This window comes from Bacteroides sp. ET336 (assembly GCF_024733815.1).
Taxonomy (GTDB): Bacteria; Bacteroidota; Bacteroidia; order Bacteroidales; family Bacteroidaceae; genus Phocaeicola; species Phocaeicola cellulolyticus.
This window is the reverse complement of the sequence record NZ_JANRHK010000003.1, coordinates 230,685-328,829: the sequence shown is the minus strand read 5'-3', so window position 1 is coordinate 328,829 and position 98,145 is coordinate 230,685. Positions and strand designations below refer to the sequence as shown.

Sequence of the window (98,145 nt, the reverse complement as noted above, 5' to 3'; positions counted from 1 at the left end):
TGAAAGTTGGATTTTAAATCCAACTTTTTTATTTTGTACTACTCTGAAACACTATACGTACATACAAAATCCTGTGACACATAAAGCTCTATATTCATCTCTACATCATTTCCCGGATCTTTAAATGCAACTGTTTTCAATTCTCCATAAAAAACGCCTGCTTCAGGAAAACTAAAGCCATCCGATTTTGTATATAATTCCGGTATTATAATAGACCTCACCTGTAAGCGCTCCAGAAAGTCCACCCCACTTGAGTCTAACATTTTAAACATCGTTTCTTTAGCAGACCAGAATAAAAGATACATATTCACCATCGCACAGTCCTTTTCATCTTCATCTGTAATAAAAAACAGCCTATTGTCTATCAAAGACATTTCCTTATGGCTGATAAACCTTGTAACTACCTTCTTCACCCTGTCCGAACGATATTCTATATCTATGCCTGTCTCCTTTTCCGGATGCAAAGCTACAGCTACATACCCTTTGGTATGCGATATAGATATTTTGCTTTTACAACCATCAAGATACGGCTTACCCGATTCATAGTGCAACACACGCTGCTCAGCTCCGGTAAGTTCTCTAATAAGAACCCTTACAGCCAAGAATTCAAGCTGGCGGGAATATGATTTATAACTAAAGAATTCGGGTGTAAAAGATTTGTCTGTAAGCAAAGAACGGAGCTCATCCGTGGTTTCTGTAACTTTCCAGATTCCACAGATGGCTCCGTTGTATTCCCATTTCCTTAATATAGGCATATTATCAAATCAATATATCAATCGTTATTTTCTTCTTTTTCAGGTTCCGGATTGACTGTAACCTTGACTTTAAGGATTCTTCTGGCGTCCATTTCCAGAATTTTAAAAACATATCGCCCGAACACTATTTCCTCATTAAGCGAAGGGAACTCACCCTTAACTGCCAGGATAAAACCAGCCAAAGTCTCAGCATCATCAGAAACCTCTTCAAACTCTTCAGGATCTGTCTTCATTATCTTATAGAAATCAGACAGAAGAGTCTTAGCCTCGAAAATATAGACATTGTCCGAAACTTTCACATAAGTCCTTTCCTCATCATCATACTCATCATTGATTTCTCCAACGATTTCCTCTATAATATCTTCCATAGTCACAATGCCGGAAGTACCTCCAAATTCATCAACTACAATGGCCATATGAACCTTGTTTGACTGGAAATCACGAAGCAAATCATCAATCATTTTTGTCTCAGGAACAAAAAATGCCGGACGTATCAGTTTTCTCCAATTAAATTCATCACCTTTTTCCAGATAAGGCAAAAGATCCTTGATATAAAGAATACCCTTTACGTTATCTCTATTATCCTGATAAACAGGGATACGGGAATAACCGTTATCAACTACACATTTAAGAACCTCCGAGAAAGTGGAATCAATATCAAGATCCACCATATCGAGACGTGAAGTCATAACTTCTTTGGCCGTTTCCTCGCCAAAGCGTATAATACCTTCCAACATATTACTTTCTTCCGAGATTTCATCTTTATCGGTAAGTTCAAGAGCCTGAGAGAGTTCATCCACTGATAGTCCCTGAGGCTTCTTATATGCAATCTTATTTATAAAGACTGTTGAGCGAACCAACACAGAAGACAAAGGCTTGAACACATAGCTTAACACATTGAGCACAGGAGCCGCACGCCTACTGAAGGCCAGAGCATTTTGCGCTGAATATATTTTAGGCATTATTTCCCCAAAGAGAAGCAATAGAAATGTAAGTATTACCGTAATTACAAGAAATTCAAGTAACCTTGAATCACCAAAATCGATAACAGACGCAAAGAAAAAATTGCACAGCATAATAATCATCACATTGACGAAATTATTCGAAATAAGAATCGTCGCCAAAAGCCTTTCAGAATTGGCCAGTAATGATTTGATACGCGCATCTGAATTATGCTTCTCCTCATCTATCTCACTCAAATCCGAAGGTGTCAAAGAGAAAAAAGCTATCTCGGATGCTGAGACAAAACCTGAAACATATAATAACAAAATTGCTAAAATAAGAGCAACTATAGCCCCTGCATCAGGGGCAGTAACGGTCACACCGCTAAATAAATCCGCCAAGCGGCATAAATACGAATCCGGGTCCAAAGAATTTAATTTTAGTTAGACATAAGTTATTTAGAAAGGCAAATCATCAGATGCCTCATCCTGTATAGGCGATTGCTGAACAGGTTGTACAGGAGAAGATGCTGGTTGAGGTTGAGATACCGGCTGCTGAGCTCCCTGCTGAGTAGAACGAGGTGTAAGCATCTCCATATTATCACCGAAAATCTCAACTACGTATCTTTTTACTCCATTCTGATCGTCATATGAACGGGAACGGATTTTTCCCTCGATATATAGCTTATCACCTTTACGGACATATTTTTCAGCAGTTTCAGCCAATCCTCTCCACAAAACAATATTGTGCCATTCGGTACGTTCAGGTACCTGAGTACCATTTGCCAATGTATAGGCACGATCTGTAGTTGCCAACGGGAAAGTAGCTACTGCTACTCCACTGTCCAGATATCTCACTTCGGGATCTTTTCCCACATTACCTATTAATTGTACTTTATTTAAAGACATATTCGAAAAAAATTTTAATTCGCATCAAAAATATAGAAAAAAAACGAGAAACCAACTATTTTGTATGATTTAAATTAAAGATACTCTCATTATAACAAATTAATGCTATCTGATAACTATCATGAAATACCGGCAAAACAGTAATAACAAACATAGGAATGTTGAAACAGCACATCAATAGAACAGACATTATACTTATATATAAATATGTAAAGTGTAAGTCATAAAAATGACATCAGAACATATCCCAAGATGGAAAAATCACTGTTTTTCTCATTTTTTTTGTAAAAATGTCGCTAATAAATTTCTTAAAGAACGAGAAAAGCTATATATTTGCAGACCAAAAATTTAGATAAAGTATAACACAATAATTATTTATTAGCGAAATGACTAAAGCAGATATTGTAAACGAAATTGCAAAAAAGACAGGTATCGACAAAAACACTGTACTGGTTACTTTGGAAGCGTTCATGGGTTCAGTAAAAGAATCGTTATCTAACGAAGAAAATGTTTACCTAAGAGGTTTCGGCAGTTTCGTAGTTAAGAAGAGAGCACAAAAAACAGCTCGTAATATATCAAAGAACACTACAATAATCATCCCGGAACACAATATTCCGGTATTCAAACCAGCAAAGACTTTTACACTTTCAGTGAAGGAATAATTAATTTTTTAGTATTAACCCTATAAATTTTTACAGCTATGCCAAGCGGAAAGAAAAGAAAAAGACATAAAATGTCAACTCACAAACGTAAAAAAAGACTAAGAAAGAACAGACATAAAAGCAAAAAATAATTGTTAGTCTGTCCCGACTTCAATAAAGAACAAACTTGCAAAGAACTGTTTCAGTCTTTCGGGTTTGTTCTTTGTCTTAATTAAGAATTTAAACAATTTCCATTAAACCAAGAAAAAGTGACAAGCGAATTAGTTGTTGACGTACAGCCCAAAGAGATTTCTATAGCCCTGCTGGAAGACAAGAATCTGGTAGAGTTTCAGAAAGAAGAAAGAAACCTTTCTTTCTCTGTCGGGAATATGTATGTGGGCAAAGTAAAAAAACTTATGCCCGGACTTAATGCATGCTTCGTGGATGTAGGCTTCGAGAAAGACGCATTCCTTCACTATCTTGATTTGGGACCACAGTTTCATTCTTATCAAAAGTATCTAAAGCAAGTAATCAGTGACCGTAAGAAACTTTTTCCTATATCAAAGGCAAACTCTCTGCCGGATATTGACAAAGACGGTTCAATATCAAATGTCCTCCAGCAAGGTCAGGAAGTAATTGTTCAGATAGTAAAAGAACCTATCTCTACAAAAGGTCCCCGCCTTACATGCGAACTTTCATTTGCAGGAAGATATCTGGTACTCATTCCGTTCAACGACAAAGTTTCTGTTTCGCAGAAAATAAAATCGAGCGAAGAAAGGACACGATTGAAGCAACTCCTTCAGAGCATCAAGCCAAAAAACTTCGGTATTATAGTAAGAACAGTAGCCGAAGGAAAAAGAGTGGCAGAACTGGATGCAGAGCTGAAAGTGTTGCTCAAACATTGGGAAGAAACAATAACTAAGGTGCAGTCTGCTACAAAGCTGCCCACACTGGTATATGAGGAAACAAGCCGCACTGTCGCTATGCTGCGCGACCTGTTCAATCCGTCATACGAAAATATTTATGTAAACGATGAAACCGTTTACAACGAAGTAAAAGACTATGTAGCCCTGATAGCTCCCGAACGCGGGAACATTGTAAAGCGTTACACCGGTCAGCTTCCCATTTTCGACAACTTTGCCATCACAAAGCAAATAAAATCATCATTCGGTAAGACTGTTTCGTACAAAAGCGGAGCTTACCTCATTATTGAACATACCGAAGCACTTCACGTTGTAGATGTGAACAGCGGCAACCGCTCAAAATCTGCCAACGGACAGGAAGCCAATGCCTTAGATGTGAATCTTGGTGCTGCCGACGAACTGGCACGCCAGCTCAGACTGAGGGATATGGGTGGTATAATAGTTGTCGATTTCATTGATATGAACCTTGCCGAGAACCGTCAGAAACTATACGAACGCATGTGTCAGAACATGCAGAAGGACAGGGCAAAGCATAACATCCTGCCGTTAAGCAAATTCGGCCTTATGCAGATAACCCGACAAAGAGTTCGTCCTGCAATGGACGTGACTACCGACGAAGAATGTCCTGTATGTTTCGGTAAAGGTAAAATCAAACCTTCGATACTTTTCACAGATTCTCTGGAAAGCAAACTGGACTATTTGGTCAACAAATTAAAAGTGAAAAAATTCACGTTGCATATACATCCGTACGTTGCTGCTTACGTAAACCAAGGTATGGTTTCACTAAAGCGTAAATGGCAAATGAAATACGGATTTGGTATCAAAGTCATTCCTAATCAGAACCTTGCAATGCTGGAATATAAATTCTATGATTCAAAAGGTGAAGAAATAGACATGAAGGAAGAGTTTGAAATCAAATAAAAAAAGCAAAAAGAAAGAAATCAAGACTGCATGGCTGTCCATAAAACAAGTAAAGGACACCATGCAGTTTCTTTTTTATACAGCACTATGATAAAACTTGCATCATCCAACTAAAAATGCCATCTTTGCAACAGAAACAAAAACAAATAACCATAAACACATGAAAAAAACATTATTCACAGCAGCTCTAGGAGCTATTGCATTAAGTGCAGGGGCACAGCAAATCACTGAGTCAGATCTGAAGGATATACAGTCATCATTCGTGATGGATGCATCTACAAAAGCACTTCAGAACATAATCACAAATGATGCCAACCTGAGAAAACTGTCTCTGAACAGAGATATTCAAGGTGAAACAGACCATTACTTCAAATATAAAGTTGATGTGAAAGGTATAACAGACCAGCAGCAGTCTGGAAGATGCTGGATGTTTACTTCTATGAACGTACTCCGTCCGTCGGTAATGAAACAGTTCAACATCAAGGAATTCGACTTCTCACACAACTACAACTATTTCTGGGATATGTTCGAAAAGAGTAATCTTTTCCTTGAAAATGCCATTGCTACAGCTGATCATGACATGTTGGAACGTGACGTAGAGTTTTATTTCAGAACACCTGTAGGCGACGGTGGCGTTTGGAACCTGTTCTATAATATAGCTGAAAAATACGGTGTAGTTCCTCAGACTGTCATGCCGGAAACTGCACACTCAAACAACACAACACAGATGCGTTCCGTGCTCAACGAACGTCTGCGCACAGGAGGATACGAACTCCGTAATCTGGTAAACGGAAAGAAGGGTAAGAAAGAGATAGCAGAAGCCAAGAAGGCTATACTGAAAGATGTTTACAGAATCCTTTCACTCTGCCTCGGCAATCCTCCCAGCCAGTTCGAATGGAGATACGAAACCACAGCCGGTGAAATCAAGACACTGAAAACTACTCCTAAGGAATTCTATAACATGATCAAACCGGAAAACTACAATCCGGAATCATACGTCATGATAATGAACGACCCTACCCGCGAGTACTATAAGGTTTATGAGATAGCAAACTACCGCAATACATACGAAGGTGTGAACTGGATATATCTGAACCTGCCTAACGATGTCATCAAAAAAGCGGCTATATCTTCTATCAAGGGTAATGAAGCCATGTATGCATCAGTTGATGTAGCTATGTATAATTCTGCCGACGGAGTTTGTCATCCTGAAATGTTCGATTATTCCTCACTTTTCGGAATAAAGCTCGACATGGACAAGAAAGCAAGAATCCTTACAAGAGAAAGCGGTTCGGCTCATGCAATGACTCTGATGGCAGTTGATACAGATGAGAATGACCAGCCATTGAAATGGCAGTTTGAAAACAGCTGGGGCCCTACTGCTGGCCATAACGGATATATGACGTTCACCGACAAATGGTTCGATGAATATTTGTTCCGTATAGTAATAAACAAGAAATATCTTGACGAGAAATCTCTGAAGGCTGCAAAACAGAAACCGATAGCACTTCCTGCATGGGATTATATGTTCTAAAAAAACTAAGATTGTAATATAATTAGAGCCATATCATAACCTCTATAAATTGGAGGATCTGATATGGCTCTTTTATATTTCTATCAGGATGAATTTACATACCTTGCAGCCTGTTCATCAGCGAATCGCGAAGAACTGTATAAGCAGCCATATTCTGCTGACTTACAGGTTTCTTAGGTTGCGACTTGATTGTGAGCGGATTTATAGGCTTTCCGTTCTCGAATACACGGAAATCAAGATGCGGTCCGGTAGAAAGTCCGGTGGAACCTACATAGCCTATCACTTCTTTCTGCTTGACTGAAGAACCGACTTTCAAGCCTTTAGCAAAACGTGACAGATGCATATATGTAGTGACATAAACACTGTTATGCTTAATCTTGACGTAATTACCTCCTCCCCCGGTCTGATAACCTTTTGCTATAACCTTTCCGTTACCGATGGCATAGACCGGAGTTCCCGTAGGAGCCGCATAGTCCACACCATGATGCGCACGATAACGCTTCAGCACCGGATGATAACGGCTATTGGTAAAACGCGACGAAATACGGTAGAAATCAAGCGGAGCTTTCAGAAATGCTCCTTCAAGACTGTTTCCTTTCTCATTATAATACAGTTCCTCACCATCCTGAGTGAACGGAATAGCATAATATGTACTGTCCGAAGCACGGAAAGATGCCGCAAGCACATGAAAGTTCTGCAACGCATTTCCATCGACATATTCCTGTTCGTATATCACACGGAATTCATCTTCCTTCTGAAGTCCGAAGAAGTCGATAGTCCATCCGAATATATGCGAGAGAACTATAGCAAGCTGCGGCGAAGTATTACAATCCTGCATGGCTACCCACAATGAAGAATTGATTTTCCCCTTTGCCTCTTTAGTTCTCCACTCCACAGGGTTCTGACCGCGTGTAACCTTATATTCTCCCCTAAGGTCGAAAACTACATACGATTTCGGATCTTCCTCATAAACAAAAAACTTTGGAGTGGCAAGGCTGTCCTTCGAAGTAAACATTGCATAGGCCCTTCCGCTACGTATCTTCCTTACATCGAATACACCTTCCGTCTTAAGATTCAGATCATGAATATTCTGAGAACTCAATCCATGATCAGACAATATAAAAGACAAATTCTGGTTAGGCTTAACTATACCATACTTCACATTGTATTTATCAACCGGGATACCATATTTGTAAGTAATTTCTTCCACCTCGGCAGAGTCAGTCACCTCCACTTCATCAAGCGACTGCTCTTCGGTTTCTATAGAACGATAATTGTTTACTGTCAGTACAGCCACAAGTACCACGGCTACAGCTACCAGAGCCAATATTATTTTCTTCTGCTTATTCATACTTGTTCCAACTGCTCATAGTGTTAATGTCTTTTCTGATTTTATTTCTCGTCTCACCATCAGGATAACCCAATGTAATCAGAAGCGGAACTCTCTTGCTGCCTATACCTAGCAACTTCTTCACCTTCTTTTCATCGAACCATCCAAGGATACATGTTCCCAGACCAAGTTCTGCAGCCTGAAGACAGAAATTCTCTACCGCAATACCTACGTCAAGAAGAGAATACTCCTTATCCTTAATTACGCTACCTATACGTGCCGTAAAATTCATTTTCTCCAACACGACAGCCACAATTACCGGACTTTGCACTGCAAACTTGTTCATTCCCATACCTGCCGCAGCCGATGCCATCTCCGGAAGCAATCGCGGATCGTCCACCACAACAAACTTCCATGGCTGACTGTTGCATGCCGACGGAGCCAGTCTTGCAGCTTCAAGGCATTTGACAATCTTTTCTCTATCTACCGGAGTGTTCTTATACTTTCTGTCACTCTGACGTTTCTTTACTAAATCTAAAAAATCCATATATTATCATTTTTAATTATTACAACGTAAACGGACTTGGAGAAACTATCTCTATCTCCTTATCCGACACCGGATGTCTGAATACGAGTCTTGATGCATGAAGACACAAACGTGAAGCCGAATCGGGATTACCATAAAGTTCATCTCCCGATATATGACATCCGAGGCCTGAGACATGAGCCGAATGTACACGCAACTGATGAGTCCGACCGGTATGAGGCTTAAAGACGACTTTCGCCCGTCCATCCTTTATACATTCCACCTTATATTCAGTTATTGCCAGCTTGCCATTCTCAAAATCAACCATCTGTCGCGGTCTGTCAAGGGGATTCAGGCATATAGGCAAATCTATGATACCAAATTCCTGCGACGGAACGCCATCCAAAATGGCTACATATTCCTTTGAGATACTCCTTGTCTCAAACTGAGACTGCAACCGAGCATGGACTTCCTTGTCCTTGGCAGCGAGAAGTATCCCCGACGTAGCCATATCAAGACGATGAACCACCAAAGGACCGGTAGCGTCAGGATACATCAGTCTTAACCTCTGCTGTACAGAGTCCAAATCATTCTTTCCAGGCACCGAAAGCATACCCGACGGCTTCTCTACCGCCACTATCCATTCATCCTCATACAAAATCTTAAGCGGAGTATCCTTAAACAAATCCTCTGCCAATGGATTAGGCTCCACATCAAGCCCTACGAGCATATGTTTCAGTATAGGTTCGCATTTACCTTTGCATGAAGGATAAAAATAGCCGTCGTGACGAATCTCATCCTTGGGCGACATTCCGCACCAGAATTCACCCATAGCCAACGGCTGCAGGCCATACAGATAAGCATACTGCAAAAGTTTAGGCAAAGCGCACTCCCCTGCTCCTGCCGGCGGTAATCCTTGAGGAGTATCTTTGAATATCTCACACAGATCTTTGCGCTCACCCTTTGCGTTAAGCATATTAAATTGCCTGAACAGCCACAATTGCAATGCAGCCGAACGAGTCTTTCTCTCTTGCTTCAACAGCAATATCTCTGTTTCAAAACCTTTCACCCGCTGCCCTACTTCATTCAGTCTTTCCTTCCATGAGTTTTCCTGTCTCTTATATTCAGCCTTTTGGAACTGACTCTCACGAATCATGGCATCTAGTTCTTCAGGCGAAATATTACCATTAGCACGTTTTTCGTCTCTCTCCTTTTTGCTCCTCTTCAGTTCCTCTTTGGCAGATGCCAAGAAAGAAGATGACTGGAACTTTGTATCTTCCAGCTCTTTCTTTGCCAAAATATAAGAATCACTCTTCGATATATCGCTGATACGCCTGTTCAAGGCTGATATTTCCGCTTCCTCCTTCCTGAAATAGCCGTCAGGATTCAGCAGGTCATATACTGGTGGAACGAAGAAATCGTGCATATTGCTGCCGGCAAGATTTCCCGAAAAGGCAGCTAGATAACCGATACTGCCATCTGATGTCTTTACTATCAATACACCAAACATTTTGCCTTTGCCGATTTCATCCTGCCAGTCAAGTCGAGTGGATAAATAAGACCGAACCTCATCCGCTGCTATTCGTGTCAGCGGATGAGGTGTATAATGAAAAGGGAATGTAAATTTCTCTGGTAGAGAAATTCCCTCAATATTCTGTTTGAAAAAATGAATCACTTCTATCTATCCTCCAGATTCAAACAAATGGTGAATTATAAATTATTAATCCAATTGGCAATATCCTTCAAAACTTCTTCGGAGCAGGTTTCTTCTATATTATAGTAATCTACAGCAGTCTCAGGTTTACAATGTTGAAACAGGTGATTAAGTCCCGGATATTCCTTTATAAGGTTCTTTGGATTCTTATCATTCAAAAGCCGTCTGATATTACCCAAATTACTTTCCGAAATAACCTGTGCGTCATTGCTACCGTTTATTGCCATTACGGGTATTGTTATCTGCTTCAAATCACTTTCAGGATTATAATCCATAAAGAATTCAAGCCATGGCTTTTTGGGCTGCACAGACATTTCCTTTCTTATAGTATTTACACTGACATTAGCCGGTATTCCCTTCAACTTCAATAAAGCATTCTGCTGTTCGGCCAATAGTGTATCTCCCTTAATTCCCGGACCAGCCATACTTACAATGAAATCCGGTTTCTTATCTGCCGCAAGCATAAAAGCTATCATTCCGCCTTCACTATGACCAAGGACACCGATCTTTCCGAATTTTCCACTTTTCCTAAGCCATTGCAAACCGCAATCCGCATCCTCGGCGAAATCTTCGGAAGTAGCATTCGTGACATCGCCACCAACTGACTTTCCTGTTCCCCTGTCATCATATCGCAAAGACGCTATACCGCATTTGGCCAGATAATCAGCTATCACAAGAAACGGTTTATGTCCAAAGACCTCTTCATCGCGGTTCTGTGAGCCACTTCCGGTAACCATTATCACCACCGGCACTTTTTTATTCGGATTGTAGCCTACGGGATATGTCAGCGTTCCTGAAAGTTTTGTATTAGCGTTCACATTACTGAAAGTAACCTCCTCAGTACCATAGATATACGTCACTGTAGGTTCTTGAGGCCTGTTCGGTTTATTTACATCTCCATGTCTAAGTTCAAGCGGGAAAGACATACCGAACTGATTGAATTTTCCTTTAATCGCCCCATCGATAAGTTTTCCATTATAAGTCATGTTTATAGCAGCCACGCTCAACGAGACGGAATCTTCTGTCAAAATCTGAAGATTTACAGGAATACCGACAGCACTTTGCGCCGGAACATCCATCTTGCACGACTGCTTACCTCCCTCTTCATTATGAAAATGAAAAACGATTTCCAATTTCTGGTTTGCCGCAGTCAACAAACCTTTCCACGTACCGTTTATCACCTGTGAGTATGACACAGATGCAGCAGACATAAGCAACGCAAATAGAAGAGTTCTTTTCATTGTAGAATTTCAGTTTTACATATTAAAGTTTAGAACATTTCTCTCTGACGACAGAAACATCCGGCAAACTTCTCATCCACATTTTCTATAGGCTGACGGAAAAGTCCATAGACAGAGGAGCCTGATCCGGACATGGAAGCATATACTGCACCCAGATCGTACATCTTATCCTTAATGGCAGCAATCTCAGGATACAGTGCGAAAACACTGTCCTCAAAATCGTTTACCATCACGTCTTTCCACTTCTCCACAGGCATCTTTATTATCTCTTTAAGGGAAAGTTCCGGCCTGTGAGGCTTGATTTTCGAAAAAGCGTCACGTGTTGATACGAAAATATCAGGCTTTACCAATACTATATAATAATCTGCCAACGAAAGTTTGACAGGTTCAAAGATATTACCTATTCCGGTTGCAAATACAGGCTCATTGCGCACAAAGAAAGCACAGTCAGCCCCAAGCTTTGCCGCATATTCTTCCATCTTCTCCAGACTCAGCCCCAAAGCAAACTTCTGATTGAGCATCTTAATCATAAAGGCACAGTCAGAAGAACCGCCTCCAAGACCCGCCCCACTCGGTATATGCTTGAAAAGATGAATATCTACAGGAGCAAGATCGAAATCCTGTTTCAGGAGTTTATAGGCCTTGACCACAAGGTTATCATCCGGATTGCAGTCAAGAACATTACCCTTCATACTGATTTTATAGTCCTTACCCTCCTCTTCCAAAGGTTTCACTTCAAGGGCATCCTGAAGATTGATAGGGAAAAACACTGTCTCAAGATTATGATATCCGTCCGGACGTTTCTCGACGATATTCAAGCCCAGATTTATTTTGGCATTTGGAAATGTTATCATTGTCGTAGAATTTATAATTTCTTCAAATATAGCACTTATGTTTTAATTATTTGTTCCTGATAGCAAAAATATAATAGACCATTATTGAAAGCAACATTGCCGTTACAGATATTCCTATAGCAGGATTTGCCCAAGGATAATTGATGGACAATGCGTTGAAGACAAGCATCAGACAGATAAGAATATTTACAATTCTCATTAACCGAAGCGCCATAACATATTGCTTCACAATATTCTGTCGTGATATTCTCACCGAGAAACGTATATATTCCACCGGAGTGTAAGGACATGTAAATACCAGCAGACAAACAAGAAGATTTATCAGGAAACCTGCCAGCGTATCCTTATTTTCAAATCCACTATTCGCCACAAAATATATACATCCAGCTATTACCATCAGCGCTGAAACCGCCTCAAACACCCTGTCAATCAAAGAAGGATGATACTTGATATTTATATCCTGATCTTGAACCGAATATGGTCCTAGGTTTATATTAAAGAAACGTATCCTAATCTTTTTCATCGTCTGTCACCCTTTCTTTTCGTGTTTTCTTCAATCGGCCACTTTTTCGCAAAGCCTCGTTGATTATCCACTGAAGCTGACCGTTGGTACTGCGAAATTCATCCGCAGCCCATTGCTCAATGGCTTCCATAGTTTCCGAATCCACACGAAGCACAAAACTCTTTATCGAACTTTCTTTTTGGGCCATAATGTTTGTTTTTATCAATGATGCAATGTTCCCGTATTAACTACAGGCTGTGCAGCCTCATCAGCACAAAGGACAACCAGCAGATTGCTTACCATTGCAGCTTTACGTTCTTCGTCAAGTTCAACAATTTCTTCATCTGAAAGTTTGTCAAGAGCCATTTTAACCATCGAAACCGCACCTTCAACGATTTTTTCCCTCGCACTGATGATTGCAGAAGCCTGCTGGCGGCGCAACATAACAGCCGCGATTTCAGGAGCGTATGCCAGATAGTTTATCCTTGCCTCTAAAATTTCAATTCCCGCCATAGCCAGACGTTCATTCAGTTTCTGTTCCAACTGTTCATTTATTTCTTCACCACCGGAACGCAAAGTCAACTCATCAGCTTCCGACTCATTATTATCATATGCATACTGTCCTGCCACCTGACGCAAAGCAGCGTCACTCTGTATGCGAACAAAATTCTCGAAAGCATTCATGCGGCTGCCCACCGTACTTCCAACTGTGACCTCTTTACCATTAGCTGTTGAAGTATTAGCTATTGTCTGAGAATCAATTTCAAACATAGCCTTGTAAGTATCCTTCACCTTCCAAACAAGTACAAGACCTATCAGTACAGGATTACCAATTTTGTCGTTCACCTTTATAGGCTCAACATCCAGGTTTCTTGCACGCAAAGAAAGTTTCTTCTTATCCATAAAAGGGTTCACCCAAAAGAATCCAGTTTCCTTGAATGTTCCTTTATACTTTCCGAAGAAGACCATCACCCTGGCCTCATTAGGTTCCAACTGCATATATCCGCTCCAAAATATCAACCATACCAAAATACACAATGCACCTACTATATACAAAGCTATAAGCCCTGGAAGGAAGCAAGCAACTGCAGCTCCTGTAAGCACTACCAAATGTAAAAACAAGGCTAAAAAGCCATTCATTTTAAAACCTTTGTAAACTAATTCTTTCGTATCCATAATTATAAGATTAAATGATATTATTTTGATATCACAAATATATGGATTTAATTTTACTTTCAAAAGAAATTAGAGATTTTTTTCCGATAAAATCCCCATGTACAAACAATAAAAAAAGAGACATGACCTGCTAAGCCATATCTCTTCTTTACCTATAACTCTCCCCCTGAAATATCAAAGAAACGTTCAAAGAAAGCCTTCAGTTTTTCCAGTACAGTTTTCTTTTTCACCTCTCTTGTCTTATCAAAGATAGACATAGGAGGGAGTATTTTTGCTATACCCGTACCCGATTCCTGTATCCCCCCATCCTTGAAAGACTGGTTCACGAAATGATACGTTTCCTCCGGTTTCAGTTTCTCCTCCGAAATAATCTCATCCAGCTGTCTGCGTTGCTGTTCCTTCACATACTTCTGCCAGTCATCACTGACATTCTTGTCAGGCGTAAGCTGATCTATGAAGTTTTCAATAAGTTCTTTTTTGTTTCTCAGGTCAGGACTTGCCCCGATAGCTTTCCGTATGGTGATACGTATCTCCTTATCGCCCGTGTTGCCGTCATGCATCTGCTCTATCAGATACAGAATATAGTCGATGTTTATCTCCACTTGTTTGATAAGCTCCATCTCGAAGATAATATCATCATTCACATCCACCACATCACCCTGCCTGTTCCTCCTATACTTCTCATACAGGTCGATATAAAGACTGTGATAATCCTGCACATCCCTTTCGGAAAGGATTTCCATACCGGCAAACTGGTCAAACGTGGACAATATGTTTGTAGCCTTCAGTATAGCTCCATACAGACGGATGAATTTCTTTTCCGAGTCCTCACCCATAATGCGTTTTTCCAAAGGATAGTCTTCCAGCAGTGTATTCACCAGTTCCATGTACCCCGGCTGATGCTTGTCATTCTCATCCTCATAACCGTTGTAATACTCATCGAAAGTCTTCAGCAGTACCAATCCTCCAGCCTTCTTGTCACCAAACAGGGCGATACTCTCGTTTGTGGCATGTTCCAGATTCCGGAAACATACTATATTACCGAACGTCTTTACGGAATTAAGAATTCTGTTCGTTCTGGAATACGCCTGCAACAAACCGTGCATTCTCAGGTTCTTGTCCACCCAGAGAGTATTGAGCGTAGTAGCGTCAAATCCTGTCAGAAACATGTTCACCACTATTAGCAGGTCTATCTCCCTGTTCTTAATACGAAGCGACACATCCTTATAGTAGTTCTGAAATTTCTCGGAGCTTGTATCATAGTTGGTAGCAAACATTTTGTTATAGTCCACAATCGCACTTTCAAGAAAATCGCGCGAACTCTTATCCAGTCCGTCGGTATTTTCAGAGTTCTCATCATCAGGTATTCCGCTGAAATCCTCTTCAGCCTCATTTGCCCCATAGCTGTATATGATGGCAACATTCAGTTTCCTGTCAGGCGACAGTTCCTCCATCTGACGCTTGAACTCCAGATAATACAGTTTGGCAGCCTCGATGGACGAAACGGCAAATATAGAGTTGAAGCCCTGCATACGCACCTTCTGTTTCTGCTCCTTAACCTCATTATTGCCTTTCTTTCCTCCTTCAGCCACTTCCGATATATTGGTCAGCTTATTGAAAGTAAACGACTTTCCGTTTCTTTTGGTCTTCTGTGCGAAATGCTCCAATATATAAGCCACAATATGACTTATGCGTTCGGGAGCCATAAGTGCCTTCTCGCGGTCTATGTTCCTCACCTGCTCGTCGCGTATATCCTCCTGCTCACGCATCGTACTTATATAGTCCACACGGAAAGGCAGCACATTGCCGTCAGCTATGGCATCCACAATAGTATATATGTGTAGTCTTTTGCCGAAAGCCTGGTCGGTAGTTTTCAAGTCGAACTTACCTCCCGTAGATGAGTTGTTCGGGAATATCGGAGTACCTGTAAATCCGAACAGATGATACTTCTTGAACTTCTTCACTATGGCCGTATGCATCTCGCCGAACTGGCTGCGGTGACACTCATCGAATATCATCACTATATGCTTACCATAAACCTCGTGCGAACGGTTTTGGGATATGAATATTGACAACTTCTGTATCGTAGTGATTATGATATGCGCATCGTCATTCTCCAGCTGTTTTTTCAGTACAGCCGTATTCGTATTGCTGTTTGCCGCCCCTTTCTCAAAGCGGTCATACTCCTTCATAGTCTGGTAGTCCAGATCCTTTCGGTCCACCACAAACAGTACCTTATCGATACCTTCCATCTTGCTGGCGAGTCGTGCCGTCTTGAATGAAGTAAGCGTCTTGCCGCTTCCCGTGGTATGCCATACATAGCCACCGCCTTCCACCGTGCCATACTTCTTGTAGTTGGTCGATACCCGTATCTGTTGCAGAATACTTTCTGTAGCGGCAATCTGATAAGGCCTCATCACTAAGAGCAGTTTCTCGGAAGTAAACACACAATATTTGGTCAGGATATTCAGCAGTGTATGTTTGGCAAAGAAAGTAGCCGTGAAGTCCACCAAATCCGGAATAATCTGATTATCCCTTCTTGCCCAGTAGCTTGTAAACTCAAAACTGTTGCTGGTCTGGTTCTTGCTTTTCGACTGGTTTTTCTTCTGTTGTTCTGCAATGTGCGAAACACGGGTGGTATTGCTGTAATACTTGGTCTGCGTGCCGTTGCTGATGACAAATATCTGCACGTATTCAAACAACCCGCATCCGGCCCAAAAACTTTCCCTGTTGTAGCGCCGTATCTGATTAAAGGCCTCTTTTATGTCCACTCCTCTGCGTTTCAGCTCCACGTGTACCAGTGGCAATCCGTTCACTAAGATAGTCACGTCGTAACGGTTTTCGTGGCTGCCATCTTCGGGCACATACTGGTTGATAACCTGCAAGTAGTTATTGTGTATGTCCTTTTTGTCGAGCAGATAAATATTCTTGGTGGAACCGTCCTCACGGGTCAACAGCTGGATGTAATCATCCTGCACGATGGCTGTTTTCTCCACTATGCCGTTGTTCTGGTTTGCGATCTTCTCCTTGAAGAAAGCCGTCCACTCCCTGTCAGTAAAACGGTAGTCATTCAGTTTTTCCAGCTGCGCACGAAGATTCGCCACCAGTTCCATCTCGGAAGTGATTGGAAGATAATCATACGCCTGTGTCCGGAGCTGATCTATAAACTCCTTCTCCATTTCCGCCTCACTCTGATACTGCTTAGCCGAGCGATATCGCGGTTCATAATCAGCTACTACTGTGCTCAGCGGATTTTCCGCTACCATTTTATATTGGTCTGACATTTTATGTTATAGTTCCTGTTTTCGTTTCTGATTTATATAATCGTCCCAGATTTCTGTAGCAAGATATTTGTCACTTCTACAATGAAGGTCGGCAATACCTTCCTCTATCAAATCCGCGATACTTGAATTATAATATATATCTGTTGCTTCTTCAATTGTAATATTATACATTTGGCTCAAAGCAGCTATCACATTAGCACACTTTATACCTTTATATATCTGTTTTGAAACTTCAGTCATAATTTTACACTCTCTATATATTTCAAACATTCATCCAACATCTGTTGCGAACGAATACAAAACTGAATATTGGGCTTTTCGTACATCAACAAACCCAAAGCCTGTTCTTTAGACAATTCACCTTCAAAATATCTGTCTAAAGTCAAAATAACACGATCATTGGCAATACCTCCAATAATCATGTCATAGAACTCGACAGGCTCACCCGAACGGCATTTTGCGACATAATCCAACCATTCGTTATTATAAGAATCAAATCGGAGTAATTTCCATTTATTTAAGTCGTCACTAAGTTCATAAATATTGAGCACAGCCGATTCTCCTCGTCTTAAAAAGCGTAATGCATATTTCTCTGCCTGTTCACGCAATGTTGTGATATAGAAACCACGGCCGAAATCAAGATACTCTCTTGAATGTATAGTGTCTGGATTTTCCACCACAATACTTGAAGCATGATAAACTTTCATTACTACAATACTCCTTTCTTTTTCATATACTCTGTCAGGTCTTCTATCAGATAGCGTGAGCCGAAGGTATGCAACACATCGTATGAAGGAACTATGTATCCATATAAAATACCAGACTCTTTGAGTTTTCTGTAAATTTCTTTTTGCGTCAAATTAAGATGCAATGACAATGAACTAATACAGTATGTTACAAATTCCAGAACTTTTCTATCCATCATAAACAGTATTATTGTTGGTTTATCGTATCAAATATATAGATGTTTAATTCCATAAGTAGATGTTCATAATTAGTTTATATCATATAGATTTGCTACCTTTGCCTCATAATCCTCAAAGCTACCTCTATGGGCAAAGTCAAATCAATCAGATTAAAGGACTCCGAACGGTTGTCCTTGGAGGCAGGCTTCCGAAATGGTTCGAGCCATTGCTTCCGGATGCGCTGCCGTGCCGTACTGCTCAAATCAGCAGGTTTTTCAAGCAAGGCCATAGGTTTGCAGACAGAAATGTCGCATGTGTCCGTCAACTTTTGGGTAAAACGTTTTTTAACGGAAGGCATCAACGGCCTACAGACCCGCCCCGGCCGTGGCCGCAAACCTATCATGGACTGTACGGACGAGGAAGTTGTCCGCAAAGCCATCGAACAGGACAGACAGAGCGTGAGCAAAGCCAGGGAAGCCTGGCAGAAAGCCACGGGCAAGGAAGCGAGCGACCTGACGTTCAAGCGTTTTTTATCAGCATTGGCGCAAGATATAAGCGAATAAGGAAACGCCCAAGGGGAGTACCCTCGCCGCAACTCTATGCGTATAAGACCGAGAAGTTGCAAGAACTTGAACAGCTGAACAGAGACGGCAAAATAGACCTCTATTATGCCGATGAAAGTCATGTATGCACCGAAGGCTATGTGCCTTACGGCTGGCAATTCCGTGACGAAGATGTGTATATCCCTTCCCAAAAGGCACAAAGAGTCAACATCTTCGGCATGATAGACCGGAACAACCGCTATCATGGATTCACCACGACTGAAAGCATTGATGCGGACAAAATCGTTGAGTACCTCGATGGCTTTTCCTTGCGCATAAAAAGAGATACGTTCATCGTGCTTGACAATGCGAGCGTACATCGGAACAAGAAAGTACGGGAACTGAGAGTGCTGTGGGAGAAACGTGGGCTTTTCCTCTTTTACCTTCCGCCGTATTCCCCTCACCTGAACCTTGCGGAAACCTTGTGGAGGATAATGAAGACCAAATGGATCAGACCGCAGGACTATGCAAGTAGCGACAATCTCTTTTACACCGTCAATAGGGCATTGGCGGCTGTCGGGGATACCTTGGGAATTAAACTTAAACATAATGCTGCTTAATTTTGATTAGTTACTTATATGCAAATATAGCCTTTTTCCTTAAATCACAGAACATTACGCGGGATGATTTTTCGTATTGCCGCATCAGACCCAATACATCACATTTAACGAACGGCCAATGAACGCCCGATGAACATAATATGAAGGCTTTTCGAATGGGATTTAAATGCTATTTAAGCGGCGTTTAAACATCATTTAATCTGACTCGAAAAGCATTCATTAGCCATTCACTGACCGTTCAGTGAATAGCTAAAGGACAAATCAAGATATTCTTTTGAATGTCAACAGTTTATTGCGGTAATACTCGTATTGTTCCTGAACGGCGGCTATCTCAGCTGGAAGCCCTTGTGAAAGGTTATTCACTAATATCTCAAACTTGTCAAGAATGGTTGCTAAGCGCTTTTGCTCTTTATACGGTGGAATTGGGATTAAAATTTTTCCCATTAATTTTTTTGAAACGTTGAATCGAGTTACTCCATTAGCAGTCTTGGTTATTTCTGCCCGCATAGCCTTACAGCGTAAAAGATGTTTTAGAAAGTCGGGGAAAAACAGTGATTTATCATATGGACGGAAACCAAAACAAAAGCTGTTAAGGTAAATTGGCTCAGAAACATCTTCTGTAACAACCGATGACATGCCACACTCGTCTGGAGTTTCTGAAGAACCTGTAAACAGGACATCTCCATACTGAATAGTGTTTTGCTTTTCTCCCTTTGCGATTTTCACCATATCATTTGTATGAATGTTTAGTGACAAGTTCTTGTACACATTCATATATGTGGCATATTTTGAATTGCCATTTTCAAAATCAGATTTAGATTTTCCAGAAAGACCACCATAAAAATCACCTATCTCACTCATCTTCATCCACCTTACCTCTTGTTTACCCCCCCCTATTTTAGCAAACGTTAACAATTTATTCCGATAATACTCATATTGTTCTTTCCTCGCTTGCAATTCTGCTTGCAATTCTTCAACTTGTAACGTGAAAGTATCGAGAATACGGACTATTTCGTTTTGGACTTCAAGGGGAGGAATAGGGATTTCAAAATTATCTACAACTGTCCTCGACAGTCGAGGTACACTTGCGCGTCTAACTTTAGATACAAAAAATAGCTTATTAGAAATCAAGCAATAATAAATGAATTTATTAATAATATTATTTGGAGATATAATAGCAAGACAATCGTCTGCTGCCCAAATAGGCTCTTCTGTATAACCAATTTCACCTGCAGCACCGGCACTTATTACAAAAGTAATATTTGCCGGATAATTGTTTTTGTCATAATATCCAAGAGGTATAAGACTATTCTGAAATACAGGATATTTGCCATCATTAATCAAATCATTTTTAACAACTCTAACGCCTCTCTTTATCTCACACACCTCCCCCAACTTCCTAAACTCCACCCCATTAGGACAAAGTTCCTTTATCAATTCCTGCAACTTACTCATAGTCCGTCCTCCTCCAATTCTGCCACTATTCTGTCTATCTCCATTCGTAACTCATTCTCTCGAGCCACGATACGACGGATACGCTCGTTCAGTTCCTTGATATCCGTCTGCGGACGGGTATCTTCTGCCTCTATATAGCTGCTGACTGACAGATTATAGTCGTTTTCGGCTATGGCGGCATTGTCCACCAAGGCAGAGAAATGCTTCACCTCCTTGCGGTCGATATACTCATTGAGGATATTATTTATATTTTCAGGCGAGAGCTTGTTCTTGTTGCCCTCGTGGATAAACTCGGCACCGGCATCGATGAACAGAGTCTTGTTCTCCTTCTTGCTTTTCTTCAGTACTATGATACAGGTAGCGATACCAACTCCGAAGAAGAGATTGGAAGGCAGCTGGATGACAGTATCCACATAGTTGTTGTCTATCAGATATTTGCGAATCTTCTGCTCCGCTCCGCCACGATAGAGTACACCAGGGAACTCGACTATTGCCGCTGTTCCGTCGGTGGAAAGCCACGACAGCATGTGCATCGTAAAGGCAAGGTCAGCCTTGGTTTTCGGCGCCAATACTCCGGCAGGTGCGAAACGCGGGTCGTTGATAAGCACCGGATTGGAATCACCAGCCCACTTGGTGGAATAAGGCGGATTGGAAACTATGGCATCAAAAGGCTCGTCACCCCAGTGATACGGCTCGGTCAGCGTGTCGCCACAATGAATGTCGAACTTCTCATAATTGATGTCGTGAAGGAACATATTGATACGGCAGAGATTGTAGGTGGTGATATTGATTTCTTGTCCGAAGAAACCCGTGCGCACATTCTCCTTACCCAATACCTTGGCAAACTGCAACAGCAATGAGCCGGAACCGCAGGCAGGGTCATAGACCTTGTTCACCTCTTTTTTGCCAACCACAGTGATGCGTGCCAGCAGTTCACTCACCTCCTGTGGAGTGAAGAACTCGCCACCGGACTTTCCGGCATTTCTTGCATACATCGTCATAAGAAACTCGTACGCATCGCCGAACACGTCTATCTGATTGTCGGCATAATCGCCTTTCAAGTCAAGACTTCCTATTGTGTTCAGAATCTTGCATAGGGTTTCGTTGCGCTTGGTCACGGTATTGCCAAGCTTATTGCTGTTCACGTCTATATCGTCGAAAAGCCCCTTCAGGTCGTCCTCGCTGTCTGTTCCCTTGGCAGACGATTCTATATTGTCGAATACCGACTGTAGTGTTTCGTTCAGATTAGGGTCGTTCTTCGCCCTAGCGCGTACATTGCAGAACAGTTCGGAAGGAAGGATGAAGAAACCTTTTTCCTGCACTATCATCTCGCGTGCGCTTTCAGCCTCCTCGTCAGAGAAAGAAGTATAATCGAAGCCGTCCATCCCTGCTTCCTGCTGGAGCCTGTTGATATAGTTGGTGATATTCTCCGAGATGAAGCGGTAGAAAAGCATTCCGAGTACGTACTGCTTGAAGTCCCATCCATCGACACTATTTCTCAAATCTTCGGCCGTAGCCCATATAGTCTTGAACAATTCCTGTTTCTGCTGTATACTTGTTGCCATTATAGTTTTTACTTTTATATATAAATCCGTTATTCCCTGCCAGATGCCACCCCGGCAGCCTGTTACTACTGCAAAGATATATAAATACCGTTTAAAATTCACTAAACCGAGCTGACAAAAAACCTATTTTTCCACATCATTTTCTATAGATATAACTTGTATTTATAAAAACCACACTTGTATTTATATAAACCACAGTGTTGTTTTTATAAACCACAGTGTGGTTTATAAAAAATGACATGTTATTTTGATAAATATACAAGACTATTTTAAAAGATTCATTAGACAATAGACTAATTATAAGAGTTATTACCTTACTAAATAATGAGCAATCATTGAAATATAAAGTTTTTTTATTAAGTTTGTTCTCATTATGGGAAAACAACAGACAAACATAAAGGAAAAAGGACGTGTCAGCCTGAAAGAGCCGAGACGTTATAAAGTAGTTATCTATAACGATGACTTCACAACCATGGATTTCGTGGTAAAGATTCTGACTACAGTATTCTTCAAATCGGAAAATGAAGCTGAGGTACTGATGATGAGTGTTCACAAAAGCGGTTCTGCAGTTGTGGGCATTTACAGCTACGACATTGCGCTGTCTAAGGTGAGAAAAGCTACGGACATGGCACGTGAAGAAGGATTTCCACTAAAACTTACAGTACTGCCTGAGGACAAGCAGGCCTAACATTCACAACAGAAAATATGGACTTGAAATATACTAAACACGTAAATAAAGCATTGGAAGTTGCACATACGGAAGCCAAGTTCAGGAGACACGAATTTGTTACTCCCGAGCACCTGTTGTATGCCCTAATGCAACAGGATGAATTCGTATATGCACTTGAGGACATGGCTTGCAACATAAACAAGCTGGAGAAAAACGTAAAGGAAGTTCTGAACACAAAATTCGAGGTCTTGCCTGAAGGAACGCAATACGAGCCGGAAAACTCTACTCAAATGGCAGAGATTTTCATAAAGGCACACATGATTGTCACATTCTCAGGAGCCAACGAGATAGATGTTCCACACTTGGTACAGGGTATGCTTGAACTGACAGACTCCTGGGCAGCATACATCCTGAAAAATACCTTGAAAGATGATATTGCCGAGTTCACAAGCATGCTCATTGATGAATACAGCTATGATTACGATGACATTCTTGATCATGAACACGGCTATGAAAAAAACGAGACATGGAAGAACTTCGTAACCTGCATAAACGACAATTTAGAGAGCCATAATCCGCTTATCGGAAGAGAAGAAGAACTTGAAAAGACTATCAGGGTTCTGTGCCGCAAGGAAAAGAACAATCCTTTGCATATAGGAGAATCAGGTGTCGGAAAGACTTCTCTCATATATGGTCTTGCAGAAAGGATAGAGAAAGGCAATGTGCCGGAGAAACTGAAAGGTTACCGCATATATGAGCTCGACCTTGGCGGTATCATAGCCGGAACACAGTACCGTGGTGAGTTTGAGAAAAGACTGAAAGGTATTATGTTGGGAGCTGAGAAAGAGGGCAAAGCCATCATCTACATTGACGAAATCCACAATCTTATCGGTGCCGGAAGAACCAGTGACGGATCGTTGGACGCATCGAATATGCTTAAACCATACCTTGAAGGAGGAAATATAAAATTCGTTGGTTCAACCACTTACGAAGAGTACAACAAATACTTTGCAGGAAGCAAGGGAATGGTAAGACGTTTCCAACAGATAGATATTCTCGAACCAAGCATTGACGATACAGTCAAGATTATAAAAGGACTTATAAAGGGATACGAAACTTTCCACAACGTGAAGTATCGTAAGGGAGTGATTGAGTATGCCGTAAGCATGAGTGACAAATACATCAAAGATAAGTTCCTACCCGATAAAGCTATCGACCTGATAGACGAGGCTGGTGCATACAGGGAAATACACAACGACGGGAAAGATAAAAATATCGTTACAAAAGAACTTATTTCTGACATCCTTGCAAGAATGTGTAAGATAGAATCCATCACTGCCAAGGAAGATAATACAGAGCTTGAGCATCTGCCAGCCAAGATGAAAGCGCTTATCTACGGACAGGATCAGGCTATCACTCAGGTGACTGAAGCAGTTATGATGTCGAAGGCCGGACTGAACGATGACAACAAGCCTATAGCAAGTCTGCTGTTTGTAGGTCCTACAGGCGTTGGTAAGACAGAAATTGCAAAAGTCCTTGCTGCCGAACTTGGTATAGGTCTGGTACGTTTCGATATGAGTGAATATTCGGAGAAACATACTGTGGCGAAACTTATCGGCTCGCCTGCCGGATATGTGGGCTATGAAGAAGGCGGACTTCTGACAGATGCCATACGCAAGACTCCAAACTGTGTTCTGCTGCTTGACGAAATAGAAAAAGCTCATCCGGACATATTCAACATACTTTTACAGGTGATGGACTATGCCGTGCTTACCGACAACAAGGGACGCAAGTCGGACTGCCGACATCTGATTCTGATTATGACATCGAATGCAGGAGCACAGTATGCACATCAAGCTTCAATTGGGTTCAAGGGACAGGCCACTGCAGGAGATTCCATGCTGAAACAGGTTAAGAAGACATTCAAGCCTGAGTTCTTGAACAGACTCTCTGCCACTGTGGTGTTCAACGATATGGACAGTAACATGGCTCAACTTATCCTCGAAAAGAAACTGAGAGAATTCAGCGCGAAACTTGAAGCTAACAAGGTGACTATGGAAATAGGTACTGATGCCAAGGAATGGTTGCTGAAGAAGAGTATAACCAAGGAATACGGTGCACGCGAAATGGACAGAGTGATAGGTCATCACCTGAAACCGCTGTTCGTCAAGGAAATGCTTTTCGGCAAGCTGAAGAACGGTGGCCATGCTCTTGTCGGCATTGAGAATAATATTCCTGCCATAACCCTGAAAAAGTGATGAGGCATGGTATTCAAGTTGAGTAAAAGACTTGCCTTTCCGGATCCTCATTTGGGAGAGCCGGACGGGCTGCTTGCCATAGGCGGTGATTTGTCAATAGACAGACTGCTGCTGGCATACTCTTACGGTATATTCCCGTGGTATGCCTTCAAGAGACAGGTCATAGAATGGTGGTGTCCTATGCAGAGATTCGTAATCTTCCCTTCGGAGATACATGTATCGCACTCCATGCGTACACTGATAAACAAAGACAAGTACAGAATAAGCATTAACGAAGCTTTTGAGGATGTTATACGCAATTGCGGAAAGCTGCGCGAGGATGAAGAAGGCGCATGGCTAGGCCCGGAAATGACGGAAGCGTACATCAGACTGCATGAACAGCAGTTTGCAGCCAGTGTGGAGGTATGGGAGGATGACAAGCTCGTAGGCGGACTTTATGGTGTAGCATTGGGGAAATGCTTTTTCGGTGAGAGTATGTTCTCGCTTGTTCCAAGTGCTTCAAAACTTGCTCTTATACATCTGGCATGGTTCCTTGAAGAGAGAGGCGGACTGATGATAGACTGCCAGTTCGAGACTCCGCACCTGAAGTCAATGGGTGGAAGGTACATATCGTATGAGGAGTATATGAATATTATTTCGCAGGAATAGATCTAATTGCAAAAAGATACAAAAATCATGGAGTTTTAATAGCATTTAAACAGTATTTAAACACCGTTTAAATGCCATTTAAAAACCATTTAAGCTTAACGCAAAACCTAAAAAGAAAATCCGTCAGTATTTTCACAAACACTGACGGACTTTTAATTAATGAGGAATTAAAAACATAACTCCAACATAAAACCAAACAAGAATATTAAGCTTTTGTATAACTTTCAAAATATATAACAGAGGAACTATAGCTTTTGTTCGATCATAAACAAAAAAAATTATGAAAACAGGGAAAAAAATTCTCATAGCGATACCTATTGCCATAATTATAGCGTATCTGTGCCTGCCTTTCTATGCCAAAAAGGCACTGATCCACTGGTTTCCTACTATTGACGACCTAGGTATTTTCGAACATGCCACTGTTCATGCGCCCGATTCCTGCTGGGAATGGGCTGTCTCGGAGGATTACAATTCTTTTCATCTCTCAAAGGAGGATTCGGCGTACATAGACGATATGAAAACGGTGTCTTTCTTGGTAATAAAAAATGACAGTATTCTGTACGAGACTTATCGCGGAGGATGGAACGACACCCTGACTTCAAACCTGTTTTCTGCCACTAAAAGCATAGTGGGACTACTTGTGGGAATAGCCATAGACGAGGGTAAAATAGGCAGTGTGGACGATAAGGTAATGAAATATATCCCTGAATATAACCGTGGAAGGCAAAAGGGCATCACTATCAGAAACCTGCTTACAATGAGTGCCGGAATGGACTGGGACGAGGCTTACGCTTCTCTTTTCTCTGTAACCACGCACGGATATTACGGCAACGACCTCTACGAACTAATCATGGGCCTTGATATAGTAGATACTCCGGGAGTTCAGTATTCCTACAGAAGCGGTGAGACACAGCTGCTGTCATTTGTTCTTGAAGCGGCAACTGGCGAAACCATCAGCCAATATGCAGAGAAGAAGCTCTGGCAACCGATGATGGCGGGACAGGATGCTTTCTGGCTACTCGACAAGAAGAACGGTGATGAGAAATCATTCTGCTGCTTCCACACAACTGCAAGGGATGCCGCAAGATTCGGACGTCTGATGCTGAACAAAGGAAACTGGAACGGAAGGCAACTGGTCAGCAAGGAATATATAGAAGAGGCCATGACACCGGCATCATATCTGAAAGACCAGTGGGGCAAAGACCCACTTTCATATTATGGCTACCAGACATGGATTATGGACTACAAAGGAAAGAAATGTCCGTACTTCAGAGGTATGCTGGGACAATATATCATAGCCATACCTTCGAAGAATGCCATAGTGGTTCGCCTCGGACATAAACGTTCGAGAGAGTATGTCAAGGAACTCACTACGGACATAATAAGATATATGGAAATAGCTGAAAAAATTTTACAATAATAACCACTCTATATGGAACAGGACCCAAGATTATTAGTATATAAGGCTTCGGCAGGCTCGGGAAAGACTTTTACCCTGGCAGTGCAATATATCAGACAACTGATAGAAGACCCTTACTCGTACAGACGCATCTTAGCCGTTACCTTCACCAACAAGGCTACTACGGAAATGAAGGAAAGAATCCTCAGTCAGCTGTACGGTATCGCCACTTCGCTGAAATCGTCCGACGGATATCTGAAAGAGATAATAAAGACTTCCGATAAAAGTGTTGACGAAATAAGAAAAGCAGCTGACACTGCACTAAAGAATATAATCCACGACTACAGCCGTTTCAGAATAGAGACTATCGACTCGTTCTTCCAGTCGGTTATGAGAAATCTTGCCCGAGAGCTTGAACTTGGCGCAAATATGACAATCGAGCTGAACAATACCGATGTATTAAGTGATGCAGTGGACAGTATGATTGAGAAACTGGACCGCATGTCTCCCACACTCTACTGGCTGCTTGAATATATAGAAGAAAGAATAGCAGACGACAAAAGATGGAATGTATCTTCCGAAATTAAAGGTTTCGGTCGCAATATCTTTGACGAGGCATATATAGAAAAAGGCGTGGCATTACGTGAGAAGCTGAAGGACACTAAGTTTATTCCGCAATACAGGAAAAAACTCCAGGAAAAACGCGAATCCATACTTGACACAATGAAAGGATTCAACGAACACTTTCAGGAAATTCTGAAAGCAAACGGACTAAACCCTACTGATTTAAAGAACGGTGCCAGAGGCATAGCAAGCTATTTCAATAAAATTGCTTCGGGAAAACTGAGCGATGACGTAAGAAATACCACTGTTGAAAAATGCCTGGAAGGTGCGGAAAACTGGACAACAAAGACCTCTCCATATAAAAGTACTATTATATCACTTGCAGACCAGGTACTGATACAAGTGCTTAATGATACGGAGAGCACGAGAATGGCAAGCAACAAGGTTCTGAACTCGTGCGACATGTCACTCCGATATCTCAACAATCTGCAATTACTTATGCGCATAGACAGCGAGGTAAGGGAACAGAACCTTAATCATAACCGTTTCCTGCTTTCGGATACCAACGCTCTGTTGCACAGCATCATCAGGGAGGGCGACGCATCCTTCGTATATGAGAAAATAGGTACTACCATTGACACCGTGATGATAGACGAGTCTCAGGACACATCGCGTATGCAATGGGAAAACTTCCATCTTCTGCTTGAAGAAAGTCTCGCGCAGAAGGAAGGCAGTATGATAGTGGGCGACATAAAGCAAAGTATCTACCGCTGGAGAAACGGCGACTGGAAGATTCTTGCCGGACTGGACAAGGATAGAAGTTTCCGCCTGAACTCGAAAACGCTGGATACAAACTGGCGAAGTGAGGCTAACATCATAGCATTCAACAATGATATATTTACATCTGCCTGTAAGGTTCTGAACGAAAGATACAAGGTTGATGAGGGCGAAGACTGTACACAACTGCTTGACGCGTACAGTGATGTCCGCCAGAAAACATCAAAGGATACGAAGGAAGGATATATCAAGATATCTTTCCTGAAAAACAGCGAGAGACATCCATACACCGATACCACTATGGAACTGCTGGCAGAGGAGGTTGACTCTCTCGTAAAGAAAGGTGTCAGAGTGAACGACATTGCCATTCTGGTGAGAAAAAACAAAAGCATACCTGCCATAGCCGATTACTTCGACAAGAATACTCCATACCGCGTTGTTTCGGACGAAGCTTTCCGGCTTGACGCTTCGCTTGCGGTGTGTATGCTCATCGACGGACTAAGGTATATATCTGAGCCTACTGACAGAATAGCCTGTGCAAGACTGGCTGTGGCTTATCAGAAGGAAATCCTCAAAAAGGACGTGGATTACAACACTGTACTTCTGAATAGCGTTGAGGATTATCTACCTGCCGAGTTCCGTCTTATGCTGCCGGAGATGAGTCTTATGCCGTTGTATGAGCTTCTTGAGAAACTGTTCGTGATTTTCCGCATGGATATGATAGAAGAGCAGGATGCCTATCTCTGTGCCTTCTATGATGCGGTGACTGAATATATGCAGAACAATTCTTCGGAACTGACCTCATTCCTGACATACTGGAACGATACTCTTTATGCAAAGACTATCCCGTCGGGCGAAATATCAGGTATCAGAATCCTTTCAATCCACAAATCGAAAGGCCTGGAATATCACACCGTGTTACTACCGTTCTGTGACTGGAAGATGGAGAATGAAACTTTCAACCACATGTTGTGGTGCAGGATAAACGAAGCGGATGCCGACAAGGAACCGTTCTGTGAACTTGACCTTACTCCTGTGAATTATTCATCTGCCATGGCTGAATCATATTTCAGCGACAGTTATAGAGAAGAACGTCTGCAACTGTGGGTAGATAATCTGAACCTGCTGTATGTTGCATTCACACGTGCATGCAAGAACCTGATAGTGTGGTGCAAGGACGAGCAGAAAGATACCGTATCAAAATTGCTGAGAGAATCAATAGACTGCATGAAAGAAATAAAAATGACATACAACATGCCTGAACTTGATGAGGAAGACGAAGAGAATAAGGAAGAAAACGACGAACCTATCGTATATGAATACGGAGAAATCTGCATTAGCGGCGAAAAGAAAAAATCAGATTCCACAAACAGACTTGTAGCCATACCTGACGCTGTAAACGTAAAGATTGAATCACTTGAAACGGAGATTGACTTCAAGCAGTCCAACCGCTCGGCCGACTTCATCAGAGGCGATGAGGATGAGGAAGAAAATCTTCGTTCGCAATATATCAGACAGGGACAGCTGCTACATACTCTTTTTGCATCTATCGATACGAAGGAAGATTTGATTGCCGCCATAGAAAGACTTCTGTTTGAAGGTGTAATAGAATCGACAGAGAAAGCCCAAGAGATATATGAGATAGCAGAAAGAGCTTTGAACCTTGATGAAGTGAAGGACTGGTATAGTGGAGAATGGACATTGTATAACGAATGTTCCATAATCTATAATGATGAACAGGGAAAGATGCAGACCCGACGTCCGGACCGAGTTATGATGAAGGGAAACGAGGTAGTTGTGGTAGATTTCAAGTTCGGAAAGAAAAAGCCGGAATACTCCACACAAGTCAGAGAGTATATGTCCCTGCTATCGGAAATGGGATATACTGACATAAAAGGATATATATGGTATGTCTATTCCGGAGAACTTGAGAATGTGTAACGATTTATTTAAAAAGAAATGGAAACTTTTCTAAAGCTTGTAGCTCACGATTTATATACGAAGACAAACGGCGACTTTGCCCGTACAGCCATTGTCTTCCCGAACAAGAGAGCAGGACTGTTCTTCAATGAATATCTGGCATCGGAAACTGACAGACCTATATGGTCGCCCGCATATATAAGTATAGGCGAACTGTTCCGCAAGGTATCAGACCTACAGATTGGTGACCCCGTAAAACTTGTATGCGAACTCTATAAGGTGTTTGTAAACATAACCGGCAGCAAGGAATCGCTAGACGACTTCTACTTCTGGGGTGAACTTCTTATAAGCGACTTTGACGATGCGGACAAGAATATGGTGGACACTGAAGCCATGTTCCGTAACATCAAGGATCTGAACGAACTTAACGACAATGGATATGAGTTTCTGGAAGAAGGACAGAAGGAAGCATTGAGCCAGTTCTTCAAGAATTTCTCCATCGACAAGGTTACAGAATTGAAACAACGATTTATCAGCATCTGGGACGTACTAGGAGAAATATATACAGAATTCAAAGCCATACTTCGCGAACAGGGCATAGCTTACGAGGGTATGATGTACAGAGAAATAACAGAATCTATGGATATTGACAAACTCCCTTACGATAGATATGTCTTCGTGGGATTCAACGTGCTGAATAAGGTGGAACATACTCTGTTCAAGAAACTTGATAAGGCTGGAAAGGCTATGTTCTATTGGGATTACGACAATTTCTATCTCAACAAGCACCCTCACGAGGCAGGTGAATTCATAAAGCGCAACCTAAGGGATTTTCCATCGGAACTTCCACCATCTGTATTCAACAATCTGAACTCCCCGAAAGATATTACATATATTGAATCGCCTACCGAAAACGGACAGGCAAGGTATCTTCCGCAATGGATAAGAACAAACCTGACAGAGGAAGAAAAGGAAACAGCGGTAGTATTGTGTAACGAATCTTTACTACAGCCGGTGCTGCATTCTCTGCCAGAAAATATACGTCATATCAATATTACGATGGGATTTCCATTGTCGCAGACTCCTGCTTGCAGCTTTATCAACTCGCTTATTGAACTTCACACTTCAGGTTACAATCCGTCAAACGGCAGGTTCCTGTTTACCGAAGTTTTGAGTGTGCTTAAACATCCATACACACAACTCCTGAGCGAGGAAGCAGAGAAGCTGGAGAAATCTCTTATCCACGACAACCGCTTCTACCCTCTTCCTTCGGAACTGAAAAAGGACGAAACTACAGAAACCATATTCACGCCTTGCAACAGTAACCATGCTATCTGTCAGATGATTTCTACAGTACTGAAACAGGTAGCAGCCGTATATCAGAAGAAATCAGCTACTATGGATACAGCTCTTGACCAACTGTATCGCGAAGCGTTGTTCAAAGCATATACCATGGTAAACCGTTTTAACTCTCTTATAGAAGAAGGCGACCTTGATGTGAACCAAAGTACATTTAAGCGACTGCTCTCACGCGTCATACAGTCGGCCAACATTCCGTTCCACGGCGAGCCGGCAATCGGTATGCAGGTTATGGGAGTACTTGAAACACGAAATCTTGACTTCAGAAATGTAGTAATGCTTTCGGTGAACGAAGGACAACTGCCAAAAAGCGGAAGCGATGCCTCGTTCATACCTTACAATATCAGAAAGGCTTTCGGTATGACTACTATAGACCATAAGATAGCCGTTTTTGCATATTACTTCTACAGACTGTTGCAAAGAGCTGAAAAAGTGACTCTTCTTTTCAACACTTCAAGCGACGGAATAAACCGAGGAGAGATGTCACGCTTCATGCTTCAGTTGCTAATTGAATGGGGATTCGACATCAAACGTGAAAGACTGGAAGCCGCACAATCGCCACAGGGTACTGAGAAAATTGAGATAAAGAAGACTCCGGAAATAATGAAACGCATGCAGAGCAATTTTGATATCAGAGCAAATAAAAAGGCTCTTCTGTCACCTTCTGCACTCAACACATACATAGACTGTAACCTGAAATTTTATTACAAATATGTAGCTTTATTGACAGCGCCCGATGAAGTAAGTGCGGATATAGATTCTGCAAAATTCGGAAGCATATTCCACTATGCAGCCGAACATATCTACAAAGATCTCACAGCGCACGGAAAAGTGATAGATAGCAACTCTCTTGAAAAGCTTTTGCAAAACGATGTAAAACTCCAGGAATATGTTGACAATGGTTTCAAGGAACTGTTCTTCAATATACCTCTGACAGAATGTCCCGAGTACAACGGATTGCAACTCATAAACTCGGCAGTAATTCTGAGATACATAAAACAGCTGTTAAGAAATGACCTGAGATATGCTCCTTTCACATTTACTGCTTCAGAGAAATTCGTAGATGAAGAGATTGAAATTAAAACTCCGAAAGGCGTAATCAAATCCAGAATTGGTGGTATAATAGACCGTATGGATACTAAAGACAATACTTTGCGAATAGTGGACTACAAAACTGGTGGTGATGCACAGTGTCCACCTGACGTAAAGTCACTGTTCATCCAAGACAAGAAAAGATCTAACTACATATTCCAGACATTTATGTACGCATCAATTGTCTGCAAGAAACTGAGAGAGAAAAACAATCCGTTGAAGGTTGCCCCTTCCCTGCTCTATATACACAAGGCGGCATCGGAAAGCTACTCACCGGTAGTACAGATGGGAGAGGCCAGAAAAAGAGAAGACGTAGATGATTTCAGCATCCATGAAGATGAATTCCGTGAAGATCTTAACATTCTTTTAGAGGAAATTTTCAATCTTGAAACAAGTTTTTCTCAAACAGAAATTGAAGAAAAATGTCAGTACTGTGATTATAAAGATTTGTGTAAGAAATAACATTTTGATATAATTACTGTTAATTTAAGGCAGTTTTCCGAGCTTTTATAATGCATATATCACGGAATATGGTTATATTCGCATGTTTTTCATAGTAATAGATTTATATATCCTGACTTCAAGCTTGTGAAAGTGAGTAAGTCAGAGAGACAAAAGAGTTTGTCCCTAAAGAACAAGAGACTGCAATTTTCCCCGGCAGTCTCTTTTTTTGTTCATATATATTACTTAATTTTGTATCATGATAACAGTAAAATACCAATCTTATGAAAACAAATCCATTAATTGAATTAATCAGAAAAAAAGCTTATTTTTTAATCTTATGTGTGGCTATGATTTCAGGTTTTATAAGTTGTAGCACAGAAGAAGTTACTGAAAACAATGTCGTAGGAGTATATACAAATCTTACAGACAATTCAAATACGGAAATAACCATACAACAGGCATCCGACCATTTTAAATTTAAATGTATATTTGATGATAACAGAGAAGGAAACATCAAAAGTTACAGTTGGACAGGAACATTCAAAAATATACCGTCTGATGTGATAATGAACGGTAAAGAAGAAATAGGAACTGTAAAATTTAGTAGCGGAAGTGTAGAATTCAAGGCTTATACTCAAAGAGAAGGTACATACAAAGGATTCCGAGATGACCTGGCCGATTTAGGTTACTCAAGGAGTACTACTAATGACTCTGTATTTGTGACTACAGACTCTATAATGACAAAAAACATAGAATAAAGAAATAAAGCCATGGCTGATATCAATTACTGATTCTGCCATGGCTTTTTATTTTCCCTATAAGTTTATTTTTATCTATATTAATATCCGCATAATGTTGAAAAAGCCCTGATTATATTAAGGATTATTTACCTCATCTGTATTCAATCACATCGTGTAGATACAAACTTCAGGAACCTCGTCATGGCATCCTCCAATACAGCGCGCGGACATGCTATATTCCAGCGCATAAAACCTTCTCCTTCTTCTCCATACATTGTACCGCTGTTAAGCCACAATCCTGTCTCTTCCAGTAGTAATGCCTGAAGCTCGTCTGATGACATGTGTAATATACTGCAGTCTGTCCACACCAGATATGTTCCCTCTAATTCAGTTACCGTGAATTGAGACAAGTTTTTGGTAAAGAAATCGCACAAAAAATCGTAGTTTGTTTTAAGATAATCCAGAAGTTGAATCAGCCACTCCTCTCCTTGGTTATATGCTGCTATGGTAGCTTCAATTCCGAATGGATTGACATCACACACCTCATTTATGTTTATGGCCTTATCTATTTGCTGACGTACTCTATCATCGGCAGCGATAATATTGGCTATCTGCAATCCTGCCATATTGAATGATTTGCTAGGTGAAATACATGTTACCGAATTCTGTAAATGTTTTTCGCTGATTGACGCAAACGGAGTGTAAACGTGTCCCGGAAAAACCAGTTCACAATGGATTTCATCGGAAATGACTGTCACATGATTTTTTATACAAATCTCCCCTATCCGACACAATTCTTCGCGTGTCCAGACCCTACCGGCAGGGTTATGCGGATTGCAGAGCAACATGAGCTTAGTGTCTGGAGCTGCAGCCTTGCGTTCCAGATCCTCATAATCTATGCGATAAGTCCTGTTCTCATATTTAAGCGGATTTGTGATAATCCGGCATCCATTATTCCTTATAGATGAAAAGAAACAGTTATAGACAGGTGTTTGCACTATCACTCCATCTCCTGGTTCAGCCAGAGCCTTTATAACGGCAGATATAGCTGGAACCACTCCGGAAGTATAGATAAACCATTCTCTGTCAATCAGCCAATTATGTCTCCTGTCAAACCAATCTATTACGGACTTGTAATATTTAACAGGAACGTGTACATATCCATATATCCCATGTTCCACTCTTCTGGCGAGGGCATCAATTATCGCAGGTGCAGTACGGAAATCCATATCTGCCACCCAGAGTGGAAGCACATCCTTATCTTCAGGCATACTGTCCCATTTATAGGAATTTGTTCCCCTGCGAGGGATTATTTTATCAAAATCGTACATCATGTTCGTGTATTTAGTCTGTAAAGCAGGTACGTTCATCTCTAAGTCTGATTTCACAATCTGCCGGAGCCTTGATGTTCTCATCTATTGTGATGGAACCATATTCATCCGCAACAATACATCCCGACATCGGATTCTTGATATTGGTTATGGCACCACGGATATCGGCATGCAGCGTACTATACTCAAATGCACGGTCGCAGTCCGGTCCGAAAGTACAGTTCTCCAACACAAGGTCATGAGCGTAACAAAGAGGTTGCTCACCGGTAATATGACAGTTCACAAGACGTAGGTTTCTTGAATGCCATCCCAAATACTCACCATTAAGCTCCGAATCATAAATCGTTACGTTCTCTACCTCCCAGAAAGCATCCTTTGTAGTAATTTTGGCATTATGGATTTCTACATTCTTCACATACTGGAAAACATACTTGCTGTCGCTTTCCAATCCGTCCACATATATATTGTTGCTGAACATGAACGGATAAGTACCTCCATGTAGAACAAGATTTTTTACACGTATTCCGTTGCAGCGCCAGAACACTTCATCCGCGTCGTTCATCGTTACATTCTCAATGTCTATTTCGCTCATCTCGCGGAACATTTTAGGAGCGTCTATCACTGTGTCTGTCATCTTCAGGTGGTCTGAATACCATAGGGCAGAACGTCCACCCACATCAAAATAGCACTTGTCTATTTTGAAACCGTGTACATGCCAGAAAGGATAGTTTCCTTCGAAACGGCATTTGAAAGTCTCGATATTGCTACATTCTTTAATGGCAGATTCGCCAGCCCTGATAATTACATTTTCAAGACGGAGATCGTGAGATTCGAACAATGGTCGTTCTCCTCCAAATTCAGTATTCTTAATCAGTTCCATACTTGTAATATATTAGCGGTCATTTATTAATAATCACAAAATTCCTTTCTTCAGTTATCGCTTACCTTATTTCATACTGCAAAATTAAGCCTTCCGCTTTTGCTCTCATGTAGATGAATTACGGAGGAAATTACCAAAATTACTGACATCATTTCATACTGTTCATCCATCGCTCCCGTTTCAGACGAACGAGGAATATGAAACCACGAAAACAAAGTTCCACACACATGGCTATCCATACACCCTTCAATCCTAATGACGGAGCGAGTAAGGCAGCCAATGACAGACGAATAGCCCAGATACTGAAGAAATTCATCAGACAAGGGACAAGTGTATCAGCCGCACCCACAAAAACGCCGTAAGCAACTATCGAAGCCGCAAACATAGGCTCGGCAAATGCCTCAATACGTAGTGCCATCACACCAAGTTCTCTGATTTCATGAACCGGTGTCATCAAGCCTATAATTTGAGGCGCAAACAGATACATAAGTATCCCCATTAATCCCATGACAATCATTCCCATCAATACGGTGATACGCGCAAAGCTGCGAGTGAGTCTTTTGCGACCGGCACCGACACTCTGGCCTACCAGTGTGGTAGCAGCATCGGCAATTCCATAACCGGGCATATAACAAAGACTTTCCGCAGTAACAGCGAACGAATTTGCCGCAATAGCAAAAACACCAAGCGGGGCGACTATAACCGTTGTCATGATTTGAGCTCCGCAAATGACTATATGTTCCAACCCCATAGGACAACCTATACGAAGAGCTTTTCTTATAGTTGACGCACTGAGACGGAAATCATATCTTTCTCCGGTAAGTTTAAGTTCATTCGAACGAGTCCAAAGATACCACAGCAGAATGATAGCAATCACAGTCTCAGCGGCAGCAGTACCTAATGCAGCACCTTTCACACCCAGTCCAGCACCAGGCACGATGAAAGTCACATCAGCCAGTTCACATTGGCGTGAAGGAAATATCAGCAAGAAATTAAAGACCACATCCAGCACACACATGGCCACACCGGCAATGCTTGGCACTAACATATTACCGCTACACCGCAACATACCACCTGCAAGGAAATTCATCTGCAGGGCAGGCAAGAAAAGTGAGAATACAAAAAAATAAAGTGAAGCGTCATGACGTATAGAAATGTCCCCTCCTAACCAAGCGGGCAGAATACCGCTGACGGCAGAACCTATCAGAGCAAGAATCACACTGAACATTAATGTAGAGACCAATGACTGACGCAACACGGCACGCGCTCCTTGAATATCACCCGCACCTATCTTATGTGCCACCTGTACCGAAAATCCAGTAGCTGATGCAACACACAGTCCCCAGAATAGCCAAGTGGTAGTTGATACCAATCCGATTGAAGCAGAAGCCTCAGCTCCAAGATGTCCCACCATTGATGCATCGATATACTGCATGATTATGGAAGAGAGTTGTGCTATGACTGCCGGAATACTAAGCTGCACTGTCAGATATAATTGTTGCGACAGAGTCATAGGCCTCCCATCTCGTATCAGTGCAAGCATCTCACCTATTTTATTATTTCGAGCCTTCATGCATTTCTTTCTTTGAATTTCTTTATTGCAAAATTAGACTTATCGCCAATCACACCGTGTATATGAATTACTGATATTATTACCACTATTACATTATCTACTCGAGTGATATCTAAAAATGGGAAAAGCTTACGACATCAAGTATGGACAACAAAAATACGACAACGAAGAAAGAACAATAGTCTGTTTTTCGCCGAGACAAACTGTAGAGACAAGATCGACTACTAATCAGATTAAAACGACAAGATAATTCTTGAAGAATTGACCAGACTGATTGACGAATATATAGATTCAGGCATGCTATACAACTCCATATTACCAACATCAGAATACTGTGCCGCAAAACTTGGTCTATCAGAGTTTTATTTCAACCATCTTCTGAAATTTGAGACGGGCAAGACTCTATGTGAATATCTCGAATGTAAACGTCAGGAATCCGCAAGAAAGATGCTTGAGAAACCAATAAATACATCAGCTAACGTCGCCCGCCAGCTAGGTTACGTCGATATACAGTATTTCAGTCTGATATTTAAGAAGATAATTGGTGTTTCTCCAAACGAGTATAGATTTCTGAATAACTGAAATTCAGCTTTATTGGTTTTTCAACTAAAAAGTATAATATTACAATTATGAAAAAACCATGACAGCAAATCGATCAAAAGAACTGTCATGGTTTCTGTTTTTTATTTTCAAAATATCATTTTATCACCCTATAGTAATCCACCTTACGAGGTTTCGGGGCATCTGCCGCTTTTGCCGGGTAGCCTAAGGCAAGAGCGCCAATTCCGACAAGTCCTTCAGGCAATCCGAAACTTTCCATTAGTTTCTTTCCTTCATCGGTAGAAAACATTTCTCTTTCCCTATGTATCCAGCAGCTTGCAAGTCCTATAGCATGGGCAGCAAGCATCATATTTTCCAATACGCAACTTCCATCCTGTATAGGGTTATTTGCATCAGCAGGTGTAAACACAAGAACGTATGTAGGTGCATCATAATACGGATTTGATGTAACTCCCATCACATGGGCATTCATTTCTGCCAGCTTCTTACGTATCTCCTCATTCTGTACAGCAACAATGTATGGCGACTGCATTCCTCGTGATGTAGGCGCGTATGTACCGGCTTCCAATACAGCTTTCAATTCTTCGTCAGTAATCTGTTCTGCCTTATATTGACGGCAACTGCGACGAGTCTTTATAATCTCCAGAAATTCGTTATTCATATCTGTATATTTTTATGTTAATACTAAATTCAAATCACCACCAACAAAATTAATCAAAAGCCCGAAATGTTATACATACCTACTATGATAAAATCTATTTCTTACAAAAAAATCCTCTTCACGACAAGGGAAATGCCATGAAGAGGAAATAAAAATACTCTTATTATTTATTAGTTGTTTTCAGGACGAAGTTTACGTACTGTAACTGCTGTTTGCCACATTTCGCTTTCACGCAAAGCCTTCAATTCAGCTTCCAGTTTTTCGCGATAATCTGGCTTAGAGTTAGAGTCGATAGAAATCTGAGCTTCGTTACCGCTCTTAACGCTCTGATACAATTTCTGAACTACAGGTTTGATTGCATCGTGGAATGGGCCCATCCAGTCAAGAGCACCACGCTGTGCAGTTGTAGAACAGTTAGCGTACATCCAGTCCATACCGTTCTTAGCGAACAATGGCATCAATGACTGGGTAAGCTCTTCTACAGTTTCGTTGAATGCTTCAGAAGGAGTATGTCCGTTTTCACGCAATACTTCGTACTGTGCAAGAAGCAATCCCTGAATAGCACCCATCAATGAACCACGTTCACCTGTAAGGTCAGAAGTAGCTTCACGCTGGAATGTAGTTTCGAACAAATATCCTGAACCGATACCGATACCAAGAGCGATAGTTCTGTCGAATGCCTTACCTGTTACATCCTGATAAATAGCGTATGATGAGTTCAAGCCGCGGCCTTCGAGGAACATTGTACGCAATGAAGTACCTGATCCTTTAGGAGCAACCATGATAACATCGATGTCAGCAGGAGGAACCACACCTGTACGGTCGTTCCAAGTAATAGCGAAACCATGTGAGAAATACAAAGCCTTACCAGGAGTAAGATATTGTTTGATTTTAGGCCATACAGACATTACAGCAGCATCAGACAAAAGACACATTACGATAGTAGCTTTCTGACATGCCTCTTCGATACCGAACAATGTTTCTCCAGGTACCCATCCGTCAGCGATAGCTTTTTCGTATGTTTTGCCCGGACGCTGACCTACGATGACATTGAATCCGTTGTCGCGAAGGTTCAATGACTGACCTGGCCCCTGTACTCCATATCCTATAACTGCAATTGTTTCGTCTTTCAAGATTTCACGTGCTTTTTCCAATGGAAATTCATCGCGTGTGATTACATTTTCCATCACACCGCCAAAATTTAATTGTGCCATGTTTTTTATAAGTTTTTAAGTTTATAAGTTTATAAGTTCTTAAGTTTGTAAGTTTATAGGTTAGTTACGAGTTGACAAGTTAACCAGGTTTCCTTCCGGTCAGTTACCAATAACTAACAACCATCAACTCATTCTTAATTATTAATTTTTAATTCTTAAATATCACTTTGCTTCTTACTACCACCTCACTATCGTTCTTCTTCACTTCTATGTCGTACTCATTATCCGAAATCTGTTCACGATAGAAGGTCAGCTTATCGCCGAAATAACTTTCCGCAACATACGCCATCTCAAAACGATGTATCATTTTTTCGCGGAAGACATCCATATGAAACAAGTCAAGTATATGCTCTATGTATTTTATACTGTTCACATGTACGTTGCAGTCTATATCGCTATATTTTGCCACATATTCACCTACAGGCTCTACCGAAGCAACCTTTATTCTTCCTGGCTTCTCGATTGGACATTCCTTCTGGCATATATAGTCAACGATACTGCCACCGTGCAGTGTAAGCAAATCGGCCGGCTTACGTGTTTTAAGATCTATCATCGCCCATATTGAACGCGCATAACCGATAGGTTTTCCATCCTTGTCGAGAATAGAGAAGTTTCGGTCGGTAAACAGGCGGTAAACATTTTCCACCCAAGTCTGTACACTGAATTTCTCGTACTGCATAGGAAATTCTTCCATCTCTATAGCCAGACGGGATAGCACCCACGTAAAATGGCTTTCATTCAGTTCGGCAATGCCAAAGCCACGTTCTGTGGCATGAAAACCGGCACAGTTAAGCAGATGATTACCCAAAACTCCCATCGTCAACTTTCCTGTAAAGTCAACATGAAAAGGTTCTGCGACAAAGTTATATGTGCCAACTTTATTTTCTTCTCCCATAACAAGAAATGTTTTAAAGTCCTTTTTTATATCTTTCCTCACGGTGAGCAAGATACTCATTCACTCGTTCAAAACAACTGGTAGATACAGCAATTCTTCCAGAACGTACAAACTGAAGAACGCAATTAAGCCTTTTCAAATCCTCGTACAGGAATGTTATCTCATCGCTCATACCAACCATCTCTATTATAGAGAACACCGGATTTACTTCAACAATATGTGCATTAAATCTTCTGACTACCTTCGATGCCTCAGGATTGTTCTGAAACTCCGGTGTAGATACCTTATACATAGCCACCTCGCGCTGAAAGATTTCCTTATCTGTAAAATAGTGTGCCTGAATGACATCCATTTTCTTCTCTATCTGGCGTACAACCTTCTCCACAATATCTGCAGTTGTCCAGCAAGTGATTGTATATTTGTGTACTCCTGCAATAGAGGAAGCCGACACGTTAAGGCTTTCGATGTTAATCTGTCGGCGTGTAAAAACGGCAGTCACCTGATTAAGCAAACCGGCTATGTTTTCCGAATGAACTATGATAGTATATAATGTCTTATTTTCCATTTTTAATCCTCCTACTCGTTAGCAATCCAAATCCATCATCATATAGTTAACCGAGCTTCCCGGAGGAGTCATCGGCAATACATTACCTTCTTCCACTACACATACTTCAAGAAGGAACGGACCGTCTGTTGCAAGCATCTCCTCTATTCCGTCTTTAAGTTCTTCACGCTCAATGACTCTTCTTGAAGGAATACCATACGCCGATGCTATCTGCATATAGTCAGGATTCATCATCGGAGTGAACGAATATCTTCTGTTGAAGAACATTGCCTGCCACTGACGTACATTACCGAGGTAGTTGTTGTTCATCAGAATCATCTTGACCGGAGCCTTCTGTTCCATGATAGTACCGAGTTCCTGCATTGTCATCTGAAGACCACCGTCGCCCATTATCGCACAAACAGTACGGTCCGTACGACCGAATGTAGCTCCTATGGCTGCCGGGATACAGAATCCCATTGTTCCCATACCGCCTGAAGTAACCACGCTCCTACTCTTAGTAAACTTGAAGTATCGGCATGCCATCATCTGATTCTGACCAACGTCTGTCACCAATATCGCTTCATGGTTTGTAGCCTCACTGACAGCGTTTACTACCTCACCCATATTTATCGGACCATTTTCAGGATAAACCTCGCGTTTTATTACCTTGTCGAATTCCTGTTGCTCGTACTGGCTGAAACTCTCAATCCATGCAGTATGTTTATTAGGCTGGATAAGTTCTGTAAGCAGACCTAAAGTACGTTTGCAGTCACCAAGCACCGGAACATGTACAGGTACATTCTTGCCTATCTCCGAAGGATCAACATCAAGGTGTATCACCTTTGCCTGTTTGGCGTATGTTTCAAGTTTCCCTGTCACACGGTCGTCAAAACGCATACCGACTGCAATAAGCACATCACATTCGTTGGTCTTTACATTTGGACCGAGATTTCCGTGCATTCCCAGCATTCCCTTGTTCAGAGGATGTTCCGAAGGCATTGCCGAAAGTCCCAACAATGTGCATCCACAAGGAATATCAGCTTTTTCTACAAACTTAAGCAACTCTTCCTGAGCATTACCTAATTCAACGCCCTGCCCTACGAGAACCAAAGGTTTTTGAGACTCATTGATAAATCTGACAGCCTCTGCCAAAGCCTTAGGATCTGTTTCCGGATCAGGATCATAGCTGCGAATGAAATCAACATCTACCGGTTCGTAATCCGTCATTTCTATTTGGGCATTCTTCGCAAAGTCAAGTACCACAGGTCCCGGACGTCCTGAACGGGCAATATAGAAAGCTCTTGCCACAGCCCAAGCCACATCCTCTGCACGGCGTATCTGATAGCTCCATTTTGAAATAGGCTGTGTGATACCAACTAGGTCAACCTCCTGAAAGGCGTCAGTGCCGAGAAGACCTGCTCCGACCTGTCCTGCTATCACCACGATAGGTGTACTGTCTATCATTGCATCAGCTACACCTGTTATGGTATTTGTCGCTCCCGGGCCACTTGTCACCAGACATACCCCCACTTCACCGGAAACTCTGGCAAATCCCTGTGCGGCATGTGCAGCACCCTGTTCGTGACGTACCAATATATGGTTAAGTTTATCTCTATGATCATATAAAGCATCGAATACAGGCATTATCGCTCCTCCGGGATAACCGAAGATAGTCTTTACTCCCTGATGCTCCAGCGAGCGCATCAATGCTTCACCACCTGATATTTTCTCTTTCATATGTATATGCTTTTTAGTCAACAATTCTTACTCCACCTTTATCAGCCGAACTTACCATGCTTGCGTAAGCCTTGAGTGCCTTAGACACCTTGCGGTCGCGAGTGACAGGAGTCATCGGACGTGCGGCAAGTTCTTCATCCGAAAGTTTCACATTGATACTGCGGTTCGGTATATCTATTTCGATGATATCACCATCCACAATCTTACCGATGTTTCCTCCGGCAGCCGCTTCAGGAGATATATGTCCGATACTCAATCCCGATGTACCGCCACTGAAACGTCCGTCTGTAATCAGTGCACATTCCTTTCCGAGATGTTTTGATTTTATATACGATGTAGGATAAAGCATCTCCTGCATACCCGGACCACCCTTAGGGCCTTCGTGAGTGATGACCACCACATCGCCGCTTACAACCTTTCCGCCAAGGATACCTTCGCAAGCCGATTCCTGAGAATCGAACACCTTTGCAGGTCCCGAGAACTTCCAGATACTTTCGTCCACGCCGGCAGTCTTCACTACACAACCATCCTGTGCGATATTACCTTTCAGCACTGCCAGTCCGCCGTCCTTGCTATAGGCATGTTCCAAATCGCGGATACATCCTGTGGCACGGTCTGTATCGAGTTCCTTATAATAATTGCCCTGCGAGCCAAGTTTGATAGAAAACTTTCCACCCGGAGCGCTTGTATATATTCTTTTTGCTTCAGCATCAACACTTTCTACAGAGATATCATATTTTGCAATAGCCTCAGCCAGTGTCATACCATCTACACGTGAAACTGATGTATCGAGCAAACCGCCCTTGTTCAGCTGCGCCAGGATATTCATGATACCTCCAGCTCTGTTCACATCCTGAATGTGGTATTTCTGAGTGTTTGGAGCTACCTTGCAGAGACAAGGCACACGGCGTGACAACATGTCGATATCATCCATTGTGAAATCCACCTCTGCCTCATGAGCTATTGCCAGCAGGTGAAGCACTGTATTTGTAGAACCACCCATAGCAATATCAAGTGTCATCGCATTAAGGAAAGCCTGACGTGTAGCAATGCTTCTCGGCAATACGCTTTCGTCGCCGTCCTGATAATATTTATAAGCATTTTTTACGATGAGAGCCGCAGCATCCTTGAACAACTGCTTACGGTTTTCGTGAGTTGCGACTATAGTTCCGTTGCCCGGAAGAGCCAGACCGATAGCCTCGTTCAGACAGTTCATTGAGTTTGCAGTAAACATACCCGAGCAGCATCCGCATCCCGGACATGCATGTCTTTCTATCTGATCTACATCCTCGTCGCTCACTGTCGGGTCGGCCGACTTAATCATCGCATCTATCAAGTCAAGATGCTGACCGCCCCACTCTCCTGCTTCCATCGGACCGCCTGACACAAACACCGTAGGAATATTCAGTCGCATGGAAGCCATAAGCATACCCGGAGTGATCTTGTCGCAGTTTGAAATGCAGACCATAGCATCAGCCTTATGAGCGTTCACCATATATTCCACACTGTCGGCAATGATATCTCTTGATGGCAGCGAATAGAGCATTCCGTCATGTCCCATTGCTATACCGTCGTCTATCGCGATAGTGTTGAACTCAGCGGCAAAACATCCTAACTTCTCTATTTCCTCTTTCACCTGCTGACCTATCTCATGCAAATGTGTGTGTCCAGGAACGAACTGTGTAAATGAATTCACAATAGCAATGATAGGTTTGCCCATCATTTCCTTTTTCATTCCATTTGCCACCCATAATGCTCTTGCACCGGCCATACGTCGGCCTTGTGTACTCATCGAACTGCGTAACTCATTTTTCATTTTTATCTCTCCTTATTTAATCAAAAAGCCTTTCTCATACACATGTGAGAAAGGCTTTCATCAATATCATATATATGCAACTACATACATGAACCTTCCTCACCTCTTGGTTCCAGGACCACGACGCGAATAATATGCAGGACTGCCAGGTTAATGATAATATTAGTTGCTTTCATACTTTTTCTGTTATTTTTGTTATTACGATTGCAAAGGTAAAGGCTTTTTTGATATAAACAAATAAAATGATAGTTTTTTTTGAAGAAAAATATCATTTATTAGAGAAAAGGGCTTTTTTGCTACATATTATTACATAACATTTGACTTCGGGAAACATGACAAGCGCCTGAAAAAGGTAATAAAAGCATAATAATTTGTCAAAACAGGCTGTCTCAGAAAGCGTTGCACGTACGTGTAACGCGTGGAACACGAACGTGTAACAAGCGTAACACGAACGTGACGCGCGCGGAACACGAACGTGTTACGGTTTCTTTGATAAAGAAAATATAAAAAATCTTCTTTTTATTATTACACCAGCACATAAAAATGAAGTTTTTTATATACCTTTGTCACACTGATACTTAATTCTTAAATTATTATCTGGTACATTTTTGATTATTACTTACAACAGGCAAAGTAAATGTTAATATAGTAGAATTTCAATATGCGTAATTTCGTTGATAAAAAAGCTGGTGCAACCTTTTTGAAAGGGTATTCTTATACTTATGCAGTTCGTCAGAATCATATAGAATTGATTCTAAAGGTAAACAAGGGATTATATGGTGTTGTATGCCTGGTTCCAATCGGAATCAACCAACTTAGTCTTACATGTTGCTGGGGAACTTTCTTTAATCGTCTGAATAATCATGAAAATCCAGGACGCCTGCTTCAGATGTTAGAAAAACATTGCCCGACCGTATGTAATCTTTTTACCGGAGAAACTCCTTATACCTTTATTTCGTTCCCGGATGAAGACAATATTGGTGCTATATCATTCACGATAGATACAGAACCGGACTTTAATCTTTTAGATTTTATTGGTGATAAAAAAGTCTTGGATGAAGCTGATAAGTTATTCTCTTTTAATTGCAAGTTGTATAACGAAATAAAAGATAAGTGTCCTTTTGAGGGATGGAAGAAGGGACTTTATGATTTTAACGGTTAATTTAATATGTACATTTTTCAATGTATCCTTCCTGTTCATACACCCTACCATAATGATGAATCATTTCAACCAACCCGTTCAAACGTGAATCTATAATCTTCAGATTTTTATATCTAAGATATTGAGCGTCATACAGTCCCTTATTCCCGGATTTCAACCTTTCTTCTATATCTTCGGGAATAAGGAAACTCGCTCTGTCGCCCAAAAATTTATAAAACTCTGACTGATATATACATATACCTGCCAGATCAAAATCTCCAAAATGTATATATCTATTAGGAATTTTAATAAGCCATTCCCTTAAATCTGCCGACTGGGGGTATCTGGAAACAAACAAAATTTTATTATCTCCAAACAGATTTTTCTGACTCCGTATATGACGGAAGTTCTCACCATTTTCCATTCCAACCACTGTCACGTCTGACGGTATATAAAATTCATCCGGGTTTTGTATGAAAACAGCACTTCCTTCCGGAGGGGATATAACAAAATCACTATTCCCTATTCTTGCATGAACAGGTTCGTAACAGTTCACAAGAAAACCTCTGAAAGTTCGAAGCTTAAAAGTCTTGGAATCGCCTGTTTCCTGTACAAGCATACTGCGCTGCAAGTCTTTGTTCTCGCCGGAAAAGATTTCAATCCATCTTTCAAGAGAAGTGCCGGATGTATAATTATCTGAAACATATCTACCGAATGCCACAGTATCTGTAAGGCGATAGGAAACTCTGCTGCCATTAGTTATTCCGGTTATAAGGCCCTCTATCCTTAACTCATCAACTATCCATCGAGGAAGCGAGCTTGAAGGAAGAGTTTTTCCTTCAAGCATATAAAGCAATTTTCTCGCGACAGATATTGTAAATCGTTTTTTATTTATTTCCATATTATTACAAGGTATTCTTATTTTCGTGTAAGCAATGGCACTACCCTTGTATTGCTTTTCGCGTCTTTGCTTAACAGATAAGTATATTTATAATCCTCAACATTATAGGTGGTAGGCGAACTGTTGATAAGTAATATGTTGCGGCAATTTGCAAATTCAAGTATGCCTTTCACATTATTGGGATGCAGCTTACCTATTTCATCCATCATACAATGCACCTTGAAATCTCCGAATTTCCTTGAGACTTTTTCCTTGAAAACATTGATAAGCATGATGTTCACCATAGCTTTAACCAGTATGTCTGTGCCGTCGGAACCAACATTCGCTATTTTCTCAACCCAGCCTGTGTCATTATCATTTTCGATAATACGGAACTCCAGATTAAAGGTATCAGAAACGACAAGACTCTTCCTGGAAGGCTCATCCTTGAGCAGTTTACTGAATGAATTAAGATATTTTACAGCCTTGAGATTCACGTTCTCGCGCGAATCCTGTGAGAACAGGTCCATTTCACCCATGTTGAAGGTGTTCTCATCATTGAAATTCTTTATTTCTATAAGAAGCTGCATAAGTTTGTCGTTACTCTGCAATGGTCTGAGTTCGATACTGCGGATAACTCCAGCAAAATTACGCTTGATGAAATCGTCATTTATGTCTTTAATAGTCTTATTAATAAGACTTTCGCTTTGGGTAAGCTCTCCTGTTTCCTTTGATATGCGCCTTATTATGTTTACGTACCTTTCACTTATGCGGTTCTGATATTCTGTGATTTTATTGTTTTCCACAAACTCGCATAAATTGGATGCGAAATCCATGTAATCTGAATCACACGACAATGACTGAGGAAAACTGAAAGTATTTCTTGCAGTAAAATTACTGTTAAACAGATTTACTGATTTTTTGAAATTCTCAGTATCCTTGCCAAAAGAAACAATCTGACTTTTCAGCTCTTCCACTATCTTACCACAAGGTTTATTGGTAGGAAGTTCTTCGGGAGTGTACGACTCCGGAGGACAGAAACCTTCATCTTTGCGGAAATTCTCAAGAACGCAAAGATCGTTCTTAATGGCATCACGTTCGGCCGACTTTTCGTTTATACTGTTTTTTACAGTTTCGTACTGACCTGTAAGCTTGTTTTTCCGCAACGCGTATTTTTCTTCAAGCTCGTCCAGATGCATCTCATTGTTCTTCTTGGTGTCGCGCAATTCCGGCTCACGGTCAAACAGTTCTCTCTTGTCTTTCTCATAATTCCACACCAACGACTGTTTTTGCGATATATAATCCAACTCAGACTTTATAGCATCAATTTTTGCTTTGTAGGAATTTATAGCCGATGTATCAGCTCCCTTACCGTTCAACTCCTCGTTCTGCAACTTGTGAAGTTCTTTTTTTCTGTTATCCGCATCTGTACGCCGGTCGGACAGTTCATTTTGTACTGCCTGTATCTCAACTTCAACAGCACTGCGTTCTTTCTTTTCCGCCTTTCTCAGCTCTTCATTAATCTGAAGAATCCGCTTTTCTCTCTCCTGTTTCAAAAGATCTTCATTATTGCAACATTTTTGCCTTTCCTTCTCCTTGCCTCCAATAAGTGTTTCTATCTCATCCAGCCTGTTTCTTTTCCACTCCGATTCTTTGCGTTCCCACGAAGCCTGTTCCGCCTTAATATTCTTAATCTGAAGAGGATATTGCTGTAACAGAATTTCAAGAACCTGCCTTTCACCCGATATTGCTGAAATCTGCTTTCTGTACTTATTCTTTATCTCTTCAGTACGCTTCGTTTTTTCTTCATTCAGAAGGCTTATTTTTCTAGTATATTCATCCCTTTCGGAAGATTTGGCCTTAAACTCAGCTTTAAGCTGTTCCGGTGAACGTAATTCACGCTGCACTTCAGCCAAATTAATTTTTACACCATATAAAGAGCCTCCCTCATCGGTTGAGAGTTCAGGAGAAAGATTCTGATTGTAGAGTATAAGTTGTTCATCTGCAATCTTACCTATATTTTCCTGCCATCCTGACCTGTTCTTGTCGAGCCATTCGCAAAAAGAGCCTTTGCTGCTGTTTATCAGCACATTCAATGATTCCATTTCTGCGTCCAACTGTTTCCTGCAGCGTAGAGCCTCATCTATTTTCGTATCATACTCTTTTTCAACTATCATAGTTTCCGCTTCTGACTTCTGTCTTAGGCGGTCGCACTCCAGTTTCAGACGATCAGCTTTCACGGCGGTATCCTTTTCTTCGGAAGATATGTTTCTCAACCGTTCCTCACAGTCTCTTATCTCATCCTTGAAATGAACAGTACACTCAACCCTTGTTTTCTGTTGTTTCAGGTTGGATATTTCTTCCAGCAGCTGTTCCTTGCTGTCGGCAAGTGTTTTAAGTTTCTCTTCATAAACAGAGCGTATTTCTTCAGCCTGAGTATTGCTTTTCTTTGTCAATTCCGCAATCCTTTTACCAAGTTCGTTTTCAAGGCTTAATACCCTTTTGTTGATTTCATTCTCAAATCTTTCAAAATCGGCATCAATGCTCTTTTCCATCAAAGAGTATTTGCTTATTATATCCCGGTACGTACTCGTGAGTTCATTATACACCTTATTCAGAGACTCCAGTTCGTATTTAAGTGACGTTTCCCTATTTACTCTTGATATAACCTCGTCAATATGTTCCTGTTCATAATATTTTCGTTTTTCCCTTATCTTCTTAAGGTCAGACTCTATAATACCGCTTAACTTTACAAGCTTGTCGCGCTCTCTGTCAAACTTATCTTTTTCTTCTCCAAGCAAACGTGTAAACCGTTCGGCTTCCTCTTTAATTTGCAGAAGCTGTTCCTCCAGCTCAGGGAGCCTCAAGCGTGACACCCTTTCAGAATAATTGAGGTGCTGTCTATCGTCTTTAATCCGCTTTTCAGCATACAGAAGCATTCTGTAATTCTTTATTACTGTATCAGCCTGTTTCCTGACAGGTACCACTCCATTCCTATCCTGTTTTATCCACAGCATTACGTCGGAATATTCCTGCTCGAAAGTCTCTATCTGGTTCCGATAATAACTCAGGTCTACAACAAACTCATTATCATCCATTGACTGTATGATGGTATCCTTTATAAAATCGGCATCAAGCTTCGAGTTAAGGAATACATTCTGAATTGTACGCGGTATATTCTGGTATCGCGAGCTCTCTACAATGGCATACTTACGGAACTTAAGCAAATCCGGTTTTCTGTTGTTGCCGAATATTATATCACGAAACATATCATAGCCTGTAACCAGCGACGACACGCTTGCACCCGATTCCGACACTCTTGTACGAATCACACTCCAGTCGGCAGAAACCTCATTTTTGCCGTCAACAAACCACTCCTTACTGTATGGTGCATCAATAAAGCGGAAGGCAGCCCTACCCATCGACTTCGTTACAACTACGGTATAGGCACCGTTTTCGCGCATTACTTCATAAACTATATACGAGTTGGCAAAAGGGAGATAGAAAGAATCAAAATTCTTCTTTTCTTTCGGTATGCCCAATCTGAGTTTGTCTGCATTATAGAAAAACAGGACAGCACGCAAAAGAGTACTTTTACCTACTCCCTGGGTACCAATAAAATGCACATTGCCATCCAACTTTACTTCGGCATACGGTACATGTGCGCTGTTCAGAAATATTACCTTATTGAGATATCTCATCGTTCATTTCCTCCGATATTGTTATGCAGTCCACCAAATCCTCCATATAGTGAAATGCCGTTAATACTTTATAAGTACTATCATGTTCATTCTCAAGTTCTATCATTCCCGCCTTTTCAAGTTCAGAAACAAGTTTCTCCACAATCTCATTATATTTCTTCTTATCCTGAAACAGTTTGGAAGCCTTATCCTTCAGCTCAATCTGGCAACTTATCTGAACTTCTATGTCTGCCGGGCGGAACTTAAATCCGGGACCGAATGTAGCATCATACGTTTTAAGGAAACTTAGGTAGTCAATCCACTTCATAACTGCTTCAAGTTTTCGCTCAAGATCAACTTTCGCCTCCTGTCGGGTGAACATATAATATCCGTCACCACCTTCGAGATAAAAACCAATGCCTTTATAATATTCGTAATAATCGGTCAAATCCTCTTCTATGGCATCATAATACCGTTTTATTGCAGGAGAAACGCTGTTTGCAGAAATAAATCCGCCCTTACTCAATATATTGAATATTTCTTCTGTATATTTCATGCTTATTCTGATTATGATTATGTAATTATTGGGAGCAATCGGTAATTGTTTGGAGTCATTTGGAATATATCAAAGGATATTCCACGTCATGACTTGTTTCATACTTGTCGGTGAAATTCAGTCCATCGGCATACTGCGATGCTATCTGGCAGAAAAACAAGATTCTCTCGACAGTGCTAAGCTCTTTATGATAATTGTAATTCATTACAAACTTAAACAGATGACTGCTTGATGCCGAGAAAGCATTATAAATTTCCTGTAAGTTTATCTTGTCAAGAACTTCACCTTCTGTTTTCATATATTCCTGAGGTATAGCATCGGCTATATTCTTCGGACCTTTAGCCAGGTTCTTCCTTTTTGATATGATTTTTCTTATTATCTCCAACGCCACCGCAGAAGTACGCAGATTATCTACCGAAAGTTTTATCCTGTAATTGGTCTGAGGCTCAATCCATACAGGATTTCTCATACTGACGACCTGACGTATATCAGTTTTTTCGTCTAAAAGGAACTGGTCACGGAGGTATTTCAAACGTCGGACTTTCTCGAATATCCTGTTCTGATAAGCTATAAGATTCAGGTAATGAATAATCTGCTTCTCTATCTCAATGAGATTATGATAAGAATCATTAAGCTGAAGTTTCACGTCATTCACCACTATACGCATTTGAGTGTCCATGGCAACTCTGAAAAAAACAGGCTGAGCGTTGTCTATTATATCTTCACTCCTATTGATGAGGAGTTCTATGTTCTTACGTTTTTCATCAAGATTATTCAATTTTGAGAGCTTTACACGATAGTTTGGTTCATTCTTGTAAGTATTGTCAATGTTGCGTTTCAAGTCTATTACATTACGCACTGTTATCATTGCAATATTTTTCAGACACCGTCTTACCTCTTTGTGATAATTATATTTCCGCTGCTCATTATCTTCTTTAAGGTAATAATCGATATTTTCATTCAGACGTCCCAGATAATCATTTACAAACGAAACATTTATATTCTCATTGACCTGTAAAACATCCTCGAAGAATTTAAGATATACATCCTCCATTTCAAGGAAATTCCCGCTATCTCTTATTATTCCGTAGTCAATAAGATATTTAATTCTTTCTTCTTTATATTCAGTGAGTTCGAGTGCATAGTCATATTTCAAAGAAGTTGAAGCTCTTTTCTGAAACATCTGTTTCAGCAGAAGTTTCTCTCTTTCAAGTACACGCAAAAGCTCATCAATAGATTTAAAGGTATTCATAGTTCAAGTGTTATAAGAATTACTACTGAAATGATGGCTACGAATTTAAAGAATAAAATACTTTTCAACCATATCCTTGAGCTGATCTGATGACAGATTCCCACATACTGTAATCAATTGTTCATAACTGTACACATCGGGGCTATTTCCAGCCAAAGTTTTTGTATGAATCATTTTTCCATTATTACGGTCAAAGCGTTTTGTCATGAGATCCTGATTACTTTTAACGACAGTACATCTGCCATATAAACTGTATTTATATATCATTATAATGATAGCTATGTATATTTTCAAGTATTAATCATCACTATTATGAAGATTACAAATACAAAACTATGCAATTTATGAGAATAAAACTAATTTTTCTTAAAAAACTTCGGCTATCCCAGAAACACCGTAACAGTCAAACTTATTCAAAAAAAGTCTGCCTGTAACACTGCTCGTAACGATTCCCATAGCGTGCAAGCTGTGTGAAGTTTATTTTATTTTTCTTGGTATGACCACTACATATTTCGTACTTTTGTTTAATTTTGCGGTATATCCATTAAAGGCATCCCTGCAGATATTCATATATTGGTTGAGCGCTCCTGATATTTCCATGTTTAACTTATGTGTAGATAATATAAAGTTACTGAAAATCAGGAACTTGACCAATTCTTCATGCTAACTCTTATTGATTTAACTCGCTGATTTTTAAGTATTAAAGGATGAGATTGAAATATCGCCGTCCTGGCATAGATAGCGTAACACGTTCGTGCAACGCGTTATGGTAATAATATCAAAACATTATATTTCTGATATATTATCACAAAAACATTATGATTTATTATTAACTTTGTTCCTTACTAAAAATATAAACATAAGCATGAAATTCATTTCCAGAATACATCAGCGTTGGCAAAACTTCCTTCATAACGATGAACTGAAAGAAAAGATATATTCTATTGTGTTTGAATCGGACACAAAAAAAGGAAAGCTGTTCGACATAATCCTCAATAGCAGTGCCTACAGGTATAGTTTCAGCCACAATGGTGAGCGAGCATAAAAAACTGGAAAAGCGGAAATGCCCACGCTGCAACCGCGACGGGCACGATTTCGAGGCCTTATACTGCAAATACTGTGGCGCGAAACTGAAAATGGAGAAGCCCCGGGAGTTTGTGAATGAGAGGCCGAATGATGAGAGATTCTAAAAGACAACAATTCAAACATAATATAATAATGAAAGGAAAAACAATCTTAATCACCGGTGCCACAAGCGGCATAGGTGAAGGCAGCGCAAGAAAATTCGCGGCCATGGGAAGCAGACTTATACTGAACGGACGAAATACTGAAAAACTGGAAAGTCTGAAACAGGAACTTGAAAAGACAGGAACAGAAGTCGTAACTCTTCCATTCGATGTTAGAAACCGTGAAGAAATGCGTAATGCCATATACTCTCTGCAAGGAGAATGGAAGAATATAGATGTTCTGATAAACAATGCCGGTCTGGTTTTGGGCATTGATAAAGAACACGAAGGTTCATTGGACGAATGGGACGTAGTGATAGACACCAACATCAAAGGACTACTGGCAATGACACGCATGATTGTTCCGGGTATGGTGGAACGCGGATGCGGACACATTATTAATATAGGTTCCATTGCAGGCGATGCGGCATACGCAGGCGGCAGCGTTTACTGCGCAACCAAGGCTGCGGTAAAAGCACTGTCGGACGGACTACGTATAGACCTTGTTGACACTCCTCTGAGAGTAACCAACATCAAGCCGGGAATGGTTGAGACCAACTTCTCCGTTATCCGTTTCCGTGGAGACAAAAACAAGGCAGATGCCGTTTACGATGGGCTGAAACCACTTACAGGTGACGACATAGCCGATGTGGTTTATTACGCAGCATCAGCCCCTGCTCATGTACAGATAGCAGAAGTTCTGGTTATGCCTACTTATCAGGCTACAGGAACTGTATGCCACAGACAAAAATAAATTGCATACACTTACCATAAAAGCTAAGAAGTATAATCCAAACCAGCGTTTAAATACCATTTAAATACTATTTAAACAGTACTCAGATAAGATATAGTAACATGGCAGAACAATTCGGAAAAACATGGTGGGGCAGCGAATGGCTCCGCTCGCTTACTCATATAGACTATGACAACCGTATCCCTCGCGGAGCTACATACGCACGCAAAGGAAACGTTATAGACATAAAACTGAAAGAGAATATCATCACTGCAAAAGTCTCAGGAAGCAGGATAACACCATATAAGGTCAATATCATCATTCCTCCTTTCTTCCCGGAACAGATTGACGCACTTATGAATGAATTAATCAAGTATCCGGGCATTATATCACGGTTGATGAACAGGGAGATGGCCCCGGAAATCATGTCAATAGCCAGAAGCTGCGGACTCAAGATTTTCCCTGAAAAATGGACCGACCTGAAAATGCAATGCAACTGTCCGGACTGGGCCGTGCCATGCAAACACCTTGCTGCCGTAATCTACATGTTCAGCCGCGAGATTGACAATAATCCATTCATTGTGTTCAGTATGCACAATGTAGATATTATGGAAGAGCTTAAGAAACGCGGAATATTTATCGAAGAGACCAGCAATGATATATCAGTACAGAACATAAAGGAGGTGGTAAGAACAAAAGGCTCTAGGGAAGTGAGCCATGGAGAACCTGTGTTCAAAAGAATAGACTTCTCAAAACTGACCGACAAGTCGGAAGCCTTGCTCATGCTCCTGGCAGAAAACCCTCCTTTCTCCACTACAGGGGATTTCAAAGAAAAATACTCGACTGAAATAATGCGAGCAAAGAAGAATGTACAACGATTCTTCTCAAGGAGGCTTGACGCTTCGGGACTTTTCCCTCAAACGGACATCATCTCAGGCAAGGAGATTAAAGCCGAAAGAGAATTTTCATTACAGTTTGACAGCAATCTGAAATGGAAAGTAATGAACATCAGCTATGAGGGACAGGAACCGCTAACGGACTTTTTTGACGACGGTTCATTGCCTCTGGCTCTGCTAAATATAAACCCTGACTTTCTGCCCGACTATCATCCTTCGGTCATAGCTCTTAACCAGGCTCTGATATGTTCACTGCATCTGCTGTCGAAAGGAGCTGTAGCACCACAGATACTTCAGCTTTCAAGTAAAGAGTACGCCATCAGGTGGATTCCGGCTTATATCGACAGCCAGGTAAGACAACTAATGGATATGCTTGAAGATATTATTCCCGACAAACTACTGGAATTCAGACCGGTGGAACGTAAAACAGGAAAATTTATTTACAACAAGGGAGAGTGGATTGTGTCGTTCTTTCTCGGAAAACTCATAAACAGACTTACGGCCGATAGCCTGAAATTGCCTGTAGAGGAATTATTCTTCAAGGAGAGACACCTTCCCTTCAGCGGTGTGGGAGAAAAAGAAACGCCGGGCGGAATAAAATCATGGATAGCATCATACTCGCTCACCGAATCAGACTACCGACCTGTTCTCTATGTAGAAGAAAGTACCGATGGCGGTTTCGACATTACCGTTGGCGTGGAAAACACACGCGAACCGGAAAAGGAAGTCACTGCACTGTCCGATGTACTCTCACAACCCGAATATGAGCACGAACGCTTCACCATTCTGAGAAGCTTCACCCTGCTTGCAGGAATGATGAAAGACCTCAACGGATATATTGCTAATGGAGCAAAACAAGCTTTACACTACACCGAAAAGACATTCCTGCCCGTAATACTCGAAATAATACCTGCTGTAAAGATTCTTGATTTCAAGGTTTTCATGCCTAAATCGCTTCAGCAACTCATACGTCCGAAAGCATCATTGTTGCTGAAAAAGAAATCCGGAAGTGAGAAAGGCTTCCTGAGCCTTGCCGATTTGTTCGCCTTCGACTGGGAAGTGGCACTTGGCAATGAGATAGTGTCGATGGAAGAGTTCATGAAACTGCAGAAGAATGCCGGAGGACTGATAAAATTCAAGCAGAAATATATCTATACCGATGCAGAAACTCTGGAAAAGCTTCATGACGCTTTCCACAAGATGGATAAACTCACTCCGGCACAGTTGCTGCAGGCCGCCCTTACAGAGGAATACAACTCTGCACCTATACGCCTTACAGACGATGTGCGACAACTTATCAAGGAATTGACCGAACAGGAGAACATTGCCCTTCCACGGAAACTTAACGCACAACTGCGTCCATACCAGGAACGCGGATTCTCGTGGATGTACCGAAATATGCGCATAGGATTCGGTTCGGTTCTTGCCGACGACATGGGATTGGGCAAGACTCTGCAGGCTATAACTCTTATTCTGAAACTGAAAGAAGAGGGAGCATTGAAGGAAGGCAAAGTCATCATAGTTGTACCTACGGGTCTGCTCACGAACTGGCAAATGGAGATAAGCCGATTCGCTCCGTCGTTGTCAACATTCGTCTATCACGGTACTGGCAGAGATTTGAAGAGCTTTAAATCAGATATTCTGTTAACTACATATGGAGTTCTGCGCTCTGACAATGCCAAACTTAAAAAAAGACAATGGACTATAATGCTAATTGACGAAGCACAAAACATAAAGAACAACGATACGGCACAGAGTAAGGCTGTGAAGTCAATTCCTGCCACAACTCACATAGCTCTGAGTGGTACTCCGGTAGAAAACAGGCTTACAGAATTCTGGAGCATAATGGATTATGCCAACAAAGGCTATCTGGATACGCTTAAAGCCTTCAAGGAAAACTATGCGAACCCTATCCAGCTTTGGAATGACGGCGATTGTGCCGAGCGCTTCAGAAAAGTGACAGCCCCGTTCATGATGCGAAGAATGAAGACAGACAAGAATATCATTTCCGACCTGCCTGACAAGATAGAACTTGATGTATATGCTTCGCTCAAACCGGAACAGGCCGCTCTCTACGAAAAGACCCTGGAAGCTGCCATGAACGAAATAGAAGGAATACCTACAACAGACAACGAATCTTTGTTCAAACGCCAAGGACTCATCCTCCAGATGATTATGGCTCTGAAACAAATATGCAACCACCCCGCACAATTCCTTAAAAACGGTGACCGGAGGTCTGAATTGTCAGGCAAGACAGAAATGCTGCTCGACAGAATCGAAGGGATTGTCGATGGCGGCGAAAAGGTGCTTGTCTTTACGCAATATCGAGAGATGGGTGATATGTTAGTGGACTTCATAACCGAAAGGACAGGAGAAAAACCACTGTTCTATCATGGTGGATGCAGTATTAAAGAACGTCAGGCAATGATTGACCGCTTCCAGAACAACCGCACAGACAAGGTTTTCATCCTTTCGCTTAAGGCAGCAGGAACAGGACTAAACCTGACAGCCGCAACCCATGTAATCCATTATGACCTTTGGTGGAACCCTGCTGTTGAAGCACAGGCTACCGACCGTGCCTACCGTATAGGTCAGAAGAACAATGTCATAGTTCACCGGTTTATCACCAAAGACACATTCGAGGAACGTATCAATGACATGATACAGAAAAAGAAGCATCTGGCAGATATGACCGTTTCAAGTGGAGAAAGCTGGATAGGCAAACTAAGCAATAAAGAGTTACGAGAGATATTCGGCTGATAAAATACAATAATGTAAACATTTAGAATAATTTAGTGCTAATATGTTACATAAAAACAAAATATATATGAAATATCTCAACTCCCTTCTCGTATGGCTATGCTTCATACCCACAGCAATACTAAATGGTGGATTCAGGGAATATGTATTAACCAAATATCTGGATACCGCACTGGCTACAGCCGCTAGCGGTATCCTGCTTAGTATCATGATACTGTTTATCACATGGCTGCTCCTTCCACGACTAGTTACACTTAATAGAAAAGAAAGTTTCATCGCCGGCATAATATGGACGCTGCTCACCGTTATATTTGAATTCACATCCGGAATAGGAACAGGTGTACCTATGAAAGAACTCATAGCAGCGTATAATCCGCTATCCGGAAATTTATGGATATTGGTAGTCCTGACAACAATGTTTGCACCGACAATAATATCAAGAATAAACAAACGATATGAATGAGAACAACTTCGACATAACATCCTGGCTGAAAGTTTTTCAAGAGAGACTTATCTCACTATTCGGCAACAGAATTAAGTTTTTCGGACTGCAAGGCAGTTACGGACGAGGCGAACAGACTGCTAACAGCGATATAGATGTGGTAATAATTCTTGACGAAGTAAACTTTAAAGACTTACAGGACTACCAATCCATGCTTGATTCTTTCGAGGAGCATGACATGATATGCGGATTCGTATCCGGCGAAAGAGAGCTTATGAACTGGGAAAAATCGGATCTTCTTCAACTCGTCCTCGATACGAAACCCATAATCGGTTCATTGGAACATCTGCAAAATCTGTTTAGTGATGATGACATACGCCGCTCTGTTTTGACTGGAGCGTGCAACCTGTATCATGCGTGTTCACACAATTTTCTTCATGCAAAAGATATAAACACCTTAGTCGGACTCTATAAAGCTGCACGTTTCACCGTACGCATGAAACATTTTCTTGATACAGGCTCTTACATCAGTTCAATGAAACTCCTGTCAGAACATGTCACAGATAAAGACCGTATTATACTGAATATAGCATCTGCAGATTTTCAAGAAAACGACTTTACCAAACGAAGCCACATATTGATTGAATGGGCTAGTGAAATAATAACCGAATATCACGGATAAATTCTTTATTTCATAAAAAATCTATTACTGATTATAATAATTACAACTGTTTTAGTTATATTTGTTTTGGTTCATTAGATTATAAACAATTATATTTCCAATACATATCATTATGAAAAACGACAAAATTTCTTTCCCATGTACATGGAGTATGGGAGTTACGGTCATAACAGCCATAACAGTTATTATTCTGGTTGCATCTACATATTTTATCTGGACAGACGATTTTCCGTCATCAATGCTTTGGCTCAAATACACGCTCGTCGTTATTTTTATAGCTACCATTATAGGTGGATTGGGCTATATGCCGATACGGTTAACTATTGGAAATGATAAAATAATTTTACACAGACTGTTTGGCGCTATTAATATACCTATAAAGAATATTATAGAAATAAAAGCCATTCCAAACTCAGAAACAGCTTTTTCTATTCGAATATTCGGCAGCGGTGGCCTATTTGGATATTTAGGAAAATTCAAAAATCCTAAGTTAGGCAGCTATACTATGTATGCAACTAATCTGAACGAATTAGTACTCATCCGTACGAACAGTAAGAAATATGTATTCAGCTGCAAAGGCAGGGATGAATTTATTGAGTCTTTACAACAAACAATAATAAAATAAAGGATATAGATACATGGCAAGCAACATTGACTTCATAGAGTTTATATGTTCCCAAATAAAAGGAATTGGAACAGTACGCTATCGCAAGATGTTTGGCGATTATATGATTTACCTCAACGAAAAGCCTATAATACTTGTATGTGACAATATAGCTTACGTTAAGAAGCACCCTTCGATTGCCAACTTAATGCAAGACAGTGAAGCCGGCATCCCATACAACGGTGCAAAGGAACACTATATTATGGACGTAGAGCACAAACACCCTTTGGTTGATGTGATAAGTACATTGGAAAAGGTATTACCATTGCCAAAAGAGAAAAAAGTAAAAAAGAAAAGTTCAAGAAATAATGTTAATCCTTTCCATAAGATTCCTAATGTAGGACCAAAAACAGAACAGAGTCTTAAAGCCATGGGCTACACCACCACCGAATCATTAAAAGGTAAAAAAGCAGACGATTTATACCTGGAAGAGTGCTGTTTACTTGGTTACACTATAGACCGCTGCCAGCTTTACCTGTACCGTGCATTAGAATATTACATCAATACGGAAAAACCGGATACCGATAAATGTAAATGGTGGTACTGGAAAGATGAATATTTCCATCCTTCCCCATGCGGTGCAAAATGTGTAGAGTGTCCATCTTTCCCAAAAGACTGCAAGGGATGCCGCAAAATAAAAGGCAAAGTATTTTGGCTTCAATACACAGATTATGAAGTTTGTCCAATATGGAAATGCTGTAAGGAACAAAAACGTGAAAACTGTGGAGACTGTCCGGAATTACCTTGCACCCGTTTCATGAAAGATCCTACATTATCAGATGAAGAGAATGAGACCAATCTGAATAAGATGATTAACAATCTTACAAAAAATAATAAATATATGACAAAATATTTCATGGAAACTCAAAGACTTATTCTCCGTCCGTGGATTGAAGCAGATGCTGAAGCACTTTATAAATATGCCAAAGATCCAGCTATCGGACCAATTGCAGGTTGGCCACCACATACATCAGTTGAAAACAGTAGAGACGTAATACGAGACATCTTATCTGCTCCTGAAACATACGCTGTAGTATTGAAAGAAACAAACGAACCTATAGGCAGTGTAGGCATTATGTTCGGTAACGGCGTACATAGTGCGGATATGAAAGAAGGTGATGCGGAAATAGGTTATTGGATTGGTGTTCCCTACTGGGGACAAGGACTTATACCGGAAGCTGTAAACCGCCTTCTGAAACGTTGCTTTGACGAACTTGATATAAAAAGAGTGTGGTGCGGATATTATGACGGAAATATGAAATCACGTAGAGTCATGGATAAATGCGGTTTTAAATATCACCATACAGAAGAAGGGAAGATTTCTCCTTTAGGTGACGAGCATACCGAACATTTTACATTACAGACCAAAGATGATTGGAACAAAAAGTAAAACCATGGATAAACAAATAAAATATACTATACGTCCTTTACGTGAAGAAGAGACTCATTTATTGAGAGATTTTCTTTATGAGGCAATCTATATTCCTGAAGGTGTGGAACCACCGACAAAAGAGGTTATAGATATTCCGGAGCTGAAGATATATATTGAAGATTTTGGCAAGGATAAAGACGATTATTGCTTAGTCGCAGAAACAGGCCATAAAGTCATTGGTGCTGTATGGGTAAGAATTATGAATGATTATGGTCACATTGACAACGATACTCCGTCACTTTCTATATCCTTATATAAAGAATACCGCAATAAAGGTATTGGTACAGAGCTTATGAAAGAAATGCTCAAACTTCTTAGAAATAAAAGTTACCACCAAGTATCTCTTTCCGTACAAAAAGCAAACTACGCTACTAAGATGTATTTAAAACTTGGATTTAATATCATTAGAGAAACCGATGAGGAATTTATTATGATAAAAAATATGAATCAAGATATTAATAATTATAAGCGTTTTTTATCAGGAGAGCTTTGTAACCGTCTGGATGCTGAAGTTTTAGAGTTAATAGAACAGACAAGAAAATATCTATCTGTACTGAATGACGTAAACACGAGCGAAAATGATAGGAAAAAAACATTAGGCTATATGTTAGGAGAAATTGGGAAATACTCCAATATAGGTAATAACTTTACCTGTCAATGCGGGAAACACATATTCATCGGTGAAAAGACAATCATCAATGATAATTGTACAATGATGGATGAAAATCATATACATATAGGTAATAGAGTTTTAATAGCTCCTAACGTACAATTTTATACGGCAACGCATCCAGTTGATTTTGAAGAACGTTTTGTTAATGATTGGGATGAAAATTCAGGAGAACTGTTTTTCAAGACAAGAGCTTTACCGATAACAGTTGAAGATAATGTATGGATTGGCGGCGGATGTATCATACTTGCAGGCGTAACAATAGGTAATGGAAGCGTTATCGGTGCAGGTAGTGTAGTTACAAAATCAATACCTGCAAATTGTGTAGCCGCAGGAAATCCTTGTAGAGTAATCAGATGGTTAAAACCCCAATATACAATTCGTCCACTTGAAGAAAAAGACCTCTATGATATGCAGAACCTATTTCGTTCCACTGTATTAAACGTCAATATTAAAGACTATACAAAAGAGGAAGTGGAAGACTGGGCTTCATGCGGTGACGACATAGAACATTGGAAAGAACTTCTGTCTTCTAATCAATATGTAGGAGCATTCAACGAACAGAACTATCTGATTGGGTTTTCTTCAATGAACAAGAACGGTTATCTGCATTCCATGTTTGTACATATGGATTGGCAAGGTAAAGGTATAGCGACTCAGCTTCTTTCTGAAGTTGAAAAAATAGCAAGACAATATGAAGTAAAAGAGATTACATCAGATGTAAGCAAAACTGCACGTTTATTCTTTGAACACAAAGGATATGTTGTGGAATGTGAGCAAAAACAACATGCAAATCGTTTGAAACTGACGAACTACAAGATGAAGAAAGTTTTATGAACTTCTATGCAATATTAATTAGAAAAGAATTTCCCTGTTCATCAATATCAGACTTTTATACAGACAATTCTTTTCTGAAATATACCATATCCTTTAATGTTATCCCGTTTTCTACAATAGGATGATCATAATTGGCAGTAAAGAAATCAGGAACAATATGAGAATACTTGAACCCACAGTTCTTATAAAAAGACATAGTCTCTGCAGTCTCTCCTGTACCGACTATCATATATTTGAATTTGTCTGCATAACGTTTACATAAGAAATCCACCATTTGCCTTCCGTAACCTTTTCGTTGATATTGTGGAGAAACTGCCAGACTTTTAAGTTCACACACATTGTCACCTTCATTTGTCACGACTGCGGAGGAAACAGGTTCTAAATCTGTATTAAACATAACAAACATGTCACCCCTTTCCAAATAACGGTCAATCATTGACTCCTGTTCATCAGCCAATAACAGCAAATCTAAATATTCTTTCTTATTTGTTTCTATCTTACATATTTCCATGATGTTACAAAGATACTAAATGATTATTTGTAAGCAAATAAAAGAGAAACCGTAATTCTGGTACAATCATCAGTAATATGTATATAAAGTCTTAATCGCAAAGTCAATACCTTTGTATCAGTACAAAAAGATAAAGACTATGATTATGGAAAAAGCAAGATTACTATTTTTGATTTTCATCTACTCCATGTTTGCCATGGCGTGCAGTACCGAGCCGGAAATTCCATCAGGTGGTAATACAAACAACGAAGTTTCAAACGAAAACGGAAACGGAAGCAGTAACCAAGAACAAGACGAAGAAAATACAAACAATGATAACCAGAATAACACTGAAGAAAATATGAGCAACTCAAGAATTAAAATCGAAGCTAACGGAACGACACTCACGGCCACACTAAAAGACAACGTATCTACAAGAGCTTTAGTAAACCTGCTCAAAGAAGAACCTCTGACCATAAACATGAATGACTATGCCGGAATGGAGAAAGTGGGTCCTATAGGAACTACCCTGCCGCAATGTAACGAAAGGCTGACCACACAACCGGGTGACCTGATTCTATACCTGGGGCAGTATTTCGTGATTTATTACGCTCCGAATACATACTCGTTGACTCCCTTGGGGAAAATAGACAATACTTCAGGCGATGAGCTGATTAGAATTCTTGGAAACGGAGATGTAACGGTTACAATCTCATTAAGCGAATAACAAACCTCATTTTTCCCGCCTCTGCAAATCATTCTTCATACGGAATTTCAGAGGTGATACTCCTGTCTTACGCATAAAAAACTTTCCAAATACGGACTGATCGGAAAAGCCAAGTGCATCCGAAATTTCCTTAATGTCCATATCAGTACACTCAAGCATACGGCGTGCGTCAGAGCAGAGCATCTTCGATATATGAAAGCAGACAGTACTGCCTGTGACACTCTTGACCACTCGCGACAGATAGGTAGTCGTAATGTTCAGACTGTCGGCATAAAAACCTATGGAATGATGTTTGCGATAATTCTCTACAAGCAGCTTCTTGAAATTGCGGAATATCTCGTTTTCACGCTTCACATACACAGTTGTATCGTTGTTTTCAGTACACAAGGTATCCGCTATCTGCAAAAGGAAGAAATTACATAGGTTTCGTATTATTCCATCGTGATATACATTCATAGCATTAAGCCGGTCACCAAAAAGCGACATTGTTTGTTTCAGATAAGAGAACCTCTCACTTTCAATATCAAACACCGGAAGCCTGTAATTACCAAGAAACCTTGCCACCTGATTATACAGCGGCTGCCCGTCTGTAAGACTGTCAAAATACGAAGGTACTATATATACTATTTTCAACGAAAAGTCTGCATCGAAACGTCCGATTGAACTTGTCGTACTTGGTGTCAGAACAACCAGTTTACCACAGCGAAGGTCATAATTACCATAAATATCGGAAAGCCTTGCTGTTCCGTTTATGACGAGAAGAAAGAAAAATCCCTTTTCAAATATAATTCCGCTATAATCACCGGGATTACCGTATAAATCACAACAACACGTATTTCCTGCCGTCATCCCACTTGATTTCATTACTTCATATACAGAGATATCCATAATCCGTTTTTTACAACAAAGATAGTTTTTGTTTCGTTTTTGACCAAAATAAGTTGTTCTTTTATATCTGTCTTTATAGATTTTAGGGTGAACTTTGCAGCTGCTTTACAAATGACAAATACAATATGAATAAATTTCTTCTAAGACGCTATCTTCTGTTCTGCGTGGCACTGTTTGTCAACGCATTAGGAATAGCGTTTATCACCAGAGCAGCCTTGGGTACATCACCCATTACCAGCGTAACATACGTTCTTAGTATGTTCACCCCTTTCACTATCGGCGAATGGACTATCATGCTGAACATACTGTTCGTCGTTCTCGAACCTTTCATGATGACACGTCAGGACCTGAAAGAAGACCTGCGCATGTTCCTGCTGCAGATCCCGATATCATTCTGTTTCGGAATATTCATAGATATATGTATGCACTATATATTGTTCTGGCTCAATCCGGCAACATATCCAAGCATGATTATAGCACTGCTGATAGGTTGTGTAATATTGGCTGTAGGTATAGCTCTTGAAGTAAAGGCCAATGCGGCAATGATGGCAGGAGAATACTTCGTAAAGGTTATTACACGCCGTTTCCGTGGCGAGTTCGGATACATTAAACTTGGATTTGATGTCACACTGGTAGCTATTGCCTGCCTCCTGTCGCTTATATTCATGTCCGGCATATATGGTGTACGCGAAGGCACTGTAATTGCAGCTCTGATAGTAGGTCCTATTGTTCATTTCGTCAGTCCGTACTACAAGTTTCTCGATAAATGGATTACTCCTGCTACTGATGAAAAATTCACAGACGTAAAAAAGAGCAAAAATATCATCATTACCATTGCTCGTGAATATGGCAGCGGCGGACATCTGCTTGGCGAGATGCTTTCTAAAGAGCTAGGAATAAAACTGTATGACAAAGAGTTTATAGGTATGGCCGCCAAACGTAGCGGTATAGATGAAAACTTCATAGCAAAGAACGAACAGTCCATTCCGTCATTCTGGCTTAAATGTATCATGTCGAAAAACAGCGAACAACCGCTGGAAGGTAGCCTTTCATCGGACGATGTTCTGTTTGTAGCAGAAAGCAAGATTATTCAGGAGCTGGCTGAGAAAGAGCCGTGTATCATCATTGGACGATGTGCTGATTTTATCCTGCAGGACTATCCGAAGGTATTGAAGGTGTTTTGCTATTCTGATATTGAAAATGCTGTTTCACGCTGTGTCAGCGAATACGGTATAAAACGTGAAAATGCAGAGTCGGAAATACGCCGTATCAATCGCAACCGCATCCATCATTATGAATATTATACCGGTCGTAAATGGGGAGAGCCTCATCATTATAATCTTATGTTGAATACTGGTACAATAAGCCTTGAAACGGCGTGCAAACTGATAAAAGATATTTACAGGAATATGTGATAAAAACACATATAAAAAATGAACTGTCATTCGCTCTTAAATGACAGTTCATTTTTTTTAAACGTATCAACGGTAATTTCCGTACTACTGATTTACAATACCGCGAACTTCATCTACTGTGAGTTTTCCTTCAAGAATTATTACCGTAAATTCCTTACCTTCATCAACCAGCAGAACATATTCGTTTGCATCCTTATTCTCTTTCGTATAAATGAACACCCGTTCTCCGCTGTCCTTTACACGCAATAATTCTTCATATCCGTTTTTGGTATTGATAAATGCCGTTTCCTTACGCAACAGATCCGATGCTTCCTGATTTTCGGACGAGAGTATTTGCAATCCGGTAAGTTTCTTTGCCACTTTATCTATATTTATATCACCGGTGTTTGAACCATTCATCATGTTGAACATTTTCGGGGATACATAAACGGATGTCACCCCTTCCATTTCAGCTATTTTCTCAAAACGATTCTGTGCGTTAACAGACAATGCTGCCAGCATAACACTCACTATAATAAATAATCTTGCTTTCATCTTCTAAAGTTTTTAATATTGTCAATTTTTTCTTTTACATTTTTCGTCACATTTCTTGCTTTCTCTATTTGGGCGTCGCCTTTATTAAAAGCTTCGGCAAAAAGCTGCAGGGCATTTTCGGTTGCCATGTATGCTTCCTGAGGATTGTCGAATGTATCTTTCATCATCGTAGTGTCCTCCTGACTCTTTGGCATAAATACACTTATACCTATCAGTATCACTACAGCTGCTGCTATTCCCGACACATATTTATATAGAGTATAATATCGTGGCTTATCCGCCTTGCTTTGTTTTTCCCACATATCTATGTTGTCAGAAATACGTTTATCCATTCCTTCAGGAACTGTGGGTTCATCATTTTCTTTAATCTCTGCCAGACGACAGAACACCTCTTTGTCAACAGAGAATTCGGCTGATACTTCATCATGCATGAAATAATCTTCCAGAATTTTTTCTTCGTTGACATCGGTTTCGCCGTTGTAATATTTTTCAAGCAAATGTCTGATTGTATCTTCCTTCATATCTTGTCCTTTAAATTAATAAACTGTTCCCTTATCTTTTTTCTGGCTTTCGAGAGTGTGGCACGTATGTTCACCTGGTTCAGCCCCGTAGCTTTTCCTATTTCATCAAACGAACATTCGTTCACGTCCCTTAGCCACATTACTTTTTTCTGCATGTCAGGCAGTCCGCCTATCATCTTTCTTAACCTGACATTTTCTTCTTTCTTTTCCAATCTTTCACCAATATCATCGTCTGCCAAGCCAACCCGTTCTTCATCTATCACATCTTCATAATTACTATGGCTGCTTCTTATGAAATCCATACACAGGTTCTTCACCAGAGTAACGCAATATGCTTCACGGCAAACCGCCGCATCAAGTTCATCGCGTCTGTTCCATAATTTCAGATAAGCATCCTGAACAATATCTTCGGCATCCTGAACATTCCTGAGTATGGAATAAGCTGTCCTGTAGAGTTTTGCATGGTACGGAATGAAGAGTGACTTAAATTCATTTGTGTCCATTGCGTTTATCTGTTTCCTGTTGCACTAGTTTGTCTATATCCTCCTGTCTTATATTTCCTTTGAGCAGTATCAGAGCACAATCGTCTTCTCCGCCACATACTATAAGAAGTTCTTTTATAATATTTTTCTTTTCCTTGACCAGAATCTGTACACTTCCATCCTGATCTTTGGCTCTTACAAGCGTCTCATATCCGTCTCTTTTGAGCGAAGATATTCGTTTTGTAAATTTAGCCTTTACACTCGAGCTACATTCTTCCAGGTCGAGTACACGAACGCTATTAATGCGTGCTGCAATATCATCCTTGTCTTCCTCGTCCATAAACATGTGCCCCATTTTCATCAATATCCACGGAACACTTACGTATTCAGCCTTATTGGCATCCCTGAACTCATTAATTATTGAGTTTACATTAACAGCACAAAGTATCTGGGCTGAAAACAACATAGCTATAAAGAAATATTTTTTCATGACTGACTCATTTTTTTAAGTGTTATACATAATCTTTGATGCGCATTCTATGTGAAAGACGGAACTAGCGGGTGAAATGTTGCATCAGAAAATAAGTTTTTTTACAAAAATATGAATATCTGAAAAACCAAAGTACATATCTGCCTAAAATTAAAAGCTTTTTTACTACCTTTGTGTCCGGATTTTTAAAACATACATTTTAGATTATGGAAAATAAGTACATCACCGTAGCATACAAACTTTATGCTATGATAGACGGCGAAAAAGAATTGATAGAAGAAGCTCCTGCAGAACATCCTTTCCAGTTCATCACAGGTATAGGATATACACTTGAAAGATTTGAAAAAGAAATAACAGCACTTGCTAAGGGAGACAACTTCAACTTTACTATCCCTTGTGCAGAAGCATACGGCGAAGTTGATCCTGAAGGAATAAAGACTCTTCCTAAATCTGCATTCTGCGGTCCTGACGGCAAGTTTGACGAAGACAACGTGTTCGAAGGTAACATCATCATGCTGAACGACGGCGAAGGAAACCAGTTCTATGCAAACGTTGGTGAAATCACTGACAGCACTGTAACTATCGACCTTAACCATCCTCACGCAGGCAAGGACCTGATTTTCGAAGGATCAATTCTGGAAATGCGTGAAGCAACAAACAAGGAAGTTCAGGACATCGTGAACTCTATGAGCGGATGCGGTGGCGGATGCAGCGGATGTGGCGGCGGATGCGGTGACCACGATGATGACTGCAGTGGCGGTTGCTGCGGATGTCATTAATTACATACGAAAAGACTGATTTAGCATAAGTGTAAATTACATTTTATTGTAGTTTACACTTTTTTTATGCCGTTTTTCATTGTATAAGCAAAAATATATATACATAAAGATAAAAAGAACTGTTATATGACATATTTTTAGAAAAACATTGTGTATCTTCGCATTATATTACAAATAACAGAAGTATGAACAAATCAAAGAAATTTATCGGAGCAGCCGTACTGCTGGCATTGATGACAGCATGCGGAAATGATTCGAAGTTTAAGTACGAAACCGTACCTAACGATCCGATGCAGACACGCATCTACACACTTGACAACGGATTGAAGGTTTACCTGACAGTAAACAAGGAAACTCCGCGTATCCAGACTTACATCGCCGTAAGAGTGGGTGGAAAGAATGACCCTGCCGAGACTACAGGTCTTGCACACTATTTCGAACACCTGATGTTCAAGGGAACACAGAAGTTCGGTACTACAGACTTCAGCAAGGAAAAACCTATGCTGGACGAAATAGAACGTCTGTTTGAAGTTTACAGAAAAACTACTGACGAAGCTGAAAGAAAAGCTATCTATCACCAGATAGACAGTGTATCATACGAAGCTTCAAAAATAGCTATTCCTAATGAGTACGACAAGCTGATGGCAGCTATCGGTGCAAACGGTACAAATGCCTACACCAGCTACGACCAGACAGTGTATGTGGAAGACATACCATCTAACGAAATTGACAACTGGGCCAAGATTCAGGCAGACAGATTCCAAAATGCTACAATCAGAGGATTCCACACTGAGCTGGAAACTGTTTACGAAGAAAAGAACATGTCACTTACTAAAGACTTCAGAAAGGTATATGAAAATTTGCTGAGCGCTCTTTATCCTGACTATCCATACGGAACTCAGACTGTACTCGGTTCGCAGGAACATCTGAAGAATCCTTCTATCACAAATATCAAGAATTATTTCAATACATGGTATGTGTCTAACAATATGGCCATCTGTATGTCAGGTGATATGAATCCTGACGAAACTATCGAAATAATCAACAAGTATTTCGGTGAGATGAAACCTAATCCAAACTTGCCTGAACGTCCTCAGCCTAAGGAATCGCCTATAAAGGAGCCTGTAGTGAAGGAAGTTATGGGACTTGATGCAGAAAGCGTAGCACTGGCATGGAGAATGCCTACTACAGTTGACGATGATGTCATCTCTGCACTCATCAGCTCTATTCTTTACAACGGACAGGCTGGTCTGCTTGACGTTAACCTGAACCAGCAGCAGAAAGTTTTGGGATGCTTCGCAGGCTCACTCGGTTTGTCGGACTACTATACTTATATGATAAGCGGTCAGCCGAAACAGGGACAGACTTTGGACGAAGTCAAAGACCTCATGCTGGCTGAAGTTGAGAAACTGCGTAAAGGTGAGTTCGACGAAGAACTGCTTCAGGCTACAATCAACAACTATAAGCTTTACTACATGAAACAACTTGAGAGCAACGAAAGCAGAGCCGACATGTTCGTTTCAGCTTTCGTCGACGGCGACCAGTGGAGTGATGTAGTAAACTTCATCGATAAGATGAGCAAGGTGAACAAACAGCAGGTTGTTGACTTTGCAAACAAATATTTTGCCGACAACTATGCTTTGGTTTACAAACGCATGGGTAAAGATCCTAACGAAAAGAAGATGGACAAACCGTCTATCACTCCTATCGTTATGAACCGTGACAGCGTAAGCTCATTCCTGAAAGAAATCCAGGCAAGCAAGGTTACTCCTATCGAGCCTGTATTCCTCGACTTCAATAAAGATATGCAGAAATTCACTGCAAAATCAGATATCGAAGTGCTTTACAAGAAAAACGACATGAACGACCTGTTCCAGATGATTTATGTATTCGATATGGGCAGCCAGAACGACAAGGCTCTGGGTACAGCATTCTCATACATGGAATATCTTGGAACTTCAAAGAAATCTCTTGCTGAAATCAACAAGGAATTCTATCGTCTGGCATGCTCATTCAGCGTACATCCGGGATTGGACCGCACATACGTAGTGCTTTCAGGTCTTCAGGAAAACATGCCTCAGGCAATGCAGCTGTTCGAAGAAATCCTTGCCGACGCACAGGTTGACGAAAACGCTTACAAGAACTATGCGGCTGACATATTGAAGAAACGTGCGGATGCCAAACTCAACCAGTCTGCAAACTTCTCACAACTGCTTTCTTACGCAATGTGGGGCGAACACTCACCTTCGAAGAACATTCTGTCTGAAAAAGAACTTACAGAAATGAATCCTCAGGAACTTGTAGATCGCATACATAAGTTCAACAGCTACAAGCATCGCATCATGTACTATGGTCCTGCCGATGAAAAAGAACTTACTTCTTTAATCGACCAGTATCATAACGTACCTGCCCAGCTTCAGGATGTACCTGCACCTGCATACGACTACAAGTATCAGCCTACTACTGAAAACAAGGTTTATTTTGCCGAATACGATGCAAAACAAATCTATTTCACAGGTATTTCAAACTTCGAAAAACAATATGATGCTGCAATCCAGCCTACTTTGAGCATGTACAACGAATACTTCAGCGGTGGCATGAACTCAATAGTATTCCAGGAAATGCGTGAAGCTAGAAGTCTTGCATATTCATCATACGCTTTCATCGCTTCTCCTTCTAAAAAGGAATATCCATACATCTTCCGTTCGTTCATCGCTACCCAGAACGACAAGATGATAGACGCCATGAAGGCTTTCGATGAGATAATCAACAATATGCCTGAATCTGAAAAAGCATTTAAGCTGGCTCAGGAAGGAACTATCAGCCGCTTGCGTACTGACAGAATCACAGGCATGAATATCTTGTGGGAGTATCTTGACCTTCAGGACAAAGGTATCGAGGGAGATCCTAGAAAAGCTTTGTTCGAACAGGCACAGACAATGACTCTGAAAGATGTGAAAGACTTCCAGCAGAAATGGGTTAAAGACCGCAAATATACTTATTGCGTTCTTGGTAACGAAAAAGACCTTGACATGAAATCGCTGGAAAAATACGGTAAGATTACAAAATTGTCACAGAAAGATATTTTCGGATATTGATCTTATATAATTTATAGTGTAAAGAGACCTGTACTACTGAGTGCGGGTCTCTTTCTTTTTTTACTTAACCAGCAGAAACTGTTACATAAACATTACATACCTGTTACATTTTACTTGGTCTGATTATATCATATAGCCTACTGCATACACCGATACATATCTATATGCTAATTTTGCGCCGTAATAAGATTGACATTTATATGAATAAGGTAAAAAGTTTGTTTTGCATCTGCATTGCAGCTGTGGGAATGCAGAGTATCGATGCACAGACACGTGCAGAACTGGAAATCAGAGAAAATCCCAAATTGGCAACGGGGAAGTATTTGGCATACGAGGCACCAACTACCCCATTGACACCGGCTCCGAAAGGATATGTGCCATGCTATATAAGTACATATGCCAGACACGGCTCACGCTATCTGACAGGAAAAGACAAGTACGAACCGGCTCTGACAATAATGGAGGAAGCAGAGAAGAAGAACGGACTGACCGATGACGGCAAAAAGACACTGGAAATTCTGAGACAGCTTGCTGAAATAGCCAAAAACCGCTACGGAGAGCTTACTCCAAAAGGAGCCAGACAACATCAGGAACTTGCAAAAAGAATGTTTGAAAATTATCCTGAAATATTTACAGACGGAGCACATATTGATGCCCGCTCTACATATAAGACTCGTGCATTCCTTTCGATGGCAGCAGCCTGTGTAGAATTGAAAGGCCTGAACCCGAAACTGAATATCACAACAGATGCAAGCCAGCATGATGTATATTTCATAAAATACAAGAATCCGATATATTCGGACAGCTGCCAGCACAACGCCGATTCGGTATTTGCAGAAGCAGAAAAGCGTTTCGTTCATCCGGAACGTATCATGAAAATGCTTTTTAAACCAGAATATATTTCAAAAGTCAAGAATCCGGGAAAGCTGGAACGCGACCTTTTCGAGTATCACGGTATAAGCCAGAGTTCGGACAACATGCCTGACCTTTCATTCCTTTTCAACGAAAAAGAGCTTTTCGACTTGTGGCAACTCAACAATTTCGAATGGTACTACGAACAGGGACCATCACCTCTTAGCGGTGGCAAGATGCCTAATCTGGCACGCAACCTTCTGAGAAACATCGTAGAGACTGCCGACACAGCACTTGTATCCAAAAAACCTTGCGCTACTCTTCGTTTCGGTCATGATACAAACCTTGCGCCACTGGTAGCTCTGATGAACATTGACGGATTCAACCATTCTACAGCCGACTGGGACTCTATTCCCCAATATTATCAGACATACCGTATGATTCCGATGTGCGGAAACCTGCAACTTATATTCTTCCGCAAGAAGGACAGCAAAGACATTCTGGTCAAACCATTGCTCAACGAACGTGAGATACATCTGACAGGAATAAAAACAGACTGTTTCCCTTTCTATCACTGGAAAGACCTCAGAAAGGCATGGATAGAACTTACAGACAAGATTTATCTTCCGGAATAGCCTGAAGATTATGAAACAGACTAGCATATCATATTTTTTACACAAAAAGCAAAGTCTCTATTGGTTATTCATTAATAAAGAGTTACATTTGTAATAAACGAATAAAGACATGATACTAATAGCAGACAGTGGAGCGACAAAAACCGATTGGCTAATCAGCGATGCAAATAAATCAGAGATACTCAAGACCGAAGGTATAAACCCTTTTCATCAGGACGAGGACTACATTCGCAGAATAATAGAAACTGATTTATTGCCACAAATAGAAAAAAACGACAGTATAGACAAAGCCAAAATCTCAGAAATATATTTTTACGGTGCAGGATGCCTGCCTGAACCGGCTGAAAAAATCATAAATATTTTACAGGATTTTTTCACCGGAACCAAAGTCCATGCATATACCGACCTGATGGGAGCGGCAAGGGCATTATGTGGGAAAAAGCCGGGAATAGCTTGTATTCTTGGTACCGGCTCAAATTCATGTATGTATGACGGGAAAGAGATAACAAGGAATGTTTCCCCATTGGGATATATATTGGGAGATGAAGGAAGCGGAGCATATCTCGGAAAAAAATTTATAGCAGACTGCCTTAAAGGACAACTTCCAGAAAATATTAAAAATGACTTTTTGAGCAATTGCGGTTTAACGGTAGAAGACATATTGCGGAAAGTTTACAGAGAGCCACAGGCAAACCGTTTTCTGGCATCATTAACACCTTATATATATAATATAAAACATGAAGCACAGGTAAAAAATTTCCTATGTGAATGTTTTACCGATTTCTTCGAAAGAAATGTAATGAAATACGACACGAGTCTGGAGATTTCGTTTACGGGTTCCGTTTCCTGGTATTTTCAGGATGAAATAAAAGAAACAGCCAAACGGCTTAACCTGAAAACAGGTAAATTTATAAAAGAACCTATATGGGGACTGAAAGAATTTCACAATAACCAATAAATCAATAAAGTTATGAAGAATCTAAGATTTGAAGCCATTGTAATAGCAATAGGATTGCTTTTACTTGGAGTGTTCATCGAACGCGGAATCAGTAGTTTCGCCGACAAGGATCGCAGCGTAAACGTCAAAGGACTTGCAGAAATGGAAGTACCTGCCGACAAGGTTACGTGGCCATTGGTTTACAAAAGTCTGGGAAATGATTTGAGTGGACTGTACGACCAGATTAACAAATCGAACAAGACCATTACACAATTCCTTATCAGCAAGGGTATAGAAGAGAAAGAAATCAGTGTTAATGCACCTGAAATAATAGATATGAAGGCTGAACGCTACAGCAATCAGGAAAGTACGTACAGATATAACGTCACATCTGTCATCACAGTCACATCAGACAAGGTAGATCTGATAAGAAAACTCATCAGCAGTCAGGGTGAACTCCTGAAACAAGGTGTGGCAATCACATCGGGTGACTACAGATACAACGTACAGTACGAATATACAGGTCTGAACAAAATCAAGCCGCAAATGATTGAGGAAGCTACAAAAAATGCACGACAGGCTGCAGAAAAATTCGCGGAAGATTCTGACAGCGAACTTGGCAAAATCAGAAAAGCCAACCAGGGACAGTTCAGTATCACAGACCGCGACGCCAATACACCGTACATAAAGAAAGTAAGAGTGGTAACTACCATAGATTATTCTTTTGAGGACTGAAACTTATTTATATAATATTGCAGGAGGCATGCTTACACATGTCTCCTCTTATTTTATATAATCTTCTATTTTTCAGCATAAAAGCGGACAAAAAGTTGCATATATGGATATAAGTTAATATCTTTGCGCCCGATTTAGATAAACAACATAAAGTCTAACACAATTAATTATTTAAAAACAATTTTTTATTTTAATGGAAAACTTAAAGAACATTGCTCCTATTGAAGATTTCAACTGGGATGCGTATGAAAGTGGTGACACACTAACAAATGTAAGCAAAGAAGAACTTGAAAAGGCTTACGACAGTACTCTTAACAAAGTAAATGACCGTGAGGTTGTTGATGGTACTGTAATCGCAATGAACAAACGCGAAGTTGTAGTTAACATTGGCTACAAATCAGACGGTATCATTCCATTGAGTGAATTCCGTTACAATCCAGACCTGAAAGTAGGTGATACTGTAGAAGTATATATCGAAAATCAGGAAGACAAAAAAGGTCAGTTGATTTTGTCTCACAAGAAAGCACGTGCTACTCGTTCTTGGGATCGTGTTAACGCTGCTCTTGAAAACGAAGAAATCATTAAGGGTTACGTTAAGTGCCGCACTAAGGGTGGTATGATCGTTGACGTATTCGGAATCGAAGCATTCTTGCCAGGTTCTCAGATTGACGTTAAGCCTATCCGCGACTATGACGTATTCGTAGGTAAGACTATGGAATTCAAAGTTGTTAAGATCAACCAGGAATTCAAGAACGTAGTTGTATCTCACAAAGCTCTTATCGAAGCTGAACTCGAACAGCAGAAGAAAGAAATCATCGGTAAACTTGAAAAAGGTCAGGTACTTGAAGGTACTGTTAAAAATATCACATCTTACGGTGTATTCATCGACTTGGGTGGCGTAGATGGTTTGATCCACATCACAGACTTGTCTTGGGGCCGCGTAAGCGATCCACGCGAAGTTGTTTCTTTGGATCAGAAGTTGAACGTTGTTATCCTTGACTTCGATGATGACAAGAAACGTATCGCTCTTGGTTTGAAACAGCTTACTCCACATCCATGGGATGCTCTTGATCCAAACTTGAAAGTTGGTGATCACGTTAAGGGTAAAGTAGTTGTTATGGCTGACTACGGAGCATTCATCGAAATCGCTCCAGGCGTAGAAGGTTTGATCCACGTTTCTGAAATGTCTTGGTCACAGCACTTGCGTTCAGCTCAGGACTTCATGAAAGTTGGTGACGAAGTAGAAGCTGTTATCTTGACTCTTGACCGCGAAGAACGTAAGATGTCTCTTGGTATCAAGCAGTTGAAAGCTGATCCATGGGAAAACATTGAAGAGAAATATGCTGTAGGTACTAAGCACGTTGCAAAAGTACGTAACTTCACTAACTTCGGTGTATTCGTAGAAATCGAAGAAGGTGTTGACGGATTGATCCACATCTCTGACCTTTCTTGGACTAAGAAGATCAAACACCCATCAGAATTCACTCAGATCGGTGCTGAAATCGAAGTTCAGGTATTGGAAATCGACAAGGAAAACCGTCGCTTGAGCCTTGGTCACAAGCAGTTGGAAGAAAATCCATGGGATGTATTCGAAACTGTATTCACTGTAGGTTCTATCCACGAAGGTACAATCATCGAACTTTTGGACAAAGGTGCAGTAGTTTCATTGCCTTACGGTGTTGAAGGCTTCGCTACTCCAAAACACCTTGTAAAAGAAGACGGTTCTCAGGCTCAGCTTGACGAAAAACTTCCATTCAAGGTTATCGAATTCAACAAGGAAGCTAAACGTATCATCTTGTCTCACAGCCGTGTATTCGAAGATGCTGCTAAGGCTGAAGAAAAAGCAGAAAAGAAAGCTGCAAAGAAGACATCTAAGAAAGAAGAAGCTCCAATGATCCAGAACCAGGCTGCTTCTACAACTCTTGGTGACATCGATGCTCTTGCTGCATTGAAAGAACAGTTGGAAGGTAAGAAATAATTTTTGCCTACTGCAATAAAATTTTTAAGGCTGAATCCTCAACAGGGTTCAGCCTTATTTTTTATATATGTATTCCATAATCGTGCTTTATCACATCCATCACAAATACGCTCTCCAATGATGCAAGGGTATCTATCCTGCCAAGTACATTCAGTATAAATCCCTGGTAATACTTCATATCCGGTGCATGTATCTTGAGAAGATAATCAAAACTGCCTGAAATATTATAGCACTCTGTCACTTCCGGTATCCCGGCAATAACTTCCGAAAAGTTACGTGCAATGTCATAGTTTAAGTGCTGCATCTTTACCTTACAGAAAACCATAAAACCCTGATTAAGTTTCTCTGCATCAAGCACAGCAATATATTTCTTGATATACCCACCTGATTCAAGACGTTTCAGACGTTCAAAAACCGGAGTTGACGACAGGCTCACTTTAGCTGCAAGCTCTTTTGTTGTCAATCTGGCATTCTCCTGCAAGATACGAAGTATCTGCAAATCCACCTTATCTAATTTCTCTACACTGTTCATAGGACAAATATTCTGTTTTATTCGATTTTCGATACTAAAATAAGAATAAAATCACAGAAAGCATATGCATAATAGTGATATTTTCTATATTTCACACAAATATTGGATAACATCACCACAAAACATAACTTTGCAGATGTAACAATAAAGCTATAGAGATTATGACAGATACACAGAAACTACATTTCGAGACATTACAGCTACACGTTGGACAGGAAAATGCAGACAAGGCAACAGGCGCAAGAGCTGTACCTATATATCAGACAACATCATATGTATTCAACAATTCTGCTCATGCCGAAGCTTTATTCGGACTTCAGGAAAGCGGAGAAATATACGGACGACTGGGAAATCCCACACAGGGTATTTTCGAACAAAGAATAGCGGCCCTGGAAGGTGGAAAGACTGCTCTTGCAGTAGCGTCAGGAGCGGCGGCAATTACATATTCATTCCTGAATATCGCAAAACAGGGTGACCACATTGTAGCTGCAAAAACTATTTATGGAGGAAGCTACAACCTCCTGGCACACACTCTCCCTACATACGGCATCAGTACTAGCTTTGTAGATCCGGACAACATTGAGAATTTCGAACACGCCATGCAGGAAAATACAAAAGCCGTATTCATTGAAACACTAGGCAATCCTAATTCAAATATAATAGATATACAGGCAGTTGCCGACATAGCCCACAAGCATAACATACCTCTGATAATAGACAATACGTTCGGAACACCATATCTTATCCGCCCAATAGAATATGGCGCAGATATAGTGGTACATTCTGCCACAAAATTCATCGGCGGACACGGAACTTCTCTTGGCGGAGTTATTGTAGATTCAGGAAAATTTGACTGGAAAGCTTCCGGGAAATTTCCACAACTGACAGAGCCTGACGCATCATATCACGGAATAATATTTACCGATATCGATCCTAGCACTGCTTTTGTGACAAGAATAAGAACCACACTGCTCAGAGATACAGGAGCAGCTATAAGCCCGTTCAATGCCTTTATGCTTCTGCAAGGCCTTGAAACTCTGTCATTGAGAGTTGAACGCCACGTAGAGAACACACTTAAAATAGTTTCCTACCTTGCTTCACATCCAAAAGTAAAGAAAGTGAATCACCCTTCGCTCACCTTCCATCCAAATCATGAGCTTTATAATAAGTACTTTTCCAAAGGTGGAGGCTCAATATTCACATTCGAGATTAAAGGCGGCAAGGAAGAAGCACATAAATTTATTGACAATCTGAAAATATTCTCATTGCTTGCCAATGTAGCAGATGCAAAATCGCTGGTGATACATCCTGCAAGCACAACACATTCACAATTGACAGAAAACGAACTCTTGGAACAGGACATCCATCAGGGAACTATCAGACTATCCATAGGTCTGGAACACATTGATGATTTGAAAAACGATTTGGAACAGGCTTTAAACAGTATTTAAACAGCATTTATACACTGTTTAAACACCATAATATAATTATAGCGGCTCAAATCTGATAAAGAACTTGAGCCGCTACGATTATATTCAAAAAAATTAAATTACAATTTTACCTTCTCTGATTCCGGTTTTGATTCATTATTCAGTCTGTCAAGAGCTGTTACCACATATCGGTACTTGGTCTTTCCGTTCTCATAAGGCAATTTATAGAAAGTATCCCTCGTTATGGCAACAATCTTCGATGCATCTTCAAGATTTACCTTTTCCTTATTCTCAAATCTATATACTACATACTGAACAGCCTCATCCATAACATGCTTTGCTTTAGGAGCGGTCCAGAAAAGAATATATCCATATTCTGTCCATACATCTTTTAACTTCTTGACCTTTCCAGGAGCTTTGTCGTCGATAAACGGATACAATGGCTGCAAAGCTGGATACTTATGATAATTCTTTGCCAATATAGTTCTATAATTACCAGGATTATCCATCACAGCAGCTGCATACCACTGACAACTACCCTGTATGGCTGGCAATGAACGCTGCAAATTATATTTAGCTTCCATCTGATGTACTGAAGGCTTCTTCAAATCCGGTTTCTTCACTGTTCTATACACATCCTGACCGATATACAGAGGGCGTGCACTTGATTTCTCAGCCCACCACTTAACCAAAGTTTCATAATCGGCAGCCGGATGGCCTATCTCCCAATATACCTGCGGAATGTTATAGTCTATCCAACCTTTGTTCACCCACAACAGGACATCGGCATACAAGTCATCATAATTCTGCAGTCCTCGAGTTTCGCTACCTTCCGGCGATGTTCTCTTGTTACGATATATTCCGAAAGGAGAAATACCGAACTTTACCCACGGCTTGCACTCACGAATTGTCTCATGAAGTTCTTTGATAAGTACATTTACATTGTTTCTTCTCCACTCCTTTCTGTCTGTAAATCCACGACCATATGCAGCGAAGCTTACGTCATCAGGAAAATTCTCTCCCGGATTAGGATAAGGATAGAAATAATCGTCCATATGAATGGCATCTACGTCATATCGGTTTACGATGTCGCGAACAATCTTGCAGATATACTTTCTGTTGTCTGGAAATCCCGGATCGAAATAAAGCTGTCCGGCATATTTCACAAACAGTTCCGGATGTTTGTTGTAAGGATGCAGAGGAGACAATCTGGTTGTTCCCTTAGTACAGGCACGATAAGGATTAATCCATGCGTGCAATTCCATACCACGCTTGTGGCATTCATCAATCATAAACTGCAGCGGATCCCATGTCGGAGATGGCTGTAGTCCCTGAACACCTGTAAGGAAACGGCTCCAAGGTTCATACGATGATTTATATAATGCATCAGCCTCTGCCCTAACCTGAAAGATTATGGCATTAATACCTGCTCCCTGCAAATTATCCAGCTGTTTCAAAAGAGTCTGTTTCATTGTCTCTACAGGCATACCCTGGAACTGTCCGTTTACACACTGTATCCATGCCCCGCGAAACTCACGTTTAGGAGATGCTGTCTGAGCGCTGAAAGCGAAAGTATTCAGCAATAAGGCAGCAAGCACAATCAAAGTTTTTATTCTATTCATGATCAATATAGTTTTCGAGGGTACAAAGATAGTGCAAACCGAATGAAGTACAAAGTGAAAACAGTGTTTTCAACTTTTAATTCCGAGGTGCAGTCTATCTCATTAAAAGATAAACAAAAACGCACACATATATGTTAAAAATATAAAGTTTGAACTCTCAGTATAAATATGTACATTTGCATAAAGTTTTAAAACCATAAATACAGAATAATATGTTGAACAATTTTTGCTTTCAGAATCCTACAAAACTGATTATGGGCAAAGGTATGATTGCCCGGTTAAGTAAAGAAATACCTGCCGACAAGAAAATAATGATCACTTTCGGAGGTGGCAGCGTAAAGAGAAACGGAGTATATGAGCAGGTAAAGGAAGCCCTGAAAAATCATAACACAGTTGAATTCTGGGGTATAGAACCAAACCCGGCCATAGAAACACTGCGTGAGGCTATCGCACTGGGAAAAGCAGAAAAAGTAGATTTCCTTCTGGCTGTTGGTGGCGGCTCTGTAATAGACGGAACAAAACTCATCTCAGCAGGTCTGCTTTATGATGGCGACGCATGGGACTTGGTAAAAAAAGGAAAAGCCGACACGACAGTTCCTCTGGGAACAGTTCTTACTATACCTGCCACAGGTTCGGAAATGAACGACGGTGCCGTTATTTCATGCAAGGAAACTAAAGAAAAGTATGCTTTCTTCTCAAACTTCCCTAAGTTTTCAATCCTTGATCCTGAAGTAACTTTCTCATTGCCAGACTATCAGATAGCATGCGGTATTGCAGATACATTCGTACACGTTATGGAACAGTATCTCACTAAAGCCGGAGAATCAAGATTAATGGACCGCTGGGCTGAAAGCATCCTTCAGACACTGGTCGAGATTGCTCCGAAAATCAAGGAAAACAAGCAGGACTACCAGAATATGGCAGATTTCATGATGTGTGCTACAATGGCTCTTAACGGATTTATTGCTTTGGGAGTTTCACAGGACTGGGCTACACACATGATTGGTCATGAAGTGACAGCTCTCACAGGACTCACTCACGGACATACACTCGCGATAATCCTTCCTGGTACAATGGACGTACTCCGCCAGCAGAAGAGTGAGAAAATCATGCAGGTAGGCGCAAGAGTGTTCGGAGTAAGTTCAGGAACACACGATTTCCGTATAAACGAAACTATACGCAAGACTCGTGAATTCTTCAATTCTCTTGGTCTCACAACATCTCTCTCAGAAAACAATATTGGCAGAGAAGTGATAGACGAAATAGAACGTCGTTTCAATGAAAGAGACGTACATTTTGGTGAGGACGGACTGGTAACCGGTACAGTTGCAAAAGAAATCCTCAACAAGGTATATTAATTCTATTTTTCAAGATAAATAGAAAAGTAAAGAATCCTCTTATCAGAGCTATTTGCCATGATAAGAGGATTTATTCTGTCAGATATCAAAAATTTTATTTCAACCGTTCGAGAGCTTTCTGATAATCAGGTTCCTCCGAAACATTCTTCACAAGCTGGCGGTAAATAATCTTTCCTGTTTCATCAATAACTATTACAGCTCTTGTAGTCAACCCTCTCATAGGGCCTTCAGTTATAACCAAACCATAATTCTTTTCAAAATCCTCACTACGGAAAACCGATAGTGGTATTACCCTGTCCAATCCTTCCGTAGAGCAAAATCTTGATTGAGCAAAAGGCAAATCCTTCGAAACGCAAAGCACCACGGTATTTTCAAGAGAAGCCGCATCAGCATTAAAATGTCTTACAGAAAGAGCACATGTCGGTGTATCCAGACTCGGAAAAATATTCAACACCACCTTCTTCCCTTTGAACGACGAAAGGGAAACCTCGTTCATACCCTTGTCTGTTGCAGAAAAGTCCGGAGCCATCACTCCTACTTCCGGCATATAACCGTTTGTGGATACCTCTACTCCGCGGGTGATAACTCTTTCCTGGGCAAATGTAGAATTATATGACATTATGCCAAATAAGAACAGAGATAAAAGACTGATTTTCTTCATAACTTAAATTATATTGGTTCGCTTGCAAATATAATTTTTATTTTGTAATGATTACAAATCGAAATCTTACCTTTCAGTATTATTTGAGCTTTTTAGCTTTTATATCAAAAAAAGACTGCCCCAATATCAAGTTTGAGACAGTCAAAAAGAGTTATGAAAGAATCATATATATTATCGGAATCAATATTCCAATCAGCAAATACCATTTACCTCTTCCCGCAATACCATTCTTTCCTTTAATCATAAATAATCCGGAAATGGCAAAGAAAACGAGTGAGAAAGCAAAGAAATCACCCATAAAACTCCATCCGTTTATGCGGTTATAATGAAGCCTGTTAAACCAGTATATCACAGGACGTTTTTCATGAGTTTCGTATTCAGTAACACCGGTTAGAGAGTTGTATATTCCAACTCCCCCTTCCAGCATAATTCTAAAGTGTTCATCGTCAATTTTAAGAACTTTCTTGAGATGTGGCAGTTCAGAATCTGCGTTCCATTCAGCAGTTATCTCATCTGCATCCATCCCCTTCTTCATCTCCACCTTTGTTTCTGTGGTTTTGAAAGCTGGGTCTTTTCCGTCCATGTGGTTAAGAAGGAATCCTGACACTCCATAAACCAGACACAGTCCCACCATCAGAAATCCCAGGTCACGATGGATAACCCTCAACCAATATGAAAGGCTTTTATTCAACAACTTCATAGTCAGTTCCTTCTACGAAATATATTGAATAATAGTCTTTGTTGTTTTCCTTCATCCACTTACGCATATTTTCTATATTGCTCAATTCAGCATCGCAAGTTTCACCGTTGCCTTCTTTTCCCTGCTTTTCCTTCAGTTCTTCTTCTGCCTGGTCAATATATTCTTTCGTAAGTTTGTTTTCTTTCAGAATTCCCTTGATAACAAGCTCTGAACCGATAAGTTCACGATTGAAGCCACCGATGTTTCCTCTTGCCTCTACACGGATAGATGTTTTCTGGTCATTACCCATAACAAAACATCTGCGTCCAGAATGCTTGCACGTATGAGTCACGAAACCTTTAAGGGTAATTTCCTTGCCTACTTCCTGTTCTGCATTCTTCAGGATTTCTTCTACATACAAAGCTTTTGAAACGTCTATCTTCTGGGCGGCCAGCTCTGTGGCTGAAGATTCATCCGACTGCTTTTTACTGTTTCCACATGATGTAAACGCCACACTTATAGCTAAAGCTGCAATAAAAAAGTAAAGTTTTTTCATTTTAAAAAGTTATGATTAAGTTTATAATTATTTTTTTAAGGTTTACTCAAATCTGTTTTTAGGCAATAATATAAATGCAATAACACCAGTAATACCCGTCAGAGCAACTACTGCAGATACTATAAGATTCTTTTGCAAAGCTAATCTTTTTCTCATAAACACAAAAACCAACAGTGCCAATATAACTGACAGTATCCATGCCGATGCCGAGAAATGAAGAACATAACAGTTAATATAGCCATTATCCGGCGAAGATGGCGATAAGATTACAGGGAAAACAAAATTGGCTACCTTGTCCCAAGTTCCAATTTCTTTCTCCTGATGATAAGTTGTCAATGACTCCAAAGTAGATGTTTTAAGTCCATAGCAATCCATTGATTCAGAGTTATATATTCTTACCGTCCAGTAAAGTAAATTACCCATAATTGTTATGTCATCCTTTGTAATATCGACAGGACGTACATCCATCTTGATAAATCTGTATCCACCGTCATCATTGCTTTCAACTATTCCCAACTCTCCGTTCTGTCCGAAAAGGTAACCATAAAATCTTTTATCGCTTACCTCGCGCATGACAAACCATTTTACATCTACCTGCTTGCTAACTCCTGTGTTCTTCACAAAAGGACGTCCGTTAACCATTTTTACGTGAAATAACTCGCCTTTATTGTCCAGGCAGAAATAACCTTCCTCATAAGCTTTACGCACAGTAGGATTACCCCAAAAAGCCTTTGCCGGGAATTCGAATCCTTTTTTCAGAAGCTCATCAGTAAACATCTTACTTTTTGCGTCATTTACAGAGTTCGTTTCAGCATTTACGAAAACCATTTCATTATCGTTCATTCTGAAATAATCACCCGGCAATGACAGACTTCCCCTTTTCGGCATAGCCTCAAGCAATACTCCCATCTTTGGTTGAGGAGAATATACATCCGACGGTCTGAAACGATAAACCACCTGTTTCGAACGAAGAACTTTTACATCCATTGCATAACCTTCAAGTGAGTCAGGCAAGTTTCCATTCATAGCCAGCTGCCTGTAGTTCATCAGCGGCAAGAGAGAATCGTATTGCGAACGTGGATATACATTTCCTTTCACATCGCGGAAAGCATCATTCATCTCACGAAAATCTATTATACAAAGTTCTTTCAAACGTGAACTGTAGTACATCAGAGGATATCCATTTGACTCATACACAATTTTCTTTACCAGAGCCGGTATTGACCACGAAGTTATTACTGTAGTCAGAACAAGGATTGCCACATATATAATATTCTTAAATCTCATATCAAAAAACTGTTTTTATTGTTAACGATTAAATCATATCACTGAATTCCCTGTTTAAATCTGACACACGAATAGAAAGGAAAAACAAACGACGAAACAAGCACGAGAATCATGCCCCATCCAAAGTAGGAATAGGTCTCAGGATAAACAGAAACAAACAGTACAGACAACAGTCCTACTGAAATCAGCATGTTGAATATTCTCTGCTTCCAGCTTGGTTCTACACATATCCATGACGTAAATCCATATCCGGCAAGTCCGGCAGTAATCCAAGGCAGAAACTGCGATACCATCATATGCACTACTTCAGAAGGCATAACCATACCTATAATAACAGACATGAATACAATGCAGGCTAAATACAATGCAAATAACACTCCATAACCATACAGCAGCATTGCAGACACCAGTCTTGTTTCGCTGGCAGGAAGATGTAATGTCAGTTTGAATCTCTTGTTCGTCATTTCAGGAACAAACTGTACTATAGCCATCGAAATACCCGACAATGGTATCAGATACATCATAAGATTTGATACCGATACTCCCTGAAAAATAAATCCATACCAAATATTTACCGCCTCTTCTATTCTTATGGCGTACGTAATGTCAATATAAGAATATACTGCTACAGCAGCCAGCAGGACAAAAACCACTAGAATAAACTTTCTTGTCTTCATCCATTCTTTATACGATAGAGCCTTAAACAAATTCATATTTTATCACTTTATTATTATCAATATTTTCCTGTCAGACCAATAAATGCATCCTCAAGTGAGAGATGCTCCTCTGTAATCTCCTTTACTCCCATTACAGAGAGCTTTGCCAGTACCTCTTCTTTATTCAGGAAAGAATAAACTTCCCATTTATCACCAAGCACTGACGGATTCCAGAAGTCATTGTCGGTCGATAGCCTGAAATCCTGTCCCGGTGTGACAAATCTGTATCGCCTGAAGTTGTTCATTATCTCCTTGACCGGTCGGTGAAGAAGCAGACGGCCATAATCCATAATCATACAGTCATCTATGAGCATTTCCATATCTTGAATGATATGCGAAGTCAGGAACACAGTCTTGTTTTCTGCCGAAGCATATTCCTTTAAATATTCTACAAAGAGACGACGATAACCCGGATCAAGTCCCATAGAAAAGTCATCCAGAATCAGCAAATCAGGGTCCTGTGCAAACAAAAGTCCCAAGGCTACCTGTGAGCGCTGTCCGCACGACATAGTAGAGATTTTCTGTGTGGGAAGGACCTGCAGTTTTTTAAGAAGTTCATAATATGCTTCCTTCTTCCACTTTGGGAAAAATGCCGAATAAAATTTCTCTATCTGCTGCACATTGAAATATGTATGCTGTACATGTCCTTCAAGCAACAACCCTACCCTTGATTTCGTGGCTGGACTTATGTTATTCATATCCTCACCAAACAGACGGCATACACCGGAACGGGGTTTCAAGTATCCATTCAGAATGTTTATAATGGTTGTCTTCCCCGTTCCATTCTTACCTAACAGACCTAACACCTTACCTTTTTCTACGTCAAAACTAAGGTCGGCATAAATCAGTCTGTCTCCATAATAATGCGTTATTTTATCGCATTCTATAATCTTCTCCATATATATTATTTTTAAACATTAGAATTTAACTCCAGCCGAAAGGCCGCATACAAAGTGTTTCTTGCCTTTCATACTGGTATTCAAGGCTGTCAGAAACGAAAAATCTACACTCGAATACAGTGACAGTTTTTCCGAAATTCCTCTTTCATATCCCAAAGAGACGCATGATTTCACCTGACTTGCTATGTTATAATCATATTCCTGAACAAGCAGATTATCAAGGGAGACAGGAACTTTCTGGTTTTCTGAAACAACGGTGTATGTTCCGTCTTCGTTCATATTTCCCCATCCTGTTGAATATCCGCCTTTTATCAACATGGTGTAAATATTTTTCTTCTTAAACCAGTTCTTTCTCGCAAACAAACCAGCATGGACCGTATTGATATCCTGCTTTCTGTAGAACGGATACTGCGAAGCTTTTACAAGACGTGAATAATATCCAGCATCTATACCTGCCGACCACTCGGAACGCCGTATTCCTTTTCCTGAAAGAATTGAATATGTGATATCAGCCCCTTTCCATTCCTTCTCGCCTACTTTATTGCTACCATAATAAACGATTTGCGATACTCCATTTGCATCAGTGCTTTCCTTATATGAGTTCTCATTATTCTCGAGCGATTTGCTGAATACATTCAGTTCAAACACATGAGATATACGAGGCTTTTCTATTATAAGTTTCGACTTGTACTCCAGTACTGTAGAATTATGATTACTATAAGTAATTGAAGTAGAGGAGCCTGTTCCGAACTGTCCATTATCCTTATAATAACCAAATTCATTAAACCACTTCATACCGGTTGTTTCCCATAATAGTTGCAAAGCACCACCATTAGTCTGCGTAAACAAAGGAAGAGCATTAGAGGTATATCCACTCTCCCCAAATAATTCGCTACGCCCATAAAAGCCACCGAAACTTATCAGCGAAGTATATTGCCTGTCCGTATTACCATAAATATTAAATGATACCCTCTGAATGTTTCTTCTATAAACATAGGCAGAACCTAAAGTTACGTTATCGGTGATTTTATACTTGCCTCCAAAAGACAGATTCAAATCCATCATAGAATTCTGATGCCTCAAATCCTTGAACTTGGCATAGTTCTCAACGGCATATTCCAATGAAGCTCCCAACGAGATTCTTGAGTTCAGCGAGTACCCTGCTTTTCCGCTCAATGAATACCATTCTCTGCGTTTGACTCCAGCATTGGATCTGTCCACCTCTACAATATCGAAAGGAGTATATTCAGGATTAATGAATACAGAACCTGACATGTTGTTTCCTTTATCCATACCATATGATATTGCGCCAGACAATATCAGACGTTCATTGAAACGATAATACGACTCTGTTCTGATTTCAAAATCCCTGCTATCGTCAGACTGATAATAATTAACCATATCACCTTTACGGATATGAGCATTCATTTCCAGATAAGACAAGTTTGAACATTTCATTTCCGTTAGGAAAGAAACATTCTCACTCTGTGATGCATAAAATTTCAAAATAGTCTCATCATAATCCATATCAGCAACAGCATGATTATTATCTGCACGAACAGGTATAGCAACGAGAAGAATTATTCCCGTTGCCATTGCCATTCTAAGGTTTCTGGTATTCCTTAAATACATAATCAATTCCTTAATGAAGCTTTACTTCTCAGATGGAAATCTACCGTAGAATTATTTGTATCCTTGTAGATTATTCTTGCACCATTCTTGATTGAAGCCTCAGCATCAATTCCACTTGGGTCGGTAGAACCTTCTACTCCTAGTGAATAATTATATACAAGTTTACCTTCATTTTCCTTGATAGCCTCAGTAGCTTCCTTATCTACATTTCTGTAAAGAGTATAGCCCATCTTGGCAGTCATTTCCACATAACCTGCATCAATTGTAGGCAGAAGTCTTTTCTGATTGTTAGACTGTCCTTTTGCAAACACTTCTATACCATCGACAACCCACTCTACAGGAACTTTTCTACGGACCTGATTAGAACCGTACATGTTCTCATTTTCAGGGTTGTCAACAAAATCCTTTAGAGTTGTTCCCTGAGGACGTACTATATAGAATGCCGGACTGGAATTGCTTAAAGGCCATGCCTTACCCAATCCGTAACTATAAACTTTCAGATAGTGTTCTGTAGGAATTAATTCAGAAGGAGTTGGATAGTAAGAAGTCAGATTATAATCCTCTATATCATAACAGCAATAATACTCACTGTTAGCATAGTTTATTGACTGCGAATATGTCTTTGTATTATCAACAGCTCCACAAATTGCTATAACAATCTGTTTTCCAGACTCCAGTTTTACGTTGTTTTCAAAATACCACAAACCATTTCCGGCAGGTATCCATCCTTGCGATGCATAAAACAACTCTCCATCAACATAGTCATTATTTGTACTCTGCGAATTGTAAGGATTTACCATTGCAAGAGCAAAATCACTTATATCTAAAGTTGCAGACGAATTGTTATATAGTATCACATACTGGTCTCTTGCAAAATACCCAGAACCGTCGTCTTTTGGACATCCGCCTACGTATAGTTCTTTAATAACCACCGAACCGCCTTTTGACAAATCCAGATTTATTACAGCTTCTACATTTTCTGCACTGGCATTTACGTTGCTGTTTACTCCATTAAAAAGATAAACCTCCGCATCGACCACTCTTTGTTCCGAAGCAGAAGCCTCATATATACCCTTAGGCACTTCAAACAGAGCAGCACCTTCCGCACTGCTCTTTTCAGTAAACACAGCTCCGGTAGAAGTATTCTTCAACGATACTTCCACACCTTCTGATGTGTTATAGCCCTCGGGATATACCAACTGAATTTTTACTTTACTTAATTCATATTGCGGATTATCTTTCTCCGTACATGAATAGACGAATAAGCTAAGCATCAAAATGCTTAAAGCGAAAAAAAATTTTCTCATAACAGTTATAATTTTAGTTTAAATGAAATTCCGTAATTAAAAGGAGTAATCAGGCTTGAATCAAACAATGATGTTTCGTTTCCTGTCTGTTCATTTTTTATCTTCTGCATATTGTAGAAGAAGTTATTTGCGAAAAAAGAGACAGTAAGATACTTGCCTATTTCTTTTGACACATTGAGATTGGCTGAGAAATAAGGTGAATAACTCTGTTTTTTGAAGATATATCCATAACTGCTCTTTACAGCAAGTTTAGTCAACTCATTATATAAGTCCTTATCATTATCGTATGCCCACAACAGCTTATCCATAAATGGAACTTTGGTATCCATATCATCGCGGGATACATAATACAATGGATAAGTCACTACATAATTTTCTCCATCATAAATATCTTTATCCGTAGCGGACGGCAAATAATCACCTCTGCCGTCAATTACATAACTTCTTGTTCCTCCACTGTACTCACTCAAATTCTGACGTGTATTCATAAATGTTCCTTCAAAACGCAATGAGAAGATCATTCTCAGTTTAGGTATATGAGTGATAAAAGTCAGATTTGTATTTAAGCGTTTACTTTCGAAACCATTATAATTACCTGTTCCGCCAACATAATATCCTATATATTTATATGGTTGCCCATCTGAACTTGTCAGGTTAACCCTGGATGGCACAATAACTTCATCAATACCTCTATATCTGTAATACTTTCCATCTATTCGTACTGAAGTGTTTATTGATCTGATCTTATCAAAATCCAATACCCACTCCAGTCCCATTCTCGAAGACGAAGAACCATTTATACTCATGCTTGCCGACTGAAAGTCATTTACAACTTTGTAGTCCAGTTCTTGCGAAGGTAGTGTTCCGGCTTTATCGGATACGGTAACGATACCGGTATTACGGTCAATACTGTAAATCCTGTCTGAAGAAGGAATCAGACAAGACTCCAAAGCACTCTGGTCCGTAAGTTTATAATCAAAAGGTGAATAAAACCTCGTGCTGGAATATGGACTCATCATACTGTTATAATAAAAGGACAATGACATTCTTACCCATTTAAAATTAACGTCTGCACCCACTTCACGCATTATGCTATATTGCCACTTCAGTGATGAGTTATATATAGGAGTAACCGGATGAGTGTGGTATGCATAATATGTAGTTCCGTCAGCCATTGTTCCTGGAGCAAAAGCCAGTCTGTCAACGTATGTTTCCCTAGGATAAAGTATCTCAAATGAAGGAAGTTTTACAGCTTTCCCCCATCCCATTCTGACAGTTGCTCCTCTGAAGAATCCTTTATCAGAATTACCAAACGAATATTTCGCACTGATTCTTGGGGACAGACTTGAAACTGTTCCATAATCAGAACCGGATATTACAGTCATATCATTTCTCAAACCAGCTTTCAGATTCAGACTGGAATTTTTGAATGCTACATTCAAATCCTCTTCTATATATGAGGCCCAGTTATTTATATACGGCAGATTATCGTATCTGTATTCTCTCCAGGTCGGTGCAACGGACATATCTGTATAATATTCTCCTCTTCCCAGATTTCCGTCTGACTTAATATCGGAGCCCAAAAGTAAATTACTCGTTATATTTCCAATCTTATGTGTCCACTTGGCTTTAACATAAGCAGAATAATTTATCGGACGGTTGTCATTATATGTAGTGACATACCAGTATCCGGTAGGCAACAGAATTATTGGCGACGAAGGATTGTCTTCATATCTGGAAGCTACGAAATACCCTTCTTCTGTGGTATGCAAAGCAGGCATGGCTGATGATGCAGATTGGTTTGTCTTCACTTCCGACATCTTATCAGAATAAGAGAAAGTCATCCCCCATCTCAGATTTGAAAGCCAATTAGAGTTTATCATATAATTGAAAGCGATGCTGCTCCACAAGGCATTGTCTTTTTTCTTGGTATAAGTTTCCTTGAAAGCATCCGGGTCTGACTCAGAGTTCAGTCCACCCACATTACCATTCAGACTGAAATCCATGGAAAGATTCCGTCCTGACGAATAATTTACTGCATTGGAATACTTGAAGCCAAAGGCATTCCTCATATATGAAGTATATGGAGATGCAATATCAGAGACAGAACGTACACGCTCATATGACAGATTGACTATCCCTCTTTTTCCTCCCAGGTCGATACCCTTACTCAATGAATATGACTGCGTGTTGGGACGTACTGATATGTTTGCAAAAAGAGGACTTTTACCTTTTCGTGTTATTATTCTGACAACACCATTTGTCAAGTCACCATATTCCACAGAAGGAACACCTGTAATAACGTCTATTCTTTCTACGTTATTATTACCCACATTCCTTAAATCAGTTCCACCTGTAGATTGAGCAGTAGCATTACCGGAAAGTCTTACTCCATCCATCTCAACTACAGTTCCAAAATCAGGATTACCCATCTCCGTAGTTTCACCTCTCAAAGTAACAACCTGTTCTGATGATGTCAAGGTTTTATATTTGTTTGTCTGTTCACCTGGTAACAGGCTTAAGGCATCCGTTACACTTACACTCTGTAAATGGTCTAATGCTGTCCTGTTCAGGGTATAAGTCGTGGCTGCATCATTTGCTTTTCTCTCAGCCGTAACAGTCACCTCGTCCAAAGCCAAGGATGTTTCAAAAAGATAAAATACTACATCAGCATTCTTCATGAGATATATTTTCTCCTTTTTCTCTGTGTAGCCCAAACATCTAATGATAATTTCATAATTACCCTCAGAAAGACTATTTACCAGAAAACTTCCATTTACATCTGTCACGGTACCAATACCCGTACCCTCAACCCATACAGTAGCAAACTCTATTGGCTTTTTAGATTTTACATCAAGTATTTTCCCTGAGATATTATATGAAAATCCGGTTATAGGAGTAATTAAGAATATTAATATTAACAACAAATTAGGTCTCATAAAATGCCTTTAATTTTCAATCGCAAAATTATCGCGATAGCAAAAGGATGACAATACCTAAAAGTAGGTATAAATACACACCGAACTTCCTACTTTTTAATCATTAATAGGTATTTATAGTTACAATTCCATTAAATCTACATCAACACCATTAACAGACATTTGACAATAACCCTGAATTATTGTATCTTTGCAAACACATAGGGACTAGTACATACACAAAGGCTATACATGCTTAAGGAAAAAAGACATTTAAAGTTCATGCGCTTTTTCCTTCCGATATTATTTATATTCTATTTCGGGGGAATAACACTGTTTACACATACCCATGTAGTAAACGGAGTTATCATTGTACATTCCCATCCATACAAAAGTGAACATACTCATACGGCACAACAGGCCGAAACAATCTTTTTCCTATCTTCATTTTATACATACGGTGATATTCCACAGCCGTTGACTCCGGTATTGTGGCTCACGCTACTTGCTGTTCTGATAACACCAGCTGTCTGCGACAAGCCTCACAGTGCTACATACGGAGTTGTCTCTCTGCGTGCCCCTCCGACATTAGACTGATATAATCAATTCTTTATTTATACTGTATGCTTTCGTTATGAAAGTGTACACATATATCATGTCTAAAAATTAAAACGCAAAATCAAATGAAGACAATATATACCATTATATTGGGAACAATACTTACATTGCTCCCCTACCAGCTATATGCATACAAACTTAATGAATCGGACGCTAACATGATTGGGCACGTGACAGACAAACATTCACACGAGCATCTTCCTTTTATTACAATAAGCCTGAAAGGTACTACTATCGGTACAACCACCGATGAAACCGGTCACTACTTTCTGAAAAACCTTCCTGAAGGGACATTCACAGTGGAGGTTTCATCAGTAGGCTACAAAACTGTACGCAAAGAAATAAACTTCAAGAAAGGTAAAACCATCGAAATGAATTTCGAAATAGAGGAAGACCTCATTTCATTGGAAGGTGTTGTGGTGTCTGCAAACAGAAACGAAACTACCCGCCGTATGGCACCTACACTGGTAAATGTAGTTTCTATGAAGACATTTGAGAATACAAACTCTGCGTACCTGGCCCAAGGATTGAACTTCCAGCCTGGTGTGAGAGTGGAAAACAACTGCCAGAACTGCGGATACCAGCAAGTCAGGATAAACGGTCTGGATGGTCCATACACACAAATCTTAATTGACTCACGCCCTATATTCAGTGCCCTTTCCGGAGTATATGGTCTTGAACAGATTCCAGCAAATATGATAGACCGGGTGGAAGTAATGCGTGGTGGCGGTTCTGCTCTGTTCGGCTCGTCAGCCATTGCAGGCACCATAAACATCATAACAAAAGAACCGATAAGAAACTCGGCACAGATATCACACACTATTACCGGTATCGGTGATGGCAGCGTATTCGAAAATAATACAACAATGAATGCTTCACTGGTCACAGAAGATCAGAAAATGGGAATCGCTGTTTTCGGACAAAACAGAGAAAGGAACGGTTATGATAACGACGGCGACGGTTTCACAGAACTTCCTAAACTCAAGAATCAGACTGTAGGTATGCGTTCGTATATCAAGACAAGTACTTACTCCAAACTTACAATGGAATACCATCATCTGCAGGAATTCAGACGCGGAGGTGACATGCTCGACAGGCCTGCCCACGAAGCAAACATAGCCGAACAGCTCACTCACAGCATAAACACCGGAGGATTGAAGTTTGACTACTTCTCACCAAACGAGAAACATCGCGTGAGCATCTATACATCAGCCCAGCATATTAACCGCGACAGCTACTATGGTGGCGGACAAGGCAGCGAAACTGCACTCAAGGCATACGGAGGAACAACCGATCTCACATGGATAGCAGGAACGCAATACAACTATCACTGGGACAAATGTCTGTTCATGCCTGCCGACCTTACTGCCGGTACAGAATATAATTACGACAATCTCAAAGACAACCAGTGGGGTTATAACAGATACGTAGCACAGAAAGTAAGAATTATGAGTGCCTTTGCACAGAACGAATGGAAAAACGAGATGTGGAGTTTCCTTATCGGTGGTCGTCTGGACAAACACAGCATGCTGAGCAAACCTATATTCAGCCCACGAGCAAACCTTCGCTTCAACCCTACTGAGAATATCAATCTGCGTGCGAGCTACTCATTCGGTTTCCGTGCTCCACAGGCATTCGATGAAGACCTTCATATAGAGAATGTGGGAGGTACGGTTTCGATGATTCGTCTGGCAGAAGATTTGAAAGAAGAAAAATCACAAAGCACAAGCATCTCTGCCGATATGTATCACAACTGGGGAGACTGGCAGGGAAATCTCCTAATAGAAGGATTCTACACAAACATCTCAGATGTATTTGCATTGACAGAAATCGGTATTGAAAACGGTATCCTTATCATGGAACGCGGAAACGAAAAAGGTTCTGTTGTTTATGGAGGAACACTGGAGGGCAAACTTGCATGGCGCAATATCTGGCAATTGCAAGCAGGATTAACACTCCAGAAAGCTGAATATAAGGAAGCAAGATCATGGGGTGAAGATGTAGCAGAAGAAAAAAGAATGTTCCGTACACCAAACACATACGGATACTTTACAATGACATACGCTCCGGTGAAACAGTTTAATGTTGCGTTATCAGGTACATATACAGGAAGTATGCTGGTGGAACATCACAAAGGATATATCGAAAAAAACAGAACAGAAAAGACAAGAAGCTTTATGGATATAGGATTAAAAGTCTCTTATGACTTCAGTCTGTATAAGAGTACAACTCTTCAGTTAAATGCAGGGGTACAGAATATATTCAATGCCTATCAGAAAGACTTCGACAAAGGTGCAAACAGAGACTCAGGGTATATCTATGGCGCTGGAATGCCACGTTCTATATTTGCAGGCATAAAGATAAGCTACTGATAAATAAGTACACATAAAAAAAGCCTGGTTCATATTGTGCAATATTGCCACAATAGAACCAGGCTAAATTATCACTTATTTTCAGGCATCATAACCAACACCCTGTAGTTGTTCTGTTTCATCACTTTATTTACATATTCCGAAAGTTCTTTTGGAGTGACAGACAAGATTGCCTTTTCAGCCTGGGCAAATACTTCGGCCGGTTTAAGTTCGTTGCCTGCCATCATAGAACACCAATAACTGTTTGTATGTTCGTTCTCGGCATACTGCTTAACCATAAACTCCTTCACCTTGTCAAGTTCTTCTGCCGGAGTTTCCTTTGCCAGCTTTTCAAACTCGCTGCGGATTATTTCAAGCGCACGGTCTTTCTTTTCAGGCTTAACCTGGAATATAGTCTGATATGTGACTGACACTTCTGACAGTCTGTCCTGAGAGCCCTGTGTATATATGCTATATACTGCACCTTCCTTTTCGCGAACCTCATTCAATAGACGTGTAGAGATTATCTGTGCCGACATTGAAGCCATCAGTCTGTTCTTGAATGAGTAAGGCATCTTTCCGCTGATGATGACAGCAGCACTACCCTGAGGCACTTCCATCTTCATTGTGAAATCCTTTTCTTCGCTACCGGACTTGATTTCTACGGCACTGTTATATTTCAATTCCTGTTTTTTCCCTTTCACAGAAGGCAGTGAAGCAATATACTGTTCAACAAGTTTCTTTAATTCAGTTTCATCAAAATTTCCGCTGAATACAAATGTAAAGTCCGCTGCATTGGCAAGCTGCTCATGTATGATAGAAAGGATATTATCACGGTTTGCCTTCTCAATATCACTTACACCGAACACCTGCTTGTTAGGCGAAGTATAAAGGAATTCCTGAACCTTCTTCTGGAAAACAAAACTAGGGTTCTGCTCCTGATTCTGAATCAATCCCTTATACAGATTCTGCATTGCAGCAAATTCATCCTCTGTTACTGTCAGTCCTGTGAAAGTCATGTATATCATCTCCATATAAGTCTTCAGATCCTTCGGAGTGGTATTTCCGTAAAGACTACGTACATAATCCTCAAAAGCAACTTTCAGGGATACCTGCTTGCCGGCCATCAGCTTGGTAAGATCAGAATTGGTAAAATTACCCAGACCGTGCTGTTCCAATACGGCAGGCATAAACATCAGGTCCGCAGCCTTGTCATTGCCATAAACCGAAGTACCGCCCTTTGCTACAGCCATCATATTGATTTCGTCAGCCTTGAAGTCAGTTTTCTTCAATATCACTTTGGCACCGTTTGAAAGAATCCATTCCTTGGCACCGAAATCAGAAAGCATGTTTTCCTTCACCACCTTTCCGGCTGCAGGCAATTCGCTTACCAGTGGTTCATCCTTTACATTGTCAACGTAAGGAGCAATGTTTTCTGCTTCCACCTGAGAAAGCAATGCAAGTATATCATCATCCTTAGGACATGACTCCCCTTCGCGTGCAGGCATCATACCGAGAACAACCAGATTTTTATCCGAAACAATCTGCGAGAACACCTGATTTACAGCTTCCACTGGTATCTGGTTTACAATCATGCTCATCATCTGATATTCTGTCTCTATACCAGGTATAGGCTTCTTGTCGATAAAGTTACGTACATACGATTCTGCAAGAGTCTTGTTTTCCTGCTGGTTGCGGTTATTGTATGCCTTTTCAAGCTGAGAAAGATATTCTGTACGGCAA

Annotated in this window: 81 protein-coding genes and 5 pseudogenes (1 of these 86 cut by a window edge); 38 read left to right on the top strand and 48 right to left on the bottom strand. The window is 40.5% G+C overall.

All coding sequences use genetic code 11. The features are described from left to right. Positions 1 to 38: 38 nt before the first annotated feature. Genes NW213_RS05690 through NW213_RS05680 form a run of 3 tightly spaced genes read right to left on the bottom strand, consistent with a single transcriptional unit; the run spans position 39 to position 2,605 of the window. Positions 39 to 755: a 4'-phosphopantetheinyl transferase superfamily protein gene (locus tag NW213_RS05690; RefSeq protein ID WP_258322113.1), complete on the bottom strand. Its 717-nt coding sequence runs from the start codon at positions 753 to 755 to the stop codon at positions 39 to 41. A 17-nt stretch (positions 756 to 772) separates the two neighbouring features. Beyond that, a complete protein-coding gene (gene gldE / locus NW213_RS05685) occupies positions 773 to 2,125 on the bottom strand; it encodes a gliding motility-associated protein GldE (RefSeq protein WP_258322112.1) in 1,353 nt (450 codons plus the stop codon). A gap of 30 nt (positions 2,126 to 2,155) precedes the next feature. Further along, positions 2,156 to 2,605, bottom strand: coding sequence for a single-stranded DNA-binding protein (locus NW213_RS05680; protein WP_258322111.1), 450 nt, complete (start codon positions 2,603 to 2,605; stop codon positions 2,156 to 2,158). Positions 2,606 to 2,991: 386 nt separating this feature from the next. On the opposite strand from NW213_RS05680, the gene NW213_RS05675 reads away from it, so the two are divergent. From NW213_RS05675 to NW213_RS05665, 3 genes are all read left to right on the top strand, one after another. Further along, the gene (locus tag NW213_RS05675; RefSeq protein ID WP_154042832.1) at positions 2,992 to 3,267 is read left to right on the top strand and encodes an HU family DNA-binding protein; all 276 of its coding nucleotides are present in this window, start codon (positions 2,992 to 2,994) and stop codon (positions 3,265 to 3,267) included. Positions 3,268 to 3,515: 248 nt separating this feature from the next. After that, complete coding sequence (locus tag NW213_RS05670; protein ID WP_235336295.1) at positions 3,516 to 5,090, top strand: Rne/Rng family ribonuclease; 1,575 nt, start codon at positions 3,516 to 3,518, stop codon at positions 5,088 to 5,090. Between the two features lie 160 nt (positions 5,091 to 5,250). Beyond that, on the top strand, positions 5,251 to 6,624 hold the full coding sequence (locus tag NW213_RS05665) for an aminopeptidase C (protein WP_258322110.1): 1,374 nt from the start codon (positions 5,251 to 5,253) through the stop codon (positions 6,622 to 6,624). 94 nt (positions 6,625 to 6,718) lie between these two features. Here the strand turns inward: NW213_RS05665 and NW213_RS05660 are convergent, their stop codons facing one another. The 12 genes from NW213_RS05660 to NW213_RS05605 all read right to left on the bottom strand — a co-directional run bounded on the left by NW213_RS05660 (position 6,719) and on the right by NW213_RS05605 (position 18,176). Next, positions 6,719 to 7,975, bottom strand: coding sequence for a peptidoglycan DD-metalloendopeptidase family protein (locus NW213_RS05660; protein ID WP_258322109.1), 1,257 nt, complete (start codon positions 7,973 to 7,975; stop codon positions 6,719 to 6,721). Further along, positions 7,968 to 8,501: a nitroreductase family protein gene (locus NW213_RS05655; protein ID WP_258322108.1), complete on the bottom strand. Its 534-nt coding sequence runs from the start codon at positions 8,499 to 8,501 to the stop codon at positions 7,968 to 7,970. The genes NW213_RS05660 and NW213_RS05655 overlap by 8 nt, the downstream gene beginning before the upstream one ends. A 19-nt stretch (positions 8,502 to 8,520) precedes the next feature. Then, positions 8,521 to 10,155: a pseudouridine synthase gene (locus tag NW213_RS05650; RefSeq protein WP_258322107.1), complete on the bottom strand. Its 1,635-nt coding sequence runs from the start codon at positions 10,153 to 10,155 to the stop codon at positions 8,521 to 8,523. A 35-nt stretch (positions 10,156 to 10,190) separates the two neighbouring features. Further along, positions 10,191 to 11,435 carry a S9 family peptidase gene (locus NW213_RS05645; RefSeq protein WP_258322106.1) on the bottom strand — a complete coding sequence of 415 codons (1,245 nt, stop codon included), beginning with the start codon at positions 11,433 to 11,435 and terminating at the stop codon, positions 10,191 to 10,193. Between the two features lie 29 nt (positions 11,436 to 11,464). Further along, entirely contained in the window at positions 11,465 to 12,289 is an 825-nt protein-coding gene (ispE, locus tag NW213_RS05640) for a 4-(cytidine 5'-diphospho)-2-C-methyl-D-erythritol kinase (RefSeq protein WP_235354335.1), read from the bottom strand. A 46-nt stretch (positions 12,290 to 12,335) separates the two neighbouring features. Further along, positions 12,336 to 12,812, bottom strand: a complete 477-nt coding sequence (locus NW213_RS05635) for a hypothetical protein (RefSeq protein WP_258322105.1) — start codon at positions 12,810 to 12,812, stop codon at positions 12,336 to 12,338. Then, the gene (locus NW213_RS05630) at positions 12,799 to 12,999 is read right to left on the bottom strand and encodes an Arc family DNA-binding protein (protein ID WP_235339603.1); all 201 of its coding nucleotides are present in this window, start codon (positions 12,997 to 12,999) and stop codon (positions 12,799 to 12,801) included. Before NW213_RS05630 ends, NW213_RS05635 begins: the two co-directional genes overlap by 14 nt. A 14-nt stretch (positions 13,000 to 13,013) precedes the next feature. Continuing rightward, the gene (locus NW213_RS05625; RefSeq protein ID WP_235354337.1) at positions 13,014 to 13,967 is read right to left on the bottom strand and encodes an SPFH domain-containing protein; all 954 of its coding nucleotides are present in this window, start codon (positions 13,965 to 13,967) and stop codon (positions 13,014 to 13,016) included. Positions 13,968 to 14,119: 152 nt separating this feature from the next. Beyond that, positions 14,120 to 17,251, bottom strand: a complete 3,132-nt coding sequence (locus NW213_RS05620) for a type I restriction endonuclease subunit R (RefSeq protein ID WP_258322104.1) — start codon at positions 17,249 to 17,251, stop codon at positions 14,120 to 14,122. 6 nt (positions 17,252 to 17,257) lie between these two features. Beyond that, complete coding sequence (locus NW213_RS05615; RefSeq protein WP_258322103.1) at positions 17,258 to 17,491, bottom strand: DUF3791 domain-containing protein; 234 nt, start codon at positions 17,489 to 17,491, stop codon at positions 17,258 to 17,260. Beyond that, on the bottom strand, positions 17,488 to 17,958 hold the full coding sequence (locus NW213_RS05610) for a DUF3990 domain-containing protein (protein WP_235339599.1): 471 nt from the start codon (positions 17,956 to 17,958) through the stop codon (positions 17,488 to 17,490). The genes NW213_RS05615 and NW213_RS05610 overlap by 4 nt, the downstream gene beginning before the upstream one ends. A 2-nt stretch (positions 17,959 to 17,960) precedes the next feature. Beyond that, positions 17,961 to 18,176, bottom strand: coding sequence for a DUF3791 domain-containing protein (locus NW213_RS05605; RefSeq protein ID WP_258322102.1), 216 nt, complete (start codon positions 18,174 to 18,176; stop codon positions 17,961 to 17,963). 126 nt (positions 18,177 to 18,302) lie between these two features. Here NW213_RS05605 and NW213_RS05600 point away from each other — a divergent pair, with 126 nt between their 5' ends. Together NW213_RS05600 and NW213_RS05595 are read left to right on the top strand one after the other, a co-directional pair. After that, positions 18,303 to 18,719 (top strand): helix-turn-helix domain-containing protein, encoded by a 417-nt coding sequence (locus NW213_RS05600; RefSeq protein ID WP_225226499.1) that lies wholly within the window; start codon positions 18,303 to 18,305, stop codon positions 18,717 to 18,719. Beyond that, on the top strand, positions 18,635 to 19,318 hold the full coding sequence (locus NW213_RS05595) for an IS630 family transposase (RefSeq protein WP_225226500.1): 684 nt from the start codon (positions 18,635 to 18,637) through the stop codon (positions 19,316 to 19,318). Before NW213_RS05600 ends, NW213_RS05595 begins: the two co-directional genes overlap by 85 nt. A gap of 261 nt (positions 19,319 to 19,579) precedes the next feature. On the opposite strand, the gene NW213_RS05590 is transcribed toward NW213_RS05595, so the two are convergent. Both NW213_RS05590 and NW213_RS05585 read right to left on the bottom strand, forming a co-directional pair. Then, positions 19,580 to 20,773, bottom strand: coding sequence for a restriction endonuclease subunit S (locus NW213_RS05590; protein ID WP_258322101.1), 1,194 nt, complete (start codon positions 20,771 to 20,773; stop codon positions 19,580 to 19,582). Continuing rightward, a complete protein-coding gene (locus NW213_RS05585) occupies positions 20,770 to 22,338 on the bottom strand; it encodes a type I restriction-modification system subunit M (RefSeq protein ID WP_258322100.1) in 1,569 nt (522 codons plus the stop codon). The genes NW213_RS05590 and NW213_RS05585 overlap by 4 nt, the downstream gene beginning before the upstream one ends. Positions 22,339 to 22,711: 373 nt before the next feature. On the opposite strand from NW213_RS05585, the gene NW213_RS05580 reads away from it, so the two are divergent. The 7 genes from NW213_RS05580 to NW213_RS05550 all read left to right on the top strand — a co-directional run bounded on the left by NW213_RS05580 (position 22,712) and on the right by NW213_RS05550 (position 34,227). After that, positions 22,712 to 23,026: an ATP-dependent Clp protease adaptor ClpS gene (locus tag NW213_RS05580; protein WP_154042845.1), complete on the top strand. Its 315-nt coding sequence runs from the start codon at positions 22,712 to 22,714 to the stop codon at positions 23,024 to 23,026. Positions 23,027 to 23,043: 17 nt separating this feature from the next. Beyond that, positions 23,044 to 25,266 carry an AAA family ATPase gene (locus NW213_RS05575; RefSeq protein WP_258322099.1) on the top strand — a complete coding sequence of 741 codons (2,223 nt, stop codon included), beginning with the start codon at positions 23,044 to 23,046 and terminating at the stop codon, positions 25,264 to 25,266. 6 nt (positions 25,267 to 25,272) lie between these two features. Continuing rightward, positions 25,273 to 25,914 carry a leucyl/phenylalanyl-tRNA--protein transferase gene (gene aat / locus NW213_RS05570; RefSeq protein ID WP_258322098.1) on the top strand — a complete coding sequence of 214 codons (642 nt, stop codon included), beginning with the start codon at positions 25,273 to 25,275 and terminating at the stop codon, positions 25,912 to 25,914. Positions 25,915 to 26,194: 280 nt separating this feature from the next. Next, complete coding sequence (locus tag NW213_RS05565) at positions 26,195 to 27,334, top strand: serine hydrolase (protein WP_258322097.1); 1,140 nt, start codon at positions 26,195 to 26,197, stop codon at positions 27,332 to 27,334. A gap of 12 nt (positions 27,335 to 27,346) precedes the next feature. After that, positions 27,347 to 30,595 (top strand): exodeoxyribonuclease V subunit beta, encoded by a 3,249-nt coding sequence (locus NW213_RS05560; RefSeq protein WP_258322096.1) that lies wholly within the window; start codon positions 27,347 to 27,349, stop codon positions 30,593 to 30,595. 18 nt (positions 30,596 to 30,613) lie between these two features. After that, on the top strand, positions 30,614 to 33,487 hold the full coding sequence (locus NW213_RS05555) for a PD-(D/E)XK nuclease family protein (protein WP_258322095.1): 2,874 nt from the start codon (positions 30,614 to 30,616) through the stop codon (positions 33,485 to 33,487). A gap of 329 nt (positions 33,488 to 33,816) precedes the next feature. Then, entirely contained in the window at positions 33,817 to 34,227 is a 411-nt protein-coding gene (locus NW213_RS05550) for a hypothetical protein (protein WP_258322094.1), read from the top strand. Positions 34,228 to 34,370: 143 nt separating this feature from the next. Here the strand turns inward: NW213_RS05550 and NW213_RS05545 are convergent, their stop codons facing one another. The 3 genes from NW213_RS05545 to NW213_RS05535 all read right to left on the bottom strand — a co-directional run bounded on the left by NW213_RS05545 (position 34,371) and on the right by NW213_RS05535 (position 37,993). Next, positions 34,371 to 35,543, bottom strand: a complete 1,173-nt coding sequence (locus NW213_RS05545) for a MalY/PatB family protein (protein WP_258322123.1) — start codon at positions 35,541 to 35,543, stop codon at positions 34,371 to 34,373. Between the two features lie 10 nt (positions 35,544 to 35,553). Then, positions 35,554 to 36,420, bottom strand: a complete 867-nt coding sequence (locus NW213_RS05540; RefSeq protein ID WP_258322093.1) for a DUF3737 family protein — start codon at positions 36,418 to 36,420, stop codon at positions 35,554 to 35,556. Positions 36,421 to 36,568: 148 nt separating this feature from the next. Then, positions 36,569 to 37,993, bottom strand: a complete 1,425-nt coding sequence (locus NW213_RS05535; RefSeq protein WP_239469046.1) for an MATE family efflux transporter — start codon at positions 37,991 to 37,993, stop codon at positions 36,569 to 36,571. Between the two features lie 261 nt (positions 37,994 to 38,254). On the opposite strand from NW213_RS05535, the gene NW213_RS05530 reads away from it, so the two are divergent. Further along, positions 38,255 to 38,575 carry a helix-turn-helix transcriptional regulator gene (locus NW213_RS05530; protein WP_258322092.1) on the top strand — a complete coding sequence of 107 codons (321 nt, stop codon included), beginning with the start codon at positions 38,255 to 38,257 and terminating at the stop codon, positions 38,573 to 38,575. A 115-nt stretch (positions 38,576 to 38,690) separates the two neighbouring features. Here the strand turns inward: NW213_RS05530 and NW213_RS05525 are convergent, their stop codons facing one another. The 6 genes from NW213_RS05525 to ilvD all read right to left on the bottom strand — a co-directional run bounded on the left by NW213_RS05525 (position 38,691) and on the right by ilvD (position 45,424). Continuing rightward, positions 38,691 to 39,215 (bottom strand): nitroreductase, encoded by a 525-nt coding sequence (locus NW213_RS05525; protein ID WP_258322091.1) that lies wholly within the window; start codon positions 39,213 to 39,215, stop codon positions 38,691 to 38,693. A gap of 170 nt (positions 39,216 to 39,385) precedes the next feature. Beyond that, a complete protein-coding gene (gene ilvC, locus NW213_RS05520; RefSeq protein ID WP_154042858.1) occupies positions 39,386 to 40,429 on the bottom strand; it encodes a ketol-acid reductoisomerase in 1,044 nt (347 codons plus the stop codon). A 148-nt stretch (positions 40,430 to 40,577) separates the two neighbouring features. Beyond that, positions 40,578 to 41,324, bottom strand: coding sequence for an acyl-[acyl-carrier-protein] thioesterase (locus tag NW213_RS05515; protein ID WP_258322090.1), 747 nt, complete (start codon positions 41,322 to 41,324; stop codon positions 40,578 to 40,580). Between the two features lie 13 nt (positions 41,325 to 41,337). Continuing rightward, positions 41,338 to 41,889 carry an acetolactate synthase small subunit gene (gene ilvN / locus NW213_RS05510; RefSeq protein ID WP_154042860.1) on the bottom strand — a complete coding sequence of 184 codons (552 nt, stop codon included), beginning with the start codon at positions 41,887 to 41,889 and terminating at the stop codon, positions 41,338 to 41,340. Positions 41,890 to 41,907: 18 nt separating this feature from the next. Continuing rightward, positions 41,908 to 43,608, bottom strand: coding sequence for a biosynthetic-type acetolactate synthase large subunit (gene ilvB, locus NW213_RS05505; RefSeq protein ID WP_258322089.1), 1,701 nt, complete (start codon positions 43,606 to 43,608; stop codon positions 41,908 to 41,910). A 13-nt stretch (positions 43,609 to 43,621) separates the two neighbouring features. Then, positions 43,622 to 45,424, bottom strand: a complete 1,803-nt coding sequence (gene ilvD / locus NW213_RS05500) for a dihydroxy-acid dehydratase (protein ID WP_204390409.1) — start codon at positions 45,422 to 45,424, stop codon at positions 43,622 to 43,624. Between the two features lie 661 nt (positions 45,425 to 46,085). On the opposite strand from ilvD, the gene NW213_RS05495 reads away from it, so the two are divergent. Next, on the top strand, positions 46,086 to 46,586 hold the full coding sequence (locus NW213_RS05495) for a hypothetical protein (protein ID WP_154042863.1): 501 nt from the start codon (positions 46,086 to 46,088) through the stop codon (positions 46,584 to 46,586). Position 46,587: 1 nt separating this feature from the next. Here the strand turns inward: NW213_RS05495 and NW213_RS05490 are convergent, their stop codons facing one another. Genes NW213_RS05490 through NW213_RS05475 form a run of 4 tightly spaced genes read right to left on the bottom strand, consistent with a single transcriptional unit; the run spans position 46,588 to position 52,933 of the window. Then, positions 46,588 to 47,466, bottom strand: a complete 879-nt coding sequence (locus tag NW213_RS05490) for a hypothetical protein (RefSeq protein ID WP_258322088.1) — start codon at positions 47,464 to 47,466, stop codon at positions 46,588 to 46,590. A gap of 17 nt (positions 47,467 to 47,483) precedes the next feature. Further along, positions 47,484 to 51,146 carry an ATP-binding protein gene (locus NW213_RS05485; RefSeq protein WP_258322087.1) on the bottom strand — a complete coding sequence of 1,221 codons (3,663 nt, stop codon included), beginning with the start codon at positions 51,144 to 51,146 and terminating at the stop codon, positions 47,484 to 47,486. After that, the gene (locus NW213_RS05480) at positions 51,130 to 51,681 is read right to left on the bottom strand and encodes a hypothetical protein (protein ID WP_154042866.1); all 552 of its coding nucleotides are present in this window, start codon (positions 51,679 to 51,681) and stop codon (positions 51,130 to 51,132) included. Before NW213_RS05480 ends, NW213_RS05485 begins: the two co-directional genes overlap by 17 nt. A 55-nt stretch (positions 51,682 to 51,736) precedes the next feature. Next, positions 51,737 to 52,933: a hypothetical protein gene (locus NW213_RS05475; protein ID WP_154042867.1), complete on the bottom strand. Its 1,197-nt coding sequence runs from the start codon at positions 52,931 to 52,933 to the stop codon at positions 51,737 to 51,739. Between the two features lie 865 nt (positions 52,934 to 53,798). On the opposite strand from NW213_RS05475, the pseudogene NW213_RS05470 reads away from it, so the two are divergent. From NW213_RS05470 to NW213_RS16970, 12 genes and pseudogenes are all read left to right on the top strand, one after another. After that, positions 53,799 to 53,927, top strand: a pseudogene (locus NW213_RS05470) (ion transporter); the annotation flags it as partial. Position 53,928: 1 nt separating this feature from the next. Next, a pseudogene (locus NW213_RS05465) lies at positions 53,929 to 54,123 on the top strand (ion transporter); the annotation flags it as partial. A gap of 28 nt (positions 54,124 to 54,151) precedes the next feature. Continuing rightward, a complete protein-coding gene (locus tag NW213_RS05460) occupies positions 54,152 to 54,913 on the top strand; it encodes an SDR family NAD(P)-dependent oxidoreductase (protein WP_258322085.1) in 762 nt (253 codons plus the stop codon). Between the two features lie 101 nt (positions 54,914 to 55,014). After that, the gene (locus tag NW213_RS05455; RefSeq protein WP_258322084.1) at positions 55,015 to 58,548 is read left to right on the top strand and encodes a DEAD/DEAH box helicase; all 3,534 of its coding nucleotides are present in this window, start codon (positions 55,015 to 55,017) and stop codon (positions 58,546 to 58,548) included. Between the two features lie 67 nt (positions 58,549 to 58,615). Further along, positions 58,616 to 59,011 carry a hypothetical protein gene (locus tag NW213_RS05450; protein WP_258322083.1) on the top strand — a complete coding sequence of 132 codons (396 nt, stop codon included), beginning with the start codon at positions 58,616 to 58,618 and terminating at the stop codon, positions 59,009 to 59,011. Next, positions 59,004 to 59,672 carry a nucleotidyltransferase domain-containing protein gene (locus NW213_RS05445; protein WP_258322082.1) on the top strand — a complete coding sequence of 223 codons (669 nt, stop codon included), beginning with the start codon at positions 59,004 to 59,006 and terminating at the stop codon, positions 59,670 to 59,672. The genes NW213_RS05450 and NW213_RS05445 overlap by 8 nt, the downstream gene beginning before the upstream one ends. A 112-nt stretch (positions 59,673 to 59,784) precedes the next feature. Continuing rightward, positions 59,785 to 60,297: a PH domain-containing protein gene (locus tag NW213_RS05440; protein WP_258322081.1), complete on the top strand. Its 513-nt coding sequence runs from the start codon at positions 59,785 to 59,787 to the stop codon at positions 60,295 to 60,297. Between the two features lie 13 nt (positions 60,298 to 60,310). Beyond that, positions 60,311 to 61,084 (top strand): annotated as a pseudogene (locus NW213_RS05435) (helix-hairpin-helix domain-containing protein); the annotation flags it as partial. 108 nt (positions 61,085 to 61,192) lie between these two features. Then, positions 61,193 to 61,726, top strand: coding sequence for a GNAT family N-acetyltransferase (locus NW213_RS05430; RefSeq protein ID WP_258322122.1), 534 nt, complete (start codon positions 61,193 to 61,195; stop codon positions 61,724 to 61,726). Positions 61,727 to 61,742: 16 nt separating this feature from the next. Beyond that, positions 61,743 to 62,213: pseudogene (locus NW213_RS16980) on the top strand (GNAT family N-acetyltransferase); the annotation flags it as partial. Continuing rightward, positions 62,211 to 62,795, top strand: a pseudogene (locus tag NW213_RS16975) (sugar O-acetyltransferase); the annotation flags it as partial. The pseudogenes NW213_RS16980 and NW213_RS16975, both read left to right, overlap by 3 nt. Positions 62,796 to 62,849: 54 nt before the next feature. Further along, positions 62,850 to 63,275 carry a GNAT family N-acetyltransferase gene (locus NW213_RS16970; protein WP_258322121.1) on the top strand — a complete coding sequence of 142 codons (426 nt, stop codon included), beginning with the start codon at positions 62,850 to 62,852 and terminating at the stop codon, positions 63,273 to 63,275. Positions 63,276 to 63,330: 55 nt separating this feature from the next. Here the strand turns inward: NW213_RS16970 and NW213_RS05410 are convergent, their stop codons facing one another. Next, a complete protein-coding gene (locus NW213_RS05410) occupies positions 63,331 to 63,786 on the bottom strand; it encodes a GNAT family N-acetyltransferase (protein WP_258322080.1) in 456 nt (151 codons plus the stop codon). 145 nt (positions 63,787 to 63,931) lie between these two features. On the opposite strand from NW213_RS05410, the gene NW213_RS05405 reads away from it, so the two are divergent. Further along, complete coding sequence (locus tag NW213_RS05405) at positions 63,932 to 64,492, top strand: cyclophilin-like fold protein (RefSeq protein WP_258322079.1); 561 nt, start codon at positions 63,932 to 63,934, stop codon at positions 64,490 to 64,492. Positions 64,493 to 64,498: 6 nt separating this feature from the next. On the opposite strand, the gene NW213_RS05400 is transcribed toward NW213_RS05405, so the two are convergent. Next, a complete protein-coding gene (locus NW213_RS05400; protein ID WP_258322078.1) occupies positions 64,499 to 65,380 on the bottom strand; it encodes an AraC family transcriptional regulator in 882 nt (293 codons plus the stop codon). Between the two features lie 125 nt (positions 65,381 to 65,505). On the opposite strand from NW213_RS05400, the gene NW213_RS05395 reads away from it, so the two are divergent. Beyond that, complete coding sequence (locus NW213_RS05395; protein ID WP_258322077.1) at positions 65,506 to 66,795, top strand: cytidylate kinase family protein; 1,290 nt, start codon at positions 65,506 to 65,508, stop codon at positions 66,793 to 66,795. Positions 66,796 to 66,879: 84 nt separating this feature from the next. Here the strand turns inward: NW213_RS05395 and NW213_RS05390 are convergent, their stop codons facing one another. From NW213_RS05390 to NW213_RS05375, 4 genes are read right to left on the bottom strand one after another with little or no spacing between them, the layout of a single operon-like run. After that, positions 66,880 to 67,329, bottom strand: coding sequence for a DUF4252 domain-containing protein (locus NW213_RS05390; protein ID WP_154042885.1), 450 nt, complete (start codon positions 67,327 to 67,329; stop codon positions 66,880 to 66,882). Further along, positions 67,326 to 67,850: a hypothetical protein gene (locus NW213_RS05385; protein ID WP_154042886.1), complete on the bottom strand. Its 525-nt coding sequence runs from the start codon at positions 67,848 to 67,850 to the stop codon at positions 67,326 to 67,328. Before NW213_RS05385 ends, NW213_RS05390 begins: the two co-directional genes overlap by 4 nt. Then, complete coding sequence (locus NW213_RS05380) at positions 67,847 to 68,353, bottom strand: RNA polymerase sigma factor (protein WP_258322076.1); 507 nt, start codon at positions 68,351 to 68,353, stop codon at positions 67,847 to 67,849. The genes NW213_RS05385 and NW213_RS05380 overlap by 4 nt, the downstream gene beginning before the upstream one ends. Continuing rightward, the gene (locus NW213_RS05375; protein ID WP_258322075.1) at positions 68,340 to 68,822 is read right to left on the bottom strand and encodes a DUF4252 domain-containing protein; all 483 of its coding nucleotides are present in this window, start codon (positions 68,820 to 68,822) and stop codon (positions 68,340 to 68,342) included. The genes NW213_RS05380 and NW213_RS05375 overlap by 14 nt, the downstream gene beginning before the upstream one ends. Positions 68,823 to 69,028: 206 nt before the next feature. Here NW213_RS05375 and NW213_RS05370 point away from each other — a divergent pair, with 206 nt between their 5' ends. The 6 genes from NW213_RS05370 to rpsA all read left to right on the top strand — a co-directional run bounded on the left by NW213_RS05370 (position 69,029) and on the right by rpsA (position 77,836). Beyond that, complete coding sequence (locus tag NW213_RS05370; RefSeq protein WP_258322074.1) at positions 69,029 to 69,601, top strand: peptidylprolyl isomerase; 573 nt, start codon at positions 69,029 to 69,031, stop codon at positions 69,599 to 69,601. A gap of 185 nt (positions 69,602 to 69,786) precedes the next feature. After that, on the top strand, positions 69,787 to 72,699 hold the full coding sequence (locus NW213_RS05365) for a pitrilysin family protein (protein ID WP_258322073.1): 2,913 nt from the start codon (positions 69,787 to 69,789) through the stop codon (positions 72,697 to 72,699). 200 nt (positions 72,700 to 72,899) lie between these two features. Next, a complete protein-coding gene (locus NW213_RS05360; RefSeq protein WP_258322072.1) occupies positions 72,900 to 74,186 on the top strand; it encodes a histidine phosphatase family protein in 1,287 nt (428 codons plus the stop codon). A 109-nt stretch (positions 74,187 to 74,295) separates the two neighbouring features. Beyond that, complete coding sequence (locus NW213_RS05355) at positions 74,296 to 75,144, top strand: ATPase (RefSeq protein WP_258322071.1); 849 nt, start codon at positions 74,296 to 74,298, stop codon at positions 75,142 to 75,144. Between the two features lie 12 nt (positions 75,145 to 75,156). Next, a complete protein-coding gene (locus NW213_RS05350) occupies positions 75,157 to 75,858 on the top strand; it encodes an SIMPL domain-containing protein (protein WP_258322070.1) in 702 nt (233 codons plus the stop codon). A 193-nt stretch (positions 75,859 to 76,051) separates the two neighbouring features. Further along, positions 76,052 to 77,836, top strand: a complete 1,785-nt coding sequence (gene rpsA, locus NW213_RS05345) for a 30S ribosomal protein S1 (RefSeq protein WP_258322069.1) — start codon at positions 76,052 to 76,054, stop codon at positions 77,834 to 77,836. A gap of 61 nt (positions 77,837 to 77,897) precedes the next feature. Here the strand turns inward: rpsA and NW213_RS05340 are convergent, their stop codons facing one another. Continuing rightward, complete coding sequence (locus tag NW213_RS05340; RefSeq protein ID WP_154042895.1) at positions 77,898 to 78,368, bottom strand: Lrp/AsnC family transcriptional regulator; 471 nt, start codon at positions 78,366 to 78,368, stop codon at positions 77,898 to 77,900. A gap of 161 nt (positions 78,369 to 78,529) precedes the next feature. On the opposite strand from NW213_RS05340, the gene NW213_RS05335 reads away from it, so the two are divergent. After that, a complete protein-coding gene (locus NW213_RS05335) occupies positions 78,530 to 79,819 on the top strand; it encodes an O-acetylhomoserine aminocarboxypropyltransferase/cysteine synthase family protein (protein ID WP_258322068.1) in 1,290 nt (429 codons plus the stop codon). A gap of 98 nt (positions 79,820 to 79,917) precedes the next feature. Here the strand turns inward: NW213_RS05335 and NW213_RS05330 are convergent, their stop codons facing one another. Continuing rightward, positions 79,918 to 81,420 (bottom strand): glycoside hydrolase family 10 protein, encoded by a 1,503-nt coding sequence (locus tag NW213_RS05330; protein WP_258322067.1) that lies wholly within the window; start codon positions 81,418 to 81,420, stop codon positions 79,918 to 79,920. 215 nt (positions 81,421 to 81,635) lie between these two features. Between NW213_RS05330 and NW213_RS05325 the strand changes: the two genes are divergently transcribed. Next, complete coding sequence (locus tag NW213_RS05325) at positions 81,636 to 82,778, top strand: iron-containing alcohol dehydrogenase (RefSeq protein WP_258322120.1); 1,143 nt, start codon at positions 81,636 to 81,638, stop codon at positions 82,776 to 82,778. Between the two features lie 94 nt (positions 82,779 to 82,872). On the opposite strand, the gene tpx is transcribed toward NW213_RS05325, so the two are convergent. The 9 genes from tpx to NW213_RS05280 form a co-directional block, all read right to left on the bottom strand. Beyond that, the gene (gene tpx / locus NW213_RS05320; protein WP_239469049.1) at positions 82,873 to 83,397 is read right to left on the bottom strand and encodes a thiol peroxidase; all 525 of its coding nucleotides are present in this window, start codon (positions 83,395 to 83,397) and stop codon (positions 82,873 to 82,875) included. A 193-nt stretch (positions 83,398 to 83,590) separates the two neighbouring features. Beyond that, on the bottom strand, positions 83,591 to 84,139 hold the full coding sequence (locus NW213_RS05315) for a PepSY-associated TM helix domain-containing protein (RefSeq protein ID WP_235340177.1): 549 nt from the start codon (positions 84,137 to 84,139) through the stop codon (positions 83,591 to 83,593). Beyond that, the gene (locus NW213_RS05310; RefSeq protein ID WP_258322066.1) at positions 84,123 to 84,674 is read right to left on the bottom strand and encodes a hypothetical protein; all 552 of its coding nucleotides are present in this window, start codon (positions 84,672 to 84,674) and stop codon (positions 84,123 to 84,125) included. The genes NW213_RS05315 and NW213_RS05310 overlap by 17 nt, the downstream gene beginning before the upstream one ends. Positions 84,675 to 84,716: 42 nt before the next feature. Then, a complete protein-coding gene (locus NW213_RS05305) occupies positions 84,717 to 85,961 on the bottom strand; it encodes a DUF4857 domain-containing protein (protein WP_258322065.1) in 1,245 nt (414 codons plus the stop codon). A gap of 38 nt (positions 85,962 to 85,999) precedes the next feature. After that, complete coding sequence (locus tag NW213_RS05300; RefSeq protein ID WP_235340179.1) at positions 86,000 to 86,674, bottom strand: hypothetical protein; 675 nt, start codon at positions 86,672 to 86,674, stop codon at positions 86,000 to 86,002. Positions 86,675 to 86,694: 20 nt separating this feature from the next. Then, positions 86,695 to 87,576, bottom strand: coding sequence for an ABC transporter ATP-binding protein (locus NW213_RS05295; protein ID WP_204390441.1), 882 nt, complete (start codon positions 87,574 to 87,576; stop codon positions 86,695 to 86,697). An 18-nt stretch (positions 87,577 to 87,594) separates the two neighbouring features. Then, the gene (locus tag NW213_RS05290; protein WP_258322064.1) at positions 87,595 to 89,208 is read right to left on the bottom strand and encodes a DUF6850 family outer membrane beta-barrel protein; all 1,614 of its coding nucleotides are present in this window, start codon (positions 89,206 to 89,208) and stop codon (positions 87,595 to 87,597) included. 2 nt (positions 89,209 to 89,210) lie between these two features. Next, entirely contained in the window at positions 89,211 to 90,515 is a 1,305-nt protein-coding gene (locus NW213_RS05285; RefSeq protein WP_258322063.1) for a DUF4876 domain-containing protein, read from the bottom strand. Between the two features lie 5 nt (positions 90,516 to 90,520). Beyond that, positions 90,521 to 93,454 carry a TonB-dependent receptor gene (locus tag NW213_RS05280; RefSeq protein ID WP_258322062.1) on the bottom strand — a complete coding sequence of 978 codons (2,934 nt, stop codon included), beginning with the start codon at positions 93,452 to 93,454 and terminating at the stop codon, positions 90,521 to 90,523. A gap of 231 nt (positions 93,455 to 93,685) precedes the next feature. Here NW213_RS05280 and NW213_RS05275 point away from each other — a divergent pair, with 231 nt between their 5' ends. Both NW213_RS05275 and NW213_RS05270 read left to right on the top strand, forming a co-directional pair. After that, positions 93,686 to 94,030 carry a hypothetical protein gene (locus tag NW213_RS05275; RefSeq protein ID WP_375338111.1) on the top strand — a complete coding sequence of 115 codons (345 nt, stop codon included), beginning with the start codon at positions 93,686 to 93,688 and terminating at the stop codon, positions 94,028 to 94,030. An 86-nt stretch (positions 94,031 to 94,116) separates the two neighbouring features. Further along, positions 94,117 to 96,423 (top strand): TonB-dependent receptor, encoded by a 2,307-nt coding sequence (locus tag NW213_RS05270; RefSeq protein ID WP_258322061.1) that lies wholly within the window; start codon positions 94,117 to 94,119, stop codon positions 96,421 to 96,423. Positions 96,424 to 96,494: 71 nt separating this feature from the next. Here the strand turns inward: NW213_RS05270 and NW213_RS05265 are convergent, their stop codons facing one another. Continuing rightward, positions 96,495 to 98,145: the 3' portion of a pitrilysin family protein gene (locus NW213_RS05265; protein ID WP_258322060.1), read on the bottom strand. The gene runs 1,169 nt beyond the window's last position; the window shows 1,651 of its 2,820 coding nt (coding positions 1,170-2,820); the start codon falls outside the window, past its right edge — the gene reads right to left on this strand; its stop codon occupies positions 96,495 to 96,497.

Coding starts and splice junctions, on each gene's coding strand:
- NW213_RS05385 (WP_154042886.1), bottom strand. CDS start 67,850: ATGAAGGAAGATACAATCAGACATTTGCTTGAAAAATATTACAACGGC.
- NW213_RS05635 (WP_258322105.1), bottom strand. CDS start 12,812: ATGAAAAAGATTAGGATACGTTTCTTTAATATAAACCTAGGACCATAT.
- NW213_RS05335 (WP_258322068.1), top strand. CDS start 78,530: ATGACAGATACACAGAAACTACATTTCGAGACATTACAGCTACACGTT.
- NW213_RS05275 (WP_375338111.1), top strand. CDS start 93,686: ATGCTTAAGGAAAAAAGACATTTAAAGTTCATGCGCTTTTTCCTTCCG.
- NW213_RS05400 (WP_258322078.1), bottom strand. CDS start 65,380: ATGGATATCTCTGTATATGAAGTAATGAAATCAAGTGGGATGACGGCA.
- NW213_RS05630 (WP_235339603.1), bottom strand. CDS start 12,999: ATGGCCCAAAAAGAAAGTTCGATAAAGAGTTTTGTGCTTCGTGTGGAT.
- NW213_RS05610 (WP_235339599.1), bottom strand. CDS start 17,958: ATGAAAGTTTATCATGCTTCAAGTATTGTGGTGGAAAATCCAGACACT.
- NW213_RS05605 (WP_258322102.1), bottom strand. CDS start 18,176: ATGATGGATAGAAAAGTTCTGGAATTTGTAACATACTGTATTAGTTCA.
- NW213_RS05405 (WP_258322079.1), top strand. CDS start 63,932: ATGGAAAAAGCAAGATTACTATTTTTGATTTTCATCTACTCCATGTTT.
- NW213_RS05545 (WP_258322123.1), bottom strand. CDS start 35,543: ATGATGTACGATTTTGATAAAATAATCCCTCGCAGGGGAACAAATTCC.
- NW213_RS05445 (WP_258322082.1), top strand. CDS start 59,004: ATGAATGAGAACAACTTCGACATAACATCCTGGCTGAAAGTTTTTCAA.
- rpsA (WP_258322069.1), top strand. CDS start 76,052: ATGGAAAACTTAAAGAACATTGCTCCTATTGAAGATTTCAACTGGGAT.
- NW213_RS05310 (WP_258322066.1), bottom strand. CDS start 84,674: ATGAAAAAACTTTACTTTTTTATTGCAGCTTTAGCTATAAGTGTGGCG.
- NW213_RS05395 (WP_258322077.1), top strand. CDS start 65,506: ATGAATAAATTTCTTCTAAGACGCTATCTTCTGTTCTGCGTGGCACTG.
- NW213_RS05540 (WP_258322093.1), bottom strand. CDS start 36,420: ATGGAACTGATTAAGAATACTGAATTTGGAGGAGAACGACCATTGTTC.
- NW213_RS05495 (WP_154042863.1), top strand. CDS start 46,086: ATGCGTAATTTCGTTGATAAAAAAGCTGGTGCAACCTTTTTGAAAGGG.
- NW213_RS05525 (WP_258322091.1), bottom strand. CDS start 39,215: ATGAATAACGAATTTCTGGAGATTATAAAGACTCGTCGCAGTTGCCGT.
- NW213_RS05360 (WP_258322072.1), top strand. CDS start 72,900: ATGAATAAGGTAAAAAGTTTGTTTTGCATCTGCATTGCAGCTGTGGGA.
- NW213_RS05280 (WP_258322062.1), bottom strand. CDS start 93,454: ATGAGACCTAATTTGTTGTTAATATTAATATTCTTAATTACTCCTATA.
- NW213_RS05565 (WP_258322097.1), top strand. CDS start 26,195: ATGAAAACAGGGAAAAAAATTCTCATAGCGATACCTATTGCCATAATT.
- NW213_RS05290 (WP_258322064.1), bottom strand. CDS start 89,208: ATGTATTTAAGGAATACCAGAAACCTTAGAATGGCAATGGCAACGGGA.
- NW213_RS05410 (WP_258322080.1), bottom strand. CDS start 63,786: ATGGAAATATGTAAGATAGAAACAAATAAGAAAGAATATTTAGATTTG.
- NW213_RS05440 (WP_258322081.1), top strand. CDS start 59,785: ATGAAAAACGACAAAATTTCTTTCCCATGTACATGGAGTATGGGAGTT.
- NW213_RS05480 (WP_154042866.1), bottom strand. CDS start 51,681: ATGAAATATACAGAAGAAATATTCAATATATTGAGTAAGGGCGGATTT.
- NW213_RS05515 (WP_258322090.1), bottom strand. CDS start 41,324: ATGGGAGAAGAAAATAAAGTTGGCACATATAACTTTGTCGCAGAACCT.
- NW213_RS05490 (WP_258322088.1), bottom strand. CDS start 47,466: ATGGAAATAAATAAAAAACGATTTACAATATCTGTCGCGAGAAAATTG.
- NW213_RS05315 (WP_235340177.1), bottom strand. CDS start 84,139: ATGAAGTTGTTGAATAAAAGCCTTTCATATTGGTTGAGGGTTATCCAT.
- NW213_RS05295 (WP_204390441.1), bottom strand. CDS start 87,576: ATGGAGAAGATTATAGAATGCGATAAAATAACGCATTATTATGGAGAC.
- NW213_RS05535 (WP_239469046.1), bottom strand. CDS start 37,993: ATGAAGGCTCGAAATAATAAAATAGGTGAGATGCTTGCACTGATACGA.
- NW213_RS05580 (WP_154042845.1), top strand. CDS start 22,712: ATGGGAAAACAACAGACAAACATAAAGGAAAAAGGACGTGTCAGCCTG.
- aat (WP_258322098.1), top strand. CDS start 25,273: ATGGTATTCAAGTTGAGTAAAAGACTTGCCTTTCCGGATCCTCATTTG.
- NW213_RS05620 (WP_258322104.1), bottom strand. CDS start 17,251: ATGTCAGACCAATATAAAATGGTAGCGGAAAATCCGCTGAGCACAGTA.
- NW213_RS16970 (WP_258322121.1), top strand. CDS start 62,850: ATGCAGAACCTATTTCGTTCCACTGTATTAAACGTCAATATTAAAGAC.
- NW213_RS05590 (WP_258322101.1), bottom strand. CDS start 20,773: ATGAGTAAGTTGCAGGAATTGATAAAGGAACTTTGTCCTAATGGGGTG.
- NW213_RS05300 (WP_235340179.1), bottom strand. CDS start 86,674: ATGAATTTGTTTAAGGCTCTATCGTATAAAGAATGGATGAAGACAAGA.
- NW213_RS05665 (WP_258322110.1), top strand. CDS start 5,251: ATGAAAAAAACATTATTCACAGCAGCTCTAGGAGCTATTGCATTAAGT.
- NW213_RS05615 (WP_258322103.1), bottom strand. CDS start 17,491: ATGACTGAAGTTTCAAAACAGATATATAAAGGTATAAAGTGTGCTAAT.
- NW213_RS05485 (WP_258322087.1), bottom strand. CDS start 51,146: ATGAGATATCTCAATAAGGTAATATTTCTGAACAGCGCACATGTACCG.
- NW213_RS05680 (WP_258322111.1), bottom strand. CDS start 2,605: ATGTCTTTAAATAAAGTACAATTAATAGGTAATGTGGGAAAAGATCCC.
- NW213_RS05690 (WP_258322113.1), bottom strand. CDS start 755: ATGCCTATATTAAGGAAATGGGAATACAACGGAGCCATCTGTGGAATC.
- NW213_RS05430 (WP_258322122.1), top strand. CDS start 61,193: ATGGAAACTCAAAGACTTATTCTCCGTCCGTGGATTGAAGCAGATGCT.
- NW213_RS05675 (WP_154042832.1), top strand. CDS start 2,992: ATGACTAAAGCAGATATTGTAAACGAAATTGCAAAAAAGACAGGTATC.
- NW213_RS05375 (WP_258322075.1), bottom strand. CDS start 68,822: ATGAAAAAATATTTCTTTATAGCTATGTTGTTTTCAGCCCAGATACTT.
- NW213_RS05355 (WP_258322071.1), top strand. CDS start 74,296: ATGATACTAATAGCAGACAGTGGAGCGACAAAAACCGATTGGCTAATC.
- NW213_RS05285 (WP_258322063.1), bottom strand. CDS start 90,515: ATGAGAAAATTTTTTTTCGCTTTAAGCATTTTGATGCTTAGCTTATTC.
- NW213_RS05380 (WP_258322076.1), bottom strand. CDS start 68,353: ATGGACACAAATGAATTTAAGTCACTCTTCATTCCGTACCATGCAAAA.
- NW213_RS05560 (WP_258322096.1), top strand. CDS start 27,347: ATGGAACAGGACCCAAGATTATTAGTATATAAGGCTTCGGCAGGCTCG.
- tpx (WP_239469049.1), bottom strand. CDS start 83,397: ATGTCATATAATTCTACATTTGCCCAGGAAAGAGTTATCACCCGCGGA.
- ispE (WP_235354335.1), bottom strand. CDS start 12,289: ATGATAACATTTCCAAATGCCAAAATAAATCTGGGCTTGAATATCGTC.
- ilvC (WP_154042858.1), bottom strand. CDS start 40,429: ATGGCACAATTAAATTTTGGCGGTGTGATGGAAAATGTAATCACACGC.
- ilvD (WP_204390409.1), bottom strand. CDS start 45,424: ATGAAAAATGAGTTACGCAGTTCGATGAGTACACAAGGCCGACGTATG.
- NW213_RS05330 (WP_258322067.1), bottom strand. CDS start 81,420: ATGAATAGAATAAAAACTTTGATTGTGCTTGCTGCCTTATTGCTGAAT.
- NW213_RS05350 (WP_258322070.1), top strand. CDS start 75,157: ATGAAGAATCTAAGATTTGAAGCCATTGTAATAGCAATAGGATTGCTT.
- ilvB (WP_258322089.1), bottom strand. CDS start 43,608: ATGAAAGAGAAAATATCAGGTGGTGAAGCATTGATGCGCTCGCTGGAG.
- NW213_RS05575 (WP_258322099.1), top strand. CDS start 23,044: ATGGACTTGAAATATACTAAACACGTAAATAAAGCATTGGAAGTTGCA.
- ilvN (WP_154042860.1), bottom strand. CDS start 41,889: ATGGAAAATAAGACATTATATACTATCATAGTTCATTCGGAAAACATA.
- NW213_RS05305 (WP_258322065.1), bottom strand. CDS start 85,961: ATGAGATTTAAGAATATTATATATGTGGCAATCCTTGTTCTGACTACA.
- NW213_RS05450 (WP_258322083.1), top strand. CDS start 58,616: ATGAAATATCTCAACTCCCTTCTCGTATGGCTATGCTTCATACCCACA.
- NW213_RS05625 (WP_235354337.1), bottom strand. CDS start 13,967: ATGGATACGAAAGAATTAGTTTACAAAGGTTTTAAAATGAATGGCTTT.
- NW213_RS05340 (WP_154042895.1), bottom strand. CDS start 78,368: ATGAACAGTGTAGAGAAATTAGATAAGGTGGATTTGCAGATACTTCGT.
- NW213_RS05460 (WP_258322085.1), top strand. CDS start 54,152: ATGAAAGGAAAAACAATCTTAATCACCGGTGCCACAAGCGGCATAGGT.
- NW213_RS05390 (WP_154042885.1), bottom strand. CDS start 67,329: ATGAAAGCAAGATTATTTATTATAGTGAGTGTTATGCTGGCAGCATTG.
- NW213_RS05455 (WP_258322084.1), top strand. CDS start 55,015: ATGGCAGAACAATTCGGAAAAACATGGTGGGGCAGCGAATGGCTCCGC.
- NW213_RS05660 (WP_258322109.1), bottom strand. CDS start 7,975: ATGAATAAGCAGAAGAAAATAATATTGGCTCTGGTAGCTGTAGCCGTG.
- NW213_RS05585 (WP_258322100.1), bottom strand. CDS start 22,338: ATGGCAACAAGTATACAGCAGAAACAGGAATTGTTCAAGACTATATGG.
- NW213_RS05655 (WP_258322108.1), bottom strand. CDS start 8,501: ATGGATTTTTTAGATTTAGTAAAGAAACGTCAGAGTGACAGAAAGTAT.
- NW213_RS05475 (WP_154042867.1), bottom strand. CDS start 52,933: ATGAATACCTTTAAATCTATTGATGAGCTTTTGCGTGTACTTGAAAGA.
- NW213_RS05555 (WP_258322095.1), top strand. CDS start 30,614: ATGGAAACTTTTCTAAAGCTTGTAGCTCACGATTTATATACGAAGACA.
- NW213_RS05365 (WP_258322073.1), top strand. CDS start 69,787: ATGAACAAATCAAAGAAATTTATCGGAGCAGCCGTACTGCTGGCATTG.
- NW213_RS05645 (WP_258322106.1), bottom strand. CDS start 11,435: ATGAAAAGAACTCTTCTATTTGCGTTGCTTATGTCTGCTGCATCTGTG.
- NW213_RS05370 (WP_258322074.1), top strand. CDS start 69,029: ATGGAAAATAAGTACATCACCGTAGCATACAAACTTTATGCTATGATA.
- NW213_RS05550 (WP_258322094.1), top strand. CDS start 33,817: ATGATTTCAGGTTTTATAAGTTGTAGCACAGAAGAAGTTACTGAAAAC.
- NW213_RS05600 (WP_225226499.1), top strand. CDS start 18,303: ATGGGCAAAGTCAAATCAATCAGATTAAAGGACTCCGAACGGTTGTCC.
- NW213_RS05270 (WP_258322061.1), top strand. CDS start 94,117: ATGAAGACAATATATACCATTATATTGGGAACAATACTTACATTGCTC.